At 38.5% G+C, this 107,155-nt stretch carries 110 protein-coding genes, 1 pseudogene, 1 riboswitch and 1 other annotated feature; of the genes and pseudogenes, 40 read left to right on the top strand and 71 right to left on the bottom strand.

Annotated features, from left to right (window positions below; all coding sequences use genetic code 11):
* Nucleotides 1-162: 162 nt before the first annotated feature.
* On the top strand, nt 163-1,596 hold the full coding sequence (hpaB, locus tag BIV60_RS09000; RefSeq protein ID WP_071355391.1) for a 4-hydroxyphenylacetate 3-monooxygenase, oxygenase component: 1,434 nt from the start codon (nt 163-165) through the stop codon (nt 1,594-1,596).
* Between the two features lie 68 nt (nt 1,597-1,664).
* Here the strand turns inward: hpaB and BIV60_RS08995 are convergent, their stop codons facing one another.
* The 4 genes from BIV60_RS08995 to BIV60_RS08980 all read right to left on the bottom strand — a co-directional run bounded on the left by BIV60_RS08995 (nt 1,665) and on the right by BIV60_RS08980 (nt 5,090).
* A complete protein-coding gene (locus BIV60_RS08995; protein ID WP_071355390.1) occupies nt 1,665-1,865 on the bottom strand; it encodes a cold-shock protein in 201 nt (66 codons plus the stop codon).
* Nucleotides 1,866-1,981: 116 nt separating this feature from the next.
* Complete coding sequence (locus BIV60_RS08990; protein WP_071355389.1) at nt 1,982-2,731, bottom strand: Cof-type HAD-IIB family hydrolase; 750 nt, start codon at nt 2,729-2,731, stop codon at nt 1,982-1,984.
* A gap of 239 nt (nt 2,732-2,970) precedes the next feature.
* On the bottom strand, nt 2,971-4,686 hold the full coding sequence (locus BIV60_RS08985; RefSeq protein ID WP_071355388.1) for an ABC transporter ATP-binding protein: 1,716 nt from the start codon (nt 4,684-4,686) through the stop codon (nt 2,971-2,973).
* 98 nt (nt 4,687-4,784) lie between these two features.
* On the bottom strand, nt 4,785-5,090 hold the full coding sequence (locus BIV60_RS08980) for a heme biosynthesis protein HemY (protein WP_071355387.1): 306 nt from the start codon (nt 5,088-5,090) through the stop codon (nt 4,785-4,787).
* A gap of 365 nt (nt 5,091-5,455) precedes the next feature.
* Here BIV60_RS08980 and qoxA point away from each other — a divergent pair, with 365 nt between their 5' ends.
* Genes qoxA through qoxD form a run of 4 tightly spaced genes read left to right on the top strand, consistent with a single transcriptional unit; the run spans nt 5,456 to nt 9,340 of the window.
* On the top strand, nt 5,456-6,478 hold the full coding sequence (gene qoxA / locus BIV60_RS08975; RefSeq protein ID WP_071355386.1) for a cytochrome aa3 quinol oxidase subunit II: 1,023 nt from the start codon (nt 5,456-5,458) through the stop codon (nt 6,476-6,478).
* Nucleotides 6,468-8,447, top strand: coding sequence for a cytochrome aa3 quinol oxidase subunit I (gene qoxB, locus BIV60_RS08970; protein WP_071355385.1), 1,980 nt, complete (start codon nt 6,468-6,470; stop codon nt 8,445-8,447). Before qoxA ends, qoxB begins: the two co-directional genes overlap by 11 nt.
* On the top strand, nt 8,437-9,042 hold the full coding sequence (qoxC, locus tag BIV60_RS08965) for a cytochrome aa3 quinol oxidase subunit III (protein ID WP_071355384.1): 606 nt from the start codon (nt 8,437-8,439) through the stop codon (nt 9,040-9,042). Before qoxB ends, qoxC begins: the two co-directional genes overlap by 11 nt.
* A 1-nt stretch (nt 9,043) precedes the next feature.
* Entirely contained in the window at nt 9,044-9,340 is a 297-nt protein-coding gene (gene qoxD, locus BIV60_RS08960) for a cytochrome aa3 quinol oxidase subunit IV (protein ID WP_071355383.1), read from the top strand.
* 37 nt (nt 9,341-9,377) lie between these two features.
* Here the strand turns inward: qoxD and pssA (BIV60_RS08955) are convergent, their stop codons facing one another.
* A complete protein-coding gene (pssA, locus tag BIV60_RS08955) occupies nt 9,378-9,869 on the bottom strand; it encodes a CDP-diacylglycerol--serine O-phosphatidyltransferase (protein ID WP_071355382.1) in 492 nt (163 codons plus the stop codon).
* A gap of 174 nt (nt 9,870-10,043) precedes the next feature.
* Here pssA (BIV60_RS08955) and BIV60_RS08950 point away from each other — a divergent pair, with 174 nt between their 5' ends.
* Nucleotides 10,044-10,817, top strand: a complete 774-nt coding sequence (locus tag BIV60_RS08950; protein ID WP_177177253.1) for a HipA family kinase — start codon at nt 10,044-10,046, stop codon at nt 10,815-10,817.
* A 59-nt stretch (nt 10,818-10,876) separates the two neighbouring features.
* On the opposite strand, the gene pssA (BIV60_RS08945) is transcribed toward BIV60_RS08950, so the two are convergent.
* The 12 genes from pssA (BIV60_RS08945) to BIV60_RS08890 all read right to left on the bottom strand — a co-directional run bounded on the left by pssA (BIV60_RS08945) (nt 10,877) and on the right by BIV60_RS08890 (nt 22,210).
* Entirely contained in the window at nt 10,877-11,578 is a 702-nt protein-coding gene (pssA, locus tag BIV60_RS08945) for a CDP-diacylglycerol--serine O-phosphatidyltransferase (protein WP_083402170.1), read from the bottom strand.
* Nucleotides 11,579-11,599: 21 nt separating this feature from the next.
* Nucleotides 11,600-12,262 carry a phosphatase PAP2 family protein gene (locus BIV60_RS08940; RefSeq protein WP_071355380.1) on the bottom strand — a complete coding sequence of 221 codons (663 nt, stop codon included), beginning with the start codon at nt 12,260-12,262 and terminating at the stop codon, nt 11,600-11,602.
* A gap of 65 nt (nt 12,263-12,327) precedes the next feature.
* Nucleotides 12,328-12,753 (bottom strand): GtrA family protein, encoded by a 426-nt coding sequence (locus tag BIV60_RS08935; protein WP_071355379.1) that lies wholly within the window; start codon nt 12,751-12,753, stop codon nt 12,328-12,330.
* An 8-nt stretch (nt 12,754-12,761) separates the two neighbouring features.
* Nucleotides 12,762-13,754, bottom strand: a complete 993-nt coding sequence (locus BIV60_RS08930) for a glycosyltransferase family 2 protein (protein ID WP_071355378.1) — start codon at nt 13,752-13,754, stop codon at nt 12,762-12,764.
* A gap of 21 nt (nt 13,755-13,775) precedes the next feature.
* Nucleotides 13,776-15,458 (bottom strand): DUF6044 family protein, encoded by a 1,683-nt coding sequence (locus BIV60_RS08925; protein WP_141770432.1) that lies wholly within the window; start codon nt 15,456-15,458, stop codon nt 13,776-13,778.
* Between the two features lie 66 nt (nt 15,459-15,524).
* Entirely contained in the window at nt 15,525-16,712 is a 1,188-nt protein-coding gene (locus BIV60_RS08920) for an MGDG synthase family glycosyltransferase (protein WP_071355376.1), read from the bottom strand.
* A gap of 32 nt (nt 16,713-16,744) precedes the next feature.
* Nucleotides 16,745-17,350: an undecaprenyl-diphosphatase gene (locus tag BIV60_RS08915; RefSeq protein ID WP_071355375.1), complete on the bottom strand. Its 606-nt coding sequence runs from the start codon at nt 17,348-17,350 to the stop codon at nt 16,745-16,747.
* Nucleotides 17,351-17,607: 257 nt separating this feature from the next.
* Nucleotides 17,608-18,294 carry a response regulator transcription factor gene (locus BIV60_RS08910; RefSeq protein WP_071355374.1) on the bottom strand — a complete coding sequence of 229 codons (687 nt, stop codon included), beginning with the start codon at nt 18,292-18,294 and terminating at the stop codon, nt 17,608-17,610.
* On the bottom strand, nt 18,266-19,747 hold the full coding sequence (locus BIV60_RS08905; RefSeq protein ID WP_071355373.1) for a sensor histidine kinase: 1,482 nt from the start codon (nt 19,745-19,747) through the stop codon (nt 18,266-18,268). Before BIV60_RS08905 ends, BIV60_RS08910 begins: the two co-directional genes overlap by 29 nt.
* 21 nt (nt 19,748-19,768) lie before the next feature.
* The gene (locus BIV60_RS08900) at nt 19,769-20,503 is read right to left on the bottom strand and encodes an ABC transporter permease (protein ID WP_071355372.1); all 735 of its coding nucleotides are present in this window, start codon (nt 20,501-20,503) and stop codon (nt 19,769-19,771) included.
* Nucleotides 20,503-21,228 (bottom strand): ABC transporter ATP-binding protein, encoded by a 726-nt coding sequence (locus BIV60_RS08895; protein ID WP_071355371.1) that lies wholly within the window; start codon nt 21,226-21,228, stop codon nt 20,503-20,505. The genes BIV60_RS08900 and BIV60_RS08895 overlap by 1 nt, the downstream gene beginning before the upstream one ends.
* Before the next feature lie 88 nt (nt 21,229-21,316).
* On the bottom strand, nt 21,317-22,210 hold the full coding sequence (locus BIV60_RS08890) for a hypothetical protein (RefSeq protein ID WP_071355370.1): 894 nt from the start codon (nt 22,208-22,210) through the stop codon (nt 21,317-21,319).
* A 158-nt stretch (nt 22,211-22,368) separates the two neighbouring features.
* Here BIV60_RS08890 and BIV60_RS08885 point away from each other — a divergent pair, with 158 nt between their 5' ends.
* A complete protein-coding gene (locus BIV60_RS08885) occupies nt 22,369-22,794 on the top strand; it encodes an EamA family transporter (protein WP_071355369.1) in 426 nt (141 codons plus the stop codon).
* A 44-nt stretch (nt 22,795-22,838) separates the two neighbouring features.
* Here BIV60_RS08885 and BIV60_RS08880 read toward each other — a convergent pair whose 3' ends face one another.
* On the bottom strand, nt 22,839-23,606 hold the full coding sequence (locus BIV60_RS08880; RefSeq protein WP_071355368.1) for a TerC family protein: 768 nt from the start codon (nt 23,604-23,606) through the stop codon (nt 22,839-22,841).
* Nucleotides 23,607-23,916: 310 nt separating this feature from the next.
* Nucleotides 23,917-25,449, bottom strand: coding sequence for a carboxypeptidase M32 (locus tag BIV60_RS08875; protein ID WP_371261516.1), 1,533 nt, complete (start codon nt 25,447-25,449; stop codon nt 23,917-23,919).
* A 252-nt stretch (nt 25,450-25,701) separates the two neighbouring features.
* Here BIV60_RS08875 and BIV60_RS08870 point away from each other — a divergent pair, with 252 nt between their 5' ends.
* The 4 genes from BIV60_RS08870 to BIV60_RS08860 all read left to right on the top strand — a co-directional run bounded on the left by BIV60_RS08870 (nt 25,702) and on the right by BIV60_RS08860 (nt 29,363).
* Entirely contained in the window at nt 25,702-28,044 is a 2,343-nt protein-coding gene (locus tag BIV60_RS08870; RefSeq protein ID WP_071355367.1) for a xanthine dehydrogenase family protein molybdopterin-binding subunit, read from the top strand.
* Entirely contained in the window at nt 28,041-28,679 is a 639-nt protein-coding gene (locus BIV60_RS08865; protein ID WP_256218357.1) for an FAD binding domain-containing protein, read from the top strand. Before BIV60_RS08870 ends, BIV60_RS08865 begins: the two co-directional genes overlap by 4 nt.
* Nucleotides 28,680-28,749: 70 nt before the next feature.
* A complete protein-coding gene (locus BIV60_RS30305) occupies nt 28,750-28,878 on the top strand; it encodes a hypothetical protein (RefSeq protein WP_256218356.1) in 129 nt (42 codons plus the stop codon).
* Nucleotides 28,875-29,363 (top strand): (2Fe-2S)-binding protein, encoded by a 489-nt coding sequence (locus tag BIV60_RS08860; protein ID WP_071355366.1) that lies wholly within the window; start codon nt 28,875-28,877, stop codon nt 29,361-29,363. The genes BIV60_RS30305 and BIV60_RS08860 overlap by 4 nt, the downstream gene beginning before the upstream one ends.
* A 20-nt stretch (nt 29,364-29,383) precedes the next feature.
* Here the strand turns inward: BIV60_RS08860 and BIV60_RS08855 are convergent, their stop codons facing one another.
* A complete protein-coding gene (locus BIV60_RS08855; RefSeq protein WP_256218355.1) occupies nt 29,384-29,809 on the bottom strand; it encodes a hypothetical protein in 426 nt (141 codons plus the stop codon).
* A 273-nt stretch (nt 29,810-30,082) separates the two neighbouring features.
* Here BIV60_RS08855 and BIV60_RS08850 point away from each other — a divergent pair, with 273 nt between their 5' ends.
* The 4 genes from BIV60_RS08850 (at nt 30,083) to BIV60_RS08835 (ending at nt 35,925) form a co-directional block, all read left to right on the top strand.
* Nucleotides 30,083-32,143, top strand: coding sequence for a peptidoglycan D,D-transpeptidase FtsI family protein (locus tag BIV60_RS08850; protein WP_141770431.1), 2,061 nt, complete (start codon nt 30,083-30,085; stop codon nt 32,141-32,143).
* A 124-nt stretch (nt 32,144-32,267) separates the two neighbouring features.
* Complete coding sequence (locus tag BIV60_RS08845; protein ID WP_071355365.1) at nt 32,268-33,758, top strand: spore germination protein; 1,491 nt, start codon at nt 32,268-32,270, stop codon at nt 33,756-33,758.
* A 17-nt stretch (nt 33,759-33,775) separates the two neighbouring features.
* Nucleotides 33,776-34,864, top strand: a complete 1,089-nt coding sequence (locus BIV60_RS08840) for a GerAB/ArcD/ProY family transporter (RefSeq protein WP_071355364.1) — start codon at nt 33,776-33,778, stop codon at nt 34,862-34,864.
* Entirely contained in the window at nt 34,861-35,925 is a 1,065-nt protein-coding gene (locus BIV60_RS08835; protein ID WP_071355363.1) for a Ger(x)C family spore germination protein, read from the top strand. The genes BIV60_RS08840 and BIV60_RS08835 overlap by 4 nt, the downstream gene beginning before the upstream one ends.
* A 43-nt stretch (nt 35,926-35,968) precedes the next feature.
* On the opposite strand, the gene BIV60_RS08830 is transcribed toward BIV60_RS08835, so the two are convergent.
* The 3 genes from BIV60_RS08830 to BIV60_RS08820 are packed head-to-tail and all read right to left on the bottom strand — an operon-like array spanning nt 35,969 to nt 39,607.
* Entirely contained in the window at nt 35,969-36,424 is a 456-nt protein-coding gene (locus BIV60_RS08830) for a (2Fe-2S)-binding protein (RefSeq protein WP_071355362.1), read from the bottom strand.
* Between the two features lie 28 nt (nt 36,425-36,452).
* Complete coding sequence (locus BIV60_RS08825; RefSeq protein WP_071355361.1) at nt 36,453-37,286, bottom strand: FAD binding domain-containing protein; 834 nt, start codon at nt 37,284-37,286, stop codon at nt 36,453-36,455.
* The gene (locus BIV60_RS08820) at nt 37,283-39,607 is read right to left on the bottom strand and encodes a xanthine dehydrogenase family protein molybdopterin-binding subunit (protein ID WP_071355360.1); all 2,325 of its coding nucleotides are present in this window, start codon (nt 39,605-39,607) and stop codon (nt 37,283-37,285) included. The genes BIV60_RS08825 and BIV60_RS08820 overlap by 4 nt, the downstream gene beginning before the upstream one ends.
* 132 nt (nt 39,608-39,739) lie before the next feature.
* Here BIV60_RS08820 and BIV60_RS08815 point away from each other — a divergent pair, with 132 nt between their 5' ends.
* A complete protein-coding gene (locus BIV60_RS08815; protein ID WP_071355359.1) occupies nt 39,740-41,281 on the top strand; it encodes a multicopper oxidase family protein in 1,542 nt (513 codons plus the stop codon).
* Here the strand turns inward: BIV60_RS08815 and BIV60_RS08810 are convergent.
* Complete coding sequence (locus tag BIV60_RS08810; RefSeq protein ID WP_071355358.1) at nt 41,278-42,258, bottom strand: FUSC family protein; 981 nt, start codon at nt 42,256-42,258, stop codon at nt 41,278-41,280. The two genes, BIV60_RS08815 and BIV60_RS08810, sit on opposite strands and share 4 nt — an antisense overlap.
* A gap of 156 nt (nt 42,259-42,414) precedes the next feature.
* Here BIV60_RS08810 and BIV60_RS29565 point away from each other — a divergent pair, with 156 nt between their 5' ends.
* The gene (locus BIV60_RS29565; protein ID WP_071355357.1) at nt 42,415-42,906 is read left to right on the top strand and encodes a hypothetical protein; all 492 of its coding nucleotides are present in this window, start codon (nt 42,415-42,417) and stop codon (nt 42,904-42,906) included.
* Nucleotides 42,907-43,446: 540 nt separating this feature from the next.
* The gene (locus tag BIV60_RS08795) at nt 43,447-44,820 is read left to right on the top strand and encodes an MFS transporter (protein WP_071355355.1); all 1,374 of its coding nucleotides are present in this window, start codon (nt 43,447-43,449) and stop codon (nt 44,818-44,820) included.
* 360 nt (nt 44,821-45,180) lie between these two features.
* Here the strand turns inward: BIV60_RS08795 and BIV60_RS29560 are convergent, their stop codons facing one another.
* On the bottom strand, nt 45,181-45,342 hold the full coding sequence (locus BIV60_RS29560) for a hypothetical protein (protein ID WP_177177252.1): 162 nt from the start codon (nt 45,340-45,342) through the stop codon (nt 45,181-45,183).
* A gap of 217 nt (nt 45,343-45,559) precedes the next feature.
* Entirely contained in the window at nt 45,560-46,003 is a 444-nt protein-coding gene (locus BIV60_RS08790; RefSeq protein WP_071355354.1) for a GNAT family N-acetyltransferase, read from the bottom strand.
* A gap of 103 nt (nt 46,004-46,106) precedes the next feature.
* Between BIV60_RS08790 and BIV60_RS08785 the strand changes: the two genes are divergently transcribed.
* Entirely contained in the window at nt 46,107-46,460 is a 354-nt protein-coding gene (locus BIV60_RS08785) for a hypothetical protein (protein WP_071355353.1), read from the top strand.
* On the opposite strand, the gene BIV60_RS08780 is transcribed toward BIV60_RS08785, so the two are convergent.
* Complete coding sequence (locus BIV60_RS08780; RefSeq protein WP_071355352.1) at nt 46,453-47,079, bottom strand: TVP38/TMEM64 family protein; 627 nt, start codon at nt 47,077-47,079, stop codon at nt 46,453-46,455. The two genes, BIV60_RS08785 and BIV60_RS08780, sit on opposite strands and share 8 nt — an antisense overlap.
* 592 nt (nt 47,080-47,671) lie before the next feature.
* Here BIV60_RS08780 and corA point away from each other — a divergent pair.
* Entirely contained in the window at nt 47,672-48,622 is a 951-nt protein-coding gene (corA, locus tag BIV60_RS08775) for a magnesium/cobalt transporter CorA (protein WP_071355351.1), read from the top strand.
* A gap of 107 nt (nt 48,623-48,729) precedes the next feature.
* Here corA and BIV60_RS08770 read toward each other — a convergent pair whose 3' ends face one another.
* From BIV60_RS08770 to BIV60_RS08750, 5 genes are all read right to left on the bottom strand, one after another.
* The gene (locus BIV60_RS08770; RefSeq protein WP_071355350.1) at nt 48,730-49,104 is read right to left on the bottom strand and encodes a hypothetical protein; all 375 of its coding nucleotides are present in this window, start codon (nt 49,102-49,104) and stop codon (nt 48,730-48,732) included.
* Entirely contained in the window at nt 49,101-50,603 is a 1,503-nt protein-coding gene (locus BIV60_RS08765) for an FTR1 family iron permease (RefSeq protein WP_071355349.1), read from the bottom strand. Before BIV60_RS08765 ends, BIV60_RS08770 begins: the two co-directional genes overlap by 4 nt.
* 386 nt (nt 50,604-50,989) lie before the next feature.
* Nucleotides 50,990-51,745, bottom strand: coding sequence for a GTP cyclohydrolase II (locus BIV60_RS08760; protein ID WP_071355348.1), 756 nt, complete (start codon nt 51,743-51,745; stop codon nt 50,990-50,992).
* A 34-nt stretch (nt 51,746-51,779) separates the two neighbouring features.
* Complete coding sequence (locus BIV60_RS08755; protein ID WP_256218354.1) at nt 51,780-52,487, bottom strand: DUF421 domain-containing protein; 708 nt, start codon at nt 52,485-52,487, stop codon at nt 51,780-51,782.
* Between the two features lie 139 nt (nt 52,488-52,626).
* On the bottom strand, nt 52,627-52,938 hold the full coding sequence (locus BIV60_RS08750) for a hypothetical protein (protein WP_071355346.1): 312 nt from the start codon (nt 52,936-52,938) through the stop codon (nt 52,627-52,629).
* 252 nt (nt 52,939-53,190) lie between these two features.
* Between BIV60_RS08750 and BIV60_RS08745 the strand changes: the two genes are divergently transcribed.
* The 6 genes from BIV60_RS08745 (at nt 53,191) to dltD (ending at nt 58,804) form a co-directional block, all read left to right on the top strand.
* Entirely contained in the window at nt 53,191-54,213 is a 1,023-nt protein-coding gene (locus BIV60_RS08745) for a M42 family metallopeptidase (protein WP_177177255.1), read from the top strand.
* A 319-nt stretch (nt 54,214-54,532) separates the two neighbouring features.
* Entirely contained in the window at nt 54,533-54,682 is a 150-nt protein-coding gene (gene dltX, locus BIV60_RS08740) for a teichoic acid D-Ala incorporation-associated protein DltX (protein WP_071355344.1), read from the top strand.
* A 15-nt stretch (nt 54,683-54,697) separates the two neighbouring features.
* Entirely contained in the window at nt 54,698-56,206 is a 1,509-nt protein-coding gene (gene dltA, locus BIV60_RS08735) for a D-alanine--poly(phosphoribitol) ligase subunit DltA (RefSeq protein WP_071355343.1), read from the top strand.
* Entirely contained in the window at nt 56,203-57,360 is a 1,158-nt protein-coding gene (gene dltB / locus BIV60_RS08730; RefSeq protein WP_071355342.1) for a D-alanyl-lipoteichoic acid biosynthesis protein DltB, read from the top strand. Before dltA ends, dltB begins: the two co-directional genes overlap by 4 nt.
* A gap of 14 nt (nt 57,361-57,374) precedes the next feature.
* Entirely contained in the window at nt 57,375-57,611 is a 237-nt protein-coding gene (gene dltC / locus BIV60_RS08725) for a D-alanine--poly(phosphoribitol) ligase subunit 2 (protein WP_071355341.1), read from the top strand.
* A complete protein-coding gene (gene dltD / locus BIV60_RS08720) occupies nt 57,608-58,804 on the top strand; it encodes a D-alanyl-lipoteichoic acid biosynthesis protein DltD (RefSeq protein WP_071355340.1) in 1,197 nt (398 codons plus the stop codon). The genes dltC and dltD overlap by 4 nt, the downstream gene beginning before the upstream one ends.
* Before the next feature lie 66 nt (nt 58,805-58,870).
* Here dltD and BIV60_RS08715 read toward each other — a convergent pair whose 3' ends face one another.
* On the bottom strand, nt 58,871-60,016 hold the full coding sequence (locus BIV60_RS08715) for an ABC transporter permease (protein ID WP_071355339.1): 1,146 nt from the start codon (nt 60,014-60,016) through the stop codon (nt 58,871-58,873).
* A gap of 20 nt (nt 60,017-60,036) precedes the next feature.
* Entirely contained in the window at nt 60,037-60,957 is a 921-nt protein-coding gene (locus BIV60_RS08710; protein WP_071355338.1) for an ABC transporter ATP-binding protein, read from the bottom strand.
* Between the two features lie 175 nt (nt 60,958-61,132).
* Here BIV60_RS08710 and BIV60_RS08705 point away from each other — a divergent pair, with 175 nt between their 5' ends.
* A complete protein-coding gene (locus BIV60_RS08705; protein ID WP_071355337.1) occupies nt 61,133-61,714 on the top strand; it encodes a hypothetical protein in 582 nt (193 codons plus the stop codon).
* 74 nt (nt 61,715-61,788) lie between these two features.
* Entirely contained in the window at nt 61,789-61,998 is a 210-nt protein-coding gene (locus BIV60_RS08700; protein ID WP_071355336.1) for a twin-arginine translocase TatA/TatE family subunit, read from the top strand.
* Between the two features lie 47 nt (nt 61,999-62,045).
* Here BIV60_RS08700 and hmpA (BIV60_RS08695) read toward each other — a convergent pair whose 3' ends face one another.
* The 12 genes from hmpA (BIV60_RS08695) to hmpA (BIV60_RS08645) form a co-directional block, all read right to left on the bottom strand.
* Nucleotides 62,046-63,338, bottom strand: a complete 1,293-nt coding sequence (gene hmpA / locus BIV60_RS08695) for an NO-inducible flavohemoprotein (protein ID WP_083402167.1) — start codon at nt 63,336-63,338, stop codon at nt 62,046-62,048.
* A 102-nt stretch (nt 63,339-63,440) separates the two neighbouring features.
* Nucleotides 63,441-63,566 (bottom strand): hypothetical protein, encoded by a 126-nt coding sequence (locus BIV60_RS30300; protein ID WP_256218353.1) that lies wholly within the window; start codon nt 63,564-63,566, stop codon nt 63,441-63,443.
* Between the two features lie 405 nt (nt 63,567-63,971).
* Nucleotides 63,972-64,532 (bottom strand): hypothetical protein, encoded by a 561-nt coding sequence (locus tag BIV60_RS08690; RefSeq protein WP_071355335.1) that lies wholly within the window; start codon nt 64,530-64,532, stop codon nt 63,972-63,974.
* A 110-nt stretch (nt 64,533-64,642) separates the two neighbouring features.
* A complete protein-coding gene (locus BIV60_RS08685) occupies nt 64,643-65,584 on the bottom strand; it encodes a phosphotransferase (RefSeq protein ID WP_071355334.1) in 942 nt (313 codons plus the stop codon).
* 3 nt (nt 65,585-65,587) lie between these two features.
* A complete protein-coding gene (locus BIV60_RS08680; protein ID WP_071355333.1) occupies nt 65,588-65,956 on the bottom strand; it encodes a VOC family protein in 369 nt (122 codons plus the stop codon).
* A gap of 122 nt (nt 65,957-66,078) precedes the next feature.
* On the bottom strand, nt 66,079-66,753 hold the full coding sequence (locus tag BIV60_RS30890; protein WP_371261517.1) for a CAP domain-containing protein: 675 nt from the start codon (nt 66,751-66,753) through the stop codon (nt 66,079-66,081).
* A 451-nt stretch (nt 66,754-67,204) separates the two neighbouring features.
* The gene (locus BIV60_RS08670; protein WP_071355332.1) at nt 67,205-68,185 is read right to left on the bottom strand and encodes an ABC transporter permease; all 981 of its coding nucleotides are present in this window, start codon (nt 68,183-68,185) and stop codon (nt 67,205-67,207) included.
* The gene (locus BIV60_RS08665; RefSeq protein WP_071355331.1) at nt 68,178-69,092 is read right to left on the bottom strand and encodes an ABC transporter ATP-binding protein; all 915 of its coding nucleotides are present in this window, start codon (nt 69,090-69,092) and stop codon (nt 68,178-68,180) included. The genes BIV60_RS08670 and BIV60_RS08665 overlap by 8 nt, the downstream gene beginning before the upstream one ends.
* A gap of 9 nt (nt 69,093-69,101) precedes the next feature.
* Complete coding sequence (locus BIV60_RS08660) at nt 69,102-69,875, bottom strand: SGNH/GDSL hydrolase family protein (RefSeq protein WP_177177251.1); 774 nt, start codon at nt 69,873-69,875, stop codon at nt 69,102-69,104.
* 114 nt (nt 69,876-69,989) lie between these two features.
* Complete coding sequence (locus tag BIV60_RS30290; RefSeq protein ID WP_071355330.1) at nt 69,990-70,262, bottom strand: phosphatase PAP2 family protein; 273 nt, start codon at nt 70,260-70,262, stop codon at nt 69,990-69,992.
* 73 nt (nt 70,263-70,335) lie between these two features.
* Nucleotides 70,336-70,659 (bottom strand): DedA family protein, encoded by a 324-nt coding sequence (locus BIV60_RS30285; RefSeq protein WP_071355329.1) that lies wholly within the window; start codon nt 70,657-70,659, stop codon nt 70,336-70,338.
* A gap of 127 nt (nt 70,660-70,786) precedes the next feature.
* Nucleotides 70,787-71,998, bottom strand: coding sequence for an NO-inducible flavohemoprotein (gene hmpA, locus BIV60_RS08645; RefSeq protein WP_071355328.1), 1,212 nt, complete (start codon nt 71,996-71,998; stop codon nt 70,787-70,789).
* Between the two features lie 218 nt (nt 71,999-72,216).
* Here hmpA (BIV60_RS08645) and BIV60_RS08640 point away from each other — a divergent pair, with 218 nt between their 5' ends.
* Nucleotides 72,217-72,795, top strand: a complete 579-nt coding sequence (locus tag BIV60_RS08640; RefSeq protein WP_071355327.1) for a YdcF family protein — start codon at nt 72,217-72,219, stop codon at nt 72,793-72,795.
* Between the two features lie 35 nt (nt 72,796-72,830).
* Here the strand turns inward: BIV60_RS08640 and BIV60_RS08635 are convergent, their stop codons facing one another.
* Nucleotides 72,831-73,391 (bottom strand): GNAT family N-acetyltransferase, encoded by a 561-nt coding sequence (locus tag BIV60_RS08635; RefSeq protein ID WP_071355326.1) that lies wholly within the window; start codon nt 73,389-73,391, stop codon nt 72,831-72,833.
* Between the two features lie 210 nt (nt 73,392-73,601).
* On the bottom strand, nt 73,602-75,032 hold the full coding sequence (gene proS, locus BIV60_RS08630) for a proline--tRNA ligase (RefSeq protein WP_071355325.1): 1,431 nt from the start codon (nt 75,030-75,032) through the stop codon (nt 73,602-73,604).
* A 48-nt stretch (nt 75,033-75,080) separates the two neighbouring features.
* Nucleotides 75,081-75,298: a binding site (T-box leader), on the bottom strand.
* 126 nt (nt 75,299-75,424) lie between these two features.
* Here proS and BIV60_RS30280 point away from each other — a divergent pair.
* The 3 genes from BIV60_RS30280 (at nt 75,425) to BIV60_RS08620 (ending at nt 76,803) form a co-directional block, all read left to right on the top strand.
* Complete coding sequence (locus tag BIV60_RS30280; protein WP_256218352.1) at nt 75,425-75,556, top strand: hypothetical protein; 132 nt, start codon at nt 75,425-75,427, stop codon at nt 75,554-75,556.
* A 108-nt stretch (nt 75,557-75,664) separates the two neighbouring features.
* Nucleotides 75,665-76,531 carry a cupredoxin domain-containing protein gene (locus tag BIV60_RS08625; protein ID WP_071355324.1) on the top strand — a complete coding sequence of 289 codons (867 nt, stop codon included), beginning with the start codon at nt 75,665-75,667 and terminating at the stop codon, nt 76,529-76,531.
* A 74-nt stretch (nt 76,532-76,605) separates the two neighbouring features.
* Nucleotides 76,606-76,803 carry a hypothetical protein gene (locus BIV60_RS08620; protein ID WP_071355323.1) on the top strand — a complete coding sequence of 66 codons (198 nt, stop codon included), beginning with the start codon at nt 76,606-76,608 and terminating at the stop codon, nt 76,801-76,803.
* Nucleotides 76,804-76,834: 31 nt separating this feature from the next.
* Here BIV60_RS08620 and BIV60_RS08615 read toward each other — a convergent pair whose 3' ends face one another.
* From BIV60_RS08615 to BIV60_RS08585, 7 genes are all read right to left on the bottom strand, one after another.
* On the bottom strand, nt 76,835-78,091 hold the full coding sequence (locus tag BIV60_RS08615; protein WP_071355322.1) for a sensor histidine kinase: 1,257 nt from the start codon (nt 78,089-78,091) through the stop codon (nt 76,835-76,837).
* Nucleotides 78,092-78,103: 12 nt separating this feature from the next.
* Nucleotides 78,104-78,775 (bottom strand): response regulator transcription factor, encoded by a 672-nt coding sequence (locus BIV60_RS08610; protein WP_071355321.1) that lies wholly within the window; start codon nt 78,773-78,775, stop codon nt 78,104-78,106.
* 86 nt (nt 78,776-78,861) lie between these two features.
* Complete coding sequence (locus tag BIV60_RS08605; RefSeq protein ID WP_083402166.1) at nt 78,862-80,028, bottom strand: ABC transporter permease; 1,167 nt, start codon at nt 80,026-80,028, stop codon at nt 78,862-78,864.
* Nucleotides 80,006-80,716 carry an ABC transporter ATP-binding protein gene (locus BIV60_RS08600; protein WP_071355320.1) on the bottom strand — a complete coding sequence of 237 codons (711 nt, stop codon included), beginning with the start codon at nt 80,714-80,716 and terminating at the stop codon, nt 80,006-80,008. The genes BIV60_RS08605 and BIV60_RS08600 overlap by 23 nt, the downstream gene beginning before the upstream one ends.
* Entirely contained in the window at nt 80,716-81,687 is a 972-nt protein-coding gene (locus tag BIV60_RS08595) for an efflux RND transporter periplasmic adaptor subunit (protein ID WP_071355319.1), read from the bottom strand. The genes BIV60_RS08600 and BIV60_RS08595 overlap by 1 nt, the downstream gene beginning before the upstream one ends.
* A gap of 214 nt (nt 81,688-81,901) precedes the next feature.
* The gene (hprK, locus tag BIV60_RS08590; protein ID WP_071355318.1) at nt 81,902-82,825 is read right to left on the bottom strand and encodes an HPr(Ser) kinase/phosphatase; all 924 of its coding nucleotides are present in this window, start codon (nt 82,823-82,825) and stop codon (nt 81,902-81,904) included.
* 238 nt (nt 82,826-83,063) lie between these two features.
* Complete coding sequence (locus BIV60_RS08585) at nt 83,064-84,530, bottom strand: alanine/glycine:cation symporter family protein (RefSeq protein ID WP_071355317.1); 1,467 nt, start codon at nt 84,528-84,530, stop codon at nt 83,064-83,066.
* Nucleotides 84,531-84,806: 276 nt separating this feature from the next.
* Between BIV60_RS08585 and BIV60_RS08580 the strand changes: the two genes are divergently transcribed.
* Nucleotides 84,807-86,231, top strand: coding sequence for a TerD family protein (locus BIV60_RS08580; RefSeq protein WP_071355316.1), 1,425 nt, complete (start codon nt 84,807-84,809; stop codon nt 86,229-86,231).
* Between the two features lie 19 nt (nt 86,232-86,250).
* On the opposite strand, the gene selB is transcribed toward BIV60_RS08580, so the two are convergent.
* Complete coding sequence (selB, locus tag BIV60_RS08575) at nt 86,251-88,155, bottom strand: selenocysteine-specific translation elongation factor (protein ID WP_083402165.1); 1,905 nt, start codon at nt 88,153-88,155, stop codon at nt 86,251-86,253.
* A 342-nt stretch (nt 88,156-88,497) separates the two neighbouring features.
* Here selB and BIV60_RS08570 point away from each other — a divergent pair, with 342 nt between their 5' ends.
* Nucleotides 88,498-89,802, top strand: a complete 1,305-nt coding sequence (locus BIV60_RS08570; protein WP_071355315.1) for an Nramp family divalent metal transporter — start codon at nt 88,498-88,500, stop codon at nt 89,800-89,802.
* Nucleotides 89,803-89,861: 59 nt separating this feature from the next.
* On the opposite strand, the gene BIV60_RS08565 is transcribed toward BIV60_RS08570, so the two are convergent.
* A complete protein-coding gene (locus BIV60_RS08565; RefSeq protein WP_071355314.1) occupies nt 89,862-90,917 on the bottom strand; it encodes a sulfite oxidase in 1,056 nt (351 codons plus the stop codon).
* Between the two features lie 123 nt (nt 90,918-91,040).
* Nucleotides 91,041-91,222, top strand: a riboswitch (cyclic di-AMP (ydaO/yuaA leader).
* A 143-nt stretch (nt 91,223-91,365) separates the two neighbouring features.
* Here BIV60_RS08565 and BIV60_RS08560 point away from each other — a divergent pair.
* On the top strand, nt 91,366-92,040 hold the full coding sequence (locus tag BIV60_RS08560; RefSeq protein ID WP_071355313.1) for a potassium channel family protein: 675 nt from the start codon (nt 91,366-91,368) through the stop codon (nt 92,038-92,040).
* 68 nt (nt 92,041-92,108) lie between these two features.
* On the opposite strand, the gene BIV60_RS08555 is transcribed toward BIV60_RS08560, so the two are convergent.
* The 5 genes from BIV60_RS08555 to BIV60_RS08535 all read right to left on the bottom strand — a co-directional run bounded on the left by BIV60_RS08555 (nt 92,109) and on the right by BIV60_RS08535 (nt 96,416).
* A complete protein-coding gene (locus tag BIV60_RS08555) occupies nt 92,109-93,092 on the bottom strand; it encodes a hypothetical protein (RefSeq protein WP_071355312.1) in 984 nt (327 codons plus the stop codon).
* A 146-nt stretch (nt 93,093-93,238) separates the two neighbouring features.
* On the bottom strand, nt 93,239-93,502 hold the full coding sequence (locus BIV60_RS08550; RefSeq protein ID WP_071355311.1) for a metal-sensitive transcriptional regulator: 264 nt from the start codon (nt 93,500-93,502) through the stop codon (nt 93,239-93,241).
* 190 nt (nt 93,503-93,692) lie between these two features.
* Nucleotides 93,693-94,616: a cysteine synthase A gene (gene cysK / locus BIV60_RS08545; RefSeq protein ID WP_071355310.1), complete on the bottom strand. Its 924-nt coding sequence runs from the start codon at nt 94,614-94,616 to the stop codon at nt 93,693-93,695.
* 114 nt (nt 94,617-94,730) lie between these two features.
* Nucleotides 94,731-95,507, bottom strand: a complete 777-nt coding sequence (locus tag BIV60_RS08540; RefSeq protein WP_071355309.1) for a sulfite exporter TauE/SafE family protein — start codon at nt 95,505-95,507, stop codon at nt 94,731-94,733.
* Nucleotides 95,508-95,966: 459 nt separating this feature from the next.
* On the bottom strand, nt 95,967-96,416 hold the full coding sequence (locus BIV60_RS08535) for a GNAT family N-acetyltransferase (RefSeq protein ID WP_071355308.1): 450 nt from the start codon (nt 96,414-96,416) through the stop codon (nt 95,967-95,969).
* Between the two features lie 129 nt (nt 96,417-96,545).
* Here BIV60_RS08535 and BIV60_RS08530 point away from each other — a divergent pair, with 129 nt between their 5' ends.
* The 3 genes from BIV60_RS08530 to BIV60_RS08520 all read left to right on the top strand — a co-directional run bounded on the left by BIV60_RS08530 (nt 96,546) and on the right by BIV60_RS08520 (nt 98,114).
* Entirely contained in the window at nt 96,546-96,839 is a 294-nt protein-coding gene (locus BIV60_RS08530; RefSeq protein WP_177177250.1) for a hypothetical protein, read from the top strand.
* Between the two features lie 132 nt (nt 96,840-96,971).
* The gene (locus BIV60_RS08525; RefSeq protein WP_071355307.1) at nt 96,972-97,208 is read left to right on the top strand and encodes a hypothetical protein; all 237 of its coding nucleotides are present in this window, start codon (nt 96,972-96,974) and stop codon (nt 97,206-97,208) included.
* A gap of 117 nt (nt 97,209-97,325) precedes the next feature.
* Nucleotides 97,326-98,114: a GNAT family N-acetyltransferase gene (locus tag BIV60_RS08520; protein WP_071355306.1), complete on the top strand. Its 789-nt coding sequence runs from the start codon at nt 97,326-97,328 to the stop codon at nt 98,112-98,114.
* An 82-nt stretch (nt 98,115-98,196) separates the two neighbouring features.
* Here the strand turns inward: BIV60_RS08520 and clpP are convergent, their stop codons facing one another.
* The 7 genes and pseudogenes from clpP to BIV60_RS08485 form a co-directional block, all read right to left on the bottom strand.
* Nucleotides 98,197-98,778 carry an ATP-dependent Clp endopeptidase proteolytic subunit ClpP gene (clpP, locus tag BIV60_RS08515; RefSeq protein ID WP_071355305.1) on the bottom strand — a complete coding sequence of 194 codons (582 nt, stop codon included), beginning with the start codon at nt 98,776-98,778 and terminating at the stop codon, nt 98,197-98,199.
* A gap of 30 nt (nt 98,779-98,808) precedes the next feature.
* Complete coding sequence (locus BIV60_RS08510; protein ID WP_071355304.1) at nt 98,809-99,495, bottom strand: sigma-70 family RNA polymerase sigma factor; 687 nt, start codon at nt 99,493-99,495, stop codon at nt 98,809-98,811.
* A gap of 217 nt (nt 99,496-99,712) precedes the next feature.
* Complete coding sequence (locus BIV60_RS08505) at nt 99,713-100,288, bottom strand: uracil-DNA glycosylase (RefSeq protein WP_071355303.1); 576 nt, start codon at nt 100,286-100,288, stop codon at nt 99,713-99,715.
* 46 nt (nt 100,289-100,334) lie between these two features.
* A pseudogene (locus tag BIV60_RS08500) lies at nt 100,335-101,156 on the bottom strand (SPL family radical SAM protein).
* Nucleotides 101,143-101,856, bottom strand: a complete 714-nt coding sequence (locus tag BIV60_RS08495; protein ID WP_071355302.1) for a 2OG-Fe(II) oxygenase — start codon at nt 101,854-101,856, stop codon at nt 101,143-101,145. Before BIV60_RS08495 ends, BIV60_RS08500 begins: the two are co-directional and overlap by 14 nt.
* The gene (locus BIV60_RS08490; protein ID WP_256218351.1) at nt 101,849-102,382 is read right to left on the bottom strand and encodes a methylated-DNA--[protein]-cysteine S-methyltransferase; all 534 of its coding nucleotides are present in this window, start codon (nt 102,380-102,382) and stop codon (nt 101,849-101,851) included. Before BIV60_RS08490 ends, BIV60_RS08495 begins: the two co-directional genes overlap by 8 nt.
* Nucleotides 102,366-102,947: a bifunctional transcriptional activator/DNA repair enzyme AdaA gene (locus tag BIV60_RS08485; RefSeq protein ID WP_071355301.1), complete on the bottom strand. Its 582-nt coding sequence runs from the start codon at nt 102,945-102,947 to the stop codon at nt 102,366-102,368. Before BIV60_RS08485 ends, BIV60_RS08490 begins: the two co-directional genes overlap by 17 nt.
* Nucleotides 102,948-103,073: 126 nt before the next feature.
* Here BIV60_RS08485 and BIV60_RS08480 point away from each other — a divergent pair, with 126 nt between their 5' ends.
* Entirely contained in the window at nt 103,074-103,994 is a 921-nt protein-coding gene (locus BIV60_RS08480; protein WP_071355300.1) for a DNA-3-methyladenine glycosylase family protein, read from the top strand.
* 97 nt (nt 103,995-104,091) lie between these two features.
* On the opposite strand, the gene BIV60_RS08475 is transcribed toward BIV60_RS08480, so the two are convergent.
* The gene (locus BIV60_RS08475; RefSeq protein ID WP_071355299.1) at nt 104,092-104,571 is read right to left on the bottom strand and encodes a GyrI-like domain-containing protein; all 480 of its coding nucleotides are present in this window, start codon (nt 104,569-104,571) and stop codon (nt 104,092-104,094) included.
* Nucleotides 104,572-104,830: 259 nt separating this feature from the next.
* On the opposite strand from BIV60_RS08475, the gene BIV60_RS08470 reads away from it, so the two are divergent.
* Nucleotides 104,831-106,483 carry an FAD-binding dehydrogenase gene (locus tag BIV60_RS08470; RefSeq protein WP_071355298.1) on the top strand — a complete coding sequence of 551 codons (1,653 nt, stop codon included), beginning with the start codon at nt 104,831-104,833 and terminating at the stop codon, nt 106,481-106,483.
* Nucleotides 106,484-106,531: 48 nt separating this feature from the next.
* Here BIV60_RS08470 and BIV60_RS08465 read toward each other — a convergent pair whose 3' ends face one another.
* The gene (locus tag BIV60_RS08465) at nt 106,532-106,909 is read right to left on the bottom strand and encodes a hypothetical protein (protein ID WP_071355297.1); all 378 of its coding nucleotides are present in this window, start codon (nt 106,907-106,909) and stop codon (nt 106,532-106,534) included.
* Nucleotides 106,910-107,155: the final 246 nt, after the last annotated feature.

Below are 107,155 nucleotides of genomic sequence, written 5' to 3'. Positions count from 1 at the left end.
GTGTTAAAACAATTTGGCCCATTATTAAATTTACAAGCTGTTATTCCTTTTCTTTAAAATTAATGTTTTAAATTTTTTCATATTTGAAAAGTAGACAGATGTACAAACCATTTTAAACTTCAAACATTAACTGTAATAAGACTGACAAGAAGGTGTCGAGTTATGCCAGCAATATCAGGAAAAGAGTATATTAATAGAATCGATCAGAATCATGCGGAAATTTGGATTGAAGGAAAAAGTGTGAGTGGCAAAATTTCTGAGCATCCAGCATTTGCAGGAGTCATGAATAGCCAGGCTAAATTATTTGACCAACAACTTACCATGGACACTATGACCTATTCATCCCCTACGAGTGGAAATCAGGTTGGAGTTTCCTTCCTTGAACCGAAAACTAAAGAGGATTTGGCGCTAAGGAGAGAAATGATTCAAACCTGGGCAAGAACAAGTGCCGGAATGCTGGGACGTTCACCGGATTATATGAATACATCAGTGATGGCTTTTGCCGCGGCTTCTGCTATCTTCACAGACAGTGCCAAGCCATTTGGGCATAACATGCGAAATTTATATGAAATTGCACGCGAAAGAGATTTAACCTTTACCCATACGTTTATCAATCCGCAGGTCAATCGGTCTCAAACCTACTCAGAGGATTCTTCAACCGCAATTTCAGCTAAAACCATTAAGCATAATGTGGATGGGATATTTATCAAAGGGGCACGTCTTTTGGCAACGCAAGGCGGGATCACGGATGAAATTCTCGTCTTTCCAACCCATGCTGCTGCAATCAACAAGGATTTTGCCTATGCTTTCTCCGTTCCAAGCAACACGAAAGGACTTAAATTCCTTTGCCGCGAATCTTTTCGTTATACGGATAGTCATTTTGACCATCCTCTTGGTTCGCGATTTGATGAAATCGATACGATTGTTGTATTTGATGATGTATTTGTGCCATGGGAACGTGTTTTCTGTTATCAAAATCCCGAGGCCTCTTATAAAATCTTTGCCGAAAGCAGCTTTTATCCGTTGACAAGCCATCAAGTAATGGCACGAAGGGTCGTTAAAACTGAATTTATTTTAGGCGTTGCCGAAATGCTGGTAGATACGATTAATGTCGGTGAATACCAGCATATTCAGGAGAAAATTTGTGAAATGATTGTCGGATTGGAAACTATTAAGGCTTTACTGCTTGCATCTGAAATGAATGCAAAAATCGATCGATGGGGAACAATGGCGCCCGATTTTACTTCATTAAGTACGGCAATTATCAGTTATTCACGCCTTTATCCGAGGCTTTGTGAAATTTTGCAGCAAATTGGTGCGAGCGGCCTCGTATCGATTCCGGGTGAAGCAGATTTTTCATCTGAAATTAAGCCGGACCTTGACCAATATTTACAAGCTACTAATGCAGATGCACAGACCCGCGTAAAACTTTTTCGTTTGGCTTGGGATATTAGCATGAGTTCCTTTGGAACAAGGCAGTCCCTATACGAAAGGTACTTTTTCGGTGACCCAGTCAGAATGGCGAGTAATATCTATCATACCTATAAACGTGACAATGCCATCGACTTCGTAAAAAAGTTTTTAGATCATAAATAACTCCAGTTTCATGGGTTTTTTCCATAAAAAAACAAACCCCTGTATTGGGGTTTGTTTCATGTTGCCATTTATTGTTTTTGGACATTAACAGCTTGTGGTCCACGTTGGCCATTTTCGATGTCAAAGGTCACCTCTTGACCTTCTTCTAATGTTTTGTACCCTTCCCCCTGGATTGCAGAAAAGTGAACAAATACATCTTCTCCGCCTTCACGCTCAATAAAGCCAAAGCCTTTTTCACCGTTAAACCATTTTACTTTACCATGTTCCATTTCTTTTGTAGCCTCCTAGCATTTTAGCCAATACATGTTTTCGCAAAAATATATTTGCGAGAATAGCTTTTCCCAAAAATAAACATTTTAAACCAAAATCTCCTTGATTATTTAATTTATTTTTCCAAAACCCATTTACGAATGGCTTTGGCTACACCATCTTCATTATTCGTTGCAGTAATCCAATCAGCCGTTTCTTTAACGGTTTCTTGTGCATTGCCCATCGCAATCCCAAGGCCAGCCTCTTGAATCATCGCTAAATCATTTAAACTATCCCCGCAGGCCATGACAGTTTCCATAGCAATTCCAAGGCGTTCACAAACGACTTTAAGTCCTTTAGCCTTATTAATTCCAATTGGGTTGACTTCAATATTTTTAAGAGTGGAATTACTGAGTTCAAATTCGCCTTTTGCTTTAAGCTCCTTCATAATCGTTTCACGGATTTCATCGTCATCAATATCAAATCCGAATTTTAACCATTCAAAGCCAAGAATATCCTCCGGCATATCATTAAACCAATTTTTAGTGGTACTAATGGCCCAAAACTTTGTTTTATGCTGTTTTGAAAGCTCCCACATCCATTGGATTAAATCTGAATTCACCAAATTTCTTTCCACGAGTTCACGCTTGTCATCCCAAATCTCACTTCCGTTTACAGTGACTAAAAAAGAAGTGAGTTCAAGGGAATCAGCATGTTCCTTACATGTTCGTAAGGAACGACCCGTACTAAGGACAACGAAGATCCCCTTTTCCTGTGCTTCCTTTATTGCCAGACGGTTCCCTTCAGAAACTTCTCCCTTGTCGTTTAAAAGAGTACCGTCCATATCGAGTGCAATTAGTTTGATATCATTTGATTTATTAACCATGTAATGTTCTATACCCCTTTCCAACTTTACTGCTTTAGATTAACATCTTTTCAAGGTGTTTTTCAAAAATTGGAATTCTTTTCTTTAATCATGGTTCGATTATGGTTTAACAAAACCTTCGTCGGTCGCGTAGAGCATTCCTATACTACTTAAGACATAAAATCCCCCCTCTCCTATCTCAATTAAATCACCCCTATTAAAAAAAGAGCCTCAAAATAAATTCGAGACCCTCAAATAACCTATTGTTGATATTGAACCCGATGTAAATTAGCAAAAATTCCGCCTTGTTCAATCAATTCATCATGTCTTCCTTCTTCTGCAATTCCATCTTCGGTTACGACAATGATTCTGTCCGCATTTCGAATTGTCGTTAGTCGGTGGGCGATAATTAATGTTGTTCGATTTTTCGCGAGCTCTGTTAATGCCTGTTGGATAACTAATTCTGTTTCCGTATCCAATGCAGAGGTCGCTTCATCCAAGATTAAGATTGGCGGATTTTTCAAAAACATCCGGGCAATCGCAATCCGTTGTTTTTGTCCTCCGGAAAGCTTCAGCCCCCTCTCACCAATTTGCGTTTCATAACCATCTGGGAGAGAGGAAATAAATTTTTCAAGATGGGCACGACACGCTGCATCAACAATCTCATCCTCTGTTGCATCTCTTTTCCCATATGCAATATTTTCACGTAAGGTTCCGGTGAAGAGAAACACATCCTGCTGGACAATCCCAATTTGCGAACGTAATGACTGTTTTGTTATATTGCGAATATCCAAACCATCAATCGAGATGCTGCCCTGATTGATATCATAAAACCGCGGGATTAAAGAACAAATCGTCGTTTTGCCAGCCCCAGAAGGACCAACAAAAGCAACAGTCTCCCCCGCTTGTATGTTCAAATGAATATTCTCAAGTACCGCTTTATTCGTATCATAACTAAATGAAACATCGTTAAATATAATATTCCCCTTCAATGAAGCAACATCAATCGCACGCTCTGTATCTTTTACCCCAGGCTCAGAATCAATCAATTCAATAAAACGCTTAAATCCTGCCATGCCTTTTGGATAGAGCTCCATGATGGCACTTATTTTATCAATCGGCTTAAATAGAATATTAACGTATAGAACAAATCCAACAAATTCTCCGTAAGAAAGCTGTTTAGTAAAACTTAACCACGCCCCGTATACAAGGACAATGAGGGTAATAAGACGTGTCATCATATAAATTCCTGCGTTGCTGTAGGACATAACCAGATAACCGCCAAGTTTAGCGTTGCGGAACTGTTTATTATTCGTTTTAAATCTTGCTATCTCATAATCTTCATTTGTAAACGATTGGACAACACGACTCCCCGATACACTGTCTTCTACCCGTGCATTGACATCCGCAATATTGCTGTACATTTGGTCCCAGGCCTTATTCATTTTGAGATTGCAAATGACAATAAGGAAGATGAGGAACGGAATAATAATAATCGTTGCCAGAGCAAGCTTCACATTGATGGTCAACATAATCCAGAAAGCCCCGATAAAGGTCATCAGCGCAATAAATGCGTCTTCCGGTCCATGATGGGCAAGTTCACCAAGATCAAATAAATCATTAGTAATTCGACTCATAATGTGTCCGGTTTTCGTATTGTCAAAAAAAACAAAGGATTGTTTTTGCACATGTTCGAACAGCTCTTGTCTCATATCGGTTTCGATGTTGATTCCAAGCTTATGCCCCCAGTAGTTCACAACAAATTGCAGGAGAGTACTGAGAAAATAAAGCATTAACAAGCCGAAACTGACCGAAACAATCGCAGTCCAATCCCTGCCTGGAAGCAATTCATCAATAAACCATTGAACAGCAAGCGGAAAAGCAAGCTCCAAAACTGCAACGACGACTGCGCTGCAAAAATCAAGGATAAATAACCGTTTATGTGGCATGTAATAAGAGAAAAAACGTTTAATCATAGCATTCTCCTTTAAATAGGAATACTAGAATTATATTAAAAAATTGTGAATTTTTTCAAGAAAAAAGACGCCTGAAAATGAATTCAAGCGCCTACTCTTTAATGGTGGTGATGATGGTCTCCCTTTGATGGATTAGTGATCAGCCATTCTTCTTTTGGTAGGTGGAAAAATTGAATCCAGACACCGTCCAAATATTCATCACCTTTTTCAAGAATAAAATCAATATCCTTATCTGTTTTCACAACCTCATCATTTGAAGTCGGAGTATCCAGCTTTAATTCATAATGGGCATGATCCCCATGCATATGGGTCACATATACACGAAACATTTTCCCTAGCGCTTCCTCTTTCTCCAACATTTTTTTCAAAGCTTTTGCTGCATTTCGATTAATTTTGACTTTCATTTTTTATCTCCTATTCTAATCAATTTGTAATTATTATCTCATTTATTGACAAGAATAGACAATTTTCTAACACGAATTACGTACGATTCCACTCCTTTTTCCTTTCGGGTTCAAAAATATTAACAAATTTGTCACAAATATTTTCAAAAACGTATATAAACATCACAGACATCTTGCTAAGATGGTGCTAAGAAGAATTGTTCTAATTAAATCAAATAATTACAGTTTCGGTCAGGATTCCATAAAATGACTAGAAAGTTTAGGATAATAAAAGATTTCTATGGTTAAGTCTGTCCGACATTGTGAATAAAATCACATAATTATTTGTGAAAAAATGAACAAAATTACTGAAGGGAGCGTAAAAAATGTTTAAGAAGGGCTTTATTATCCCCCTATTAGCTTTTTTACCAGTTTTATTTTTAAGCGGCTGTGAGCCAAACATGGTTGTTTTTCAACCTAAAGGTCCGGCTGCAAGAGAAATTTTAGGCTTGATTAACTGGTCACTTATTTTCATGGCACTTGTTGTAATTGTTGTTATTGGTTTATTTATATTTATTGTGTGGAAATATCGCGCTACCGATAAAAATAAAGATTACGAGCCGCCAGAAGAACATGGCAGTACCAAATTGGAAATTACTTGGACTGTCATCCCGATTTTGATTGTCATTGCTTTAACAATTCCTACTGTAAAATCGATTTACAATCTTGAAAAAGTTCCAAAAGGCTATGAAAATAAAAAGCCGATCACGATCAATGTTACATCTGCAGATTGGAAATGGATCTTCAGTTATCCTGAGCAAGGAATTGAAACAGTGAACTATCTGAACGTCCCAGTTGGTACGCCAATTAAATTTAACCTTACCTCTGCAGGTACGATGAACTCTTTTTGGATCCCTGCTTTAGGCGGCCAAAAATATACGATGGCAGGAATGGAAACCAAACTTAACCTTGTTGCTGATCAGCCTGGTGAATATATCGGGAAAAACACAAACTTTAATGGAAAAGGCTATGCTGAAATGGAATTTACGGTGGAAGCACAATCTCCGCAAAAGTTTGAAAAATGGGTTAAGGATGTAAAGAGTAATGCACCAAAATTAACTGAAAAGAAATATGTAGACCTTTTAAAACCATCGAATCTTGGTCGTGAAACTTTCTCAAATACGCACTTAGCCTTTGTTGATCACGGTGACATGAATTCGAAAATTTACACATTCCCTGAATTGTACAGAAACCACGACTATCCAGGGAAAATTTTCAAACAGCCTGATAATCACGGAATGCACATGGAGGGTCAGGCAGAATCAAAATCAATGGATATGAAAGACATGGACATGAAGGGCATGGACATGAGTGGAAATTCCAATGGAGGTGACCATAGTGGGCATTAAGTGGGATAGGTTTTTTATTACTGGAGACCCTCTAATCTTAGGTTCGCAAATTGCGATTCTATTAACCATGATTGGTATTGTTGTAGGTGTAACCTATTTTAAAAAGTGGAAATACTTGTGGAATGAATGGTTCACAACTGTTGATCATAAACGAATCGGGATTATGTATATCCTGGTTGGGGTATTAATGTTTTTCCGCGGCGGAATTGACGGATTATTAATGAAAGCCCAAACCGCAACACCGAACGAAAAGATCTTAGATGCACAGCATTATAATGAGATTTTTACAACACACGGTGTCATTATGATTTTATTTATGGCGATGCCTTTCTTAATCGGTTTAATGAACGTGGTTGTTCCATTGCAAATTGGCGCACGTGACGTTGCTTATCCGCAACTGAATGCATTAAGTTTCTGGTTAACCTTTGTCGGAGCAATGTTGTTTAATATTTCGTTTGTCATCGGCGGTTCTCCTGATGCAGGTTGGACAGCATACTTCCCTCTTGCCGGAAAAGAATTCACTCCGGGAATCGGAAATAACTTTTACGCCGTCGCCATCCAGATTGCCGGGATTGGTACATTGATGACGGGAATCAACTTTATCGTAACCATTTTAAAAATGAGAGCACCTGGCATGACGCTGATGAAAATGCCAATGTTTACATGGACTTCCTTTATCGCATCTGTGATTATCTGGGCATCGTTCCCTATTTTCACTGTTGCACTTGCCTTAATGACATTTGACCGGATTTTCGGTACGCACTTCTTTACCGTTGGAGGAGACGGGAACCCGATGATGTGGGCAAACCTGTTCTGGTTATGGGGACACCCGGAAGTATATATCGTTGTTCTTCCAGCCTTCGGTATGTTCTCTGAGGTTATTGCAACTTTCTCACGCAAAATGCTCTATGGGTATAAATCAATGGTCTTCTCGATTGTTGGAATTGCTTTATTAAGTATGCTTGTATGGGTCCACCACTTCTTTACAATGGGTGCAGGACCTGCCGTTAACTCAATCTTTTCGATTACAACGATGATGATTGCTATCCCTACCGGGGTTAAAATGTTTAACTGGCTGTTTACGATGCGAAAAGGACGCATTCAATTTACAACCGCAATGCTTTGGGCATTAGCGTTCATCCCTTGCTTCCTAATCGGCGGTGTAACCGGGGTCATGCTGGCAATGGGTGCAGCAGATTATCAGTATCACAATACTCTGTTCCTAGTAGCCCACTTCCACTATGTGTTAATTCCGGGTGTGGTATTCGCGGTATTCGCCGGACTTTACTACTGGTGGCCAAAAATGTTCGGTCATATGCTGAACGAAAAACTTGGAAAACTTCATTTCTGGTTCTTTACAATTGGTTTTAACGTAACTTTCATGCCAATGTTCTTCCTTGGCTTAGATGGTGCAGTCAGACGTTCTTATACGTATTCTGCCGAAACAGGCTTCGGACCTTTGATGCTTGTTTCTGCGATCGGTGCGGTAATTCTAGCGATTGGCTTTGGTTTCTTATGCTATAACATTTATTGGAGCGCAAGATATGCGGATCGCAATATTTCCAGCGATCCATGGGATGCACGTACACTTGAATGGGCAACATCTTCCCCTGTTCAATTCTATAATTTTGCGAAAGTACCTGAAGTGAAATCCATTGATGCATTCTGGTACATGAAAAAGCACAATGAAGGTTTGGAGTTGAAAGAAGAAGAATTGGAAGAGATTCATATGCCAAACAATTCCGGTCTTCCTATTATTACTTCAGTCGTTATTGGTACTGCAGGATTCTTCCTCATCTTTGAATGGAAAATTGCTGCACTTGTAACATTGTTAGGCATCTTTGCCTGCTTGATTGCACGGTCTTTCGATTACAAGGATGGCTTCCATATTCCTGTAGATGAAATTAAAAAGACCGAAAAAGCATGGAGAGATCTCCAAAAAGGAGTGAAGAAAAATCATGTCAGCTAATGTGAATACAGCTTTGCCTCTTGAATATCAAACAGAACAAAGCCGGATGAATATTTTTGGTTTCTGGATTTTCTTAGGTGCTGAAATCATTCTGTTTGCAACCCTCTTTGCAACCTATGCTGTTGTAGACCACCGCTATGCCGGTGGCCCTACCCAGCACGAACTTTTCGAAATTAAAGGAGTTATGATTGAAACCATCCTTCTTTTAACGAGTAGTTTTACATGTGGATTAGCTATTTATGAAATGCATAAAGGAAATAAAAAAGGGTTATTAACCTGGATGATTATTACCCTTTTACTTGGCGCAGGCTTTGTAGGAATGGAAATTGTCGAATTTATCGCCTATGTTCATGAAGGTGCGACGATGCAAACAAGTGCATTCCTTTCAGGATTCTTTGTCCTCCTAGGAACTCACGGATTACACGTCAGTATGGGAATTGGCTGGGCAACCATGGTATTGATTCAAATTGCGAAAAAAGGATTAACTCCAGTAACAGCTCGCAAGGCGTTTATTATCGGTCTTTACTGGCACTTCCTTGATGTTGTTTGGATTTTTATCTTCACATTTGTGTATTTAAAAGGGATGGTGGCTTAGGATGGAGAAACATTCACATGGTACACCACTAACACAAGTTTTGGGATTTGTTTTTTCACTGGTTTTAACATTTGCTGCATTGTTTGTTGCCTTAAAAACAGGATTATCATTTAATGCGATTATGTGGATTATCGGCACACTTGCTGTCATCCAAGCGGGTCTTCAGCTGTTTATGTTTATGCATTTAAGAGATGGTGAAGACAGTGCCGCACAAACCATTAACGTCATTTATGGTGTTTTTATCGCCGTCGTTACTGTAGCCGGCTCCATTTGGGTTATGTCGTTCGGTGGTATGTAAATTATAAAAAATCCTAGTCTACCAAGACTAGGATTTTTTATAATTTTTTCACTTTAATTGGACTTACCATTAGAATTGCCAATAAGATAGTAATCCATGGGTTAGTATAGGTAAACAACCCCATTCCAGCTAATGGCAAGCCTGCTGCAGGAATTGGAAGTCCCTTAAAATAGCCAATGGTAGGTTTTACACTAAACCTTGCTAACCGTAATGCCCCCATGGTTGGAAAAAGAATAAATGCTAAAGAAGTTAAAATCGATGGTGCTGCAATCGAATGAAAAATAAGGGCTGGAGCCACTCCAAAGCTAACAATGTCCGCTAATGAATCCAATACTACCCCAAGCTCGCTATTCACCTTTAATTTTCTTGCAACCCGTCCATCAAAAAGGTCTAATAAAGCTGAAAGAAATATAAAAATCGAGGCAATTCCAATATAACCGCTCATATTAAAAGTAATAGAAAAAACACCACATAATAAGTTTCCAATCGTAAATAAATTGGGTACGGCCTTAACAAGATGATGAACCAAATCCCCTCCCCCTTTCCATTAAACATTTCTCCTCTTTTGTAGCTTTTTCTTTCTATTTCGCCATTATTCGCTTTGAATTGTGAAAATTTCTTTCCATTATTTTATAATCAACCAGTCCCATAGAGGGGATTGGACATATAATGTGATATGAAGGAAAAGGGAGGCAATTTCATCTTGAATCGAATATATCCGGTTCACTACTATGGAAGGTTCCAGGAGGGATTTTCCAAGCCGCAGCTATTTAAAATGAGTAACGGCAAGGATTATCTTGTGAAATTCAAGAACAACCCCCAAGGAACAAGAGTTCTTGTAAATGACTGGGTTGTCGGACAACTGGCACAGTTATTAGAACTTCCAGTAGTACCATTTGAGCTGATTTATTTTTCCACATCTGATTTCAAAAAATTCCCTAAATTATACCAATACGGTTTTAAACCAGGGCATCAATTTGCCAGTCATTTTCTTAAAGATTGTACGGGGCTTTGGGAACCACTAAGTAATAAAACAATTGTCAATATTGATTCATTACCGGGAATGATTGTATTCGACTATTGGGTAAACAACAATGATCGAGATACGGGAAATGTGCTGTTAGAAAAACTTTCGGATAATACATGTTATCTTCATTTAATTGATCACGGATTATGTTTCCCAGGTCATGGAAATCAAAAAGAAAAATTACAATATGTACCTATGAACTTGCTAAATCAATCGGCGCATACATGGTCAGTTACGAAAATAGAGGACCCCGATTCCTTAAAGCAATTCACAGAGAAAGTTCTTTCACTTCCCTCAGAGCAAATACTTTCTATCATTAACTCTATTCCAGACGACTGGGACATGTCTTCATCAGAAAAAAAAGCCTTATTCAAATACCTCACTTCTGCCAAAAAGGCACTTCCCATTCTAATAGTGGAATTTATCAAGGAATATTTTTCCGATGTTTAATTAAGTTAGGCGTAACAAAAGAAGTACATTTCTAATGAAACGTACTTCTCTTTTTGGTGCTACTTTTTTGGATTTCTTCGCTTGCTTCTTACTAATTGATAGCTAATAAACGCTACATATAGTGGAATAGCTACGTAAATAAAATAAGGAAAGCGATGCTGTTCTTTTTTAAAGACAATGTAAATCGCGTAGCCAAGAAATAAGGTGATAATAATTCCGTATTTCGGTAAGGGAATATCCTTTAAACTAGGAATTTTTATTGTACTTACCATTAAATAACAAATGACAAAAAAGGCAATTGGCAGAATAATGGACGGCATTTTTCCATGAAACAAAGTTAGAAGAGTTAATAGCCCGCCACCTGCCGTAATGGGAACCCCAGTAAAGTGACTCAATGATGATTTGACAGCATTAATATTGAATCGGGCTAAGCGGTAGGCACCGAATAATGGAAACAGGCCGGAAATCGCCATCCCGACGATCCCAAAACCTGAAAAATAAGAATAATAGGCCATCATTGCCGGTGCAACTCCAAACGTTACAATATCCGCCAATGAATCCAATTCCTTTCCAAGTTCACTCTCAACATTTAGCATCCGGGCAATCCGCCCATCCATGCTATCAAGCATCATCCCAATGAGAATGAGAATGGCCGCATTTTTATAATCACCATTTGCAGAATACATGACAGATAAAAATCCAAAAAATAAATTTAAAAGCGTAAAAAGGTTAGGTATACCGTTTTTTATAATATGTATCACTCCAATTTTTCAAAAAACATCTTATTCATTATGTATATGCATCCTATTAAAACTTTTTTCTTTATAAAATTGAAAAAACCAAATAGCTGCAGCCAGCCAAAACCCGCTCGCGAAATATCCACCAATAATATCACTTGGATAATGTACCCCTAAATAAATCCTGCTTATGCCAATCGCCAGAATCATGAAACAACTGATTATGATCAGAATAGTTCTGCCCATCCTTGAGGAGATATGACGCCAAAGTAAGAACGCAATGATTCCGTAAAGTGCAAATGTGCTCATAGCGTGACCGCTGGGAAAACTATACCCGCTAATCTCAATCAAACGGTGCAGGTTTGGCCTGGCACGATGAAAAAAATGCTTTAAAAGACCATTTAAAATTCCTGCTCCGGCTATAACACTCACAAAAAGAATTAGTTCCAAACGATGATGCAACACTTTGTAGAGAAAAAATAAAAGGAACAAAGATAGAATGATAACCACTTTAGTTGAACCAATATAGGTAAAGAACTTCATAACCTTAGTAAGGACAGGTGTTTCGAGTCCTTGAACGGCCGAAATGATAGTGCTATCAAAATGACGAATTTTCTCATCACTAACCAGAATTGAAATAATCCCAAAGCCAATTACACTCATCAAGCTAATGATAAAAGCAACCAATAAGTATTTTTTAATGTCCATAAAGCATGACTCCTTTTGATTGAAAAAAGAGGTCCTACTCGAACCTCCCCGTTTCTTCGCTTCGATCATGATTTTGTTTCGACTGCAACACCTTTTTTTGAATACACGAATAGCTTTTGCCCCAAATAATTAAGCACAGTATACAGTCCAGTCCCAACAAGGACCGCCATATCGGTTGTTATTTTTCCACTAAAGAAATGATTCGAATAAAGAACGGCTGAAACTAAATTTTTTGCTAAATCATAAGAAATAAAATAACAACACAAAATAACAATGATAAAACGGATGGCGCTTTTTGAAACGGTGTTATTACTTTTAAATGTAAAACTTCTATTTAAAAAGAAACTTACAACCGCTCCAACTGAATTACCGATGAAGGTGGATATCCAATAGGACAAATGGAATGCATGTAGGAGAAGGTACATGACTGATAACCCGACAATCGTATTCAAAACCCCTACCATAATAAAACGAATAAAGGAATATTTCATACCTGCTCCTAATGACCAATGGCTTCGTTTATTTGCTTCTTAGTTTGAGTAGCAGAGAAGCTGTCTTTTTCAATTGCATACCTTGGTCGTTTTTTTACTTCAAAGTATATTTTGCCAATATATTCACCAATAATACCTAATCCCATTAGCTGCAGACCTCCCACAAACCAAATGGAGATGACCAGTGATGTCCAGCCGGAAACGGTATGGCCCAAAAAGTCTTGAATCAGAGCGTAGGCTCCTGCAACGATACTAAAAAACATTGCTAAAAAACCAATAAAGGTTACAAAGCGGATAGGAGTTACGCTAAAGGAAGAAATGCCATCGAATGCAAAAGCAAGCATTTTTTTTAATGGATATTTTGACTCCCCCGCAAACCTTTCCTTACGATCATAGTATACCTTTGTAGAGGAGAATCCGACAAGTGGAACTAAACCGCGCAAAAAGAGGTTCGTCTCTTTGAATTTGAATAATTCTTCAAGTGCCCGCTTACTCATTAGTCGAAAATCGGCATGGTTGGGAACTAAGTTAATACCCAATCGCCCCATAAGACGATAGTAACCAACAGCAGTGGTTCTTTTAAAAATGGTATCCGTTTCCCTGCTGTCTCTCACTCCATATACAATATCGTACCCTTCCCAATACTTTTCGACAAATGTTTGAATTACATCAATGTCGTCCTGTAAATCAGCATCAATCGAGATGATACAATCGGATTGCTTTGCAGCTGTCTCTAGTCCAGCCATTAATGCATTTTGATGTCCGACATTTTTGGCCAGCTTTAACCCTTTAACAAAGGAATTATGTTCTCCTTCACTTTCAATTAACTCCCATGTCCGGTCCCTGCTGCCATCATCCACAAACAATAATTTACTTTCACTAGAAATAAGTTTGTCAGCAATTATTGCTTCCAATACATGCGACAATTGGCTAGCTGTTTCTTTAAAGACATCTTCTTCATTATAACAAGGAACGACTATGGTTAAAATTGGTTGGTTCATAATTAATACTCCTTAAACCAATTATTTTACTTCATAAAGATAAATTTTCCAAGCTGAATCTTTTTGGTTAAATGCCTTTTTAAATTCCAGGTGGTTTTCTTTGGCATTTAGAATCGGAACAGCGGAGAAGATATATTTTCCCCCCATGCTTTTCAGGACCTTTGTATTAAGCTCAAGATGATGAATTTTCACCTTTGAATCCTTTTTAAAATCATATTTCTTCCCTAATTCTGAAACAAAAATATAACATCTTCCGCCCCAATGGTCGAAATAGGATTTTAATGTTGGATTTTTATCCAATTCTTTTGCAATAATTTTTCGAAACCGATGCTTATAAGCTAATGGATAAAAGTTATTATACGTATCCAGCGTATAGAAACCATTGTATTGAGCAATATCCGGATGGATCCCGATACTGACAACACGGTAGCTGTTTTGTGGCTTATCAATGTATTTTTTAATATCAGAAAATTGAGCAGTTGCATAAAATTGTTTAAAGGTAGGCGTCCCTGCTTCCCGATAATATATTTCATTATTTGCACTAAAAACCACCAAGAGCTGAGCTGCCAAACATAATTTCACGATGAGTTTCCAGTGTTTCCCCCTTTTCCATAAAATCAAAGCTCCAACAGCAAACATCATGTAAATTATCAATGGCCTTAAAAAATGAAAACGCGAAAAATTAAAGGTATTTAAAAAGGAAACTCTTTCTTTTATCGGTCCCCATCCTTTGTAAAACCAAAAAGCATACCAGACAGATAAGACAAAATTCAAAATAAATAAGTAAATGAATTTTTTTTCCAATTGCCCTTTTGATTTACTGGTAATAGCCCAAAGAACTAAAAATGAAAGCGGAACAATCACAAAAGTATGCAGTGTCATTACATGTGTATGTCCATAAAAATAATTATTAAAAATTAAACGAATCGTACTCCAGAAGCCATTGGTCGATTCAAAAAATTCATTCCGGTTTGTCGGTGCCTCAGGGAAAATTAACGAATAAACCAGGCGGTATTCGAGTAGTAAATACGTAAGAGTCATGGCAATAATACTGCTAAAGAATACCCAATTGACCTTCTTCTTAACTACTACATCTCGAATCCAAAGGAGCCCAATTGCTGTTAGAAAAAAGAAAAATCCAAGCACAAAACTTGAATAAAAAGGGAGCAGAATAAGCGTGATCCACTCCTTATAGGAGTAATTTCTTTCTCTTATATTTAAGAAAGCCCAAAGTGCAAGCGGCATGCCGAGGGTGCTCAGCATTCCCGAAGGCCAGAACGGTGTTAAGGCAAATGCCAATGAAACATATATGCGGATAATATAAGTCTCTTCCGTCTTTACAAAGTGCCTTTTTAATAAAAGGTACATACCCAAAAACGCAAAAATTCTCGTGATTGCCTGACTGATTGAATAGGCAAGCATCGATGGAAATAAATTATGCAACCACTGAATCCCGCTAAATTCTGTTCCAAATGCATTTCTTGGTAAGCCATTTATGATTTGCGGAATAACGGAATTTATTCCGCCAAACATTTGTCCGCTTTCCTTCAAAACTTTATACCAAGAAATATTCGAATCCAAATTATCATGAACCCGAATATGTGAATTTTCCCCTAGTATAAATAAGGGTGATAAATATAGAACAAGCAAAAATGCTGCAAAAGTTAAATGATTTCTTTCTTTACACCAAGTTGTCCAAAACATTTTCATTAATTCACCGGTTTGTCATCACATTGTCTATTTGAGTGATATTCCTTTCTATTTTTCTGATTACATACTTTTCTGCAACGCTAAGCGTCGAATAGAGTAATGTTCGTTTTTACAGCGTTCAATGGTTTGCACAATGGCTGCAACCGCATCAATGGTTGATGTTTTTGATTGAAATTGTCTTGATTTTTGTTTCATAAAATCGAGTGGACTTTGATTCTTCACGATAATCTGTAATTTATTTATTAAATCTTCATCACTCTTTGCTAAAATGGCCATACCCGCTTCAACTAAGTATTGGGCATTGTCTTCTTCCTGACCAGGAAGCGGTTTGTATAGACATAACGGAAGCTCCATCGCCATTGCTTCAGTAATTGTAACGCCGCCAGGTTTTGAAATCATCAAATCAGAGATGGCCATTAGCTCATGGACCTTTTCGCAGTACCCCATAATGAGAAATTTATGTTTAGGTGCAAGATTTGCTTCCTCTAATTGTTTCCGCAATCTATGGTTACGTCCGCAGATAACAATGATCTGAATGGATTCTTGGAGATTATCCAAAGCATGAAAGGTTGACAAGCCTTTCCCGATAAACCCGTCCCCTCCCCCCATTATAAGTAATGTAAATTTATTATCACTCAAACCGTATTTTTTTGCTAATTTTTTACGATGATGAATTTGATTAAATTTTTGTCGAATCGGTATCCCTGTATTAGTAATTTTATTCCCTGGTACACCGTTAACTATAAGTCTGTCCCTCACTTGTTTCGATCCAACCACATATTGGTCGGTAAACGGGTGAATCCAATAGGAATGGTCCGTATAATCCGTAATGATAGTAACAGCAGGAATAGTAACGTAGCCTTGCTCCTTAAGATTCGACATTAACCCTGCGGCAAACGGGTAGGTGCTGACGACAACAGCTGGATTCGTTTTCTCTATTATTTCAAGCAATGCCTTCATTCCCATTGATAATAGTGCATTCAATTTTACTGAAAACGAACTTTTTACACGGGTTTTCCTATAGAAAAAACGATATAGTTGGGGAAACTTTTTAATGCTTTGCTTATAGACATAATGGCTGATTGGGTATAAATAGGGATGCATCCATTGCATTACATCTACGATGACTGGTTCTGCATTTGGCAGAGCCTTTTCTATTGCTTCGCCAACCGCATTTGCAACCTGTTTATGTCCATCACCAAACGTGGCCGATAGAATGAGAATTTTATCTTTATCTCTTCTTTTCATATTCTAACAGCTCCTTCTATGGAATTAGGAAACTATTTTTCATTTTTAATGAAATTTTTATTAATGACCTTACTCTCAACCTTTTCATATAGATGGATTAAAAACTGAATAAGTTCATTAAATTTCCCCCAGTTTACTGCAAGAAAATGCACTACAATAGCTGTAGTTGCACCAATTACCATACCGGAAATCACATCTAATGGATAATGAACTCCTGTCCAAACGCGCGATACCGCAATTCCCGCTGCTAAAATCAGCCAAATCCAGCCAACTCGCTTTCTCCATAGCCATATCGAAGTAGCAATCACAAATGCAGCTGTGGAATGGTCACTTGGAAAGGATGCATTTTTCGCATGAGAAATCAACATAATGACATGATGGGCAACAAACGGCCGGGCACGATAGTAAACATCACCAATAATCATGTTGATCACTAGTGCAAAACAGGCTGCAATACAGGCCGAAACAACCATTATACGATTTTGATTTTTATGAAAAAACCAATAAAAAAGAATCCCTGCAAAAAATAAATACTCTGCCTTTTCGGCTAGAAAGATCATTATTGGATTCATAAATTTGTCGGTTATGGCAAAATGGTTGACCCATTGAAAAGCTGTATAATCTAAATGTGATAACATCTTCATTCTCCACCTTTACATCAATCTCTTAAAACATTCCTAAGATTAATTTACCAAATCTAAACTCGGGTGATTGTGTAAAAAACAATTTTTCCCATAGATAAGAATAGACCACCAGCCTAAATTTTTTATGAAGCGATTATTAAATATTTATTAAATCTGCTATTAACAAAAAAAATAAAGGCAATTCTTCATCTGCCTTTATTTTAATGACCAATTGAAATATGATTTGCTTTTAAACATGATATTTCTATTTCTTAGCCTTTAAATCGGTACCCAGCTCCCCAAACCGTTTCGATATATTGGGGATTGGACGGGTCTGCTTCTATTTTCTCACGAATTTTTCGAATATGGACCGTAACAGTTGAAATTTCTCCTAAGGAATCATAGCCCCAAAGTTTATCAAATAACTGATCTTTGCTAAAGACATGATTTGGATGCATTGCTAAAAAAGAAAGCACATCAAATTCTTTCGCCGTTAAAATTACCTCATGAGTATTAACAAAAACCTGCCTTGAGGCCTGTTCAATGCGAAGCCCTCTTACCATCAAGACATCCTTGTGCGTTTCCTTGCCGATTAAGCGGTCATAGCGAGCAAGATGAGCTTTTACTCTTGCCACTAATTCACTGGGGCTGAAGGGTTTCACAATATAATCATCTGCTCCCAATCCAAACCCGCGGATTTTGTCAATATCCTCTTTTTTAGCGGATACCATTAAGATGGGGATATTTTTTTCAGCGCGAATCGTTTTGCAAATTTGAAAGCCATCAACACCCGGAAGCATTAAATCTAATAGTATTAAATCATGTTCTTCCGCCAATGCCTTTGTGACCCCTTCATTTCCTGTAAAGGCCATATCAACTATAAATCCTTCAATCTCTAAGTAGTCCCTTTCCAATTCGGCGATACTTTTTTCATCCTCGATGATTAAAATCTTTTTCATTATGTCCACCTACTTTATTTAGCAAAATAAAGATCGAAGTACCCTGTCCCTTTTTACTCTCAGCCCATATTTTTCCATGGTGTTCTTCAATAATTCTTTTCGCAATGGAAAGCCCAAGACCACTGCCGCCTTTTTCCGTTCCTCTTGCTAAGTCAGCCCGGTAAAAACGTTCAAAGATATAGGGAAGGTTTTCTTCACTGATACCTGGCCCATTATCCTTCATCATAAGGAGAATACTAGAATTCATGGTTGAAAGCTGAAAACAAAGCTTTTTATCGGGTTTATCAATATATTTCAATGAATTATCGACAATATTTGTGATGACACGCTTGAGATGCTCGCGATCCCCTCTAATTAAATAGTCGTCATTATTTTCAATTGTTAGATTAATTCCAACTTTCATTTCCTCCAAATCAAACCTCAGTTCCTCAACAAAATCTCTTAAATAATGATCAAAGGAAATTTGTTCAAAATGAAACGGAAGCCTTTGTAAATCTAATTTTGAATAAAGAAAAAGTTCATCTATCATATGATCTAAATCGATTGATTTTGAATAAATCGTTTGAATATACCGGTCAATTTTTTCCGGGCTGTTGGCAACCCCATCACGAATTCCTTCGACGTACCCTTTAATCGTTGTAATCGGCGTTTTCAAATCATGGGAAATATTCGCAATTAGCTCCTTTCGGTTTGCTTCATAGGCTTGTTGTTTTTCAATCGATTCTTTTAAGCGGGCGCGCATTTCCTCGAAGCCTTGGGCAAGCTGGCCTAATTCGTCCTTTGACATCGGTTCAATCGCTTCGTTGAGGTTTCCTTCTTTCATATTTTGTGCCGCTTTTTGCAGTTCACGTATCGGTCGAATGATGCTTCGTGAGACAAAATAAGTGAGTAATCCATTGGTCACGACTAAGATTACAATTAAACCGATAAATAAAATAGGAAATGATGAGCGGACAAATTTTGCAAAGCTGCTTGCATCCGTCACTATAAATAAGGAACCCTCTGAATGATCCTTGAAAAGTAAATCAATTTTTTTAATAGAAATAAATTGATGATCAATTTGCTGAATCGGATCAACTTCACCTGTTATACCGAAAGGCGGCAGGTCATCTGTATCCAATCCTTTTAGAAAATTAGCGCGATAAAGGATATGATGCCCTCTTTTTACGACCAATCCAGCACCTGATTGGCTTAACTGGTTATTCACTTCATTTAAATACTTTTGATTTTCAAATACCTCAGGACTTGTTAGTGATTTGCGCTGAAGCTCAATTACTAACTGATCTTTTTTCGATAAATGTTCGGCATGCTCACGTGGTAAGTAGATGTTTTTAAGCTCCTTAATATCCCCTCTAAATAATAGTGCCACTAATAATGCGGATACAACAACAAAAAATATCGGCACAAGGATCATCGCAAGATAGGATATTAAAAGTCTCAAACGAATCGACATCTATTCCAACTACTTTCTGATTTAAAATTCTTTTCTGCTGAACTTAGCATAGCCGAATGTAAAAAATAATGCACTAAATGCAAGTAGAAATATCGTTCTTCCCAATACAATCACAGTTATCCCACTCGTAATCCAGCGTTGATACCAGTCATAATCATATGAAGGCAGCCACTGGCCAATGGTTGGGAAAAGATACGTGACAACAAACATAACTAGATAAAGCAGGATTGAGAATAATAATGTTTTGCTGCTTGATCCAAACCACTGGGCAAGAAAAATGATTAAAGCGGACATGGCCATAAGTGGAATCCACGAAAGTAAAAATGCTGAAATTCCTATAATCAGTCCATGGAACGTGAAGTTTTCTAGCCAAATCGCTCCCGTTAAAAGGGAGGATAAACAAACGATTAGTAAAAGAAAGAATAAATAAATGCCTGTGCAAATGATTTTTGACGAAAAAAGCTTCCATCTTGATATCGGACGAACAAGTAAAAACGATGCTGTCTTCGCTTCTTGTTCACCAGAGAACATATCGCTGATCGCAAGCGCCAACAACAATGGCAAATAAAAGGATACGGCCAAATTTAAAATGACAAGAGGAAAGCTTTCACCGTCAAAAGCCGTAAACCCAAAGCGGTTTTGCAGCAATTGCACTAGAGGACCTGCGGCTAATGGAAATAAGGCAGAAAGAACAAAAAGAAAAATGGTCGAACGTTTTCGCAGCAATTTACTCCACTCATTTTTTAAGTTTACCATTATACTTCTGCCTCCTTCCTTTTACGGATATATTCCAAATAATAAGTTTCAAAATTTTGTCCTTCAGCCAATTCATCCTTTGAGACGATTGCGTTAATCCTACCATTTGACAGTATCGCAATCCGATCGCATAAACGCTCTACTTCATCAATGAGATGTGTGGACAGAATGAACGTTACTCCCTCCTCACGGGCTAAGCGGCTGATTAGCTGTTGAAAATCATGTTTTCCTTCAATATCGAGTCCATTTGTCGGTTCATCTAAAATAACAAACGACGGCTTGGCAAGTAATGCCGCGGCAAGATATAATCGCTGGCGCATCCCTGTCGAAAAAGTTTTTAGTTTTTCAGCCTTGTGCTTAGACATCCCTACCCACTCAAGAACTTCGTCGATTCTGTCTTTTTGAAGTTCCGGATAAATCCTTGCGGCGAGCTCGAGGTTTTCATAGGCAGTTAAATAATCGAAGGCTTCCACACCGCTGATTAGTGTACCAACAGATTTCATAGCTTGTTCAAAATTGTCAGCAATATTGTGTCCATTAATGATGATTTTGCCTTGATCAGGATAGCTTAAAGCAACAATGCATTTCATTAATGTGGTTTTCCCTGCTCCATTTGGACCTAGTAAACCGAATACTTCGCCTTGTTTAATCTTAAAAGTAATATTTTCTATGCCGCGGCCATTTTTGTAGTGTTTTGTCACATTTTCAATTTCCAAAACATTCATTTCATATCACTTCCTTTTTTACAAAATAAAGAACACCTAGGCAGAGAATGTTCTCTGCCCTGGTCTCTATGTAGATCGTGGTGTAGTTTTAGTCTTCGTGACCATCGTGGTGTTCTTTTATTTGGACAACCTTTTTCCCTTTAAGATTGATTGTAGGGACTTTTGCCTGATTCAACTGATCAAGCTGGCTTGTAACAGTAAGAACTAAATCATGATGAGTTCCATTTACATCGTTACCTGACACATAAATGGTGGCTTCTTGACCTGTTAAATATTGATCATTATTGACTTTGCCTTTAAGCACAACACGTGTGACACTGATATTGTTTTTTAATTTAGGCAGTTGTGGTGTTAAATCTCCGAATTTAAGAGATGTAAATTCCTGTTTTTCTTTATGATTCTCTTGATGATCCATATTTTTCAAATAGAAGGATACAATTGCTTGAGCAACAGCAGGAACTTGTTCTTTGGAAAGATCAAATTGAAGCTCGGTTTTACCATTACCTAAATCGGAAGTAGTAATTTTATCTTGGTAATTTTTCGTTAATGCATCAAAAATGTTCTCAATATCTTTTTGCATCTGAGGTGAGAACTTTTCATCTTTTTCTTTTTTGTGTTCATGTTTATGATCTTTTTCTTGGCGCACATAGTACTTGTTATCCTTACTGGATTTGAGAATGGTACCGTTTTGACTTGAATAAAAATCAACGTTAGTTGTTTTTCCGCCTTTGGTAATTTGAACTGCACTGTGGCCTGATTCCGCCTTTAGGTTTTCCGCGTTAACGGAATCCACCTTATAAACGACTTTTCCATTGTCCTCCAGTGATGCTTGAACATGTGCGGTAAAGCTTTTAACATTTTGTGTTTTCTTCACGGCCGTTTTGAATAGATCATAGCCGGAAGAAGATGCTGACGCGGATAATACTCCACCTGCCATAAGCAAAGTACTAATCCCTGCAGCTGCAATGATTTTCTTTTTCATGGTTTTTCCTCCTTTATTTTTTTGGTGCATCTATATCATAAGCAAACAGGCTAAACATTTTATTAATCAATTATTAATTATTTCTTAAATCTGCCATTATAATAAAGGATTGATAATGAAATTAGGAACTGATTAGAAATTATGGAGGGTGATCAAGTATGTCCTGGCTTGTTTTTGCACTTTTATCTGCTGTTTCTGCTGCTTTTGTTTCGATCTTTGGGAAAATGGGCTTGCAAAATATTGATGCCAATACCGCTACCGCCATTCGGGCGATTGTGATGGCAGTCTTTTTAATGGGTGTGGTTGTGTTTGAGGGGAATATCAGTAAAATACCTGTCATTTTGCAGGATAAAAAGGCAATTTTATTTATCACTTTAAGTGGAATTGCGGGTGCGGCTTCATGGTTGTTTTATTTTTTTGCTTTAAAATTAGGGAAGGTTTCGCAGGTGGCTCCTGTTGATAAATTAAGTGTGGTTATCGCAACTTTGCTAGCGATTTTCATTTTTGGGGAAAAGCTTAGTTTGTTGAATGGGATAGGGGTTGCGTTGATCGCAGTAGGCGTTATTTTGACTGCGTTTCATTAAATAAAAAAGTAAAGGCAGCTTGCCTTTACTTTTTTAAGAATAAATTATGACGCCTTCGACTCTTTTTTCGTCGACTCCCTTGAAATGAACCATCCTCCTGCTGCTATCGCTATTAAAACAAGATAGAAGCTTATTTTCCATTCTGTTGAATGGGCAAATTCCTCATTCAGAATCGAAAGCGCTGGATGGGAAAGTGTATAAACAACTAGCTTCACTCCTACCCAACCAACAATCATAAAGGCCGCCATTTCAAGGCCAGGACGTTTCTCCAATAATTGTACAAACTTATTTGCAGCAAAACGCATGATAATCAAACCGAGGAAGCCACCGGCAAAAATCACCAAGAATTTACCGCCATCCAAACCGCCGATATCCGGAAGCTTTGTTTCAGGCAGAACAACCGCCATCGCCACCGCAGCAAGAATGGAATCAACCGCAAAAGCAAGATCAGCTAGTTCAACCTTTAACACCGTCATCCAAAATCCGCTCTTTTTTGGCTCTTTTGGCTTCTCTCCCGTTTTACTTTTAACAAGTTTTCGGAAAATATGATTTCCAGCCATGAACAACAAATAAATCGCCCCAATTGCTTGAACCTGCCATACATCCACAAGAAAAGAAATGACAAATAAGGAAGCAAATCGTAACATAAATGCACCCGCTAAACCGTAAAACAAAGCCCTCTTCCTTTGTTCTTCAGGAAGATGCCTCACCATGATTGCCAGAACAAGCGCATTATCTGCCGCCAAAAGACCTTCCAATGCCACAAGAATCAATAAAACCCATCCATACTCCAATAAAATTGAGAAATCCATCAAAACCATCCTTCTCTAAAGTTTTTAAATGTCCCCTTTTGCCATTTGAATATTACGATAGCCCAGCCTCCACAAGGATGTGAGCTAAAGCAATAAAAATAGGCCTTTACCCATCGGTAAAGGCCTACTCATACAAAAAGACCTTTACTTGTGAAAGTAAAGGTCTTGCTAACAACATCATCGTTGCCAATAAAGCCGGAGAAATAGGATTTCTCGAAATGACGACTTTATTGTACAGCTACTCCCCTTTAAAAAGGAAATATTTAATTACTATTATTATATATTTAGAATATCATTTTTGTCAAAAAAATTATAACCCATATACTTCTGAATATTTTTTCTCCAAATATTTTACTAAATAATCCGCATTTAATTCTTCGCCAGTCACCTTTTGAATTAATTCATTTGGAGTGTAAAGCTTACCATACTGATGAATATTTTCCTTTAACCAATTTTGAATATAGTCAAATCTTCCCTGTCCAATATGTTGATAGAAATCAGGTAGATCTTGTTCAATTTTTCTTAAAATCTGTGCCGCATACAAATTCCCAAGTGAATAGGAAGGGAAATAGCCGATTCCGCCAAATGACCAGTGGACATCTTGTAGAACTCCCTCAGTATCAGTACTAGGTGTAATTCCGAGATAGTCCTGCATTTTCTCATTCCAGATTGCCGGCAGGTCTTTCGCTTCAACTTCACCCGCCATCAAGGCTTTTTCAATTTCGTAACGAATCATAATATGCAAATTATAGGTTAACTCATCTGCTTCCACCCGGATAAAGGATGGTTGTACGGTATTTACAGCGCGGTAATATTCCTCAACTGTCACATTTTCAAGTGCTTCCGGAAACTGATTTTGAAGCTGCGGATAAAAATAATTCCAGAATTCTTTGCTGCGACCGACCATATTTTCCAAAAATCTTGATTGGGACTCGTGAATTCCAAAAGATGCCCCGCTTTGAAGAACTGACCCCTCAAACTCCGGATTGATATTTTGCTCATAAATTCCATGACCTGCTTCATGAATCGTGCCAAATAAGGCAGAACGGACATTATGCTCCAGGTAACGGGTGGTTAAACGGACATCTCCTGTATTGATTGTTTGCGCAAAAGGATGCACAGTCTCATCCAGACGGCCTGCTTCTAGATCAAAACCAATTAATGGTAAAATAAAGCGATTGAAGGCTTTTTGTTTTTCAATATCATATGATTGGTCAAAAATTTCTATTGGTGTCGGTCTTCCCGATTGTTGAATTTTTTCTAGTAAACTTACAGTTGATTCTCTTAATTTCGCAAACAATGGATCAAGTTTTTTCACCGTCAATCCCGGTTCAAACTCATCTAACATCGCATCGTATGGATGCTCTTCATAGCCATAAATTTCGGCGAACCTTCTTTTAAAACTTACAATTTTCTCAAGGTATGGAAGAAAATGATCAAAATCATTGGTTTCCCTCGCTTCTTCCCATGCGTCATTAGCTTGAGCAGTCAAAATTGAATATTCCTGAAAAAGGTCTGCCGGAATGCTTTTTGCCTTCAGATAATAATCTTTATATTCTCTTAGCTTTGCCTTTGTATCAGCGCCTAATAATGAAGCGTTTTCATTCCTATTTAAAACATCCAGTAATCGGCCCATCTCTTCAGAAACTGACAGTTTAAATACTTCCGTCCTTAATGTGCCGATGGCCTTTGCAAAGGAATTCCTTCCTTTCTTGGGTGCCATCACTTTTTGATCCCAGTCTGTTAACCCAATGATGCTTGAAAAATGTGAGATTTTCTCATCCAAAGCGTTAAATTCTTCTAAAGCCTTCTGAACAGTTGGATCAACCAGCTTATGTTCCAATATGTAGGACCCCCTAATCGTATTAAATAGGCCAAACTTCAAAGCCTATTCCCTTTTTATTATAAAATAATCTATCTGATATGTGAAAAATTTAGAAATCCTTTTTATTGACAAATTTTTCAGACAGGATTCTTCCCTGTTACGGATTCTCTATTACTTGTATAACTTTTACATCTATAAGGAAAAAATAAAAATTAGAGAAAAATTTTCAATTACATAAATCACCATTCATATATAGGAGGCAGCTAAAGTATGGCGGAAGTTAGACAAACCGTTGGTAAGCCTGAGCAACGAATTGATGTGGTTGGAAAAGCATCCGGGAAGGTAAGGTATATTAGTGATTTTTCAATGCCAAATGTTGCTCATGCCAAACTGGTCACAAGTACACAGGCACATGCCAAGATTATTTCGATTGATGAAACAGAAGCATGGAAGGTACCAGGTGTTCGGGCGATTGTGACCGGTAAAATGTTCCCCTTTCGCATTGGCCCCATTTTAGCTGACAGGCCGCCACTTGCATTCGAAAAAGTTCGTTACTACGGAGAACCGGTTGCGATTGTTGTTGTTGACCATGAACATCAAGCAAAAAAAGCGAAACAATTAGTGAGGGTTGAATATGAACCATTACCAGTGGTGAATTCAGTTCAACAGGCTTTTAAAACCGAGGCCCCATTGATTCATGAAAACTCAGGACAATATGTAAAAATCATCAGTAATGTTTATCCTATTCAGGGAACCAATATCGGCAGTCATATCAAGATTCGTAAAGGTGATTTTATAAAAGCATGGGAGACCTGCGAAGTTAAAATAAAAGAAACGTATTCTTTTAATCTCTCCGACCATGCTGCCATTGAAACGCGCGGAACTAGGGTGGAAATCAATCCTGCTGGAAAAGTGGTTGTTCATTCCAATACACAATCTCCCTATACAATTAAAAAAGTGTTAAATCAGTTTTTCAATGTCCCAGTAGGGGATATCATTGTCCATGCCCCATTGGTAGGCGGGGCGTTCGGCGGAAAAGGGACAGTTCAGCTGGAGCCATTAGCTTATTTAGCTTCAAGGGCAGTTGACGGTAAAATGGTGAAAATTGAATATGAACGCGAAGAGGATCTTATTACCGCTCCCTGTCACATTGGTATTGATGCAACCATAGCGATTGGGACCAATAAAGATGGAAAAATTATTGCAGGGCAATATACCTTCCTGATTGACTCGGGTGCTTATACGGATCAAGCCGCTGGGATTACCAGGGCGATGGCACTCGACTGTACTGGTCCATATGATGTAGCAAACGTTTGGTGCGACTCTTATTGCATGTATACGAACCATCCATATGCAACCTCTTTCAGGGGTTACGCTCACCCTGAGTTAACCTTTGCTGTTGAGCGTACAATGGATCAGCTCGCAAAAAAATTAAACATGTGCCCGATTGAACTAAGGAAACTGAATGCCATTAAACCAGGAAACACTTCCCCAACCCAAACCCTTCTCAATGCGAATAATATTGGCGATGTCGAAAAATGTATCGAACGGGCTAAAAAGCTTGTGAACTGGAATGAAGGGCAGCGAATCGTAACGGACACCGGTAAAATTAGAACAAAAGGAATCAGTACATTTTGGAAAACCTCAACAACTGCAACCAATGCGCAATCAGGAGCGATTATTACCTTTGAAGCAGATGGAAGTGTGAACTTAAACTGTGCTGCCATTGAATTGGGCCAGGGTACAAAAACGACGCTTGCGCAAATTTTGGCCGAACGTTTAAAAATGGACATCAACAAAATTCATGTCACCATGGAGATCAATACCCAATATGATCCCCATCAATGGCGGACTGTTGCAAGTTCTACAACCTTTTTGGCAGGAAGAGCCGTAATGGCAGCAGCAGATGATGCCATCTCCCAATTAAAAAGAACTGCGGCTATTGCCCTGCAGTGTAATAAAGAAGACCTAGAGGTTGGAAGCGGCCGAGTCTACCTAAAACCAAGTCCAGAATATGGTATCAAGATCGAGGATATTGCCCTTGGCTATAAGTATCCGAATGGCCATGCGGTGGAAGGCCAAATTGTCGGCCATGGAAAATATATTCAACGGCATCTTACGCCGATGGATAAAGAAACGGGTTTTGGCAAGCCCGGGCCGTGGTGGTCCGTTGGAACGCAGGCTGTAGAGGTTGAATGGAACCCGAAAGATTATTCCTACAAGGTATTAAAAGCGGTAACCGTTCTTGATGGTGGGACAATTATTAACCCGGCAATGGCAACACAGCAAATGCGTGGCGGCATGTATTTAGGTTTAAGTTTTGCAAGCAGTGAATCGTTTATTTTTGACAATTATGGTGTTGTTCAAAATCCGCAGTTACGGAATTATCAGATGCTGCGTTATGGCGAGCAGCCTGATGAATACCTTGTTGACTTTGTCGAATCCCCTGCTGCTGATGGACCGTATGGTGCCAGGGGGATTGGGGAATACGGGGTGATTGGCATGGCAGGAGCCCTTGCCAATAGTTTATCCACTGCGGCCGAGGTTGAGTTAAACCAGCTTCCCTTAATCCCTGAGTTCATTTGGAAGACGAGAAAGGAACAACTAAAATGATACCCTTTGATTTTGAATACTATAGACCTGAGACGCTTAAAGGAGCTGTTCAAATATTTCAAGATCTCCAAAAACAAGGTAAAACCGTTATTTATTATAGCGGCGGAACGGAATTTATTACTTTTTCACGCAGAAATCATATGAGTGCTGAAGCAATAATTGATTTAAAGGGAATCCCTGAATGCAATGTTTTGAAAATTCAAGGGGATCAATTGGTCATTGGTTCCACAGTTGCATTAAATCAAATTACGGAATCTAAATTATTTCCTTTACTAGGTGAGGCCGTAAAAAAGGTTGCAGACCATACGTCGCGAAATAAGATTACCATTGGCGGAAATTTAAATAGCCGGCTTATCTATCGGGAAGGAGTCCTGCCCCTGCTTTTATCCGATGCAATGGTTCGAATTTCCAGGACTGAAGGCGAAACCCTTTTGCCATTTACTGAGGTATTTCAGCAGGAATTGCAATTGGGTCAAGGGCAGTTTCTTGTTCAAATTTTAATAAAAAAATCGTACCTTGATCTCCCATATATTAGTTTTAAAAAAACAAAAAGTACGAAAGTTGTATCCTGTCGTATCAATAGCCGCCCTTGTCAAGGACCGGAAATTACGGGCTGCCTTCAGCGGGGTTTGTAACTATCCATTTCGTTCAGCAGAGATTGAAAAAGTCATCAATGATCCGTCGCTTTCGAATGAAGATCGTGTATTGAATGCGATCAAATTGCTGCCATCGTCCATTGTCCATGATATTCAGGCTTCGGCAGAATACCGGGAATTTGTTTTTAAAAATGCCCTATCCGATACGATTGAAGCATTAAAGGAGGCTAGCTCATGATTTCGAATGGTTCGGAAAAAACAGTAGTCAAGCTGCATGTAAATGGGGAGACGCACGAAGTGATGGTTCGCAGTGCCGATACACTTTTACATACATTACGGGAACAACTGGGGCTTACTGGTGCAAAGCGTGCCTGTGAAAATGGCGATTGCGGAGCCTGTACGGTCTTGATAAATGGGCAGCCACAACATTCTTGCCTGTCGCTGACCATTGAAACAATTAACCAGTCAATCGGCACCATCGAAAGTCTATTAGATTCCCCTATTCAAAAAACGTTTATTGAAAAGTGGGCCATCCAGTGTGGGTATTGTACGCCTGGATTCATTCTGAATTGCCATGCCTTGGCGCACAAACACCCTGATGCGGATGATTCGGTTATTGAAGAGTGGATGGAGTCCAATCTTTGCCGGTGTACAGGCTATCATGAAATAAAAGAGGCCATCAAGGCGGTCTTGACGGAGGTAAAAAATAACCCAGCTTCTTAAAATTGAAGCTGGGTATTTTTTCAGCCTTTTTTAAAACTGTTATTGCCTTGATTCAGGCTGTCAATTAGGCCTAATGTTTGTGAGGCCTGCTCAATTTGCTGCTGAACCTGTTCCAATTGCTGCTGAGTTGCAGTTGTTGATTGTGTGACCGCAAGCCCTTGCATTTGGTTCAACTGCTGTGTTGCCTGTTGCAGCTGTTGCTGGGCCTGTTGTAATGACTGAAGATTATTCATGGAAGCACTTTGTTGGATGGTAGTTGTTGCTTGCTGTATGGATTGAAGCGCCTGTTTCTTTTGTGCTTGAAATCGTTGTTCCATCATTGGCTGATTTTCCTGAAGCTGCTGTGCTTGCTGCATCATTTGCTGTTGCTGAAAGCTTTGCGATTGCTGCTGATTTTCCTGTCCGGCGCTTTGTGATGGTCGCTTCTGTTTACTCTTATTTTTCACAGGAGTCCCCCCTTTTTTCTACCATTAGCATTCATTAATTAAATTCCAATTATCCAAATTTTTTTCAAAACCCATTTTTCAAAAAATCGTTAAGAAGGTAATACTTTACACAGATGTGAATCCATCTGTAAAATAAATAGTAATAATACCAATATTTGGACTGGGCATAATAAGAATTGCGACGGAGCTGGACAATTCTCGAAGTAAAAATTCATAATTTCTTATTTAATAAAAAAGAGCGATTTTGGCTGGCATAAAGGATGTGTTACATAATTGGAAAAAAAGCAAAAGTCCCATTTCCCTTTTCGAATTAATATTGTATTTTTTAGCGTCTTTCTATTATTTTCTGTACTCATTTTACGTCTTGGCTTTGTACAAATTGTGTATGGTGAAAATTTCAAGCGAGATCTTGAAAGAAATGAAGATATTACGGTAAAAAATCCAGTTCCAAGGGGAAAAATGCTCGACCGGAATTATAAAGAAATTGTCAACAATATACCAAAACGGGCGATTACCTATACAAACATGGGTTCTGACCAAGAGGAAATGCTTGATACGGCAAGAAAATTAGCAAAACTAATTGTGAAAAAAACCGATAAATTAACAGAATGGGATAAAAAAGATTTCTGGATATTAAAATATCCCCAGTCGGCGGATGCCAAAATTTCCGAAAGTGAAAATGAACTTTACAAAGCAAAAAAATTAAAAGATAAAGACCTGTATGAAATAAAAATTAAGCGGATTACGAAACAGGAATTAAAACAACTCACACAGGAAGATCTTGAAGTAGCAGCGATTTTCCGTGAATTTCGGAACGGCTACAAATACACCCCGCAAATTGTCAAGAATGAGGATGTGACAGATAAAGAATTTGCGGTTGTCAACGAAAATCTCCAATCCCTGCCCGGGGTGGATACGACAACCGATTGGGAAAGGTCCTATAACTTTGATAACACCTTAAAATCGGTTTTAGGAAAAGTCACAAAATCAGATGAAGGACTTCCTGCTGATCAGCTGCACTATTTTTTATCGAAAGGATATAACCGAAATGACCGTGTTGGTAAAAGTTATTTAGAAGCGCAATATGAAGATGTTTTACATGGTTATAAATCCAGGGTGAAAAATGTCACGGATTCAGCAGGGAATGTCGTTGATACCGAGGTGGTTTACGATGGACAACGGGGAAAAGATCTTGTACTCAGTATTGATATGGAGCTTCAAAAAAAGGTTGAGAAAATCATTGAGCAAGAGCTCTTGTCGTTAAAGAGACTGCCTGGCACACATTTCCTGGATCGTGCTTATGTTGTCTTAATGGACCCAAAAACCGGCGAAATTTTAACAATGGCGGGAAAACGGATTGTACGAGACGAAAAAACCGGAAGAACGGAAATGATAGACGATGCCCTCGGAACCTTCACCACCACCTATAATGTTGGCTCCGCTGTCAAAGGTGCTACCGTATTAACCGGTTATAAAACAGGTGCCATTACTCCAAATACCTATTTAAGTGATGTCCCGATCAGGATAAAAAGTACACCTGAAAAAAAGTCATGGATGTATTTGGGAACTTTGAACGATATTAACGCTTTAAAACTATCCTCTAACGTTTATATGTTCAGGACGGCGATCAGAATTGGTGGAGGAAATTATATCCCAGATCAGCCATTATCGCTTAAACCGAACAGCTTTGACATTATTAGGAATTCCTTTGCGAGCTTTGGACTCGGCACAAGAACCGGAATCGATCTACCGAATGAACAGGCTGGGTTTAAAGGTTCTAGCAGGCTGCCAGGATTTTTGCTTGACCTCGTCATTGGACAATATGATACTTATTCTCCAATGCAGATGGCGCAATATGTTTCGACGATTGCAAATGGAGGCTATCGAATGCAGCCTCATATGGTTAAAGAAATTCGTGAACCAATAAATAACACTGAGGAAGTTGGTCCTGTTTTTAAACAAATCCATCCAAAAGTGTTAAATATGATTGATATGAAGCAGGAGTGGATTAGACGGGTTCAGCTTGGTTTTAAGAAGGTGTTTCAAGAGCCGGGTGGCACAGCTTATCCTTATTTTAAAGGAGCGTCCTATTCCCCCGCCGGCAAAACCGGTACAGCAGAAGGATTTTATGATGGCCCTAACCGCTGGAGATATGGAAAGGAACCACCTGGGGTTATTAACCTTAGTCTTGTCAGCTATGCACCAAGTTACGACCCCCAAGTAGCTATGGCTGTGCTTGTCCCATGGGCCTACACAGGCCAATCAGAAAATAAAGCAAATTTCCGTATTGGCCGAAGGGTGATGGACACATTTTTTCATATAAAGCAAAAATAATCATTTACTTAAAACTGGTTTGGAGTCCTTTCCAAACCAGTTTTTTTTGCAAAATGTGGGTGATTCATAATTATTCCATAAAAGGGAAACATACTTGGAAAAGGAGATGGGGAGATGGAACCAAATGGCCTGGTTTACAAAAAAACAGGAACAAAAACAGGAACAAAAACAGAAAAAAGAATCTCTTGAACAATATCTTCAGCAATCAAAAGATTTTAAGCAGGTTTCATATAACAATCAAAAGACCAACAACAGTTTTAAGTTTTCATTTATTTCCACTCTCATTGATGAATCGATTTTACAGGATAATGCACTTCCCTATTTACTTGAAAAAAACTTTGAAACAATCGAGGACATTAAAAAGATTATTCCTCTCGCAGATGTGCAAATCTGCGAGGATCAAAGCGTTATTGAGCAGAAATTATTTAATGGGTACGTTCTTCTGACACTTGAATCAGAAAAAAAGAAATTTGCGTTTATAGCAGCACAAAAGGAAATTGTCCGCAGTGTATCAACACCTGAGGTTGAATTTAGTGTAATTGGTCCAAAGGAAGCATTTGTTGAATCCATCGATCAAAATATAAACCTAATTCGAAAAAGACTTCCTATCAAAGAACTTATTTTGGAAGAATTTCAAGTGGGCTCCCTTTCCAAGACGAAAGTGATTGTCATGCACATTGATGGTATTACAGACCCGGTTAATGTCCAAACAGTAAAAGAACGGATAAAAGGGATTGAATTTGATGCGGTTACCGACAGTTCCTATATTGTTCAATTAATATCGGATAATAAAAATTCTCCTTTTCCCCAGCTCCTCGATACCGAGCGTCCGGATAGGGTTACAGCGATACTGGCAGAAGGGAAAGTTGCTATATTTGTTGATGGATCGCCACATGTTCTAATCACTCCAACAACATTGGTTGAATTTTTTAGTTCTTTCGAGGATTATTTCTTAAATTGGATCTTAGCTTCTTTTTTCCGGTTGATTCGGCTTTTTTCTGTTGCATTCTCTATTTTAATAACGCCGGTTTATGTAGCTACTCTGTCGTATCATTACGAGCTGATACCAAAGGATTTAATGAATACTCTGGTCACTTCCCGCCGGAACATTCCACTCCCTCCTATCTTGGAAGCTGTATTTTTAGAACTAACCATCGAATTGCTCAGAGAAGCTGGGGCAAGACTTCCGACCAAGGTCGGTCAGACAATTGGTATCGTAGGCGGTATCGTTATTGGAACAGCATCAGTTCAAGCAGGATTGACCAGTAATGTCCTTTTGATTATCGTGGCACTGGCAGCACTCGCATCATTTACAACACCCGTTTATAAAATGGGCAATGCTATTCGGTTATTGCGCTTTCCATTTTTGTTTTTTGCGGAATTGTGGGGCCTGATTGGAATCGTATTCTGTTTTTCTGTGTTAATGACACACTTAATACGGCTTACATCGCTTAATCGGCCTTTTTTAGAACCACTCTATCCACCAAGAATGAAAGACCTTAAGGATTCACTTATCAGGCTTCCATTCAGCAAACAATCACGGCGGCCTTTAGCGTTAAGAACACAAAACCCTATTCGTTTTACTCCGCGTAAAAAAAGTGATATTGATGAATAGGAACCGGAGGAAGGAATATGGAACAATCATTGCCTGAAAAAGTAAAAATTTCTCCTTTTTTAGTGTTTTTTCTTATTCATTCGATGCAGTTTGGTGTGGGGGTCCTCGGCTTTCAACGTATAATTGCATTAACAGCAGGATATGATGCATGGATTTCCGTTGTGATTTCTGGTTTAAGCGTCAATATCATTATTTGGATGATGTACAGAATATGTGAAGCAGCAAATGGAGATCTTATGTCGGCACATACTTTCATATTTGGAAAGATAATCGGTAACATTCTGTCCCTGCTATTTGTTTTCATTTACCTGCTTACGGCTGTCATCACGCTAAGGCCATTCATTGAAATCATTCAAGCTTGGATGTTTCAAGATCTAAGTACCTTTTGGTTTTCCCTGGCTTTTTGTGTATTGGGAATCTATATATTATACGGAGGTTTTAGAACTGTCACTGGGGTCGCATTTTTTGGAGTGGTTCTTCCGGCATATTTACTTTTTACCTTCCTGTTTACCATTCCATATGCGGATATTCGGAACTTACTTCCAATCTTCGATCACTCAATTAAGGATCTGGCGATTGCTTCATATCAAATGTCTTTTACCTATTCTGGATTTGGCATATTATTGTTTTTTTATCCGTTTATCAAAGAACCGCAAAAATCAAAGAAATGGGCCCATCTGGGCGCCCTTACTACAACTATTATCTATACACTTCTTTCTATTGCGACCTTTTCCTTTTTTTCAGAGGGGCAGTTGCAAAAAAATATCTGGCCAACCTTGACCATGTGGAAAATCGTTGAAATGCCTTTTGTTGAGAGATTTGAATACATCGGCATTGCCAATTGGTGTATTATCATTCTTCCCAATTTCTGTATCGCTCTTTGGTGTGGCGCACGTATTTTAAAAAGTGTAACACATCTAAAGCAAAAATATGGTGTCATTCTCCTATCAATAATTGTATTAATTTTGACCGTTATGATGAAGACACGGCAGCAAATTAACACCATTACCGACTTTACAGGGGATATAGTCTTTTTCATCAATTATGGCTATGCTCCGTTACTTTTTTGTCTGATATTGATTGTAAAAAGGGGGAAGAAAAAATGAAGAACATCATAACACCTGTTCTCATCGTAACCCTTGTGCTTGGCGGTTGTGTACAAAAAAGAATCTTGGATGATGTCAATCTCGAAACGGGAAGTGCCTATGATTATGTCAATGGGAAAATCAGCGGGACTGCCTTAGTGCCTGTCTATTTGCCCGATCAGGCCGTAGAAAACAAAACCTTCACGGCCCCTTCTTTTCTAAGCAGGGATTTTTTAAGAGATGTCCAGCGCGAATCTTCAGATCCACTCGTGACAGGGAGCCTTAAGGTGGTCCTTTTTGGGGAACGGCTTGCAAAGAAGAAGGGAATTTTAGATTTAATGGATTCGTTACAACGGGATCCCAGCATTGGTGCCGGACTATACCTTGCTGTAACCGAGGGGAAAGCAAAGGATATCATTGAAGGAAATTATGGAGAAAGAGGAAATGCTGTTTATTTAACCAATCTCATCAAACATAACATGAAATCAATGGATGTTCCTAAAACCAACCTGCAGCGGTTTTTATTTGATTTTAATCAATTAGGTAAAACCCCCTATCTTCCAACACTAAAAAAAATAGGTAAGGAACAGGTGGCAATAACTGGAATCAGTTTTTTTCGATATGGACGTGTAGTTTATTCAATTTCGTCTGAACAAATGTTCTTCTTTAAGTTGCTTGTAGACGATTACAGTCAAGGAACGTTAAAAGTGATGTTAAACAGTGAAAGGGCAGCTATTGAAAGCATCCAGTCAAAAAATAAATTTAGGCTTATATCCAGAGATCCTTTAACCCTTGATATACAGGTTAAGGTGAACGCGGTGTTAAAGGAATTCTCGGGCAAAAAAGTTACACCTAATAAAATTAAGAAAATAGAAAATAAAGTACAAGAAAAAATTGAATCTGAGTGTAAGGATTTAATCAAAAATTTTAAAGAAAAAAATATTGATCCTGTAGGTTTTGGCCATTATATAAAAAGCAAAACTAGAAATTTTAATTTTAATAAATGGCAGACCGACTACCAAAATCTTAAGGTAAATGTTCATGCAGATGTAACGATTATGGAATCAGGCGTTATTGAATAGTCAATGAGGGACACACCCTCTATGCAGTGTGTCCTTTATCGTCTTATTTTTTTCCCAAAACGGATTTTACCGCTTTTTCAATTTCAGCGTACCCTGTACAACGGCAAATATTGGACCGTAGCCACTCTTTTATCGTTTGATCATCTGCATCTGGATGTTGTTTGATGAGCGAATGACAATTCATGATGAAGCCCGGTGTGCAGTAACCGCACTGAAAGGCAAAATTTTCAACAAACGCTTTTTGGATGGGGGCATTTTTAAGTCCCTCAATGGTGGTGATTTCTTTCCCCACTGCTTCCACTGCAAGCATTAAACAAGATTTCATCGGCCAGCCATCCACGTTCACCGTACAAGCACCGCAATCCCCATTTAAACAGCCCGGTTTTGCACCCGTTAACCCCAGTCTGCTTCTAATGATAAATAATAATGTATCCGCGGACCTTACGGTTACAGATTGGTTTTCTCCGTTTACCTTTAGGACAATGGAATGGGATTTCAATCGATCACCCCCTTTTTTCAATTTTCAATCAAAGCTCCTCTAACTCTGATAAAATATCTTCTAATAAATGCCGTAAAACAAATAAACGGTATTCATTGGATCCTTCGATATCATTTAAAATCGGACTAGGTAAATCGGTTAATGCGCGGTCGATTCTTTCTTTAACGGGCATTAAACGATTATTTATCGAGGTTTCGATATTCTCCGACCTGAATGGAAATGGACAAAGTCCACTTATTGCCACCCGAATCTGATTATCAATTTTTAACGCATTAATAGTTATTAAGGGATATCCAACATCCCATTGCTGTCTACGTTTAATACTAACAAACGGTGCAGTAATATATCTTTTCTCTGTGGCAATTTGGACTAGATATTCCCCTTTATTTAATTGGAGTCTTTCTTTGAAAATATCATTCATTCCCGCTACTCTTACTCCATCTAGACCCACAATAACCACTTGACTGTCCGCAAGTAAAAACGGCAGCACCGTCTCACGGTAAAAAATTTGTGCACAAATATTCCCACCGAGTGTAATTTTCCCCCGAGCTGTATGGTCCGCCACTTCACTTGCCGTTTTTGTTAATAATGGAAACGGATTTGCTTCTTCTATCTGGGTTAGGGTCAAGGAACTTCCAAGAACAAGATAATCCCCGTCCATCTCTAAAACATGAGATTCTGCTAATCCCTTTAAATCAATGGCTGCCTCAGTATAGGCACGATCAATCCTTCCAAGGGTGATTAATTCGGTACCTCCGGAGATAAACATCGGCTGTTTTCCCTGCTGGTCCAAATATTGATATAAATCCACTGCTTCCTTTACCGATGTCGGTCTATAATAATCAAATTCAAATGGGATCATGACCGTGTCCTCTCCTTTGTTTTCCAGATAAGTTCCGGAATCAGAGGTAAATGATGAAGGGATACTCCCGCAGCAGTGGAAAGGGCATTTCCCAGTGCACCCGGCATTCCCATTAAACCATGCTCCCCAACACCACGGGCCCCATATGGCCCATCAAGCTGTGGTGTTTCCACAAAACCGACAAGGAATTCAGGATTTTCTCCATAGTGCAGCGGGCGGTACGTTCTAAGCTGCGGATTCAACACCCTGCCAAGTTCATCGAAATAAAATGTTTCTCTGCCGGCAAAAGCGAGTCCCATGCTCATTGCACCCATTACTTGGCCCTCCGCCGCTTTTTCGTTCATAACCTTTCCTAAATCTACGACGGTTGCAGCTTTTACCAAACGATACGTATAATCCCTACGGTCGAATTCCACTTCGACTCCATAGGCTGCAACCGTCCATTCTGGGCCAGGTTTTCCTTCCCCCGTCTCAGGGTCAATATGGGTTAGATGACGTAATATAAATTTACCTCTGCCGATGATTTGCCCGCCAATTGAATTTCCATTTGGATATTGATATCCATAGCCGATGTCCTTAAAATCTAATCCAATGGAGGGGTCATCCCGTAAAAAAACACGGCTATTCCCTATCTCCAAATCTGAAATTGGCGCCCTCAGCACACACGCAGCAATTTCTTTCAGCTGGTGGATGACATCCTCTGCTGCTTCTAAAACTGCTCTTCCCGCCATATACGTCCCCCTGCTGGCCACAGTTTTCCAGTGCTCAGGAGTCGTTTGGGTATCCACAGTCATCCTTACATGGACTTTATCTACATCCATTTTCAGTCTTTCCGCAAGAATTTGTGCCAATACAGTTTTCGTCCCCGTTCCAATTTCAACCACACCAGACATTAAATTCACACTTCCGTCACGATTAAAGGTAATAATCGCACCTGATGGGGCATTTGGGTCGATGGTTGAAGATTTCCAACTGCAACAGACACCTTTTACGCGAACAAATCGTTCGTTTATTTCATTGATTGGTCCTTTATCCCACTCAAATAAATCTCTTAATCTCTCAATACATTTTTGTAAGTTTCCAACATTGCTTTTATTTAAAGGTACCCTGGTGGGCGTGGTACTACCAGGCTTAATCGCATTGATATAACGGATATCAAGCGGATCCATCATTAATTTGTTTGCAAGTAAATCAATCGTTCTTTCAATTGCAAACGAAATCTCAGAATGTCCGAAACCTCGAAAAGGTGATGCATACGGATGATTCGTATACATGCAATAGGAGTCACACCAAACATTCTCAACATGATAAGGTCCTGTACAATCAACTGCACCTGCTCTTGAAACATCGATGGCTTTATCAGAATAGGCGCCGCCATCCCACCAATAACCAATCTCCATCACTTTTATTTTTCCGCTGCGATCAGCTCCAATTTTCACCTTTGCATCTAATCCGATATGACATGGAGATGTGATGATATCCTCTTCCCTGTCATTCAATACTTTGACAGGTCTTCCGCCAACCGCCTTTGAGGCTAAATAGGCAAACACTTCAAGCTGTACTGGTGCCTTCCCTCCATAGGCGCCTCCAACTAAAGGGGTATGGACAACAATTTTCCCCATATCTTCTCCGAAGTAGTCCGAAATAAGCCTTTTTGCCATAAAAGGTGCTTGTGAAGAGGTAGTAATATTGATTGTACCATCCGGCAAAATCTCGCACGTAGCACATCTCGTCTCCATTGCCACATGATCGGAAGATGCAAAGGAAAAACTTGCTTCGACCGTTGTTTCACTTTCTGCCCAGCCTTTTTCCATGCTCCCTTTGCGGATTTTATAATGGGTTGCAATATTGGTCCCCGGAACCGGGAAGGACACCTCATCTTTTTTATATTCCCCTAATCTTGGGTGAAGAAGGGGCGCATTTTTCTGAAAAGCTTGTGTGGGCGAATTGACCACGGGCAGTAACTTATATTGGACCTTTACTCGATTTGCTGCTTTTTTTGCCTGTGGAGCAGTATCCGCAACTACAAGGACAACGGGTTCTCCATGATAGAGCACTCTTTCAAAAGCAATTGGCGGACGGTCACGTACCCCTTCTCCAATTAATGGGAGATTTGCATCCCCTTTTATAATAGCCCTAACCCCTGGCATTTTTTCAGCCTCTGTGGTATCGATAGACACAATTCGCGCATGTCCATATGGACTAATCACCATTTTACAGGAGAGCATCTTGACTGATTGGTGGTCATGCGTATATTGAGCTCTTCCTGTCACTTTTTCCAGCGCTTCCTTCCGTATGACACTCTTCCCAATTACCTCCACACTTTTCCCTCCTAATCAGCACAAAAGTTCCTACCCTATTTATATTCATGCTTCATACAGTTCTAGAATGTTAATTTTTTACTTTGTTCAATCATAATCTTTTAAAAACATCCCTGTTTAGGAGAGATTCGTATGAAATTAATAAAATTTGCCGACTCTTTGCCGATCCCGTCACTTTTAAAACCACTTTGGAAGTCAAAGGATTACAGCTATTATGAAGTACGAATGATGGAAGTAAAGCAAAGCTTGCATAGCCATATCCCTAATACAACGATATGGGGATATGAGGGAATCTATCCGGGTCCAACCATTGAAGTAGAAATGGGGGAAAGAGTCTATGTTAAGTGGATGAATGAGCTTCCTGATAAGCATCTTTTTGCCATAGACCACACAGTTCATGGAGCGGAAAAAGACAAACCGGATGTTCGTGCAGTGGTCCATCTTCACGGAGGCAGAACGGAACCGGCGAGTGATGGCTATCCGGACGCATGGTTTACGAAAGGCTTTGAAAAAACAGGGCCATTTTTCTTTAAAGAAATATATGAATATGGAAATCCGCAAAGTGCTCGGGCACTCTGGTATCACGATCACGCAATTGGGATTACCCGGTTAAATATTTATGCCGGATTGGCGGGGTTTTATTTGATCCGCGATTCTCATGAGCGGTCTTTGAAACTGCCTAGCGGCAAATATGAAATTCCTTTATTAATTCAGGACCGTACCCTCAATGATGATGGTTCCTTATTTTATCCCGCTCAACCACAAAAGAATCCCCCCGGATTTTCTCCTTCGATTATTTCTTCTTTTTTTGGAGATACGATTGTCGTTAATGGGAAAATCTGGCCCTTCCTGGAGGTAGAGCCGAGAAAATATCGATTTCGTTTGTTAAATGGAGCAAATGCACGGTTTTTCAATCTTTTTTTAGACTCCGGGCAGCCGTTTTTTCAAATTGGGACAGATAGCGGCTTTTTGGAGCGGCCTGTCAAAGTTCAATCACAGCTTCTTGCACCGGCTGAACGGGCAGATGTCATCATTGATTTTTCTAATCTTGCAGGGAAGTCCATCATCATGAAAAACGATGCACGAACGCACTTCCCGATTGGAGATCCTGTTGATCCCGATACAACGGGAACCGTGATGCAGTTTCGAGTAACAAAGCCACTTTCCAGTATGGATTTGAGCGTTATTCCAACATTTATGGGAATGATTCCCCGATTGCCTGAATCCTCTGCGCGGAACCAGAGGTATTTACAATTAAGTGAAGAAAAAGATCCGTTTGGAAGGTCATTATTTTTATTAGATCAAAAAAAGTGGGATGATCCAATTACTGAAAATCCTCAGGTCGGGACAAATGAGATTTGGTCCTTTGTGAATACAAATGGAGATGATCATCCTATCCACGTCCATCTAGTTCAATTTCAAATTTTGGACCGGCAGCCATTCGATGTGAAACATTATAAAAACACGGGGATGATTAAATGGACCGGATTGCCGGTGTTCCCAGAAATAGGTGAACTCGGCTGGAAAGATACAGTAAAATGTCCGCCGGGCCACATCACAAGAATCATCATTCCGTTTTTTCCGTATACCGGCCAATATGTATGGCATTGCCATATGCTTGAACATGAGGACTATGAAATGATGAGGCCTTATCTGATTCTTCCTCCAACCTAGCTGTCTTTTAGCAGAACCTTTGTCTCATAATATAATGCTGCCATATATTGATGTTTCTCCAGTTCATTTGGAATGGATACAATCAGGAAATCACCCGGAGGACCTGGTTCTGCCGGGTTTTCTTTAAATAATGGGATGAACGCTTTCACTTGTTCTGCCCAGAGTTCCTGATCCAAAGCTGACATGCTTCCGGAAGATGCCCATTTCATTAAGATTTCAACGCTGTTCGCAAGATAGGAATAACCTTTTGTTAAGAACTGTATCTGCAGTTGATATTGATGCAACTCGCGTAAACTTTTTCCTGCATATGGATTGTATTTAAGACTTTCTTGAGCATTCTGAATCATTTGTTTGGATTGATGAAGTTCTTCAAGAAGCTGTTTTATTTCAGTTTCGATAAGGCTTCCTGCCTTTAAATCAGGCCCTTGAAAAATCCATTCCGAAATATTGGTAAAAATTTCTATTAAATGTTCAGAAAGCTGTGTAAGATTTTTTTGTACCTGTCTTGTAAAATTAGGCGGATAGACAAGCATATGGATAAGCACTGCAATAATGGCCCCAATTAAGGTATCGCGAAAACGATCAATTGGGTAGTCCCCTGCCTTTTGGCCGACTACAAAAACCAATAAGATCGTTAGAGCTACCTGATGGATGGCCGTTTCATCACTTTTCAACCATTTAGCGATAAAGCAACCGATAAGGATGAGAATCCCGATTGTCCAGCTCGAAACATTGATGAAGGGTGCCGCAAGAACGGTTACGGAAATACCGATAATGGTTCCAGCCATCCGGTGATAGGAAAATCGAATGGAACGGTTGATGGTTGATTGCAAACAAAGAATGACGGAAATCGGAGCAAAATAGGGATGATGCGACCCTAATAGCGTTGCAATTTGCCAAGAGATGGCACTCGCCACAGCCATTTTCCATATAAGAAGGGATTTATTTTGTTTATGTTCAAATAATGGATTCCCCATGGACTCTTCCCCCCCTTGCATGAATGGCAATCACATTGTTTATCCTTTCCATGATGATTTTAGGGTATCCAGTGATATTTTTACAATCTTTGGCTAGACAGCTGCAGAAAAGGTTATCCTAGATTTTAGAAATCGTTAATGGACAGGGTGATAAAGATGGGTTTAATATATATTTTTTTAATTGCATGGTTTGCATTAAGCATATTCTTTTTAATGAAAAAAAGTCTTTCAAATGCTGTTAATATCCTCACCTTTTTGTTCTTCCAAATTGTTCACATTAATATTTTTACAATCTTAACTTTGAAGTTAAACTTTTTAATTCCGAATACAAGGCCATTGGCTTTTATCGCCATTCTTCTTTTTCGTGACATATCTCTTCCTGTCTTTCTACTCATCTACGTAAATCTGCTTTTCTCTTTTAAAAAGATAGGGGCTAAATTAGTCGTTACGGCTATAATCTTTTTCATTATTCACGGTGCCCATTATATATTTTTGGAGCTGGGGTATTTTCATTATTATCACTGGTCATATTTCCGAGAAGCTTTATTTGATTTCAGCTTAATGCTCATCTGCCTCGTAATAGCGTATGTATTTAAGAAATTATTTTCAAGGGAGAAAAATATGAATGGTCATCTTGCAAATTTATGATCGTTACTTTAATTTAAATGAATGGTTCGTTCTGGTTTTGGTTCTCGGCGGTTTTTGTTTGGTTTTTTTTCTTCCGAAAATGATACCTCTGTCAGCAACACTTTTCTGTCTACTTTTTGGACCCTTTCTGGGAATGGTTTTTGACCATACCCTCGCCGTTCCACCCTTAGATTTCTATGATGTCGGTGACAAGTCAGAGTATGAACTTTTTGATATTTTATCCTATTTGATGTATTGTCCTTTTGGGTACCTCTTTATTTATTTTTTGGAGAAATTTAAAATTAATAGCTTCAAGTGTATCGTTTACATTTTGGTTTGGACTATAGGAGGTATCATGCTCGAATGGATTGGCTCAAAAATTGGAATTTTTCATTATAAAAACGGCTATAAGTTACCGTTTTCCATCCTAGTTTATGTATTTACCCAAAGCCTGCTTCTTATCGTCTATCATTATTTTTTTAGAAAAAGAGTTTAACCACTAGAATTTTGGTTTTTGGCAAACTAGAAAGAAAATATTTTGCTTTGCAAAGGATTGACCACATGAAGAAAAATCGTGCTTTATTTTTAACAGCTGTTGCTTCCGGCACAATGCTGAACCCTTTAAATTCCTCTATGATTTCTCTTGCACTTACGAGTATCCAAAAGGATTTCCACCTATCATTTACAACGGTTTCGTGGCTGATTTCCTCTTTTTATCTTGCAAGTGCTGTCGCTCAGCCAGTTACCGGAAAAATTGGTGACTTAATCGGTCGAAAGAAAACATTTATCGCCGGGCTATTTCTTGTTGCTTTTTCTGCTTTTACAGCGCCGTTTTCCACTACGTTTCTTATGTTGTTAATGATGAGGTTAATTCAATCGATTGGCAGTAGTGCGATTTATCCCTCTGGGGTTTCTTTAATTCGGGATAATATTAAAGACAAACAGGCCTCTGCCTTATCGGTTCTGGCTATTTTCGCCTCGGCAATGACAGCACTTGGACCGACACTTGGAGGATTTTTAATTGTTTGGGGAGACTGGCCTGCGATATTTTGGGTTAATGTTCCGTTTTTGTTAATAAGTTTGCTGCTTGGCTGGTATATGTTCCCTAAGGATCCGCAAAAAAAGAAAGAGAATATGAGAGAATTGCTTTCTCATCTAGATTTGTTAGGGATTGGGTTATTTGCCGGAGGAATGGTATTCCTGTTATGGTTTTTGTTGTCGTTTGAATCGAAAATTCATTTTGTTTCTGGCATTGCAGGGGTTTTATTCATTCTCTTATTTATTTGGCGTGAACTGCATGTGAAGGTGCCGTTTATTGATGTGCGGATTTTTAAAACGCACCGGCGTCTTTCCTGGGTCTATCTGCAGTTTATTGTGTTAAATATCTTTTTCTATTGTTTGTTTTTTGGTCTCCCCCTTTATTTCCAGAATGCCTTGCATTTAAGTGTGGAGAAAAGCGGTATATTTATGCTGTTTATGTCCGGAATGAGTATTATTATTTCTCCGATTACAGGAAAATGGATTGATAAAACTGGATTAAATCAGCCGATTGTGCTGGGGGCACTTTTATCGGTCGTCGGTGCTGTAATCATGTCGCTCTTCTTTATCAAAGCCTCTGTTTGGTGGCAAATTGGCTTGATTTTAGCTTTATTGGGGCTTAGTTATGGGATTGGAAATGTGGTTCTTCAGGTTGCAATGTTAAAAGAAAGCCCGAAAGAGATGCTTGGGACAACATCTGGGTTGTTTCAAACCTGCCGTTATTTAGGATCGATCCTGTCTTCCATTGTGCTTGGGTTAATCTTTGGCAAGGGAATTACAACAGAGAATATGGAGATTCTTGGGGTTGTTTTGATTTGTATTGGGGCGGTCAGCTTCGCAATGAGTTTGTGGTTTACTGGTTTTAAGATGAGAAGTGTTAAGGTTGGGCATGAGTAAGGTTGTTTTTAGCTTTCGTATTGCATGAAAGTGTGGGTTTTGGTGTGGGTAAGTGCCCGGGGTTACAATTTTTACTATGGGTAGGGCATTTAGAAGTATTGTTAGTTCCCATGAGGGTGATTTTTTTAGCTTGATGGGCACTGAGAACCTCCGTTAGTTCCCATGGCCCTGATTTTTTTGCCTGTTCGGGCACTAAGAAGCCTTGTTATTGCCCACGCAACCTATTTTTTCTACGTCGCTGGCACTATATACCCTCGATAGTGCCAGCTATACTTATTTTTTCAATAAAGAAGAAACTATCTGGCCTTAGCGTCCTCCTCAAATGGACAAAACAACCACTTTGTCCAGGAACGGTGCCTGTCACTGTAAAAGTTTTTTGATATGTTCTTTGGGATCCCAGCAATTAAATTTGTAGTGGGTTTTGGTTCCGTACCCTAGACGGCTGCAGTAATAGTGCATGCCTTTTTCATTTTTTTCGGCTTTAAAGTGCTGGCATGTGGCACAGCAGTGATAATCTTTCATGACTTTTCTCCTCCTTTACTATGAAGCTTACATTTCCTAAACTATTAAAGTTTCCTTCATAATTTGGTCATATATTTTCGTTAAGATAGGATCAGGTTCAGGACGGACCTACACACCGCTCCCCTTTTAATATAGATTTGATTGTAAAGCCCGGCATCCATTTATGCCGGGTCATTTTTTAAGCAAGAATGCTCATAATCTAGAAACAAATAAATTGTTACTTCTTCCGTTCCATATAAAGGTCCCGATTTTCAATCTTCTTAAAACCATATTGTGTATACAACCCGTGGGCATCATTGGTGGCCAGCATCAATTTCGCAACATTCCTTAATTCAGACTGTTCCGTAACGATTTCCATCAACCATTTGGACAACCCTTTTCCACGATATTCCTCCAATATAAAAACATCCATTATCCAACCAAACCGGTAAAAATCGCTGACGGTGCGGGCAAAACCAACTTGATCCGCATTCCCTTCAACAGGATTTCCCTCATATACCCCAAAACAAATTGAAGAATTTTCAATTGATTTTTTCACCACTTCAAACGAAATCCCTGGTACCCAGTATGATTCTTCACTTAAGAATTGATGAATCCGAGGCAAATCGAGATATTGTTTATCGATGCAAATAAAAAAACCATCTTTTTCCCAAATCGACATCTTTCTCATCACCTTTCCGTAAAACTGTTTCATTTCTAAGTATACAAACCCCATTCCTCGTCAATAACAATACCAATCATCTAATAAATGGGGTGTTCAATAAATGAAAGGAATTTATTTTATCAATGATCAGATAAAAATAAATAACCTATCAAAGGAAGAAAGCTTTACCCTCCAAGAACAAGTCATTTTAAATCATATTCAAGAGTGTGACATTCAAGTTATGAAATTAAATCCTAACCAAATCTATCAACATTACACGAATCCGCATGCACTGCTATATGATTTGAAAAAGAACAAAAGCCAGTTGGATTGTCTGGTCCTTTACTCACCCGAAGTGATGGAGGATTTCATATACACTTACCCGGCCCGGTGGCTCATTTTAAAAAGCTATTTCAAAGAAGTCATTACACTGGAAGGAAAAAATGACCAGCTATCAATTAAAAACGTTATTTAATTGACTTAGATTTCTTGCGGTAAATAATGATAAAATTGATCAGGAAAATAATTAAAATATATAAGCCATATAAACCAAGAGATAATAGTTTGTTACTGCTTAGTGTTGCACCTACAAACGACAAAAGCAAAATATTCGGGATTTTTCCAATGGTAGAGGCTATAAAAAATATGAACCATTTTACCTTACTAAGACCGCAAATAATATTCACAACCGGTGCAGGAATAATTGGAACTAGTCGGCTGGCTAGAATGGCAAGGAAGGAATTACGGTTCAGGAATTCCTCATATTCCTGAACCTTTGGATATTTTGAAAGTTTTTCCCGGGCATAATCCCTAAAACCATACCTGGTGATAAAAAAGAATACCATTGTTCCAGACATGGCACCTATTAATGATACAAACATTCCCTGGGTTATCCCAAATATGGCTCCAATCATTCCCGCTAAAACTGGAAATGGAATCAGCGGAAAAAATACACAAATCGCAACTAAAAGTATGCTGATAAAAATCGCTACATTGCCGCCTTGTTTAATTAAATAGACAAGTTCATCCTTTTGCAGGTACCCGGCCAAAATAATTAAAATAAAAACACAAATACTGCCAATTCTTTTTACCATCGATTTCTCTCCATTAGGATCATTGTTTAATATTCATTTATTATTGTAATAGGATTAACCCACCTGTACCAATAATTAGTATAAACCAAAATGAAAATTTCTTCGTAACCCCTGCTGATGTGGAAGCATTGATGAATTGGTTGTTGCCCAAATAGATTTCAACATGCGTATGATCTGCTAAATTCTTTTCACAATTTCCTCCACCTATTCGATTAACCCTGTATCGGAAATTTGAACCTTGGTGTTAACTTAATCCCTTTTGGAGTGTATGTTTAATATCCACATTTTACCTTTTCTATATTTATGATAAACATAACTTTTCCTTTTAATGATTCTTTAATCATTTCAATTCGATTAAACTCATTTTACTCCCTCTCGTTCCACTTCTTTCCTTTTAAACTTCCTTAAAAAATGGAATTTTATTCCGAAATCGATTTTTAAAGACTTTTTTGAATTCATAGGATAAGTTTTCACGATATTGTCAAGATATTAAAATGACCCTGATTCTTTAAATAAGTATTTATTACCTTTTTTTTTCATCTAATTCATTTATAGTTGATTTATGGAATTTGATTGTTGATAAGGAGTTATTATGATCAGAACAATTGCAGTGAATCAAAAATATGAGTTAATCAAAGATGTGGAAATTTCTAAACTAGTGAAGGGTGAGTTTCGCTGGTATTGGATTGATTTTCAGGAGCCAATTAAGGAAGAAATAGAATTGCTGAGGGAACCTCTAGCTTTTCATCCCCTAGCAATAGAGGATTGTATTCATACACTACAGCGGCCAAAACTTGACTATTATGATGATTATGCCTTTTTTGTCACACAGGCATTAAATCCCGCGACAATTAAACGGGAAGAGGTGGATTTTTTTCTCAGTAAGCACTATATTGTAACCTTTCATCACAACCCGTCATATGAAATTAATGATGCCTGGAACCGTCTTAGCTTAGGTAAAGATGTAAAAAAGTGGGACCCGGCTCATGTGTTTTATAATGTGCTCGATAAAATGGTCGATAATTATTTCCCGCTGGTATATCAAATCGAAGATACCTTAAATGAAATTGACGAAAACTCAAATAGACGTTCGATGGAGGCATTGCTAGAGGATTTATTCGATGCCAGACATGACCTGCTCTCGCTCCGGCATACGATTACACCAATGAGGGATCTATTATACCGGATTCTTAATTCACAGCGGTTAACCAGTATTGAAGGAAGAATTGCCTATTTTAACGATATTTATGACCATTTGCTTAAATTATCGGAAATGATTGAAGCAAGTCGCGAGCTGACAACGGACATCCGGGACAGCTATATTTCAATCAATTCGCACCAAACGAACCATGTCATGAAAGTACTGACAGTCATCACCACTATTTTTATGCCAATCACTTTCATTGTCGGTCTCTACGGCATGAACTTTCACTATATGCCGGAATTGTCTTGGAAATATGGGTACTTTGCTACAATTGCCTTAATGTTTTTCATTAGTTTAGGAATGTATATATGGTTTAAAAAGAAAGGGTGGTTTAAATAAGAAAGGGTGGTTTAAATAAGAAAGGAAAAACATTGGTAAAAACGAAAATCTGGGAATTATATTAAAACACCAACTTTTTTCTGATAAAGTTGGTGTTTTTTTATTCATTATTTTGTTTTATTCTCTAATTCTTTTAAGGCATCAGTTAGTTGATCATTTAATTTTCCTAACACCTCTTTATCAATTGCAGCTGCTTCTGAACCAGCAATGGTTGGGTCAAGATATTTTTCGACTTTTTGGTAAAGTTCTTTGTCCTCTTTTTTCACATCATCTTCAAATGTAGCCCAATGATCTTCTAATTTTGGGCCAAGTTCTTTCACTTTTGCCTGATCACCACTTTTAATTGCTTTTGACAGCTGTCCTGTTGTATCCAACATTTTATTTACACCATCAGAAACTTTATTTTCAGTTGAATTACAACCTGCTAATACTAATGCACTTCCAAGACCGATTGCTAAAACCATTGATGTTACTTTTCTCATGATAATTTCCCGCTTTCATTGTTAGTTTTGTTCACCGCAATTAGATTTTTGTTTTTAAACCTTTTTGATAAAAGTATAATTATTGCACCTAGGACAAGAATTATTTGTGGAATTGTACTTTCCCAAGATGGATATAATGCAAAAAAATCAATACTTGGGATGCTTTGAGAATTTGTCGTTGGAACGAATCCTGCTAATTGAAGACTGTGTATCCCCATTCCTGTAAACTTAATACAAAGGTAAAATACAATTATGCTAGAAACCATAAAGAATGGACGAAGTGGTAATTTCAGTCCAACAAATACCATTAAATAGGCTAAGATTCCAAGAATTGCTGCTCCCAGAAGAAAACCTAATAGTAATGCAGAAAGTTTTATTTGGCTTGCCATACCGATATAAAACAATACTGTTTCCGTTCCTTCCCGAAATACTGCAAGAAAGGCAAGTACCCCTAACGAAACAAGTTTACCCGTTGTTAATGCAGTTTGACTTTTTTCACGAATATAACGATTCCAATCAGCGATGTTGGACTGACTGTGAAGCCAATAACTCATATAAAGCAGCATTACTGCCGCAAAAACACCTGTCCATCCAGCGATAAGAGCATTATTATCTCCAAACGCTCCAGATGAGATCACAAATTTTACAATAAGAGCAAGAATCACACTAACGCCCAGACCTGATAATACCCCAGTCCAAATCCATCCTTTTCCCTTTCCCTCAGCAGATTTTTTCACAAAAGACATAAGTGCAATTACGACGAGTAATGCCTCCAAACCTTCACGGATAAGAATCATCGCAGCATCCCAATAAGTATAGCTAGATTTTTCAGCCAAAGGAGTAAGGTATTTTACCATGTTATTAATTGTCTTTTCAGCTTGCTTATAATTAGGTGGATTAGCTGATAACATGGCTTGAATAGTAACTAAATCTCTTTCTGAATCACTGTAAACTTTGGCAGACTGGGCAACCACTACACCCTCTACACTTAACCAGCTGCTTCTTGCCTTTTTGATACTTGCTAGTGCTTCTGTTCGATTTTGCTTATTAACTTCCTTTTTTGTTTCTTGAAGAAGCAGGATAAAATCCTCTAATGAAATATCGTCTTTCTTAAAACCTGATTCTTTCGGGTACCCACCACTAGCAAATTTTTGGTTAACTTCCTTTAACCCATTTAAAGCTTGTAAAACTTGATCCTGTTTCTTAAGGGTAAAGGCATAGACTGCTTGCCCCATATTCGATTCAATATCTCGGTAAGCAGTAGCTGATTCAGCTTTAATTCCTTCTTCAATTTCTCTCCAGGACTTATTAAATTGATCATATGATTTTTTTGCTTTTTCAAGATCTCCTTTAGAAGCAAAATCGATTGCTTGATCAATAGATACTTCAGCCCTCTTTATATCCTCACTGGAATTCCCAGCGGCTGATACTGGATTATGTATTCCAAATCCGAATATTAATAGAAGGATAGATAATTTGAGTAATAGATTTTTGAACATATGGATACCCCTTTAAAGTAATCTAATTGATAATGAATTTCAATTTCACCTATAACTATTGTATTTCCATTGATAACGATTGTCAATTAGAGGTTTTTAATTTTTTTACAATTTAATGCACCGGTAGAATGTTGGAAATCCGTCTGAGATAACTAGAAAAAGAATTGAGGCAGCTAGAGAGGCAGTATTACTCTGAATCATTAAATTTCAGTTTATTTAAGATTCCCTTATATACAAATTTCACGGATTTGTATATAAGGGTTTTTTTGCTGGATAAACTTGAAGGTGAAAGGCATGTTCCCTAAGGTTGATTAATGGATATCATGATAGAAAAATAAATTCCATCTAAAAAACCCACATTTGTATATTAAATCTAAATTTCATTGTTAATCATTCGGACAAGTCCCTTGGTCTTTTATATGACCGGAGCGATTTATTTTCGTTTCCAAGTATTTTTCGTTAAATTCGGAAACATCCCCCCATAATGGTTTTCTTTCCGAAACAGGCAGGCCGGCATTTTTTAACGCATTTAATTTTTTCGGATTATTGGTTATTAAGGTTACCGGTTTCTTTCTTAATGCTTTGAGAACTTGAATGGCATCACTATAGTTTCTTGAATCATCGACAAACCCAAGAGCTTGATTTGCATCTACAGTATCATAGCCATTTTCTTGTAGGATATAGGCCATCGCCTTGCTGAATAAGCCAATTCCACGCCCTTCATGGTTCGCCAAATAAAATAGTGCGCCATTTCCATGGTCGACAATCATTTTCATCGATTGTTTTAATTGGAAGCCACAATCACATCTTTTACTTCCAAAAATATCACCAGTGTGACAAATTGAATGTAATCGAATAATTGCATCATCGGCATACTCAAAATCCCCAAAGACCAAAACACTCGATTGTTGAAATTCAGCTAAGTTAACAGAAGATAATTTTTCAATTATCCTTTCAAAATCCTCTGTTACCTCACTGCAGTTTAACCAGCAATACCACTTAAACACCACGGTTTCTCCAAACAAATTAACTGGAAGACGAATAGGTCCGACTAAGTATAGGGCCCCTTTTTCCGTTTTAATCAATTGAATTTTATTTTCTAAAATTGAAAGAGCTTTTGAGTCTAATTTGGTTTGTTTCATCAATAATCCCCCTTTTGTAGTTCGTTTACTGAATTTAATTATCTTCCCCAGGCTTGTAGAAATATGGATCATTTTTATGGTGCTTTACTTCATTATTATCTATAAATAACTTTCCATTGTCTAAAAAAGTGGCCAGAATGATATTTTCTACTTTTTCACCTATCTTTTTAACCTCGTTCATAAGCCAATCTTGATCCAGCTTTAGATATTTTAAATTATGATAAATGATTTGACCATCCATAATAAGTGGAATCGGGATGTATTCTCTCTTCACCGTTATATTTAAATCATTCGTCTGAACGGGTCGGTATTTTGATTTAGGAATAACACTTATGCTTCCTGTTTCTTCCATGACAGCAAGAGCAATATTTCGTGTATCTGTATATCCTTGAACTCTTAAGTGCGACAATAGTTCATTAACCGGCATTCGCACCTTTTTTAGCCCTTTTCGATCAATATCACCATTTCGAATCAACACAGTAGGACTTTCATTTAAAATCCATCTTAATTTATTATGTAACGATAACCGGGTAAAAATTTTATAAAAAAAGGCTGTTATGACACCATAAATAATCGCTTTTCCCAGATGACTGTCCTCTACTGGCGTACTGATGATATTGGTAAGCACAAAGATATACAATAAATCGAAAGTATGCATTTGGGAGACTGCCTTTTTTCCTGTCACCCTTAATAATACATATCCTGCAAATAAAACAATTAAGATACGAAAAATAGTTTCCAACTCAATCTCCCCTATAAATCAAAAACGCCTATTTGAATTATTCCCTTAAACCGCCGTAAAAAACTGGTATAAAAATAAAATGCGTGCGAGTTTTTCTCGTACGCATTTCTTTAATCTTACTATAGTTTCATATCTATTATTATTTCCAATTATTATAATCGACCTTGCCTCCTGTTACATCAATCGTATTGCGCTCCCCTTTATAATATTTTTTCCCATCTTTTTCGATAATTAAATTTTCATACGTATACAGCTTTTGACCATTTGGAAGCTGGATGACAACCTTTTTCCCGTAATCCTCAGCCGGTGCCTCAATGCGAATCGTGCTAAAATATAAATAACGAAAGACAAAAAAACCTACAGTTAAAATGATACAAGCAAGAATGAAAAAGAGTGGACCTTTTCGTGAAGATTGCTTCGGTTTGGCATGATATAGTTCTAATCTGGTCATTTTTCTCCCTCCGCCAGTTTGTAAATCGCTAATTTTAAATTTCCCCTTACTTTAAAAATTGTTCCAGTTATACCCAATTTTTCTCTGTTTTATCCTAAAAAACAAAAATTCATTACTGTTAACCTATGCAGGAAGCTAAAAAAAGTTGCCGGAAATACGATTTTTGTTATCTCAAAATTAATTAGTTGTATAATAAAAAAGAATGATTTTGAAAGGAGAATCGCCTTGTCATATGCAAATACAGAAGAAACAATGAAATTAATTACTGAACTTGTTTCGATTCCAAGTCCGTCTGGAAATACCCATGATGTTATTACATTTGTCGAACATTTCCTCTCTGAGTTAAAGGTGGAAACAAAAAGAAATCGTAAAGGCGGATTGATTGCGACCATTCCGGGGAAAGATGCAAACCGTCACCGAATGTTAACGGCTCATGTCGATACGCTTGGAGCAATGGTGAAAGAAATTAAAGCAAACGGCAGACTGCGAATCGACCTAATTGGCGGATTCAAGTACAATTCCATCGAAGGCGAATACTGTCAGATTGAAACGAGCAACGGAAAAAAATACACCGGTACCATCTTGATGCATCAAACATCGGTGCATGTTTATAAGGATGCAGGTAAGCTTGAGCGCAATCAGGAGAACATGGAAGTTCGTATTGATGAAAAAGTACATAATGCAGAAGATATTCGTGCCCTTGGAATCGAAGTCGGGGATTTTGTTTCCTTTGACCCACGAGTCGAAATCACTCCAAGCGGTTTTATTAAATCGAGGCATTTAGATGATAAGGCAAGTGTCGGAATTCTCCTGCAATTAATTAAGCAAATAAAAAACGAAAATATCAGCTTGCCATACACGACCCATTTCCTTATTTCCAATAACGAAGAAATCGGCTATGGCGGCAATTCTAATATCACACCGGAAACCGTGGAATATTTAGCCGTTGATATGGGGGCAATGGGTGATGGCCAATCTACCGATGAATACACCGTATCTATTTGTGTGAAGGATGCCAGTGGTCCTTATCATTATGAACTGAGAAAAAATTTAGTCCGCCTTGCTGAAGAAAATAAAATTTCCTACAGGCTTGATATATACCCATACTATGGATCCGATGCCTCAGCAGCGATTCGTGCCGGGCATGACATTGTCCATGGTTTAGTCGGTCCCGGGATCGATTCGTCCCATGCATTTGAACGGACCCATCAATCATCGATTGAAGCAACGGCAAAGCTCTTATACCACTATGTACAATCAAAATTGGTTCAATAGGAAACTTATTGGAAAAGTATGGGTTGCAAAAAAAGTACTAAAGAATTAAAATAAATTAGCCGGTGCGAAATTGCGCCGGCTATTTCAATGTTTTTATAGATGCATAATAAAAAATTAATAGTGCTCTCATTTAATTTTAATGCAAGAAAATACGATGGGGATTATGATTAAAACGTCAATCAAATCAGAACCTATCGACGAAATAGGGCCAATATTTACAAAAACATTCTTAAACAAAACGCTTTATTTTTTTTAAAAAAATTCATTTCAGATCTAAGCCGTTCACATTATTGACAAATACAAACGCGGGGTAAATAGTATGATTGATAAATTAAAAGATTTTTTTTATCGTGGAAAGGTACGGTGGGTCAGCAACTTTATTTATTACCTGATCATCCTTCTTTTACTGTTTTTCATGTACGGATTCAATGATTCAAGTGCCGGATCGTATATTTACAATGACTTTTAATGCGGGGGTAACTCTATGAAATTATTATCAACTATCAAACAATTTGCAGAAACAGAGCCTACTGCACTTGCTTTTGTCTCACAAAATCAAGAAATCAGCTATGGTGAACTTTGGAGAAAAGCGGAGCAAACTGCCTCTTATATATTAAAATTGGCACTTAAGCCGTTATCGCCAATTTTAATTTATGGGCACATGGAACCAGAAATGCTCGTTGCTTTTTTAGGGAGTGTAACGGCTGGCCATCCATATATTCCGGTGGATACTTCCATTCCGATGGATAGGGTCGGAAAAATAATCGAGAGTTCAAAAACAAAACTCGTGATCAATGTATCGAATGAGCCTCTATTGATTGGAGATCCATCCGTTCAGGTTGTAAACTTAAGTGAAATCAGAAATGATTCTTTTTTGCCAGTTACTTTGGACTCTTGGGTAAACGAAGATGAAACTTTTTATATTATTTATACGTCTGGAAGTACGGGAAATCCGAAAGGTGTACAAATTTCCGCTGATAACCTGCAAAGCTTTGTAGATTGGATGGAAGTGGACTTCCCTATCAATGGCGGGCTACGCTTTTTAAATCAAGCACCGTTTTCATTTGATCTTTCCGTAATGGACCTTTACCCTGCATTAGCAAGCGGAGGGACAATTTGGGCAATTACAAAGGAAATGATTGCAAGACCGAAAATATTATTTGAAGAATTAAAAAGATCGAACACCAATGTGTGGACGTCAACACCTTCATTTGCTCAGATGTGTTTAATGGATCCTTCCTTTAATCAAGAACTGCTTCCAGAATTATCGGTATTTCTTTTCTGTGGTGAAATTCTGCCTGTTTCCGTCTGTGAGCAGTTGAAGGATCGGTTTCCGAATGCGAAAATTTTTAATACGTATGGCCCGACAGAAGCAACGGTTGCGGTAACTTCTGTTGAGGTGACTGATGCAATTTTAAAGGAATATCAAACCCTTCCAGTAGGAAAAGCAAAGGGTGATTCGCAAATTCTTTTACTGGATGAAAATGGACAGCCGGTTTCAGAAGGTGAAAAAGGCGAAATCATTATTGTGGGACCAAGTGTCAGCAAAGGTTACTTAGGACTTAAGGAACAAACAGAAAAGGCCTTTTTCACTTATAATGGCCAGCAGGCTTACCGTACAGGTGATGCTGGATATATGATACAGGGACAGCTTTTTTATAAAGGTCGAATGGATTTCCAAATCAAATTGCATGGCTATCGAATGGAGCTTGAAGAAATCGAATATCATATTGCAAAATCTAAATATGTAAAAACTGCGGTTGTTGTTCCTATCTATCAAAACGATAAGATTGATTACTTATCCGTTCTGATTATTCCGGAACGACACAACTTTGAAAAAGAATATCAACTGACCGGTGCAATTAAAAAAGAACTAGGGGAAGTACTTCCAGCCTATATGATTCCAAGGAAGTTCTCCTATCATGAAGAACTTCCGATCACTCCAAACGGAAAAGTCGATCGAAAACAAATTCGTGAAAAGGTATTGCTATGACACCATATGGTTCATTTACATTCTTTTTCATCCTAGCTATTTTATTAGCACCAACGGTCATTCTTGGGCTGCAAGGGAAGAGATTTCAAACCTATAATATGATTGTCTCTGCCGTTGCCCTAGCCATTATTTTTTCTTCTAAGCTTCCTAGTTTCATAGCTTTAATTGTTTTCACTATCTGGCAGGTCCTTTTAATCAAAGGGTATATTGCCTATCGAAAAAAGGCGAACAGCGGCTTGGTTTTTACTTTCGCGGTGATTGCTTCGATTTTGCCGTTAATACTAGCCAAGTTCTTGCCTTTTTTTTCACCGATTAATTGGGCAACCTTTTTAGGAATTTCTTATTTAACCTTTAAATCAACACAAATGATTATGGAAACAAGGGACGGGTTAATTAAACAAACAATCCCGCTCCATCGACTGCTTTATTTCATTCTGTTTTTCCCGACGATTTCTTCCGGTCCAATTGACCGCTACCGCCGGTTTGATAAAGACCTGAAACAGGAATTAACAGGCGAAGAATATAAGATGCTATTGTATAACGGCATTAATAAAATCTTCCAAGGTTTTTTATATAAATATATTATTGGTTATTCGATTAATCACTTTTTCCTCGCCAATTTGAGATTTATCGCAACCAATCATTTCGAGAGTCAGCTTTATTATATGTATGGTTATAGCTTCTACTTATTTTTCGATTTTGCCGGATATAGCGCGTTCGCAATCGGCGTTAGCTATATTATGGGTGTTAAATCACCGGAAAACTTCAACTTGCCTTTTATCAGCCGGAATATGAAGGATTTCTGGGATCGCTGGCATATGAGTCTTTCCTTCTGGTTTAGGGATTATGTTTATATGCGGTTTGTTTTTTGGATGACGAAAAAGAAATGGATTAAAAATCGAAATATAACTTCCAACCTTGGCTATGTTTTACTATTCCTGCTTATGGGATTTTGGCATGGACTTGCGATACAATATATTGTATATGGAATTTATCACGCACTATTAATGGTCGGCTACAATATGTTTGAACAATGGAATAAAAAGCATAAATGGTGGCCGAAAAATAATTTTACACGGGTTTTTAGTATTCTGCTAACCTTCCATGCAGTTTGCTTTGGTTTTTATATTTTCTCAGGACATTATATTCATTAAGGAGTTTGATTAAGATGGAATTTAGAGAACAAGTGATTGAGTTATTAGCTGAAATTTGCCAGGATGATGCAGTAAAGGAAAATCCGGATATTAACTTATTTGATTCTGCTCTCCTTGATTCATTTGGAACGGTAGAATTACTCGTTCAAGTCGAAGAGCGCTTCGATATTACCGTGCCAATTACCGAATTTGACCGTGATACTTGGAATACACCAAACAACATTGCAATGCAATTGGCTGATATGAGATGAAAAAGCCCATTTTTATGCCGCTTATACTAGCCTTTATTGTTCTAATTGTGCTAGTAATAATTCCAAATAAATGGATTGAAAGTCTGATTCCAAAAAACAGGATCAGCGAAGCGGCAACACAATTAAATCCCTTCATGTTTCAAGGTAAATATGTGCAAGGGATAATGCTTGAAGATCCCAAGTATCTGCCAATTTACGGTTCATCAGAGCTTGCAAGGCTGGATCGCTTCCACCCTTCCAATTACTTTCAAGTAGCCAATGATGGGTTTACCCCCTTTTTAGTTGGGCGGGGAGGCTCAGAATCATTGATTCATTTTTTAAATTTTTCCGAACATCTCGGAGAGCTAAAGGGAAAAAAAATCGTTTTTGTCTTATCTCCCCAATGGTTTAACCCTAATGGAGCCGACGAATCGCATTTTGTTCCGAACTATTCTTCGCTGCAAGGATATGATTTTGCTTTTAATAATACACTCAATCCTGAAGTAAAGAAAAAAGCTATCAAGCGTTTATTGACTTATTCATCTGTAAAAGATGATCCAATGCTTTCTACGCTTTATAAATCGGAAATTTCCAATAATCCATGGACAAAGGAAGAAGCAACTCTTGTTCGTCCATTTGCACTTGCTTATAGAAGTTTACTAGAAAAGAAGGATTTATATTACACATTTGCAGGCGGTACGAAACGGGGCCGGGATATCAGTCCAACTCTTCGACATAAAACATGGCACCAGCTTGAGCTTGAAGCGGAGCAATATGGAGCAGTACGGGCAACAAATAATCATTTTTATATTGTGAATTCGCAGTATAATAATATCAAAAGCTTCTTACCTTCTTTAAAAAATAAAAACATTCATGGTTCCTATGGAAAGTCGAAAGAATATGGTGACTTCCAGCTTGTACTTGATGTATTAAAACAAGCAGGTGCCAAACCGTTATTCATCTCGGTACCGGTCAACGGACATTATTATGATTATACCGGTTTTCCAAAAAAGGGCCGGACCGATTATTATCATAGAATTAAGAAGCAAATTGAGGCGGAAGGATTTCAGGTTGCTGATTTTTCCGGGCATGAATATGATCCATATTTCATGAAGGATACAATTCATATTGGTTGGAAGGGCTGGGTTTACACTGATCGGGCTATCAAACAATTTTATAATGGGAATGATAAAAAACTTGTACGGTTGAACTAATGATAAAAACGCTTGGATTTGACAAATCCAAGCGTTTTTTTTGCCTCTCTTTTTAAAATACTCATTTCAATTTATCGCAGACGTAAAGAATTTTTTAAACCGTAAACTAGCAATCACTAAACCTATTAATCCAAATCCTAGAAGGATGAGGACAGGTACCCAGATATCTTCCAAATGGGCCCCGCGGATCATGACATTCTGCATCCCCTGCTGTGCCCAATACTGTGGAGTGAATTTCCCGACAATCTGGGCAAATCTTGGCAGGAAATCATATGGAAACCACAAACCTCCGGCGATCGCCCCACCCATCGTAATAATTTGCACAAAAGCAACTCCTTGGTTTTCACTACGGACAAATACTGATAACAAAAGCCCTAAACCGGTCGCACAAACCGCCAGACTGATGACAATCAAAATAATCGAAAGAACGTCTCCTATATTCAAGTCATACACCACTTTTCCAAACACTAATAAAACAGTGGATTGTGTTAAAACGACCAAAATATTCGGTACCCACATGCCAATCAAATAGTGATAGGATTTCATTGGAGTACTCCTGAGACGAGATAGCATACCAGACTCTTTGTCTTTAATAAAATTCCTAACCATCGTGATCATAATAAAGAAGACAAACATCACGGTATATCCCGGAACTACCTGAGTAATCATATTCAATTTGGTAGCATTTTCTTTGACTTCTTTTAATTTAACGGGAGGGGTTAAAGTCTCCTTTGCCTGGTCTGCATTTTGCCCTAATGTTTGGAGAGTTTTTGAGAGTTTTGCTTCTCTAAACGATGATGCCATATTTTCAAGTACAGCCTTTATTGGTGCCACGGCCGAATCCGCTGTTGCATCGCGGTATAGCTGGATATCTGCCGGCTTATTTGCCATTAGATTTTCTTCATAACCTTTTGGGATCACCAAAAGAGATGTAGACTTGCCATCTTTTATTTCTTTAATTTGCTCATTTAAGCTTTTCGTTGAATCCTTTTTTAATTCAAAACCGGGAATTTGATTTAATTGCTTTAGGAACACTTTGGACATTTGTGAATGGTCTTGGTCATAGTAGGAAACCGTGATTTTATCTGTAGTGTTTCCGAATATTGATGCAAAAATAACGATAAAAAAGATTGGCAGCAAGAACAACCAAAAAAATGTCCCTTTTTCCTTCAAGGTTACTTGGATTTCTTTACGGATAATACTTTTAATCATCGACCAATTCTCCTTTTCCATTAATCCCTGAGGGTAGTTCCTGTTAAAGTAAGAAAAACACTTTCGAGTGAGGGTTTCATCATTTCTAATGCCTTTACTTTGGTCCCCATCTCCGTTACTGTTTGAATGGTTTTTTCCATTGAAAATAATACCTCATCCGTTTCAAGCAGCCACCCTTTCTTATGTTCACTGACCTTTGTGACTCCTATGATTACAGGCGGCACTTGCTGATCTTCTAACTCAAGATAAATCGCTTTTGTTGCATATAAATGAAGCAATTCATCTAAATTCCCTTGGACAATCACCTTTCCATGATCAATGATGGCAATATCATCACAAAGGGCCTCAACCTCTTCCATATAATGCGTGGAATAAATGATGGTAACCCCTTCATTTCTTAATGTCTTAATAATTTCAAAAATATGATTGCGTGATTGTGGATCAATACCAACGGTAGGTTCATCAAGAATAATCAATTTCGGTTTATGAAGCATCGCTGCAGCAATATTAATCCTGCGTTTCATTCCTCCTGAATACGTGTGAATAGCGTCATTCCCCCGTTCACTAAGTCCCACCTGTTCAAACACTTCGGCAATTCTTTCTTTTAATAGCTTCCCTCTCACCCCGTACATTTCTCCGAAAAAAACAAGATTATTATATGCCGAAATTTTTTCGTATAGGGTAATTTCCTGCGGAACGTAACCAATAAGACTGCGGATTGAATCAGCAGATTTCCGGATATCCTGCCCAAACACATCCACATCCCCTGAATCAGCTTCAATAATACCGGTAATAATTTTCATAGTGGTGGATTTACCTGCACCGTTTGGTCCAAGCAAACCGAAACAGCTTCCTTCCTTTACTGAAAAAGAAACATCCATTAGCGCTGTTTTAGCTCCATATTTTTTGACCAAGTTATTTACATTTAGGGACCTCTCCATATCTCTCCTCCAAAATAATCCATTTTTTACAACCTTTATATTATACTTTTCTAGGAAAATTGGAATACCTAAGATGGAAAAAATACAAATTTAATTATTTTCTAATAATTAAGGGTAAATTAAGAAATAATTAATATTTTTCCATTAAGATAAATGGGTACAAATTTTTGAGGTGGTGTTTCCCATTAGCCAGTCAAAAGAAACTGGGATTTTGTCCCGATATATTGCGAATCCTAAAGAACGAAGAATGGTTTTACTCACTTTTATAGCAGCAGTGATTTTAATTTTATTTGGCGTATTGTACGTTGCCCTTTCGTATCAGACCTTAATGCTGCAAGATTCCCGGCATTATAAGGAAAATTTTAAACAATTAGGCTCCATATCCCGAATTGGCTTTTTTGCAGTAATAGCTATTTATCCTGTCTTTTTATTATTAAAATGGAAAAAAATTAAGGGAATCAGCCTTGGAGATATTCAATTAAAAACAATCCTGCAGTTTGTTGGCAAATGGGTACGAAAGTGGCATGTCCCGGTTGCCTTAATTTCTTCCGCTATAGCCCTCCTGCACGGATATTTAGCCATTATTAGAGGGTTTAAACTTGATTTTACCCATCTTACCGGAATAGTAACGACCGTTATTTTGTTTCTCCTTATGTTTTTAGGATTAAAACGATATAAACGGATGGATAAACAGTGGCACTTAAAATTGGGCATTGTGTTTTTAGTCTTATTCATGATTCATGCAACCTTTTCCTAATGTACTGTACAATCTAAGATAAACCGTTATAATGAAGGTAGATTGATATAACCATCTACGCTAGGGGTGTTACCATGTTATCAAATATTGGAGTACCAGGATTAATTCTAATCTTAGTTGTTGCCTTAGTCATTTTCGGGCCGAATAAACTTCCGGAAATTGGACGTGCTTTTGGAAAATCGATTCGTGAATTTAAAAAAGCAACTGAGGGTATTGCTGATGATATAAAAGAAGAAATTAAAGAGGACATTAAAGAAGCTAAGCAAATCGATTTAAAAAAATAAACGTATAAATGCAAGATGATTATGGTTCATCTTGCATTTTTGTTTTTTTAAAATTCGTCCAGGTTTCCAAAGGAGCCAAAGAACTCATAATGGATATGTTCTTCAGGCACATTCCAATTTTTTAACGATTGATTCACTACTTTCATAAATGGAGACGGTCCGCAAAAATAAAAATCCGCTTCATTAGAGGGTAATACACTTTGCAGACATTCCAGTGTATAAAACCCTTCCTTATCGTAGTCCTTCATTTCCTTATCCGATTCTGTTGGTTTTTCATAAATAACAAAAGATTTAACATTTTTATTTTCAGCAGCAAGGTCATGAACATGGTTTTTAAAGGCATGGAAATTGCTGTTAATCGCTGCATGAATATAATAAACGGTTCGATTCGGATTTTCATTAACCGTTGTATTCAGCATACACATCATCGGCGTTAATCCCACCCCGCCACTAATTAAAACTAATGGAAGGTTGGACTCCTTATTTAAGTAAAAATCCCCGGCAGGAGCTGAAATCGGGATTATATCACCTTCGTTGATATGATTGTGTAAGTAGGTAGATACCACTCCATCCGGAATGCCTTCTTTCCTTGAATCCTCACGTTTTACACTAATTCGGTAATAGTCTAATCCAGGTCTGTCCGATAAACTATATTGCCTGAGGTGAGTATATTGTTCCCCACTCATTTTATCCATTTTAACTGTAATGTATTGACCAGGAATAAATTTTGCGATTTGATTTCCATCTTTTGGTTTTAAATAGAAGGATGTAATGACATCACTTTCCTTTACTTTTCGGTCAACTACAAAATCACGGAATCCTGCCCAGCCTCCAGGCAGTGATTCGGTTGTTTTATACATTTTGTCTTCCATACGTATAAACACATCTGAAATGACCCCATAGGCATCCGCCCATGCATTCATGATATCATCTGTTGCGGCATCTCCAAGGACTTCTTTAATGGCCCCCAACAGGTTTTCTCCGACAATCGGATAGTGCTCCGGCTTGATTTGTAAGCTGCGATGCTTCTCACCGATTCTCTCTAGTACTGGCATGATTTGACTAAAATCTTCTATATTTGCGGCGGCACCATAAACAGCATCGGCCAATGCTTTTGGCTGGTGGCCGGTGATCTGATGTGTCATGTTAAATATATTTTTTAGTTCAGGGTGTTGTTTAAACATTCGCTTATAAAATTGCTTTGTAATCGCTTCTCCGTGTTCTTTTACAACCGGCAGGGTCGCTTTAATAATTTCTAATTTTTGGGGATCAAGCGCTTTAACGCTTTTAACGACATCTTTCCATGATTGTTTTGCTTCTAATGTATTGTTTAGGCTCATAAAAATTCCTCCTTCAGAAAAAGTATCTCCTGTTTTCAGAGAATGCATGAAGGAAGGTTTTTCAAAAAACATCCCCTAAAAGTTAAGGAGATGTTTTGGTGATTATCTTCTTGATTTATCTGCAAAGGCTTGAAATTGGTTCATAAGCTTTTGCCGGGATTTTTTATTTCTTAGTAGGTAAGCAGCACCAAGGGCGGCAGTTGTCATCATTAAATTTTTTCGGTTCATTTTTATTCCTCCTCGTAGACAAGCCTTTATTAATATATGTTCCCTCTTATTACTGATTTTAAAAGTGGTAATCATAATTTACTATTTCGAAAAACTAAACATTTATAGTTCAGAAAAATGATCGTATTCTAAAAATACTAATATTTTAATTTTCAGTTTTTTAATTGTAGGTGATTAAAATGTATTTTCACTTTGCCGTGGCAGTGCTTTGCTGGGGTTATTCAAAAGGCCGTCCAGGCTACATGTGAATTAATTGTGTATTATAAAGATCATATTTTGGTGAATGTCGAAGAATTGGATGATTGAAAACCAAACCTGTTGAGGAGTTGGTTTTATCGAATTAGCTTTTTTATTCATTAAAAAAATAACGCTCATCCCACACGGAATGAGCGTCCTTACCCAAAATTATTTTGACATTAAATCCTTTAACATTTTGTTATGAGCTGTATATTGCTCGAGCAGTTGATTTAAGTATTTCTTTGCATTTTCACTGTTTTTTTCTGCAACCGCTTTTTCCAACTCATGGTAGGTTTGCCAATGGCTCATGTCTTTGCCGTCGTGAACTTTTTTGAGAAATTCCTCTTTGGTTATTTTTCCTTCATCATACTGCTTGCGATATTTCTTTATTTTCTCCATGCGCTCTTTTTTCCATTGCTCGCGCTTCGATGCATTTTGCGGGCTTAACCACTTCATCATCAACACTTTTTTCTCCGAGAACATTTTCGTCCATTCTTTCTTTTTCTCAGGCGTGTACTGGCTCACCCAAGCTAAGATCTTACCCTCTCTCGCAGCCATTTTAGCTTTCCAGTCTCCGTGCATTAAATGGTGACGATCTTCGCCATTATTACAGCAATTTTCCTTATGAGATTCGCTGCCATCATGGTTAACTGGAGTATGATTGTGTGCTGAAGCCAGATTCGGCAAGGTTAAGAATAATCCAAGAAATAATACGATGAGTTTCCTCATAAAAATCTCCTTCCATTAGTAAAATCATCCATTTTAAAATTGGCATGAATTTATCATGCCCTCTCACATAAAAAATATTCCATAAAAAAAATCCCTCCAACAAGGAGAGACTATTTAAGTGGAAACAAAATTCTAGCAAGTTCATCAATACTTTTAGCTTGTTTCGCCAGTACACTTTGTGACGCAAAAAAAGATAAATCACTGAAACGGTGTAGAATCGCATAAGACATTAACTTTTTTTGCAAATAGTCGTTAAGTCCAGGATAACCATAAGAATCAAGAAATGCGTAAATGAGTGGTTGATTGCTGTTAAACATAAAAAGAATTGGTCCAAGGAGATCATAATCAGCATCCCCTAAAAAACAATCAGCAAAATCAATCACTCCGTTAAGCTTCCACTTTCCATCAACTTGATTCATTAGAAGGTTATAAGGAGTGTATTCTCCGGTTAAGAGCGTTTTCTTAGGATTTTTTTCTAAGTAAAATTCCTCAACATAAAGCTCCAATTCTTTAAGAAAAGACTCATCTAAACCTAAACTTTGATGATAAGCCTTCATATTCCGAAATTGATGTTCGATAAATTCACGCCAATTATTCGGTAAAGTTTTTTCTAAACCATTAAGCGGAATCCGATGAAATTCCTTAATGGTTTTTGCAAGATCCTTGCTTAGATTTATTTTTTCGTCGAATGAGAGCTCATACCAAATATCGATTAATAGTTCGCCTTCTACCAAAGTCATGATTATAAAACTCCAGCCTTCAAACGAACCATGATGGATCAAGCGAGGAGTCTCGACTATTTTTACCTTTTCCTGAATAGCCTCTAAAACCGCAAGTTCGCGTATAAATTGGTCATTCAAGTGGTCAGGAAATAATTTAATAACCAATTTGTCATCACAGTTATAAACAATATTTGCCCCATAGGAATATCGTTTTAAACAAGTAAAATTCTTTCCCCATTGGGTCAGGATTCCAATCATTTTTTCATTCCAAAATTCTTGATTTTCTTTCATATCCTCATATTGAGAATATGTTAATTCTGATAAATACATTTTTTACATCCATTCCATAAATTCCATACGGTTTCCAAATGGATCATGTACATGAATCCTGTTCGCTCCAGGCAGATTGTCATCCTCCGTAAATGGAACATTATTTTTTTCCAAATGAGCTTTTAATTCCTCAATATTTTCAATAACAAATGCGGGATGTGCTTTTTTCGCTGGTATAAAGGGTTCCTCCACACCAATATGAAGTTGGAAGGTGCCAAATTCAAACCAAATGCCGCCGCGTTTCTTTAATTCTTCAGGTTTCTCTACTTCCCTCAAACCAAGGATTCCGCTAAAAAATTCTCGGGCAACTTCTTCACACCTTTTTGGTGCAGCAAGTTGGACATGATCGATTTTTTTAAATATGAACGACATTTTTATCCCTCCGAAACAAAATTATGGGTGCACAATATTATTTTACAAAATTTTTAAAATTCCTTCAATTTTAACTCAAAAATAAAGAGCTATTCCTCAAAGAGGAATAGCTCTCACATTCATTATTTACCAATAAACTCCTGTGTCCAATAGTTACCTTTAGAGTTAAAACCAACTCCGATGTTCGTAAAGATGGGACTTAAAATATTTTTCCGATGGCCTTCACTGTTCATCCAGGAATTTACGACCTCTTGTGCTGTAGGCTGCCCCATAGCAATATTTTCGCCGGCGGATTTATAGGTTACACCAAAGTCCCGCATCATATCAAACGGCGAACCATAGGTTGGGCTTGTATGGGAAAAATAATGTTTAGCTTCCATGTCGTTCGATTTCGTCTGTGCAACTTTATTTAATAAAGCATCAGCTGTTAACGCTGGAAGTCCATTTTTCTTTCTTTCCGCATTCGTCAAATCTATGACTTGTTGTGACATTTTGCTAATCCCAGCCGGTGCCTGTGCAGTTGGCTGCTGTGCAGGAGGTGTTGTCGTTTTAGGTGTTGTTCGGTTTACAGTACCCTGATTTCCCGTGTTAGGATTAGTAACAACACCATTGTTACCTGCTTTTGGCATGTTTAAATTGGCTTTCCCTGCATTCGGGTCCGAACTATAGTACCAGAAATTCCCTTGCTGTACCCGTTTACTATGCGGAAACTTATGACTCGGTGTATCTGTACTAAAGGAGTTCGGGTCGATGGTAATAAACCCATTTTTGTTTCCGTTAATTTCAGTGGTAGACATCATGATCCCATTTTCAGTAATCGCATTATCCCAATTATTAGCGTTGTCTCGGGCATTCCAATTATAATCACGGGTTGTCACGTTCGGATTGGTTAAATCCCCTGTCGAAACATTACGAGGGTTTAATAAACCACCAGGATGATTCGCCATATCATTTCGGTCATTCCACGTCCGATTATCGTTAGTAATCGGATTATTTACTCTTGTTAAATCCCTATTTAATACGTTGCGATCATTAAGATCATTAGTTGAAACATTTCGATGATTTAGAGCTGTATCATTATTTACATTTGCCTTATTAGTGGAACATGCTGCTAATGATGCAATCGCTAATGATGCAACAACCAATTTTGTCTTTTTAAAACCCATCTTCACATACCCCCTTAGATTTTAGAAGATACGTTTATTATTTTTTCCGCAACGGGAAAAAGTATTGATGGGAAATTCCATGTTAATACACATCTTTTTTCATAAAAACAAAAAATGATACAAAAATGGCTGCCATCCACCAAATGAGGAGAACTAGTAAAGAAAAGGAAAGTGTCATTCCTTCAATCGGCGGGGCCATCCCCCTTAAATAGTCAGTTAATCGCAAATTGACCATAAAAAAGTATTTTGCTGACTGCCAGGATGAAACCATATTATTTAATATCGCACCGGAAATAAGAGCGGCAAGCATAATTCCCATCCCTGCCGCCGTACTGCGAATTAAAACGGACAACATAAAAGATAATGTTCCGACCACGATGGCCACAAACCATACCAATCCAAAATCCATTAATAAAAATTGCCAAAGCTTTAACATTTTAACGGAGGTTGTGTTAAGCCCCAACTCATTGACATTAAATCCCGTCAGAATCGGTGTTCCCCATCCTTTATAACCAAAGACAAGACCTGAAATCAAATAGGATAAAACTCCAGCAATGGCAATGATTAAGGAAACTGCCAGACATAAAGTAATATATTTGCTTAAAAGGATTTTCCACCGTTTAACCGGCCTCGTTAACAGCAATTTAATTGACCCGAGACTATACTCTGATGAAACTAGGTCACTGGCAATAACCATGACCATGAGCGGAATAAATAAATCAATCGAGTTTTCCAAAAACATTCGAATGAAGGTTGGCGCCCCCGGTGCAGATGGGTTAATATCATGATCAAGGTAATATTGTTCCTGCTGCAAGGTGATTTGCAGCTGTTTTTTCCACTCTTCCGAAATTCGGCTGCTGCTTAACCGGTTGGTTGTATCCACAATTTGCTGCTGTAAAATCGTTCGCCAGTCACTTGTTCCCAATTTTTCTCTTTGGGTCTGAACTTGTTTGTACTGTGCATATGTAAATAAAATAACAAGGACACCGATAATCAAGGCAATGACCACAATCCGCCTTTTTGCAATTACCTTCATCATTTCGTTTTGGATCAATTTATTCAATCGAATCACCCCCGGTAAGTTCGAGGAATAAGTCTTCAAGGACAGGCATTCTTCTGGTCATTTCTATGACAAAAATACCTGATTCGACCAATATTCGATTCCATTCTGGTGTCAGATGCTCATCAAATTCAGTTAAAATGGTGCCATCTTCATTTTCTTCAATTGTCGTTAGTCCGCTCAAGATTTCTTTCCCTTTTTCAAATGGATGAAAACTCCATAAAACTCTTTCACGATTGGCCAGTAAATCATGGACGGTATCAATTTTTATAATAGAGCCTTTTGAGATAATCGCCACACGGTCACATAATTGCTGAATTTCACTTAATAAATGACTTGATACAAGGACGGTAAGGCCTTCATCCATAGCTAAAAATCGGATAAATTCACGCATCTCTCTAATTCCAGCCGGGTCCAAGCCATTTGTTGGTTCATCAAGAATCAACACTTTCGGTCTGCCTAAAAGGGCTTGGGCTATTCCAAGGCGCTGCCTCATTCCAAGTGAATAGGTTTTTACCTTATCATGAATTCGATCACTTAAGCCGACGAGCCTAGTCACCTCTTGAATCCGGTTTTCTTCGATTCCTTCAAGCATTCGCGAAAAATGAAGCAAATTATCATATCCGGATAAATAGGGATATAGTTCAGGATTTTCAACGATACAGCCGAGGTTTCCCATCGCTTCTTGAAAAGAGTTTTCTATATTAAATCCACAAATTTTGATGGAACCAGATGTGGGTTTAATTAAGCCGACCAGCATGCGGATGGTGGTTGTTTTTCCAGCGCCATTCGGTCCTAAGAAGCCAAAAACTTCTCCTTCTTTTAAATCAAAGGTCAACCCTTTAATGATTTCTTTTTTTCCAATTATCTTCTTCAAATTCTGTACGGATAATGTAATATTACCCATCATTATCACTCCCTACCAAGTAAGCAAGGCAGCAACACGTTCTGCAATTAAACGGTACCCCTTCGCATTTGGATGAAACTTATCTGAGTATAGATAGTCATTCACCTTTAATTCAAACAAATCAAATGTAGGTACAAAAACAATTTTTGGATAGGCCGCGCTGATTTCAGCGCTATCATAATTCCAGTGGCGAATCACCTTGGACATTTCTTTTCCAGGAGCAAATTCTATAAAAGGATTATATAATCCAATAAAAAATACATTAGCCGTGCTATTCGCTTTACGTATTTGCCCAAAAATATATTTTAAATTATCCAGGTATTTTTTTTCGATGGCTGCAATATTCCCCGATTGAAAATCCATTAGGCCCTGTCCGCCTCGAAATAAATCATTACCGCCGATGGTCAATAAAATGATATCCGCTTTTTGAATTTGCCTTTGTACCTCTGTCTGCTGAACTTGTTTCCTTAGCCCATCGGAGCGCTGGCCCATGATCCCAAGGTTCGTGAGTTGCACTGGTTTCTTTGTTTTTTTCTTTATTTCATCCAGTAAATCACCAACATAACCTTTTCCGGATTCATCCCCGGTCCCTCTCGTAAGCGAATCTCCAAGTGCAACAATCGTTAATCCTTTTGCATTTTCCGCTTTTTTCGTTACCGTTGCCTTCGGGATTTTATCTGGTTTACCGGCATAATACTCCCCTACAGCCCAGCCAAGCCCAACCAGCCAGAGAAGGCAGAACAAGACCGATATCACAGTAATTGAACGGATAATATTTTTATTCAAATTTTTCATCCTTTCTGGCATTTTCTACCTACATTTAACCATAAAAGGCCGAGGATTCAAACTTTTTGGATTCTGCTAAAAAGACTGAATCACGTTACAGTGAATCAGTCTTTTCTAAACCCGAATACGAGACTTCTTTTTCGAAGAATCAATGGTTGTAAGCAAGCGGAATATTTCCAGCAGCATCGTTATTAAACCAAGCCATACACCGCCAAATACATAGCCTGCCGCTATTTGACTAGGATCCTGGACTTGGAAATAAATCCGGCTAATGCCGATAAACAAAAGAACCAAAACCCAAAGGATAACGAGAAGGGTATGGACCCGGATGTATTTACTGTGACGCAGCATGATAAAAAAGAAAAAGCCATAAATCACAAAGGCCATTAATGCGGCAGCCGGGTAATACCTGAAAAATAGCCGGTAATATGTCGGACTCCCGGGATAAATAAAGCTACAATTAACAATTTATTACCGTATTTTTTAAACCATATCGAGGTTGATTGGAGCCTTTCCGGCCCAAGATGAACTTTTGAGCCGTATTTTCAAAAAACGGCATTCCAAGCTTAGAGCCAATCCAGTAGGCAATCATCAGCCCTACTAAACACCCAAGAGAGGCAGAGAGCACACTGCCAAACCAGTTCAGCTGCCCTTTATAGGCTAAAAACCCGGCATATCCCATCAGTGCTTCAATGGGTATCGGTAGGGCCATGATTCCAAAAATTATTGAGAGAAAAAGAACCAGATATCCGTAATCGTTCATGAAACTGGTTAAATATTGCAAACCATGCACCCTCCTCCCTTAATGCTATAGTGGTATTTTATCCATACATACTCAATATAGTAATCTTTTCCCTTAAATCAGCAGAAAAAAACCGATTCCGTAAACGAAAATCGGTTTTTTAAAATGATTATACTAAGCTTCCTTTTGGTCCAAAGAATTCAAAATGGATATTTTCTTCACTTACACCAAGGTCTCTTAAGGAACGGTATACGGATTTCATAAATGATACTGGTCCACAGAAATAGAATTCTGCATCTTTGTAGGAGACATTATCTTCAATCCAATCACGAGTTACATAGCCTTCGACATCAAAGCTATGATTTTGACGGTCCTCTTCTGTTGGTGAATCGTAGAAGAAGAAGGAATTCACTTGTTCAAGGGCGGTAAGTGCCTCAACCTCGTTTCTCAAAGCATGGACATTTCCGTTTGCTGCCGCATGAATGAAGGTAACCTTGCGTTCAGGCTGCATTTCTACGACTGTCTTCAACATACTCAACATTGGTGTAATTCCCACACCGCCGCTTAATAAAGCAATTGGAGTATTTTTTGTTGTATCCAATACGAAATCTCCTGCAGGTGCACTTACTTTTAGTACATCTCCTTCTTTGATACTGTCATGGAGATAATTAGAAACCATTCCGTCTGGGTTCGAAGTGCCCGCTTCCCGTTTCACACTGATGCGGTAATATTCTTTTCCAGGTGCATCGGAAAGGCTGTACTGGCGAATATGGGTAAATTTTTCTCCATCGATTTCAAGTTTGATGCTGATGTACTGACCTGGCATAAACTGTGCAATTGCCTTTTTGTCCTCTGAAACTAAATAGAATGATGTGATGACATCACTTTCTACAATTTTCCGGTCGACAACGAATTTGCGGAAGCCGTCCCAGCCGCCTTTTTGGTTAGCTGCTTCATCGTACATTTCCGCTTCCACACTGATGAAAGCATCGGCAATGACACCATATGCTTTTGCCCATGCGTCGATAATTTCGTCTGTCGCTGCGTCACCTAAAACATCTTTAATCGCTAATAAAAGATGTTTGCCTACAATTGGATAATGCTCAGCTTTGATACCGAGGCTGCGATGCTTATGAGCGATTTGTTGGACAACTGGTAAAATCGCTTCAAGATTATCAATATACATGGCTGCCGCATAAACAGCACTGGCAAGGGCTCTCTGCTGTCTTCCTTGCTTTTGGTTTGCATGGTTAAAGATATTTAACAGTTCAGGATGGTTTCCAAACATTAATTGGTAGAAACGAGTTGTAATTTGTTCTCCGTGTTTTTCTAAAACAGGTACAGTTGATTTCACAATATCAATCGTTTTTTGGTCTAACATTTTGAACACTCCTTACGTTTTATGCATTTCTTTATTTCCATTGTGATTATATGAAAAATTTCATATTGATAATGTGATTTGAATCACACACCTTGAGTTCAAAAGTGTCAAAAAATCGAACTTAGCATTTTCCTGTTTCCAAAAATGGAAATTTCTTATAAAATATAAGGAACATAGACTTGGATTTTTACCAAAAAATAGAGGAAACAGAGTGAAAAATGAAGAAAAAATTTTTTATTTTTTTTAGTATTTTTTTTATCGCTTTTGTCATTTATGTTGGAATTTTGCATATTAAGATTGTTAAATCCAGTAATTCTCAAGTTCCAAGGAACGCAGATTATGTTCTTATTCTTGGCGCAAGGGTGAAAGGAACCGTACCATCTCTTGCATTAAAATGCCGAATTCAAACCGCCGCTGCATATTTATTAAAAAATAAAAACACCGTTGCCATTGCTTCCGGGGGGATTGGTTCTGGGGAAAAAATATCGGAAGCGGAAGCGATCAAAAGAGGTTTAATTGCAAGAGGAATTGAAGAATCCCGAATTATCTTAGAAAATCAATCCACAACTACACAAGAAAATATTCAGTTTTCTAAAAAACGCATCCCCAAAGGTGCAAAAACCGGAATCCTTGTGACAAATAATTTTCATGTATACCGTGCACTCGGGATGGCCCATGACCAGAAACTTAACGTTTATGGACTACCAGCCAAAACACCTGCAAAAGCTATTTTGAAATCTTATACACGTGAATATTTGGCGATTACGAAATACTATTTGGAGAAGTATGTTTTTTAAAGAAAAAGGAGCATCTGCGTAGATGCTCTTTTTGTTTATTTAAATTTTGCAAAAACGCAAGTATCCCTTAGCTCCATTCCATCACCGGAAAGGCCATCATTTTTTAAAATTCCTTCTAGGGTAAAACCCAATTTTTCAGGGATGGCCCGGCTCCTCGTGTTTTTTGTATCACAGCGGATTTCCACCCGTTTTGCCTGAAGCTCGGTAAATGCAAATTCGGAAATTCCTTGAACTGCTTCGGTGATGTAGCCTTTCCCACTGTATCGGGTATCAATCCAATAACCAATTTCAAATTTGGGTACGGACCAATTGATTCGATGTAATCCGGATGATCCGATAAATGTACCTGCTTTTTTATCGAAAAGATGGAGCCTTAAATCCTCTCGAGTTAAAAATTTGGCATGCGCATCCCGGATATTTACTTCGACCTCATCTTCGGATTGATTTTTGTGTGCCCATGGCATCCAAGGCTTTAGTTCATTGATTGAGGCCTGGGTTGCCTCGTAAACGAATTTTCCATCTCCAGGGAGCGACTTTCGGATGAGCAATCTTTCTGTATAAAATTCTTCAGGAAAATCTAGTAGTATTGGATTCATTTTGATGTCCCCTTTCAATGGTAATAAATTCGATGGGGGGCAGGGGAAATCCTTTTTTACTCACTTTAGTTTAAAATAAACTCTTCCCCTATTTATTCCGGTATTAGGTAAATGCATGGATATTTCCTTTTTAATGGTTATGTATTTTATTTTCCACTTCACCCCACAAAAAAGACCCTCCCGACTAAAATCGGAAGAGCCAAAATCATCCTAATAAGCTTTTGCCCAATACACCATTTTGTCTGCTTTACCACCGCAGCAAACGCATGTATCAGATAATTGTTCCTGCTCAAAAGGCATACATCTGGATGTAGCACTTGTTTCCTCTTTAATTTTTTCTTCACATGCTATATCGCCACACCACATTGATTTGATGAATCCGCCTTTGGATTCAAGCGTGTTCTTAAATTCATCAAAATTCAAGGAAACAGAAGTACGTTCTTCACGGTGCTTCAACGCCTTGTTATATAAATTAGACTGAATATCATCAAGCAATTCAACAAGCTTGGTTTCTAATTCATCCATTGGGACAACGACTTTTTCTAAAGTATCCCGTCTAACCAAGACAACTTGTTTATTTTCGATATCTTTCGGTCCAACTTCCAAGCGAACTGGAATTCCCTTCATTTCGTATTCATTGAACTTCCAGCCAGGCTTCTTGTCACTTGCATCGATACCGACACGAGCAATTGTTGATAATGACTCCTTCAAATCATAAGCAAAATCAAGCACGCCTTCCTTGTGCTGGGCAATAGGCACAATCATTACTTGTGTTGGCGCTGCTTTTGGAGGAATCACTAGACCGCGGTCATCGCCGTGAACCATGATTAAAGCACCAATAATACGAGTCGTGAATCCCCATGAAGTTTGGTGTACATGCTGAAGCTTACCTTCTTGGTCTGTATATTGAATTCCGAATGCTTCTGCAAATCCGGTTCCTAAATGGTGGGAAGTACCGGATTGCAACGCTTTGCCGTCATGCATTAAGCTTTCAATGGTATATGTGAATTTTGCACCGGCAAACTTTTCTTTTTCTGTCTTTTGACCTTTTAAAACCGGAATAGCAAGGATATTTTCACAAATATCCGCATACACATTTAACATTTTTGTTGTTTCTTGATGTGCATCTTCATCCGTTGCATGACAAGTATGACCCTCTTGCCATAAGAACTCTAATGTACGCAGGAATGGACGTGTAGTTTTTTCCCAGCGAACCACGTTAGCCCATTGGTTATATAACTTTGGCAAATCACGATAAGAATGAATAATATTTTTATAATGTTCGCAGAAAAGAACCTCTGAAGTAGGGCGGACAACTAACCGCTCTGTTAATTCTTCAGAACCGCCATGTGTAACTATAGCCACTTCCGGAGCAAAGCCTTCAACGTGGTCCTTTTCCCTTTGCAGCAGGCTCTCAGGAATAAACAGCGGCATATACACATTTTCATGGCCTGTTTCTTTAATTCTGTTATCAAGTTCATTTTTAATATTATCCCATAAAGCATATCCATAAGGACGAATGATCATCGAACCGCGAACGCTGGAATAATCAATTAAGTCTGCTTTTGTGACAACATCGGTATACCATTGGGCGAAATCTTCGTCCATGGATGTTATGTCTTTTACAAATTCTTTTGCCATTTTGACACCTCATTAATTTATTAAATATAAAAAAGGCCCTAATCCCAAAAAAGGGACCAAGGCCTTGGCGGTACCACCCTAAATTCATAAAGCAAATGCTTTATACACTCAACATGATAACGGAATTGATCCGCGTGTATCTTCAAAAAATCCGATACAGAACTCGTGAGGCAGGTTCAAATGACCATCTTAAGAAACCTTCCAGCAAATGGTTTCCTCTCTTGGTAAGACGCCTTCATTTTACTAGTCCCCGTCATTGTTTCAAGTAGTATTTTTGAAAAAATTATATATTTCTCGACACAAAAAGTCAAATCCTATTTTGGAATATATTTCAGAAGCTATTTCCATTCGAAAAAAAATCCTTTACAATGCATGAAAAGGAGTGATTCCTCATGAAAAAAGAGCAAGATGATTTTGAGAAGGAAGAGGAAGAAAAAAGGTTCCTGCTTGAATATATTAAAATGCAAAATGAGGCATTAAAACGGATTTTTAAAAATACACTCGATAAAGAAAAAGATAAATAAATTGTTGTCTGACGTTCTCGTGCGTCTTTTTTATTGCCCTCCAATTCCATCAAACGTTCAAAAAATCCCTATAAAAAAGAATTCCAATCAATATAAGGAGACCTACATATGAATATTTTAGCCATGATCACCATTGTAGTTGTTTGCATCTTGACCGGGTATTCACTCTATCTGGTTCACCGCGGGAAAAAGAAAATAACCAGCATGTCCGGAATGATGATTGCCATGGTCATGGCAATGATGGCCGGCCTTATTTCCGGGTATTTAATTGGCATCTATTCGGGTGATATGTTCCTTTCTGGCGGAGTCAGCATGATCATCGGGTTCTTTATTGGTTTCCTAGCTGGCCAGCCAATCGGCTTGATGGCAATTCTTGACGGGGCTCTTGCAGGAATTATGGGCGGAATGATGGGAGCCATGCTTGGTGTCATGCTTCAATTTGAAAATGCCTTTATCATGCTTGCTATTTTACTAGGGTTATATATCATCATTATGGGCCTTGTCATTTTATTTATTTTAGTGGAAACAATCAAAAAGATTACGCTTGATACCCAGGCGATTTCCCCTTTTGCAGTTTTCTCAGCCGGTGTGGTTGCTGTTTCCTTATTTTTATTTATGTATGGTAGGGACCATGTAAAAATTCCCGGTGAAAATACCTATTCCCGAAATAATGCCACGATCAAACAAGAAGTCGATGTATCAAACGAACAATTACCAAAGATTCACATGAAGGTTACTCCACAGGGCTATACTCCCAACGTCATTAGGGTAAAAAAGGGAGTACCTGTCGAACTTATTATTGATAATCCCTTAGAAAATAACTGCCTATCCACTTTCACAATGCCTGAATATGATATAAACAATGTCAATTTAAAAGTTGGAACAACTCACCTCTCTTTTATCCCAACCAAAACCGGCAAATACACCTTTAGCTGCGGAATGGGAATGTTTAAGGGATCTGTAATTGTAAAATAATTGAGCTTGGTCATGAAACCAAGCCTTTTTTCATAACTATTCTAGTGAATGTGATTAATTGAAGAGGTGGTTTTGTGACGAATAAAGAAATAGAGATTTCACCAACAAGACAAAATAACAAAAATGATGTGAAAGTGAATAATCAATTCAGTTTAACACTAAATTTTGGAGATTCATTGAATTTATTAGCTTTAATCGCAGGGTTTTATATGATTAGAAAAATTGGAAAAAGGTACAAAGTGAAGAAAAAAGACCAAAAAGCTTCCAGTTGATTTGGCAGCTTTTTGGTCTTCCCACTATATTTTAACTCTTCTGTGTTCTCGGAAAAATTATTTCAATTGTCGTTCCTTTGCCAACACTGCTTTGAACCTTCGTTTTGCCATGGTGCTTTTCAATAATCCATTTTGCAATCGACAAGCCTAAACCAGTGCCTTCCGCGGAAGTACGTGCTTTATCACTTTGATAAAACCGATCAAAGATTTTTGGAATATCAGCCTCCGGAATTCCGATTCCATTATCCTCCACCTTCAAATTAATTGAAGAATGGCTTTGCTGGCAGGATAATCGAATCTCGCCGCCTTCGTTCGTATATTTCGTGGCGTTATCCAGCAAAATGACAATCAACTGATGAATCCTTTCTTTATCGGCGAAAAATTGAACCGGTTCCGGAGCCTCCAAATGAATAGTCTTCCCTTGATACGTCACAAACTCTTCATAATGTTGGTAAATTTCCTTAAACAACTCGTCTAAGCGAAAGTTTTGCTTCTTCATTTCAATCTGATTCGAATCCGATCTGGCAAGCGTTAGTAAATTGCCAACAAGTTTCGAAAGCCTCCTGGACTCGGTTGAAATCGTGGAAATATCGCGAACTTTCTCTTGAATCGTTGCTTGAGGGGAACGGAAAAGCAATTCTGTTTTTGCTTGGATGACCGCAAGCGGCGTTCTTAATTCATGTGAAGCGTCGGATACAAATTCCTGTTGTTTTTGCCAGGTATTTTTTATCGGTACCAATGCTCTTCCCGCTAATAAATAACCCATACCAACTGCACATATAATCCCTATTCCACAACCAATCAACATAATTAATAACAGACGATTTAATAATTCTTTTTCCGAATTGGTATTCCGAATCACTTGGACGGTTACTTTTCCTAAGAGTGGAACCTCGAGTTTTGTGGCAATATAGCGATAAGAAAAATTCTCAACATTCACATCCTGCAGGGAATTCAATTTTTTCGGACGGATTCGTATTTCATTATCTTGAAAAAGCACAGCTTCCCGGTTTTGGTCGGTTAAAAGATGATTATTTGCATCCCAAATTAACGTCAAAATTCTTGGGTCGCGGTGCATAAATTTCGGCCCGTCGTCCACATTGGGTCCTTGTTTTTGCTGTGGCTGTTCACTTTGAAAATGATTTACAGTTTCTATCAGGGAACGATTCACGTCTTGATATAATTTTTTCTCTGTATAAAAATAAATGATACTCCCAAGAATGCTGATTAAAATAATAAAAACTAAAGAATTTAACAAAGTTAGACGTATATGTGTTTGCCGAAACATTCGCTGTCCCCTTTACTCCTCATTCAGCATGTAGCCAACACCGCGGATGGTTTTAATATCTGAATGGTAGCCAAATGGCTCAAGTTTTTTGCGGAGATGGTGCATAAAGACCTCAACAATTGCGATCGTAGTATCTGAATCAAAGCCCCAAACACGGTCATAAATTTGTTCCTTCGTTAAAATTGCACCCTTATTTTGAATCAGGTATTCCAACAATTCATACTGCTTCGTTGTTAACTTAACAGGTCCCCCCTCAATCAGAATATCCCTTTCCTTCCCTAACAATTCGATACCGCGGTATTGGATGGTTTGATTGGTGGTGAGACTTCCGCTCCGCCGTAATAAAGCACGAATTCGCGCTTTTAACTCAGCAGCTTGGAATGGTTTTACCAAGTAGTCATCACCACCGCTGTCCAATCCTTTTACCCGATCTTCCAACGAATCCCTTGCGGTTAAAAAAAGAACCGGAGTTTTCATGCCTTCCTTGCGGATCGTTTGAAGTACTTCAAAACCGTCAATTTCTGGAATCATGACATCCAAAACGATAGCGTCATGGATATTTTGCATCGCTAAAAACAAAGCATCCTCCCCATTTGATGCCTGGTCTACTTCAAATTCATCGGACAAAAGCTCTACAATAGACTCAAGCAATGGGAGATTATCTTCAACAACTAATAATCGCATAGTTTGGGCTCCTTAAAAAAATGGACTAGCTTCTATTATATAGGAAACGAAGCGACCGCATTATACGATCGCTCCTGTTTTACCAATTATTCATAACGCAGAGCCTGAATTGGGCTCAGTTTTGATGCTTTATTGGCCGGGAAAACGCCAAAAACAACACCGACTAAAAGCGAGAATAAGAAAGATAACACAATCACCGATGTCGAATAAGCGATCGTGAGACTCATCAGTGAGGCGATAATTTTTCCAAGTCCAATTCCGGCCAGGATTCCGATGATTCCTCCCATTGAACTTAATACCACTGCCTCGATTAAAAATTGCAGCAGTACATCCCGCCGTTTTGCCCCGATCGCTTTCCGGATACCAATTTCCTTTGTCCGTTCAGAAACGGAAACTAGCATGATATTCATGATCCCGATACCGCCTACTAACAAGGAAATACTGGCAATACCTCCCAACATCATCGTCATCGTATTGGAAACTGAGCTCAGCGTATCCATGACATCCTGCTGATTGGTTACACTGTAAGAATCACTTTTATTCGGATAAAGGCTTGCCATTGCCCGTTCTACTTCATTCATAACAAAATCCATTTGATCTTTGCTATTCCCTTGTAAATAAACCTGGTTAATACTTGTGCTCTTGACTAAGCGTTGGCCGGTACTTAACGGAACAATGATGACATTATCCCCGCTTTGCCCTAAAGAACTTCCTTTAGATGCCATAACACCGACCACCTTAAAAGATGTACCGTCTACCTGGATATATTGGCCAACCGGGTTGTCAGCACCAAAAAAGGTTGAAGCGGTTTCCGATCCCAATACAGCAATTTTCTGCCGATATTCAATATCCAGGTCATTGATAAAGCGCCCTTGACTCACCTTTGCATCCCGTACAGAGGAGTAAGCGGCATTGGTACCGGTCAGAGTTACTTGTGAATTCGTCCGATCCTTTTTCACGGTTACCCGTCCGGAAACAACAGGGGAAATCGCCTTTACCCCATTTAATTTGCTTAATTGGTTAATTTTATCCTCTGTTAACGATAAATCTGTTCCAAATGTATTAATGGTTAGCAGGTTAGTTCCCAGCTGATTTATACTGCTTGTGACATTTTTAGCAGAACCCTGTGCAATCGAAACCAAAATAATAACAGATGAAACACCGATAATAATCCCAAGCATAGTCAAAACGGAACGAAGTTTATTGCTTTTTATACTGCGAAGTGCCATTTTAATAGATTGGTAAATGCCCAAGCAGTTCACCCCCATTCTCATAAAGCTGGCCGTCTTGGATGCTGACCATTCTTTTTGCCTGCTTCGCGACAGCCAAGTCATGGGTAATTAATATAATCGTGTGACCGACTTCATTTAATTCCTTCATCACCATAATAATTTCTTTACTTGTTTTACTATCCAATGCACCCGTTGGTTCATCTGCCAGAAGGATCGAAGGACTGCCGGCAAGGGCTCTGGCAATCGCCACCCTTTGCTGCTGGCCACCCGATAACTGCGATGGTAAGTGCCCCGAGCGATCGAGCAGTCCTACCTTCCTAAGGCTATCCAATGCTTTCTCCCTGCGTTCTTTTGCCGAAGCCCCGCGATAAAGCAGGGGCAGTTCAACGTTTTCTAAAGCCGTTAATTTTGTTAAGAGATTAAAATTTTGGAAAATAAATCCAATTTTTTCATTACGGATGACTGCCAGCTGATTATCATTCATTTTTCCAATTTCTTTTCCATCCAACAGGTATGCCCCAGACTCAGGCCTGTCAAGACAGCCAATCATATTCATTAACGTGGACTTCCCTGAACCTGAAGGACCAATTATAGCTAAAAACTCTCCTTGGTCAATTTCAAGAGAAACATCATTTAGTGCATGAACGGTTTCTCCCCCAAGTTGATAGGTTTTCATGAGATGACTGATTTGAATAATTGGTTTACGCATTAATTACCAGTCCTTCCGCTAAATCCTTGTCCTCCGCCATTCCGGTTAAAGCCGCCTCCGTTTCCAAATCCGCCGAAACCGCTGCCAAAGCTGCCTTGCATCATGCGCCGATTTCCCCCGGCAGTAGAAGAGGTACTTTGCGCAAGCTGAGGTAATTTAATAATCTCTCCTTCATTTAAACCCTGGAGAATTTCCACATAATCTTCATTGGCTAATCCCGTTTTCACTACTTTTCGCTGTGCCCTTGCTGTTTCCGAGTTTCCATTTTGAACAAGGACAAATTTTTGATTATTCATCGCATGGACCGCATCAATCGGAACGTAAAGTGCATTGTTTTTGCTTGCCGTCAGAATACTTGCTTCCGTAGTCATACCTACCTTCAAATTACTTGGCTTTGTAATGTGAATGGCTACATCAAAGGTAGATACACCATTTGTCGAAGTGCCTTCATCCGCAATCGCGCTTACCTTTCCCATGTAAGTTTGATCCGGATAGGCATTCACCTTAATGCTTACTGCTTGGTCTTTCTTAACTTTCGGAATATCAAGTTCGTCAATTTGCACAACGGTTTGTAAATTTTCATAGTTTGTAAGATGTGCAACAACTTGTCCGTTGGTCACCCGCTGTCCTGCCTGAACAGAAAGCGATGTGATTTCACCGGAGGCAGGGGCAGTAATAGGATCACTTCCATCTTTAAAAGTAATCAATGCTTCTCCTTTTTTGACAGATTCACCTGTTGATACTAAAACTTCATAGATTTCATTGTTTTCTATTGGAGATTTAATATCCTCAGATGTTACCGGCTGAACGGTTCCTGAACCGCTGATTTTCACTTCCATTTTTCCTTTTTGAACAACCGCTGTCCGAACCTGAGAGATTACTTCTTTCGCACTGGTTCTGGAGTTGTACCACTGAAAGCCAACAAACCCTACTACTAAAACACAAAGAACGATTACAATCCCTTTTTTCATTCATACTTACTCCTTTTCTATAATCCATAATAGGACACTGATAGTTTGGAATAAGCCAATTATTCAACTTAATTCTTAACTTTTCCTTAAAATTAGAACAGCTTAGGAAAAGTCTTTCAAGTGCAGATATGTATAGAAGTTACAAAAAAATTATTTTCTATCTTTAAATCAAAAATACTGCCATTGAAAATGGCAGTATACCTAAAGCAAATGATTACCAATTAGAATCCATTTCCAGTCGCCTCATAAACTCTTCCGCGGCACTGTATCCCTGCTGTTTCAAAAGCCAGTTATTTGCAGCAGCTTCAATTAGCCCCGCCACATCGCGTCCGGGTTGGAGCTGTATCTCAATATGAGGAATGGGAACGCCCATATATTCTGTAAATACAGGTTCGTGATCCAATTCATTATGAAGGGAATTTTTCTGCCATTTTGTCAGTTCAATATCGAGCGCGATCCTCGTTTCCTCTTGGAAAGATTTTATCCCATATACACGGACCACATTCAACAGCCCGACACTTCGTAAGGCGAGAAATTCCTTCGTTTTCCCGTCATGTGTACCGAGAATCGTTCGTGGACTAAGCTTTTTCACCACCACGATATCATCAGCCACCAGCTTGTGACCTCTGCCAATCAATGTGTGAGCGATTTCACTTTTTCCGACGCCGGATTTTCCCCGAAGTAAAATACCCATTCCAAATACATTAATACACACTCCGTGCACGGCGATTTCCGGTGCTAATACTTTTACCATATAAGCATCCAGCTCGGTAATAAATTCAGAGGTTGTTCGAGGTGTGTTTGTGCATAATAATGGGATTCCCTCTTCAATACAAGACTTCCTTAAATAGGTTAGACCTTCATCCCCGGCAGTTACAATAAAGCATGGCGGGTGGTATTTGACTATATTCCCAATCCGCATTTGACGTTCTTCGATACTTAACTTATGCAAATAATTAACTTCTTTTCTCCCTAGTATTTGAACTCTTTCCGTCGGAAAAAAATCAAAGTGGCCAACGAATTCCAACCCCGGACGATGAGACCGTGATTGCTTGATGGTTCGTTGTAATTGATTTTCACCAGTTAATACCTTCAATGAAAATTTTCTCACTAAATCTTCTACCGTAAATATTTTCACATCTAAAGCACTCCCATCCCTTTAACTCTCTAATTGTTGATTGAAACTACTTTTACAATTAACCTCTTAATATATTAATTCTACTCTACTATATTGTATTTTCAGTTTAAAGTAAGAATTGATCAAATTATCTATTCAAATAATTTTAAAATGTCCCTTTTTATATTTTTTCAAAATATTGTACACGAAACGACCAAAAAGCACCAGCCTGTTGCAGCTGATGCTTCCAAAGTATAAACTATACTACATGTTTTTTATTCTTTTTGGCTTTTTCATAGCCATTTGCCCAGAAATCTGCATTTTTAATCCCTAGTTTAGTAGAATTAAATTCCGGATCTACACCTTGCTTTAGCTGCTCTTCATAATCCTTTAGAGCAAGTAATGCAGGCTTAAATAGAATCACAATGGCAATTAAGTTTAACCACACCATGATTCCTAGTCCAATATCCCCCATTGCCCATGCTGTAGAAGCTGTTTTCACTGCTCCATAGAAAGTCGAACCTAAGAGAACTAATTTTAATAAAGTCATCGCTAATTTTCTGTTTTTGCCTTTCACTAGATAAGCAAGATTTGTTTCTGCAATATAGTAGTAGGCAAAAATGGTTGTGAAGGCAAAGAAAAAGAGCGCAATCGAAATAAATCCTGATCCAAAGCCTGGTAAAATTGTATCTACTGCGGACTGCGTATATCCTGGACCTGGTTCTACTCCTTTAAGATGTTGAACCAAGAATTTTCCTGCTCCGTTCACTGTATTATAAGAATTAGTAAATAAAATCATGAATGCTGTTGATGTAACAACTAAGAATACATCAAGATAGATTGAAAATGCTTGTACAAGACCTTGCTTTGCCGGGTGAGAAACCTCTGCAGCTGCAGCAGGGTGGGCACCTGTACCTTGACCGGCCTCATTCGCATAAAGCCCGCGTTTTACACCCCACATTATCGTTGAGCCAAGGATTCCGCCGAATACTTCCTCTGCACCGAAGGCACTTTTAAAAATAAGTGTGAAAACTGCTGGAATTTTATCAAAATTAACTACTATAATCGCAATTGCTATAAGCAAATACCCAATCGCCATAAAAGGCACGACAAATTCAGCAACTCTTGCAATTCGCTTAACTCCACCAAAAATAATAAGTCCCATAAGTGCAATAACAATAAAACCAGTGATGGCATTATTTATACCAAATGCATTTTTCACACCTTCTGCAATTGAATTTGCCTGGATACCTGGCATCAATATAGCCATAGCGAGGAGTGTTGCAACTGCAAAAATAACAGCGAACCATTTTATTCCTAGTCCCTTTTCAATATAAAAAGCAGGGCCGCCACGATACTCTCCATCCTGCTTTTCTTTATAGATTTGAGCAAGTGTGGACTCTACGAAAGCTGAGGCTGCACCAATAAAGGTAATGACCCACATCCAAAATACGGAACCCGGTCCACCAAATGCAATCCCGGTTGCGGTACCTGCAATATTCCCTACACCAATACGGCCAGATAATGACATTGCTAATGCTTGGAAAGACGAAACACCCTCATTAGAGCTTTTACCTGATAATAATAAACGAATCATTTCTTTGATATGACGAATCTGCAGGAATCTTGTTCGGAAACTAAAATACAAACCTACTGCTACAATAAAGATGACTAATACTGGGCTCCACAAAAACCCGTTAATACTTGTTACCAATTTTTCGACCATAAAAATCCCCCATTTATATCTATATCTGAATTTTTGCAATTATCTTGATGTCTAGCAAAATTATAAATGACACCCTATCATATTTCAATAAAATATTTGTCGTTATTTTGCGAAAAATCTAATTTTACTAGAAATGCTTTTTTACTCTTTCAATTTCGGATCCATAAAAAAATGAAACCAATTAAAAATTTTTTCGTATTGTTTAACAGAGAAAATTTTCAGAATTACTTAATTCAATTTATAATGAAATAATGAATATTGATAGGAGTGAAAGATATGGGTGTTACGCTTAGTAAAGGGCAAAAAATAGATTTAACCAAAACTCACCCGGGCCTTGAAAATGTCGTGGTAGGATTAGGGTGGAACATTAGTAACATGGGGTCCAATTTTGACCTGGATGCTTCTGCGTTCCTGCTTGGCCAAAATGGGCTGGTTCAAAATGATTTGGATTTTGTTTTTTATAACAATCCTTCCGGCGGAAACGGTTCGATTCAATACAGCGGGGATAACCGTATTGGTTCAGGTGTCAGGGACGATGAGCAAATTAAGATTAATTTAAAAATTGTCCCACCTCATATTCACCGGATTGCTTTTACGATCACGATTCATGATGCCCAAGTAAAACGGCAAAATTTTGGACAAATTTCCGATTCCTACGTGAGAATTTTTAATGAACTCACTAATGAAGAATTGCTTCGTTTTAATCTCGGCCGGGATTTCACTGTGGAAACGGCAATAGTGGCGGCAGAATTGTATCGGCATAATGGCGAATGGAAGTTCAATGCCATTGCAAGCGGCTTTCAAGGTGGATTAGCAGCACTTTGTAAAAATTTTGGGGTAACCGTTGATGATGCTCCGGCACCGGTAACTCCTTCTTATCAACAGCCGAATTATCAGCAAAATCAATCTTCATACCAACAAAATCAATATCACCCCTATCAGCCTAGTCAGCCGTCTGTTTTCCATTCTCAGCAGTCGACACAAGCTTATCAGCAGCAGCCCGCCTTCGGGTATCCGGCACAAACCTTTCCTTCCACCTCCAGCACTGGAACTAATTCAACCTATGGCGGGGATGAAATCATTTGTCCGCGCTGCCATTCCACGAATGTCCGGACGGGTCAAAAGGGTTTTGGAATTGGAAAAGCGGCAATTGGCGGGCTTATTCTTGGGCCAATTGGATTACTTGGCGGTTTTATTGGGAAAAACCAGTTGAAATTTACCTGCAATAGCTGCGGAAGTTCCTGGTCACCATCTCAAACGGATTATATGGAATGGGCTAATAATCAAAAAAGAAGAGCGCAGGAGTTATTTACCCGTTACAAAAGCCAGGATGTATTGGAAGCTGTTGTTGCAGCTTGTGCATTGGTATCAATGGCAGACGGGCATCTCGATGCTTCAGAAAGGCAAAAGATGCTGGAGTTTGTTCACCAGAGTGAAGAACTACGTGTTTTTGACTCTCAAAAGATCATTCAGAAATTTAATTTATTTGTTTCGAAAATTGAACATGATTCAATGATGGGCCGTGCCGAGGCATTCCGGGCCTTGGGCAGAGTAAGAACAAAACCTGAAATTGCAAGATTAATCGCTCGTTATTGCATTGCTATTGGTTATGCGGATGGTAATTTTGACCAGTATGAAAAACAAATGGTTTCAGATATATGCCGCGAGCTTGGTTTAAATCCTGGAGAATTTCTTTCATAACCTATAAAAAACCGCAATCCTATTTTGATTGCGGTTTTTTTTCATTCATCCAAGCACGTTTATTTTCGATTCGTTTTGTTAACCCCAATAAATCCAGTTTTTCCAAAAATGGGATCATGTATTTTCGGGAAAGGTCTAAAATATCTTTTGCATCTCCGACTTCAAACTCCGGACCTGTGCCACTGCGAAGTTTTTCCACTGCGGCAGAAAATACTTCCGCAGCATAAGCAATTTGTTCATCCAATGGAACAATTAATTTTTCCTCCTCAAGGAGCCGCTTTAAATCCACTTCCAGCGATTCAGGAATACCTGCTTGCGAAAAATAATCCACTAGATTACGAACCTTTAAACCATCTTTTGTCAAAGCTTCAAGCATATTTTCTGTACGCTTTTGCCAATTTTTTGGAACATGCGGCACAAAACTCGAGGTGAAGACAAATTTTTCTTGGCGTTTAAAAACTCCATGGTGAATCCCATTTTCCACGACAAATTCAAGTAATATTTTTGGAAGCCGTTTTTGCAGGGTTTGGAGTAATTCTGCTTTATTCAGGCCGGGTTTCATCGGATGCTTGTTCTGATACTCATGTAATTGATCATAAATATCTTCTTCAATTGATTGAACCAGTATCTTCAGCGTATACTCTTTACCATTATAAAAAATGAATTCTTCACTTTTTAAATGCTCTGTTAACGTCTTTTCATCAAGTGCAGTCCGCTTGATTATTTCCGTTAATGGAAGACTTTTTGCTTCCATTAATGCTGCAGATATTCGCTCTTTTGGAGTACCTGCCTTTTTCTTCTCAAGCTCCTCGATTGTCTTAGTTCCAAATTTATACTTATCTCCCCGAGGATCAACGACCCAACCGCCGCCAATCGTCTCCACCGGGCTTGGCCTGCGAAGAATAAAACGATCTCCGCGTTTGGTGAGAATTTCTTCATTGAGCCTAAGTTGGCAAAGAATTTCACCATTTGCCTCTACAAGCACATTCCGGTCGAAAAAGACGATTCTTCCCATTACTTCAGTTGTACCAATATGAAGCTTTATGGGCATCCGTTGTTTGACCATATGCTCAAGGTCTTCGACAACTTGTATGGCGACATCTATGGTTTTTGTCACAATAAAATGCTCGGACGATATCAGAACATCACCTCGTTCTAATTCGTCCTTTGCAACCCCGGAAAGGTTAATCGCTGCCCGTTGACCTGCATACGCTTTTTGCGCCGGCTGATGATGAACTTGAATCTGCCTTGCCCTGACTTCCAGTCCTTTAGGCATAATTTTAAGGACTTGTCCCTCTTCGACTGTCCCTTCATACACAGTCCCTCTTACAACCGTCCCTTGGCCCTTAACGGTAAAAACTTGGTCGATTGGCAGACGAAAAGCCCCTTTGGCATCACGCATTTCCGTTTCTTTTAATGTTTTAATAATGAGTTCTTTTAATTCAGGAATTCCCTTTTTGGAAAGGCTATCCACCAGAACAAATGGTGCATCTTCAAACACAGTTCCTGTAAGTTCACCTAAAATATCATATTTGACGAGTTCAATAAATTCTTCATCCACCCGTTCGATTTTAGTGATGGCGATAATCCCATTTTCTATCCCGAGAAATTTGAGGATTTCTAAATGTTCAATTGTTTGTGGCATGACCCCTTCATCTGCCGCAACAACAAGCACCACCAGGTCTATTCCGGCAACCCCGGCAATCATTTGCCGGATAAACCGCTCATGTCCCGGCACGTCAACGACTGATATTTGAATTTCACTATCTTCATACAAAGGTGCAAATCCGAGTTCAATTGAGATTTGTCGTTCCTTTTCTTCCTTTAAGCGGTCGGTTTCGACATTCGTGAGGGCCTTCGTTAAAGATGTTTTTCCATGGTCAATATGCCCCGCCATCCCAATTGTAAAATACCTTTTTTCCAAAGCCTGCCACCTACTTCATTAATATCAACTTTACTGTAGCCTTAATAACCAAAATGTTCAAGCGAACTTTTTTAGACAGAAAAATACGTTCCAACTGCCTCCCATCTTTAATTGTTATTTGACGGTCCCTTATGAATTCCTTCCCAACCTTTCATTGTTCTATTTTTCTCCTTGGTTAAATGCCCTTTTTATCAGTTTAATTTTTTTAAAGCAAAAACGTACACAAATTTTTCAAAATTTTATATAATGGAGATATAGAGATTTGCACAAGGGAAACTTTTATTGACGAACGAACAAACCTTGGTATAAAGAAAAACAAACTTATAGAAAGGCTGGTGTCTTATGAGCCAAATAGAATCAGTTGCTGTTCAGAAGGCTCGGGCTGCAGAAAATCGAACAGTTTCAGCCGCAAGAGATGCCATTAATGGAAAAGTAAAAGGCATCCGTGCACTGCTTCCGTTTCTCGGACCTGCATTTATTGCCTCTATCGCCTATGTCGATCCAGGAAATTTCGCCACCAATATTCAAAGTGGTGCGAGCTTTGGTTATAAAATGCTTTGGGTAATCGTGTTAGCTAATCTAATGGCCATGCTCTTACAAAATATGTCAGCTAAGCTTGGAATTGCTACCGGCAGAAGCCTTCCAGAGGTTTGCCGGGATCATATGCCGAAATGGCTGACCTACATTATGTGGATAGTTTCAGAGCTTGCCGCAATGGCGACTGACTTGGCTGAATTTTTAGGTGCAACACTTGCACTTAATTTACTAGCCGGTATACCGATGATCTATGCTACGATTATTGTTGGAATTGTCACCTATCTTATTTTAATGTTAGAAAAATTCGGGTTCCGCCCGTTAGAAAAGTTTATAGCTGCTTTCGCAGTTCTAATCGGTCTATGTTATTTAGTTGAAACCGTCATTTCAAAACCTGATCTTGGGTTAATCGCCTATCACAGTGTAACACCATGGATAGGAAACAAGGAAAGCATTGTGCTGGCTGTTGGTGTAATCGGTGCAACAGTTATGCCTCACGCGATTTATTTACACTCTAGCTTGACCCAAAATCGAATTGTACCAAGAAATGATATGGAAAAAATTAAAATTCAAAAATTTAGCACGAAAGAAATCATGATTGCAATGACTCTAGCCGGATTTGTAAACTTGGCCATGATGTATATGGCAGCATCCGTGTTTCATAATTCGGGGAATAGCCATATTGCAGATTTAACTACGGCCTACCATACATTGACACCACTCTTAGGGTCTGCCGCAGCAAGTGTATTCTTAATTTCATTGCTTGCTTCTGGGGTTTCAAGTTCTGTAGTAGGAACAATGGCTGGGCAGGTTATTATGCAAGGCTTTGTTGGATTTACCATTCCATTGTGGATTCGCCGTTTGGTTACAATGCTTCCAACCTTTATTATCGTTGCGATGGGGGTTGACCCAACCCGTACACTTGTCATTAGTCAGGTTGTTCTAAGTATCGTTCTACCTTGTCCAATTATTGCACTCATCTACTACACACAGAAGAAAGAATTAATGGGTGTATTAACGAATAAACCAATTACTACGATTCTATCAACCATCTTCGCTATCGTGATATTAGGATTAAACTGCTGGTTGATTGTTCAGACGTTTTTGGGGTAATGGTAAAAAGCACACGACTCATAAATCGTGTGCTTTTTGTTCGCTTTGTCTCTCATTCATTACTCCACCTTCACCCTAACTACATCAATCGCATTATAACCATATCCCATCCTGTTCCACATCGCTCCCTTTGGTTGTTCGTGCCCTGTTGAATCCGCAGCCCTTGACATGATGGTATACTCCCCTGTTTTAAGCACTTCCCATTTATACGACCAACGAACCCAGGAATATCTTTCGGGTACATTCACCAACTGGGCAGGACTCCAATTTATCCCCCCATCCACACTCACCTCAACCTTTGTAACTAATCCATTCCCAGTCCAGGCAATCCCTGAGAGTGTATGAACCCCTGTATTCAAAATTTTCCGGTCTAAAGGTTGCTGAATTGTTGAGTTTATCCCCATTGTAGTGACTGGGAATTTCCCCTCATCCGAATCTTTCTCAGGATAATACACATAATCAACCGCCTGAAAGGGACCTTTAAACTCATAATCAATCACGATAATTTTTTTGATCCACTTTACCGAAGCCATTGCATACCATTCTGGAACGATTAACCTCAAAGGAAACCCATGCTTAAAAGGAATCGGCTCCCCATTATACTCATAGGCGATGATGGTATCGGGGTGAAGTGCTTTGTCAATCGCTAAGCTCCGACTAAAATAGTGAATCTGATTCGAATCAGTCCTTTCGCCATAATCATATCCTTCAACAATTACTTCTCTTGCTGTTTCCGCTATACCCGTATACTCAAGGAGCGTCCTTAATGATACACCCTTCCAGCTCCCTTGGCTTATCGCTCCTTTTTTCCATTGATCTCCAAACACCTTTGGCTTAAAAAACCCCCTCTTATTCCCCGCACATTCCAGAACGGTCTTTATCGTCCTGGGTGGCAATCCTAAAATTTCCTGTAAGGAAAACGTTTTAGGATAATGCACCACTCCCCCTACTGGCAACCAATAAAAAGGAGATACAAAGTTAGGATAGGAAAAATGATTCCTACGGTAAAACAATTTTCCATCGATAAGATCTTCATTTATAAAATGAATGGGAGTTTCTTGATTCTCGGGGTCTAGGTTTCTTGTAATCATAAATGGTTTTTGAGAATTTTGCATAAAGCTCCTTTCCGAAGGATTTTTAATATATTTATATGAAAATATACATAATTAAAGAAGAAGTAATAAAATTGCTTATTTACAAATACCAATGGAGGGAGTAAGATATGATTCGTAATTTAATTTTTTGAATCGCTGAGTTCCACATGGGAACGGGGGAACCATCATCGAAAAGTTTTTGATTTTTCTAGAAACCAAAACTTTTCTATGGGGTGAATCTTAATAAAGATACTTGTCTTTTTAAGTAGGGTGACTCTTACATCCGAATCCGTCAGCTAACCTCGTAAGCGTATTGAAGAGATGTTATTTTAATCGTGCAAGGTGCATGTTTTTTCATGATGCCAAAAAGCCGCCACGAGAAGAGTTCTCTCTTCCGTGGCTTTTTTATTTTTTTAAAACATAAAGTAGAAAAAGAATATTAAATGTTTTGTAGGGAGAGGTCTTAGGTATGGCTAAACAATTTGCGGTAATTGGAATGGGACGCTTTGGTTCGGGTCTTGCGGCCGAGCTATTCAAAGAGGGAGCTGAAGTTTTAGCTATTGATAAAAATGAGAAAAGGATTCAAGACAATTCACATATTGTTACCCATGCAGTGGTTGCCGATACCACCGATGAACGCGTAATAAAGGAACTTGGGCTCCGAAACATGGATGTAGTAGTTGTCGCGATTGGCGACGATATTCAAACCAGTATTTTAACGACTATGATTTTAAAAGAATTAGGGGTCAACCAAGTTATTGCAAAGGCTGTAACAAATCAACATGCAAAAGTTCTGAAACAGGTCGGTGCGGATCGGGTAGTGTTGCCTGAACGAGAAACAGGTATACGTATTGCCAGGAAGCTTTTATCACCTAATGTGCTAGATTTTATTGAACTTTCCGATGAATATAAAATAGAAGAAATCGTCGCATCCCCTTTCATGATTGGAAAAAGCCTTCGTGAATTAGATATTCGCGCAAAATTCCAAGTCAGTGTTATCGCCATAAATAGTGATGGAAAAATGAATATTTCGCCACTTCCAGATGATAAAATTCAACAGGGTGATATTCTTCTTGTCCTTGGAGAAAAGAAACTATTAAAGAAATTTGAAACTAAGCTTGAAAAAATCCTTTCAATAATTTAAGGGTATTCTAAAAATAAAAAGAGCTAGGTCGCTTAATACCAACCGAGCTCTTTTTTTAATTCGACTATCTAAATAATACACCTAGTCTGATTCCCGTTTTCCATAAGCTTAACGGTATGCTCCTCATACAACCTGAGTGCCCAATCCTGAATAGATTCTGATTTCACTGTTTTCCACTGTTCCAAATCAGGAATCTCTTCCACACCGAAAGCCATCTTTGATAATCTTTTCATTATGATTAAGGATGAATAAGGATGTGGCAGAAATGGATTATTTTTCTTTTCATAAAAAAAACTGCTAATCAGTCTATAGGAATGAGGTTCGTAAATGAGTTCAACCAACTTTGCCCGGTATTCCAAATCCTTGGCCTGAAGATGGGGATACCGGAAAAAATCACTAAGATGCTGGGCCTCGTGTTTTAAATAACTGACTTGAAACTCTTTGCAATTCAGATTTTCTCTTTTATGCTCTGGACGGTCTGCTACATAATAAAGTCCTTCAGGCTTTGCCCAGCCTCCCGCAAATTTTTCACCAAATGTAGCAAAGTGGGCCCAGCTTTGTAAAATAAAGTCGGATAAAAAATAAACGGTAACTTCCTGCCTATGGTCGGGCAACTCGACTATAAAATCCTTTTTAGCAGTCGTTTTCCAAATATAGGGTCCCCTATACGGCGGTGTGACTCCACCCAAAAATTCGAATCCTTTTTCATTGAAAATGACCGATAATTGCTCCTCCAATCGGTCCAAGTCTTCTTCTTGATCATAACCATATATTATTACAGAAAGTGATCGTCTTAACTGATTTTCTGCTTCTATCACACTCTTGCGTGTCAATACCGACCTGAAGTATTGGAAATATACGGAAAGAACCTTTTGGATCCATGAATCCTCTGATTTAAAATCATCAATCGGATTTTCACTAAAAAAACGTTGATAAAACTTTGATTCCAGTTCCTGAACTTTCTCATTTTTTTCTGGAATAGACCGGAGATATTCATAAGCAGCCGTTACATCTCCTTGTATACAATAAGCGTACAATTTTGACTCATCCATCCTAAGGGTTCCCTCTCCCGTTTGCATTTTCACTTTACTATACCAAACTTTTGGATAGATAAGTAAAAATATACTTCGGTGGTTTTATTAGAATTCAAGAAAACTGGTATCCCACTCCAAAAATAAAAGAGGAAATTTCCGCTCTTTTATCGACTCTTTACTAGTAAATTTACCGCCTCTTTTACTAATTCTTCCATACTTTTTTCACCTTGTGCTTCCGCTTTTTGCACGCACTCCACTAAATTGGAACTTACAATTACTCCAATTGTTCGATCAATCGCTGTTCTGGAGGCTGATAACTGGGTAATGACTTCTTTACAGTCCTTATTTTCTTCCATCATTCTTAAAATACCTCTTAACTGCCCCTCGATTCGTTTTACTCTATTTTTAATTTGATCATTATAATCCATATATTTACCTCCTTTTTTGACCTTAGTTTCTTTTTAAAGTTTATTATCATGAATCTTTTGTTTTGTTAAAATAACACTTATTAAAGCAATAATATGCCCATTAGGGTATGATGTCAATTTTTATAACAAAATCCATATAAAAAATTGCAGCCATCTTTGACAGCTGCATTTCGAATAGTTATCTCTTTATTTAAATTGGAAATAATTCGGATGATAAATAGCGTTCACCAGTGTCTGGTGCCAATCCTAAGACGTTCGCATCTGCAGGTAATTTCTTGGCAATTTCCAACGCATAATAGATAGATGCTGCTCCTGAAGCTCCTACAAAAATACCTTCTTCTGCTGCAAGACGACGTGCAATGTTCTGCGCATCTTGGTCTTCAATTAATAAAATTTTATCGTAAATGGATTGATTTAAAATTTCTGGAATAAATCCAGGACCTGTACCTGGAATTTTATGCGGACCTGGGCGTCCTCCGGAGAGAACAGGAGATCCTGCAGGTTCCACCACGTAAATCTTTAGATTTGGTATTTTTTCTTTTAGCACTTCACCAGTTCCAGTAACAGTCCCGCCAGTTCCAGCTGTACATATAAAGGCATCCAATTTCCCTTGAAAAGCCTCATAGATTTCAATCGCTGTCGTTTCACGATGAGCATCAGAATTGGCATTGTTTTCAAACTGCATCGGAATAAATTGATCAGGAATTTCTTCTGCGAGACGATAGGCTTCCTCGATAGCACCACGCATGCCTTGTTCTGATGGTGTCAAATGTACTTCAGCACCATATGCTTTTAAAATTTTAATTCTTTCTTCTGTGGCATTATTGGGCATTGTAATGATACAACGATACTTCTTAGCAGCACAAACCATTGCTAGTCCGATACCAGTATTGCCTGATGTCGGCTCAATGATTACCGTTTTTCCAGGAATAATTTTTCCTTCTTCTTCTGCCACCTTAATCATGTTAAAAGCAGCACGGTCTTTTACACTACCGCCAGGATTAAATGATTCAAGCTTGATATAAACGGAAGCACCGCTCTTGTCCGGCAAATGATTTAACTTCACGATTGGGGTATTACCAATCAGCTCTAAAATCGAATGATGTATTTTCATATTAGCACTCCGTTTCATTCTGTTTAATTCTATTGGAATTATAAGCTTTTGTTAACAATAATTCAAATAACCAAGATTTTTAAAAGAAAAGACAATCTCGCCTCTTCCTTTATCTTATAAAATTGTCATCCATGTCTTCACAGCAGTAACAAAAATTAAAATTCCCATTATAATTTGCAACATTATCGTATTTACTCTTTTCCCGACGTTTGCACCAATTGGGGAAGCAATTAAACTGGCAACAACCAAGATGATGGATGGCAATATGTCAACATGCCCCGTAGAAATTTTACCGGAAATGGTTCCAAGCGAGGATATTACGGTAATCGCTAAGGAAGAAGCAATGGTCATTCTTGTTGGAATTTTTAAAACGACCAGCATAATGGGTACTAACAGGAAAGCTCCTCCCGCTCCTACAATACCTGCTCCAATTCCGACGGTGAAAGCTAATAGGGCGGCAAGCCATTTATTAAATTGGACCTGCTCCAACGGAATATCATCAATTCCCCTTTTCGGAATAAACATCATGATCACGGCGATTAATGCTAAAATTCCATAAACGATATTAATTCCACTTTCCGGCATATGAGTAGAACCGAATCCACCAATAAAACTCCCAGCCATAATACTAATTCCCATATAGGTTATTAACGTTTTATTTAAAAACCCACCTTTACGATAAGCTAAAACGCCGCCAATTGTCGCAAAGAATACCTGGATAGCAGTAATTCCAGATACTTCATGTGCTGTAAAATGACCTACCCCTAGCATAACAGGGATATACAACAACATTGGAAAATTTATTATGGCCCCTCCAATACCTAACATTCCTGAAATAAATGATCCTATTAAGCCAATAAGGAAGATGGTGATGATAAAGCTAATTGCCATGTTGTCTCTCCTTTTTAGAAAAGGGAACCTTGATTGTTCCTTCTTAATCTCTATTATCTAATTTTACAAAGCAATTGTTAAGCATTTATTAACAATTATCGAACTGCACAGCGGTTTGGCTCAATTTCCATAATCCCTTTCGTCTGTATAAAACAATTTTAATGAAGGATACTTATTGTAAAATCACAAAAATACGGTATAATTCATAGTATAACTATAGGAATTAACTGAATAGGAGGCTGGATATGCGTTTTTTTAAAAACCTTTTTGTAGAACATTGTCCTAAATGCAACAAAGTATTAGAAACTCAAAATTCCAATTTTTTCAAATCAGTTGTGGTTAAATCCTGTCCGGAACAGCATTATCAAAAAGAATATCATCCAGCTCTAGAGACATATATTGAAAGACATTAGTATTTTTAAATCATCAGCCCTGCAGTGATGTGCAGGGCTGCTTTGCTTACTTTTTTTCTAACAAACTGATTATTAAACCTGGAACGATTTCGATGTCCCGAACCAGCTGAAAACCATTTTTTAAATAAAGGTTTTTAGCTGGTGTATTTTCTCTTCCAGTTGAAACTTTAAAAATCTGAAATTCCTTTTTGTCTTCCAATAGGAAAGACAATAAACTTTGGGCAATTCCTTTCCGAAAATGATTGGGATGAACAACCATTCTGCAAATCGTGAGCTCATTACCATCGACTTCATATGAAAGTGCTCCTGCCAGCTCTTCTCTTTCAAAATACCCTAAAAAGGTTTCATTTGATTCCAATAATTCGTTTAAAGATTCTTTTAGAGGCGGAATCTCGTGGTAATTGATTAATTCTGCCTCAATCAGGTAAGAGGCTCTTTGGAGTTCAAATAAATTTTTTGCAAGATCATTATCATGAAAATCAATTGTTTTAATCATCTTTTTAAGTTCTCCTCAAAAATTTCTCTTTATAAACTTGATTTCTTACATGGAAAAACAGGTCAAGCATCCACTCCTTATTCTTACTCTAAACATACAATAGTTGAAAGTAAAAGGAGGCGAACCAATTTGGAAAAAGAAAACTCTCGAACATTCGGAATGAACCCACCTACCGGTTATCCACAAGGACAAGGCGGGTATTATCCTGGTACTGGTTATCATCATGGGCACGGTGGATATTATCCTGGTACTGGCTATCACCACGGACACGGCGGCTATTATCCTGGGTATGGTTATCATCACGGACATAGTGGATATTATCCGGGTTATGGTTATCATCATGGTCATACAGGATACTATCCTGGATATGGGGTTCATCATGGGCATGGCACCTACATGCCTGGCACCCGCGAAAATAAATAATGCGAGAAAAACACAGGTAGTATCGCTATGAACTACCTGTGTTTTTTGCCAATAAAAGATTGTAATCAGACATACCTATTGCATAATAATAACAAGTAGGGAATTATTTCCAATAGAAAAGGGGAAATTGAAATGAAATTAAAAAGCTTTCTTGTTGCTTTTAGTTCGCTTTTTTTGACAACAAGCCTTCTCTATTTAGTTGGAAATCTATTTACCATTCCGTGGTTAATGTTCCAAGCTGAATATACTGATACCGAAAATGGCTTCTTTTTTACAACAGGATCGTTGATACCTCTAATAATCGGCCTGTTTTCGAGTTTTTGTGCTGAAAAAATTTATCTATACAAACACCGTCAAAAACTTGATTGAACGTTCCGAGTTTTTTTGTTTTATTTCACAATTCCCCTTTTAAATCCAAAAAGATAACCAGAAAACGGCATATAAATGGTAAACTATGTAATATCAGGATTGCTGGGGGTTTTTTTAATGAATTTACAAGAAATTATCAAATTGGATTTTGCATACTTGGACACTTTTACCACTCGGACGGATACTAGTTGGGGTACCTTGTTTTGCAATGAAAATCAACCCATCTATTATGATGCAAATCATGCTCATATCGATCGTGAATGTGAACATCCTCAACTAGTAATTGATGAAGTAAAAGGTTTCTATCAATCAAGAAACATTGTTCCGAGATTCTATATTTATAATTTAGAAGACCAGCAAAATTTGATTGTCCAACTCAAATTGAACCATTTTGGGTTTGAAGAATTAATTGGACCTGTTCAACTGTGGGATCAACAGGTTTTGAAAAAAGAAACATCTGAGGAAATTTCGATCGAATTGGTCACAACAGAGAATTATTCTGAAGCATTACATATTGAATGCAGTATTAAAGAGTTTGGGGGTAAAGCCGTTAGGGAAAAAGCCTTTGAAGTAGAATTTAATCATCCTAGTTTTGTACATTATCTACTTCGATATAATGGTATTGCCTGTTCGACTGCCTGCATTTTTATCGGTGATAATCAGGCGCGGATGGAAAGTGTCGCTACATTAGAAGAATATCGAGGCAAAGGTTTGATTGGGAACCTTATTCACTATATTCAAGTCGTGGTGGCTAAAAAGGGACTAGATAATCTTTGGGTGTTTCCAATAAACGAAAAAATTGAGAAGGTCTATCAAAAATATGGATTTAAGACCGTTGCAAAACTCAAAATGGGGCATGCTTTTTTGGGGGGAAAGAGTGTTAAAGAGATTCGAGGCGAGGAATAGGTAGAATTTTACTCTCCAAGCACCTTTTTATGTAGTAGAAAATGCTTGGATTAGAACACAATCCAAGCATTTTAGCAGCTTATCATTTTGGATAAAGTATATCATCAATAATCCCGTATTCTTTTGCTTCTTCGGCACTCATGAAAAAGTCGCGATCTGTATCCTTTTCCACTTTTCCAACCGGCTGTCCGGTCCGTTCAGAAATAATTTGATTCACATGCTCCCGTAATTTCAAGATTCGGCGGGCGGAAATCTCGATTTCTGTTGCCTGACCCCGGGCTCCCCCCAAAGGCTGATGAATCATGATTTCGCTGTTCGGAAGCGCATATCGTTTCCCTTTGGTCCCTGCCAGCAGCAGCATCGCTCCAAAGGATGCCGCCATTCCTGTGCAAATCGTCCGAACATCAGGCTTGATGTATTGCATAGTATCAAAAATAGCAAATCCAGCTGAGGTGGATCCACCAGGACTGTTAATATAAAGGGAAATTTCTTTATCAGGTGCATCGGCAGCTAAAAATAATAACTGTGCCACGACACTGTTGGCGACCTGATCATTAATTTCATCGCCAATGATGATAATCCGATCCTTTAACAAACGTGAATAAATATCATAGGACCGTTCTCCACGGTTGGATTGTTCAATTACATATGGAATGGTACTCATTTTAAACTCCTCCTTGAAAGCGGTAATAGGCTATGCAGCCATACAGAGAGTGCTAACAGGAGAATGAGTTCGTTTTGGTAATGATACAAGTTTTGGCAAATCCACAACACTTTTAATTTGAGGAATATTTTCAATCAGGATGGCCGGGTCTTGAAGCTTTAATGATTCATAAAAAAGCTCAGAAAGCAACTCACGCTCCTCTTCATCCCAATATTTTTCTACAGTTCCCTCATCTTTCGCTTTTTCCAAACGCTGTTTTGCCCGAAACAGGTTTGCTTTCACAGCCATCTCGGTTGTATTTAGAAGCTCTGCTACCTCATTAAGCTGATATTGAAAACCTTCCTTGAGCAAAAATATTACGGCCTGCTTTGGAGTAAATTGCTCTAATATGAAGTCAACAGTGGCCATGATTTGGTCTACCTGATTTTTCGACACAACCTTATTCAGGTCGACTTCTGCCTCAATCGTTTCATTTTTTCTTTTCCGGACCTGGTCAATCCAATGATTGTAAGCCATTTTATTTAATAACGCTGAAGATATTTTTTGGGAGTGGGTGTAATGTTTTAATGCCTTGAATATTGTCTCTTGGGCAATATCATCACCGTCCCATTGATTTTGGGCAAGAAAGTGACAATACCTCTGAAGCTGTGGATAATAATCAAGCCATAAAGACTCTTCCTCATTTTTTGCTGGACACAAATTTAACCGGTTTACCATTGTGTTCACTCCTTTAGCACTCTCTACCTTATAAACGTTTCAAGGGGGCTAAAAAGATACGGGGGTAAATAATTTATTTTATATTATGAAATAAATTGATGCTTAGGTCTATTTTATAATTCAATTTTTTTGATTATTTTTGCTGGGTTTCCTCCGACTACATTATTCTGTACAATAACAGTCCAACAAAAGGCATAAAAAAAGAGTTTTTTAATCACTACTCCAATCTACGATATTGGTTAGCAACCAAAGTCCAATCCTCAATAAACATGGACCAAAGATTCGGTCGGCGTCTAACCGCTAATGGATGATAACCCACCGCGGTTTGGAAACCCCGTACTTGATGCATTTTCCCCCGCAGCCCTTTCACATCGACTTCAGGATTTTGAAAGAAAGACTGTACAGCAACATTACCTAAACAAACAATGAAATCAGGCTGTTTTGCTTGGAGCTGTTCCATTAAATGGCCAATGCAGATTTCGCGGGTTTGTTCCTTATCGTAGGCACGCACAGGCTTTCTTTTTAAAATATAGGTAATATACAAATCATCTTCGTCCAAGCCGACATGATGAACGGCTTCTTGCAACGCCTGCCGTGTTCCACAGACAAAAGAGTTTCCTTCACGATCTTCACGGGCTCCCGGGTTATCAAGAATAACCATTATAGTTGCCATGGGGTTCCCTTCGCCCCAGACCATTCGAGTACCATGCTGAATTAAACCGCATTCACTGCAATCCAAAAGATGGTTGGGGGTCGGTTCTTCCGGCCAAAGCGATGGGCAGAAAACTGTCATAATCAATCCTCCATCATGAGTTGTTGATAATATTATCCACCTTTAATCATGGTTCAAAACCGCGCTGGCTGATATAAATTTGTTCTTCCGGGAAAACCCTTTTAAAGCGCTCATACACCAACTCGTACGCTGAAGGTTTGTACCATTCTGCCAAACCTAAATTCTCATAAAGTTTTTTAACCCCCAGCCTTTTTGTACGTTTGCCTCCGCTCCCGTCCCCCATAAAAAAATCATCGACGCACACCCGATTGACCAATGAAGTTAATTTTTCCGGAAATGCTTCACTGCTGGGTAGAATCGGTGCAATCGTTGCCTGGGATGGAATCCCTGCATCTCTTAACCGTTCCAATGTTTTTAATCTTGCTTAAATTGATGGGGCTTGAGGGGTGAATTGTTTGCGAATTTCCTCCAGATCCGTTTCAATCGTCATACTTACTCGGACTCCATCCCCCAATTGAAGTAAAAGGTCTATATCCCGGCTGACAAGCGGACTTCTTGTTTGCACGAATAAAAAATCAGGCGGCTCCTCTACCATTAACTCCAATAACGATCTTGTTACTTTTTCTTTATGCTCGATTGGCTGATAAGGGTCAGTAGCGGAAGACATAAAGATTGTAACCTTCCCTTTCGACTTTTCTCTTCGAAGTTCCTTTCGCAACAGGTCGGCCGCATCCTGCTTGATATCTACCCAAGTCCCCCATTCTTTTTTACGAAAAAGTGAAACCGGCATTTGCCTCACATAACAAAAGGAACAGGCAAAGGAACAGCCTGTATAAGGGTTTAAAGAATGGGTATAACCACCTAAATATCCGGTTCCTTTATTTAACAGTGTTTTGGGATGTTTGTAGGAAATTTCACTTTGCGTCATGAAAAATAATCCCCAGAGTAAATCTTGTACCTGATGTCACGTTGCTGACACCATGCCTTAGTGTGGTTCGATAATAGCCTTTTGTTCCCAATACTGGCCGATTGTTAGTTGGAAAAATTAATCCGGCTCCCCGTTCCAGTGTAATGACATGACCTCGGCTTTGCGCTCTCGGCCGCTGCTCCACTAATAGAAATTCCCCGCCGGTATAATCAAACTCTTTTTGATTCAAAGCAAATACCACCTGAAAAGGAAAAAACACAGCCCCATATAAATCCTGATGAAGGCAGTTGTACCCGCCAGCATCATATTTTAAAATCAACGGGGTTGAACGGAGCTGGCCCTGTTGATGACAGTGTTCAAGAAACTGGGCCAAGGTTTGAGGATAATTAGCTTCGCTCCCGAGCATTTCATTCCAGCGGTTTGCTGTTTTTGCAAGTTCAAGGTAAAAAGCTTCTCGAAGCTGTTGAAGTGAATCCGGCAGAGGTTCTTGATAATACTTATACTCACCGACTCCGAAACGGTATCTGGCCATATTAATCGTACTTCGGAAAAAGCATTCATCGTTATACGTATTTATGATTTCGTTACACTCATCTTTTTCCAATATAATATTAAATTGTGCGTAACCTTGCTTATCTAACGTATTTTGGATTCCTTCCCAATCTAATTCGGCAATCCGTTCTTTGATCTTTTTAGGCATTAGGCTTCCCCCCTTCCTTTTCCAATTTAAGCAGCTTTGTCTTCATTTCCAATCCACCTCGGTAGCCGGTCAAGGAACCGTTTTTTCCAATTACCCGATGACATGGAACGGTAATCAACACTGGATTGGCACCAATCGCTGTCCCTACGGCCCGGACGGCGGACGACTTATGAATGCGGTTTGCAATTTCAGAATATGTCTTCGTTTCACCAAATGGAATCTCACAAAGTGCGTTCCAAACAGATATTTGAAATGGTGTACCGTGATAATCCAATGGGAGAGTGAATTCTTGGCGGTTTCCATACAAATACTCAGTAATTTCACTTATATATGGTTGTAATATTTCATCATCGCGAACTAACGCGCTGCTGGAAAATCGCTTTTCCGCCCATGTTGAAAGTTCTTCAAATGGTTGATTTTGTGAACCAACAAAACAAAGCCCATTAGCAGTTGCAGCAATATAGAGAGTCCACCCATCGTGTTCCATTAATGACCAGTAGATGATCGGTTTAGTCTTCGAACTCACTTTTTTCAACCTCCTTGTTCCGATATTCAACAGGTGTTAGACCTGTTTTCTTTTTAAATAGCGTAATAAAATATGGTGTATTCGGTAGTCCGACCAATAACGCAATTTCAGAAATTGTTTTATTTGAATGGATTAAATATCTTATCGCTCTATTGATTCTTGTTTGCTGAATGTATTCCACAGGCGTAACCCTTGTTATTCTCTTAAAAGTTCGATGCAAATGATAGGGACTGCCATGACAAGCATCTGCTAATGTTTCGAGCGTCAGTCTTCCAGTGTAATTTTGATCAATATAGTTTTTTATCTGGACCACCCACTCCTGATCAGGCAGTCGCTCACCGGTTGGTTTACACCTTTTACATGGACGGAAATTGGCAGACAGGGCCTCTTCGGCATTCTGAAAAATAAGGACATTTTCCTTTTTCGGCGGCCTTGATTTGCATGAGGGTTTGCAAAATATGCCCGTGCTTTTCACCGCATAGAAAAATTGTTGATTATAATTTGCATCATTATTAAGTATAGCCTGCCATTTTTCTTCGGTTAACGGTTTTGAACTCAATTCCATCACCTCTGAAAATAGTATACCTTCTACGAATGAGATATTTACAGGTTTTTAAATGTAATAGCAAGATATTGAAATGGTTTTTATGCTAATAATAGACTAGGGATTTTTTGAAAAATTGGAGGTTTTATGTTGATTAATTGGCGAGACAATGAACTGGAGATAATTTTATATACTCCAAAGGAATTTAATTTTAGCGAAAATCTTAAGTACTTAATGAGATCTTCGATTGAATGTATGTATGAGATTAAGGATAAGCGAATCTATAAGGCTCTATCGGTTGGACAAGAAGATTTGATCATTGAAATAAACACCGATGCCGAAAACAATTTGGTGATTCGCTTTTTAGGAGATTCATCCCCTCCTCTTGAATCCACACGTGCGGCTGTGGCTCGATATGTGTGGGAGTGGTTTGATTTGGAGCGAGATTTGGCACCATTTTATGAGATGGCTAAAACTGATGCTCTTTTAAAAGAAGCGATTGATTCGTTTTATGGTCTGCGGATTATGGGGATTCCCGATTTGTTTGAAGGACTCTGCTGGGGGATCCTGGGACAGCAAATTAATCTTACCTTTGCCTATACCTTAAAAAGGCGTCTTGTTGAAAAATTTGGACGTATTGTGCAATTTGACGGTGAATCATATTGGCTTTTCCCAACACCTTCTGATATTGCTCATTTACGTGTAGAGGAATTACTTGAGTTACGGATGACCGTGAAGAAATGCGAATATTTGATAGAGGTAGCTAATTTAATGGTAGAGGGGAAATTAACAAAACAAATGTTATTGGATACCGGAAATTTGAAAAGTGCCGAAAAAATGTTGGTCAGCATTCGCGGGATTGGGCCATGGACAGCAAACTATGTGTTAATGCGTTGTTTAAGATATCCCAATGCTTTTCCGATTGATGATGTCGGGCTCCATAATGCAATAAAACATAGATTGGGAATGGATAGAAAACCAACAAAGCAAGAAATTTTACAACTGTCGGCTAATTGGACAGGTTGGGAGGCCTATGCGACGTTTTATTTGTGGAGAGTTCATTATTGAAAAAGAAGACAAATATAGGGTTTCATGGAAGCAAAATCCTCCAAAAAATCAGGTACAAAGGATGGTCGATAAGTTAACCATCCTTTGTAAAATTTCTCTATTTAACTGGTAGCCAGATTTCCGAATAGTAATCGTCTCTTGATGGGTCTCCTCCTGGGTAGACCTCCATCTCGGGTGCATCGGCATGCTTAAAGCCGCTTGTTGGAAACCATTCGGTAAAAATTTGTTTCCATGCGTTTTGCATGGCGTGCGGCATTGCACCACGGACTTCAAAAACAACCCATTTGGAGGCCGGGATTTCAAAGTTAATTAACCCCTCTGGGACTGGACCTTCGTATTCTGCAGCAACCCAATAATCCATTTCATTTGGTTGCCGGCTGCAGTCATCCACGCATACTCCTAAAACACCCTTAATGCTACCATTATTGAGTTCATACAGACGCTCACTTGTTCCATCCGTATTCATTTCATCCCATAGTTTTGGAATGCCAAGAAGATTTTCTCCATTCACCGTAGAAAATTTCCGTTTGATTCCTACAATTTGAAATGGACCTTTTTCAATCACACTGTATTTCATCAGTTCTACTCCTTTCAGACTTTTAGTTAGTTTAAATTGACAGTGAAAATAATAAACATACTATCATTTTAAACTTTGTATGGACAAGTTTCACTTCTCCAATAGTTCATCTGCAAATCGGATACCTTCTTTTAATCATACATTTACGATAAACATATTTACGACCCTTTTTATAAAAGTAATGAAATGGTATATTCTAACTATACATAATATTTCGTAGATTTTATTAAGTCAAATAAAAATCGGGGGAAGCTGATAGATGAAGTACGACGTGATTGTAGTAGGTGCTGGTCTCGCTGGCCTGGTTACAACTGCGGAACTTGCAGATGCTGGTAAAAAAGTACTCTTGTTAGATCAAGAACCGGAAGCATCTCTTGGAGGCCAGGCATGGTGGTCATTCGGCGGGTTATTTCTTGTTGACTCACCTGAACAGCGAAGAATGGGTATCAAAGATTCCCGCGAGCTTGCCTGGCAGGACTGGTTAGGTGCAGCTGGATATGACCGCTTGGAGGATGAAGATTATTGGGGTTTTAAATGGGCGGAAGCCTATGTTGATTTTGCGGCTGGTGAAAAACGGAAATGGCTTTTTGATATGGGAGTACGTTTTTTTCCGGTGGTTGGCTGGGCTGAGCGCGGAGGCTACCTTGCTGAAGGACACGGAAACTCTGTGCCACGGTTCCATATTGTTTGGGGTACAGGCCCCGGGTTGGTAAGGCCTTTTGAAGAACGCATGAGAAAAGCAATGAAAAATGGTCTGGTCAACTACCGTCCACGCCACCGTGTTAATGAATTAATAACTCAAAACGGTGTAGTTACAGGGGTTCGAGGGAATATCCTTGTTCCAAGTTCCGTTTCCCGCGGTGAAGCAAGCTCGCGTGAAGTTGCCGGGGACTTTGAGTTTAAATCACAGGCGGTGGTCGTTACAAGCGGCGGCATTGGCGGCAATCATGAGCTAATCCGGAAAAATTGGCCGTCTCGGCTTGGAAGAGCACCGAAAAATATGATTTCTGGTGTTCCGGAACATGTCGATGGAAGAATGCTGGCCATCACAGAAAATGCCGGTGGGCGAATTGTCAATCGAGACCGAATGTGGCATTATACTGAAGGTATTAAAAACTGGAACTCTGTTTGGCCTATGCATGGAATCCGGATTCTCCCCGGCCCTTCTTCCATATGGCTTGATGCAACCGGAAAACGTTTTCCGGCGCCAAACTTTCCAGGTTTCGATACATTGGGAACGTTGGAAACCATTATGAAAACAGGTTACGATTATTCCTGGTTTATTTTGACTCAAAAAATTATTGAAAAAGAGTTTGCCCTTTCTGGTTCTGAACAAAATCCAGATTTGACGGAGAAGAGTATCAAAAAGGTTTTATCCCGAGTACTTCCAGGTCCCACCCCTCCTGTTAAAGCGTTCATGGATAAGGGGGAGGATTTTGTAATTGCCAATACATTATCTGAACTTGTTGCCGGAATGAACAAACTTACGGAAACAAATTTGCTTAAATATGAAGATATTGAAAGGCAGATTCTGGCCAGAGACCGTGAAATGGATAATATGTTTACAAAGGATTTGCAAATAACCGCCTTAAGAGGTGCCCGAAAATATCTTGGTGATAAACTGATACGGGTCGCTTCCCCTCACAAAATCCTTGATCCAAAAATGGGGCCGCTGATTGCAGTTCGTCTTAATATCCTGAGTCGTAAAACACTTGGCGGATTACAAACGGATTTATCCGGCCGTGTTCTTAATGCTTCGGGTTATCCTGTCCCAGGTCTTTACGCGGCGGGTGAGGTTTCCGGTTTTGGCGGAGGTGGGATTCATGGGTATCGTTCGTTGGAAGGTACGTTCGTCGGCGGATGTCTTTTTACAGGAAGGCAGACTGGCCGGGCATTGGTGAAAGAATTATAATAGATGGAAAAGCAGTGGATTCGCATTGAATTGAAACTCCACTGCTTTTTACTTTTTCTTTTTCATATCAAAAGTTTCTTCATATTTTTCATTCCATTTAATAGTGACTTTTAATGTCTGGGTTTCATCTGTAACGGCGCATCCTGAGCAAGAACGGTTGATTGTTTTTGTTGCCCCCTTATGTTGCTCTTCATTTTTTACCGTTTTACCGAGGCCGTTTTTAATTTCAACATTGAGATTCTTAAACTCTGTCTGTTTGTTAGCGTTTTTATATCCAAAAATAAAGTTCCCGTCTTCCCGATTTCCATCGATATTTGCAATATAACGCCCTTCCCAATGCTTACTTTCTCCGGATAATGAGATTTGTTTACTACACGCAGCCAGGATTAGAATAAGTAAAAGCATAAATAATGGAGTTTTTTTCATCTGTTTCTCCTTTCTAATTATTATTACTTATTCTCTAAAAGGGAGATTTATCCTTTTTTTTGACTACATTAATGGCAGGGTTACAGTTTAGTTTCCGTTTGCCAAATTTATTTGCCAGTTTTAAAATTTATTGGTCATTTTCAGCAATATATTTTCCACCTTGACCTATTTATTTGCCAATTCTGGTTCCACTAAAAAAACACCGTAACTAAAAATGATCTGACCCAATAAAGTTAGACATATAGT

This window comes from Bacillus sp. MUM 116, assembly GCF_001866655.1.
In the GTDB taxonomy this organism is placed as follows: domain Bacteria; phylum Bacillota; class Bacilli; order Bacillales; family Cytobacillaceae; genus Neobacillus.
The sequence above is the reverse complement of the archived record's forward strand: the minus strand, read 5'-3'. Positions and strand labels throughout refer to the sequence as shown.

Bases quoted from the DNA above. Each gene is read 5' to 3' on its own strand.
- hpaB (WP_071355391.1), top strand. From the start codon at position 163: ATGCCAGCAATATCAGGAAAAGAGTATATTAATAGAATCGATCAGAAT.
- BIV60_RS08995 (WP_071355390.1), bottom strand. From the start codon at position 1,865: ATGGAACATGGTAAAGTAAAATGGTTTAACGGTGAAAAAGGCTTTGGC.
- BIV60_RS08990 (WP_071355389.1), bottom strand. From the start codon at position 2,731: ATGGTTAATAAATCAAATGATATCAAACTAATTGCACTCGATATGGAC.
- BIV60_RS08985 (WP_071355388.1), bottom strand. From the start codon at position 4,686: ATGATTAAACGTTTTTTCTCTTATTACATGCCACATAAACGGTTATTT.
- BIV60_RS08980 (WP_071355387.1), bottom strand. From the start codon at position 5,090: ATGAAAGTCAAAATTAATCGAAATGCAGCAAAAGCTTTGAAAAAAATG.
- qoxA (WP_071355386.1), top strand. From the start codon at position 5,456: ATGTTTAAGAAGGGCTTTATTATCCCCCTATTAGCTTTTTTACCAGTT.
- qoxC (WP_071355384.1), top strand. From the start codon at position 8,437: ATGTCAGCTAATGTGAATACAGCTTTGCCTCTTGAATATCAAACAGAA.
- qoxD (WP_071355383.1), top strand. From the start codon at position 9,044: ATGGAGAAACATTCACATGGTACACCACTAACACAAGTTTTGGGATTT.
- BIV60_RS08940 (WP_071355380.1), bottom strand. From the start codon at position 12,262: ATGGACATTAAAAAATACTTATTGGTTGCTTTTATCATTAGCTTGATG.
- BIV60_RS08935 (WP_071355379.1), bottom strand. From the start codon at position 12,753: ATGAAATATTCCTTTATTCGTTTTATTATGGTAGGGGTTTTGAATACG.
- BIV60_RS08930 (WP_071355378.1), bottom strand. From the start codon at position 13,754: ATGAACCAACCAATTTTAACCATAGTCGTTCCTTGTTATAATGAAGAA.
- BIV60_RS08925 (WP_141770432.1), bottom strand. From the start codon at position 15,458: ATGTTTTGGACAACTTGGTGTAAAGAAAGAAATCATTTAACTTTTGCA.
- BIV60_RS08920 (WP_071355376.1), bottom strand. From the start codon at position 16,712: ATGAAAAGAAGAGATAAAGATAAAATTCTCATTCTATCGGCCACGTTT.
- BIV60_RS08915 (WP_071355375.1), bottom strand. From the start codon at position 17,350: ATGTTATCACATTTAGATTATACAGCTTTTCAATGGGTCAACCATTTT.
- BIV60_RS08910 (WP_071355374.1), bottom strand. From the start codon at position 18,294: ATGAAAAAGATTTTAATCATCGAGGATGAAAAAAGTATCGCCGAATTG.
- BIV60_RS08905 (WP_071355373.1), bottom strand. From the start codon at position 19,747: ATGTCGATTCGTTTGAGACTTTTAATATCCTATCTTGCGATGATCCTT.
- BIV60_RS08900 (WP_071355372.1), bottom strand. From the start codon at position 20,503: ATGGTAAACTTAAAAAATGAGTGGAGTAAATTGCTGCGAAAACGTTCG.
- BIV60_RS08895 (WP_071355371.1), bottom strand. From the start codon at position 21,228: ATGAATGTTTTGGAAATTGAAAATGTGACAAAACACTACAAAAATGGC.
- BIV60_RS08890 (WP_071355370.1), bottom strand. From the start codon at position 22,210: ATGAAAAAGAAAATCATTGCAGCTGCAGGGATTAGTACTTTGCTTATG.
- BIV60_RS08885 (WP_071355369.1), top strand. From the start codon at position 22,369: ATGTCCTGGCTTGTTTTTGCACTTTTATCTGCTGTTTCTGCTGCTTTT.
- BIV60_RS08880 (WP_071355368.1), bottom strand. From the start codon at position 23,606: ATGGATTTCTCAATTTTATTGGAGTATGGATGGGTTTTATTGATTCTT.
- BIV60_RS08870 (WP_071355367.1), top strand. From the start codon at position 25,702: ATGGCGGAAGTTAGACAAACCGTTGGTAAGCCTGAGCAACGAATTGAT.
- BIV60_RS08865 (WP_256218357.1), top strand. From the start codon at position 28,041: ATGATACCCTTTGATTTTGAATACTATAGACCTGAGACGCTTAAAGGA.
- BIV60_RS08860 (WP_071355366.1), top strand. From the start codon at position 28,875: ATGATTTCGAATGGTTCGGAAAAAACAGTAGTCAAGCTGCATGTAAAT.
- BIV60_RS08845 (WP_071355365.1), top strand. From the start codon at position 32,268: ATGGCCTGGTTTACAAAAAAACAGGAACAAAAACAGGAACAAAAACAG.
- BIV60_RS08840 (WP_071355364.1), top strand. From the start codon at position 33,776: ATGGAACAATCATTGCCTGAAAAAGTAAAAATTTCTCCTTTTTTAGTG.
- BIV60_RS08835 (WP_071355363.1), top strand. From the start codon at position 34,861: ATGAAGAACATCATAACACCTGTTCTCATCGTAACCCTTGTGCTTGGC.
- BIV60_RS08825 (WP_071355361.1), bottom strand. From the start codon at position 37,286: ATGATCCCATTTGAATTTGATTATTATAGACCGACATCGGTAAAGGAA.
- BIV60_RS08815 (WP_071355359.1), top strand. From the start codon at position 39,740: ATGAAATTAATAAAATTTGCCGACTCTTTGCCGATCCCGTCACTTTTA.
- BIV60_RS08810 (WP_071355358.1), bottom strand. From the start codon at position 42,258: ATGGGGAATCCATTATTTGAACATAAACAAAATAAATCCCTTCTTATA.
- BIV60_RS29565 (WP_071355357.1), top strand. From the start codon at position 42,415: ATGGGTTTAATATATATTTTTTTAATTGCATGGTTTGCATTAAGCATA.
- BIV60_RS08795 (WP_071355355.1), top strand. From the start codon at position 43,447: ATGAAGAAAAATCGTGCTTTATTTTTAACAGCTGTTGCTTCCGGCACA.
- BIV60_RS29560 (WP_177177252.1), bottom strand. From the start codon at position 45,342: ATGAAAGATTATCACTGCTGTGCCACATGCCAGCACTTTAAAGCCGAA.
- BIV60_RS08790 (WP_071355354.1), bottom strand. From the start codon at position 46,003: ATGTCGATTTGGGAAAAAGATGGTTTTTTTATTTGCATCGATAAACAA.
- BIV60_RS08785 (WP_071355353.1), top strand. From the start codon at position 46,107: ATGAAAGGAATTTATTTTATCAATGATCAGATAAAAATAAATAACCTA.
- BIV60_RS08780 (WP_071355352.1), bottom strand. From the start codon at position 47,079: ATGGTAAAAAGAATTGGCAGTATTTGTGTTTTTATTTTAATTATTTTG.
- corA (WP_071355351.1), top strand. From the start codon at position 47,672: ATGATCAGAACAATTGCAGTGAATCAAAAATATGAGTTAATCAAAGAT.
- BIV60_RS08770 (WP_071355350.1), bottom strand. From the start codon at position 49,104: ATGAGAAAAGTAACATCAATGGTTTTAGCAATCGGTCTTGGAAGTGCA.
- BIV60_RS08765 (WP_071355349.1), bottom strand. From the start codon at position 50,603: ATGTTCAAAAATCTATTACTCAAATTATCTATCCTTCTATTAATATTC.
- BIV60_RS08760 (WP_071355348.1), bottom strand. From the start codon at position 51,745: ATGAAACAAACCAAATTAGACTCAAAAGCTCTTTCAATTTTAGAAAAT.
- BIV60_RS08750 (WP_071355346.1), bottom strand. From the start codon at position 52,938: ATGACCAGATTAGAACTATATCATGCCAAACCGAAGCAATCTTCACGA.
- BIV60_RS08745 (WP_177177255.1), top strand. From the start codon at position 53,191: ATGAAATTAATTACTGAACTTGTTTCGATTCCAAGTCCGTCTGGAAAT.
- dltX (WP_071355344.1), top strand. From the start codon at position 54,533: ATGATTGATAAATTAAAAGATTTTTTTTATCGTGGAAAGGTACGGTGG.
- dltA (WP_071355343.1), top strand. From the start codon at position 54,698: ATGAAATTATTATCAACTATCAAACAATTTGCAGAAACAGAGCCTACT.
- dltB (WP_071355342.1), top strand. From the start codon at position 56,203: ATGACACCATATGGTTCATTTACATTCTTTTTCATCCTAGCTATTTTA.
- dltC (WP_071355341.1), top strand. From the start codon at position 57,375: ATGGAATTTAGAGAACAAGTGATTGAGTTATTAGCTGAAATTTGCCAG.
- dltD (WP_071355340.1), top strand. From the start codon at position 57,608: ATGAAAAAGCCCATTTTTATGCCGCTTATACTAGCCTTTATTGTTCTA.
- BIV60_RS08715 (WP_071355339.1), bottom strand. From the start codon at position 60,016: ATGATTAAAAGTATTATCCGTAAAGAAATCCAAGTAACCTTGAAGGAA.
- BIV60_RS08710 (WP_071355338.1), bottom strand. From the start codon at position 60,957: ATGGAGAGGTCCCTAAATGTAAATAACTTGGTCAAAAAATATGGAGCT.
- BIV60_RS08700 (WP_071355336.1), top strand. From the start codon at position 61,789: ATGTTATCAAATATTGGAGTACCAGGATTAATTCTAATCTTAGTTGTT.
- hmpA (WP_083402167.1), bottom strand. From the start codon at position 63,338: ATGAGCCTAAACAATACATTAGAAGCAAAACAATCATGGAAAGATGTC.
- BIV60_RS30300 (WP_256218353.1), bottom strand. From the start codon at position 63,566: ATGAACCGAAAAAATTTAATGATGACAACTGCCGCCCTTGGTGCTGCT.
- BIV60_RS08690 (WP_071355335.1), bottom strand. From the start codon at position 64,532: ATGAGGAAACTCATCGTATTATTTCTTGGATTATTCTTAACCTTGCCG.
- BIV60_RS08685 (WP_071355334.1), bottom strand. From the start codon at position 65,584: ATGTATTTATCAGAATTAACATATTCTCAATATGAGGATATGAAAGAA.
- BIV60_RS08680 (WP_071355333.1), bottom strand. From the start codon at position 65,956: ATGTCGTTCATATTTAAAAAAATCGATCATGTCCAACTTGCTGCACCA.
- BIV60_RS30890 (WP_371261517.1), bottom strand. From the start codon at position 66,753: ATGTCTACCACTGAAATTAACGGAAACAAAAATGGGTTTATTACCATC.
- BIV60_RS08665 (WP_071355331.1), bottom strand. From the start codon at position 69,092: ATGATGGGTAATATTACATTATCCGTACAGAATTTGAAGAAGATAATT.
- BIV60_RS30290 (WP_071355330.1), bottom strand. From the start codon at position 70,262: ATGGCCTTTGTGATTTATGGCTTTTTCTTTTTTATCATGCTGCGTCAC.
- hmpA (WP_071355328.1), bottom strand. From the start codon at position 71,998: ATGTTAGACCAAAAAACGATTGATATTGTGAAATCAACTGTACCTGTT.
- BIV60_RS08640 (WP_071355327.1), top strand. From the start codon at position 72,217: ATGAAGAAAAAATTTTTTATTTTTTTTAGTATTTTTTTTATCGCTTTT.
- BIV60_RS08635 (WP_071355326.1), bottom strand. From the start codon at position 73,391: ATGAATCCAATACTACTAGATTTTCCTGAAGAATTTTATACAGAAAGA.
- proS (WP_071355325.1), bottom strand. From the start codon at position 75,032: ATGGCAAAAGAATTTGTAAAAGACATAACATCCATGGACGAAGATTTC.
- BIV60_RS30280 (WP_256218352.1), top strand. From the start codon at position 75,425: ATGAAAAAAGAGCAAGATGATTTTGAGAAGGAAGAGGAAGAAAAAAGG.
- BIV60_RS08625 (WP_071355324.1), top strand. From the start codon at position 75,665: ATGAATATTTTAGCCATGATCACCATTGTAGTTGTTTGCATCTTGACC.
- BIV60_RS08615 (WP_071355322.1), bottom strand. From the start codon at position 78,091: ATGTTTCGGCAAACACATATACGTCTAACTTTGTTAAATTCTTTAGTT.
- BIV60_RS08610 (WP_071355321.1), bottom strand. From the start codon at position 78,775: ATGCGATTATTAGTTGTTGAAGATAATCTCCCATTGCTTGAGTCTATT.
- BIV60_RS08600 (WP_071355320.1), bottom strand. From the start codon at position 80,716: ATGCGTAAACCAATTATTCAAATCAGTCATCTCATGAAAACCTATCAA.
- BIV60_RS08595 (WP_071355319.1), bottom strand. From the start codon at position 81,687: ATGAAAAAAGGGATTGTAATCGTTCTTTGTGTTTTAGTAGTAGGGTTT.
- BIV60_RS08585 (WP_071355317.1), bottom strand. From the start codon at position 84,530: ATGGTCGAAAAATTGGTAACAAGTATTAACGGGTTTTTGTGGAGCCCA.
- BIV60_RS08580 (WP_071355316.1), top strand. From the start codon at position 84,807: ATGGGTGTTACGCTTAGTAAAGGGCAAAAAATAGATTTAACCAAAACT.
- BIV60_RS08570 (WP_071355315.1), top strand. From the start codon at position 88,498: ATGAGCCAAATAGAATCAGTTGCTGTTCAGAAGGCTCGGGCTGCAGAA.
- BIV60_RS08565 (WP_071355314.1), bottom strand. From the start codon at position 90,917: ATGCAAAATTCTCAAAAACCATTTATGATTACAAGAAACCTAGACCCC.
- BIV60_RS08560 (WP_071355313.1), top strand. From the start codon at position 91,366: ATGGCTAAACAATTTGCGGTAATTGGAATGGGACGCTTTGGTTCGGGT.
- BIV60_RS08555 (WP_071355312.1), bottom strand. From the start codon at position 93,092: ATGGATGAGTCAAAATTGTACGCTTATTGTATACAAGGAGATGTAACG.
- BIV60_RS08550 (WP_071355311.1), bottom strand. From the start codon at position 93,502: ATGGATTATAATGATCAAATTAAAAATAGAGTAAAACGAATCGAGGGG.
- cysK (WP_071355310.1), bottom strand. From the start codon at position 94,616: ATGAAAATACATCATTCGATTTTAGAGCTGATTGGTAATACCCCAATC.
- BIV60_RS08540 (WP_071355309.1), bottom strand. From the start codon at position 95,507: ATGGCAATTAGCTTTATCATCACCATCTTCCTTATTGGCTTAATAGGA.
- BIV60_RS08535 (WP_071355308.1), bottom strand. From the start codon at position 96,416: ATGATTAAAACAATTGATTTTCATGATAATGATCTTGCAAAAAATTTA.
- BIV60_RS08525 (WP_071355307.1), top strand. From the start codon at position 96,972: ATGAAATTAAAAAGCTTTCTTGTTGCTTTTAGTTCGCTTTTTTTGACA.
- BIV60_RS08520 (WP_071355306.1), top strand. From the start codon at position 97,326: ATGAATTTACAAGAAATTATCAAATTGGATTTTGCATACTTGGACACT.
- clpP (WP_071355305.1), bottom strand. From the start codon at position 98,778: ATGAGTACCATTCCATATGTAATTGAACAATCCAACCGTGGAGAACGG.
- BIV60_RS08510 (WP_071355304.1), bottom strand. From the start codon at position 99,495: ATGGTAAACCGGTTAAATTTGTGTCCAGCAAAAAATGAGGAAGAGTCT.
- BIV60_RS08505 (WP_071355303.1), bottom strand. From the start codon at position 100,288: ATGACAGTTTTCTGCCCATCGCTTTGGCCGGAAGAACCGACCCCCAAC.
- BIV60_RS08495 (WP_071355302.1), bottom strand. From the start codon at position 101,856: ATGCCTAAAAAGATCAAAGAACGGATTGCCGAATTAGATTGGGAAGGA.
- BIV60_RS08485 (WP_071355301.1), bottom strand. From the start codon at position 102,947: ATGGAATTGAGTTCAAAACCGTTAACCGAAGAAAAATGGCAGGCTATA.
- BIV60_RS08480 (WP_071355300.1), top strand. From the start codon at position 103,074: ATGTTGATTAATTGGCGAGACAATGAACTGGAGATAATTTTATATACT.
- BIV60_RS08475 (WP_071355299.1), bottom strand. From the start codon at position 104,571: ATGAAATACAGTGTGATTGAAAAAGGTCCATTTCAAATTGTAGGAATC.
- BIV60_RS08470 (WP_071355298.1), top strand. From the start codon at position 104,831: ATGAAGTACGACGTGATTGTAGTAGGTGCTGGTCTCGCTGGCCTGGTT.
- BIV60_RS08465 (WP_071355297.1), bottom strand. From the start codon at position 106,909: ATGAAAAAAACTCCATTATTTATGCTTTTACTTATTCTAATCCTGGCT.